The organism is Streptomyces indicus (assembly GCF_900100315.1).
GTDB classification, from domain to species: domain Bacteria; phylum Actinomycetota; class Actinomycetes; order Streptomycetales; family Streptomycetaceae; genus Streptomyces; species Streptomyces indicus.
The window spans coordinates 389,116-496,483 of sequence record NZ_FNFF01000005.1 but is presented as its reverse complement, the minus strand read 5'-3'; the positions used below and the strand labels follow the sequence as shown (position 1 = coordinate 496,483).

Sequence of the window (107,368 nt, the reverse complement as noted above, 5' to 3'; positions counted from 1 at the left end):
ATCGCGCAGCGCGACCAGTCCAACTCGCCGTTCGCGCCAAGCCGATCAAGAACGACGCGGTGCAGCTTGGCCCATACCCGCGCCCGCGACCAGTCCGTGAAACGCCGATGCACCGTCTGCCAGGAGGCGCCGAAGACCGGTGGCAGCTGCCGCCAGGCGCAACCCGAGGTCGCGACGAACACGATCGCGGCCAGCACCGCCCGGTCATCGCATCGCCGGCGGCCTCCGCCCTGGACGCGTACCGGCGGCTCCGGCGCCACGTCCTCGAAGATCTCCCACAGTCCGTCCGGCACGAGCCGCTCAACTATGTCCATGCCCGAAGCAACGACCTACCGCCAATCGAGACACCGTCTAAGGGTTGTCCCGTAACGATCTTGCGGTCATGAGAGGTCTGGCTGTCGCCGTCCTGCATGTTCGCTATCCGGCGAGTGTGAGGTTGTGCAGGCGGGCGATGCCGAGCATGGCGTGCTGGACGCCATCACCTTTCAGGCGGCAGTCGCGCAGGATCTTCCAACCCTTCATGCGGGCGAAGGTGTGCTCGACGCGGGCGCGAACTTGCTTGTGGGAGCGATTGTGTTCCTCCTTCCAGGCTGGGAGGTCTTCGCCTTTGCGGCGGCGGTGAGGAATGACGAGTCCGGTGCCCTGGTAGCCACCGTCCGCGATGGTCATCGTCTTGCCGACGGCTGCCTTGGCGCCGGATTCCTCCCACCCGCGGGAGTCGTGCCGGTTGCCCGGGAGGGGCCGGCCGACCACCACGATCAGGCGGGTGTCGGCGTCGATGACCACCTGATGGGCCGTGGAATAGCGGTAGTTCTTCGACGCTCGGCCACCGTGTGATCGCGAGTGGGCACCAGGGTGCCGTCCACGATGAGCACGGTGCCCTTGCGGAACTGCTTGCGCGGCTGAAGCGCAATCAGCGGACCGAGATGGTCGATAATCTGGTCCGCTGCGGACTTGGAGACACCGAATAGCGGGGCGATCTGGCGCATCGTCAAGTTGGTTCGCCAGTAGGCCGCGACCAGCAGGATGCGGTCCTCAAGCGGCAGGCTCCACGGCCGCCCCCGGTGCACATCAGCTGCGGTCTCGCGGCGCACCGCGGTCACCAACTTGCCGAAGCAGCGCGGGCTCAGCCCGGTGAAGGGGCCTATCCAGGACGGTTCCGACGCCGTGATCACACCAGTCACTGCATGATCATTCCACTGCGTCAGGTTCTCCCTGTTCGAACGCGATGCGGCAGCGTTCAACCTGCTCGGCCACATGCTCCATGAACCAGCGCATGATCTCGTAGGGGATGACGTGCTCGTCGCGACTGTGGATGTGGACAGTCGGCTCCAGGACCGGATCCTCGTCGGGGATCACCGCCACCAGGAAGGCCGCACCAGGCAAATGCGCTGCGGCGTGGGGAATCTCAGCCCGCGCAGTCGGCGCCGGGACGGCCTCGCTCAGCTCCACACACCATGCGTCGTCCGGCAAGGCGTAGTGGAACTGGATGGCGTAGTGACGGCCTGCATGAAGACGCAGCTCTGGCATGCCCGCAGGCTGTCACAGCCCCGTGTCGGAGTCTCGCGAGTATCCGATTCAGCGCCCGGGGCGGGCCCCATCCAGCCTTTGCGGGACAACCCTTAGGCGGGTGCATGATGCAGAGCACCGGAACGGATCGCCCTGTAGAAGCCGGAACGGATCGCCCTGTAGAGGCCGGAACGCCTGAGGTCAGGTTCTCGCGCGGCAAGTTGCTGGATTCGGACGAGTGGCTGCGACGCCTTTGCGCCTTGCTGGTGGCGAGTGTCGCCGCGTATGCCTCGTACGTGCATCAGCGTGAGTTCGCCGAGCGGGGCGGCGCAGATCGGGTGAGTGCCGCGCTGTGGCCGCTCTCGGTCGATGGGCTGCTGTTGTTGTCGACGGTTGGTCGGCTCCGGCCGCCGCACAATGCGAGGCGGGGCAGGCGCTGCCTTGTCTGGGCCGCATTCGGACTGGGCATTGCCGTGTCGCTCGCGGCCAATATCGCCGCGGCGCCGGCCTTGGCGTGGCAGCCGGTACTGGTCGCTGGTTGGCCGCCGATCGCGCTGTTGCTGTCCGTGGAGTTGCTGGTACTTGGCCGACCGCGCGGTGGCCAGAACCAGGCAGCCTCTGGCGGGGAAGAAGGCGGGGAACCGGTACAGGAGATGGGGATGTTGGAATCCGCGCTGGCGGCGGACGCGCGTCATCGTGCCATGCACCGACGGCCGATCTCGTCAGAGACCCTACGGAAGGAGTTGAAGGTCGGAGCCAAGCGCGCGCGGCAACTGGTCGGCCAGGTGCGTGAACGGAGAGATGGTGAGTCGAGTTCTGCTTCCACGGTCCCGCGCGGTCGGAGGGTTTCGTCTGGCGGAGGCGAGTGACGTGAACCCGATGGTCGTGGGGGTTCTCACCTCGACGTACGGCATCGCGCTGCGGGCAAACATGTTCAACGACGAGGTCTGGAATCCCACCTTTGTCGAGGCTGGGGTCAGTCATCCCCGTGCGGGAGAGTCCGTCGTCACTCTGGCCCGCTCGCTCGAGTACTCCAGCCTGAACTATCAGCCTTGACCAATACGCCACTTCATTTCGGAGGCGGGCGGGGGAGGGACGAGCCGCTGCCGCCGCACCTCGCCGCTACTTGGCCGCACACTACGCTCTGCGGCGAGGTATGCACTGCGCTTCGTCGTTTGTTGGCGGCCACCGTCCATCTCCAAGTCCGTGCGCTCCTCGGCCGACCGAGTTGATGGGCTACGTGAGGCGTCTGAGATCGGTGACTCGGCCGAGCTACGAGTGTCGCTTTGACTACGATCAGCAGTCCAACGGATGGGGGGATTCGTGGAGGACGCGCGGCATATTGAGTTGGCGGCTCGAGTACGGGAGTTCGGCGAAGGCCGGGACCCGCGCCTCGTCCTCGAAGATGATGCCTTGGCCGTCGCGACGGAACTCTTCGCTTCAGTGGGTAGGCGACCCGAAGCGGCCAACCCCGATGTGCTGCACACCATTGCAGCGTTCTATTGGGCTCGGTCCTTGGCGCACAGTCGCGGCCCTGATGCCCAGGAGCTTGCTGCCCGAGACCTAGAGACAGCGATCGGCGTATTCGGACTGCTCTACCTGGTCGATCACCGGCGAGTGCCGCGCGAGCTGTGGCCTCGGCTCGCCGATGAGACCGGATATGACCCTTGGAGCGACCCGTTGGACCATGCGGCGGATCTAGTCATCGACGGTGAGGAGCACGGCGACATCGCTGCCCTCGACCAGGCCATCAGCTTGATCCGGACGGTCCCTGGCAGTGATGACAACGCATACCGGGACACCGTCCACGGTCTCGCGTACCACCATCGTGCGGCACTTTGCGGCCGCCCGGCGGTGGAGCGGAGTGCGGACGCAGACGTTGCGGTGGCACTGCTGGGCAGCGTTGCTGCTCGCCCGGAGCCATCTGCGGTGCGGCGTGCGAGCCGCGCAATGTCGCTCGCCGATGCCCTCGTGGGACGCTTCGATGTTTCGGGGAACACAGGCGATCTCACTCGAGCGGAGGGGGCCTACCAGGATGCGCTCGAGGACGCTGCGGGGGACGCGCATGTCCTGGCGCGTGCGGTGGCCGGACTCGGTGCGACTCTCGGTCGTCGCGCGGAAGCAGCGGCAGCAGTTGGTGAAAGAGAAACCGCCATACCGGTGTTGAAGGAGGCAGTCAGGTGGCTGCGCCGCGCGGTTGACCTAACGAATGGCGCCGACAGAGATCCGCATCTGGCCAACTTGAGCAGGGCCATGAGGCATCTTCTCGAGTGGACGTCCCGGGCACCGAAGGGAACGCCCCATCCGCCGGTCAGCAGCGACGAGGCGGCCGAGGACGATCGGGCGGCCCGTATGGACGATCCTGCGGTCCGAGGTCAGGCCGCAGCCTTGGTCCATCTCGCAGCGCAGCTCTCGGCGCATGTGGTGTCCGAGGACGAGGCCATACGTCGAGTGCAGGAACAGTCCCTCGAACTCTCGGAGACCGCCGTGGGATCCGTGGTGCTCGGGGCCTTACGTTTCGTAGAGGTTGGCACGCCGGGCGATGCAGTGCCGGCGCTCACCCTCGCGCTCGAAGCTGCGCGCTCCCGTTGGGGTACCGGACACAGAACGCCGTGGTGGTGGGCAGCCGATGCCTACGTCGAGGCAGGACGGCTTGCGCTGACCGAGATGGCCGACGGGCTGCTCTTCCGCCGCGCCTGTGCCGTGGCAGACGAACAGATCTCCGTTCTGCGCGCCAGCGACCGCACCGAAGACATCGCCGAACTCGCGGAAACGCTGTACGCCGCAGGGCTTCTGCGCACCAGCCCATATTTGGGCCAGATGTCGGGACTCACCTTCGAGTCAGCCCATGATCTGTGGCGCGACCGCCAAGCTCGGCACCGCTCGATCCACCCCAACGATTCTGTCGCACCGGAAACCGCGGAGATGCCTACTCCACTGGCTGCGGCCGAGGCAGCGCTCACGTATCTGCGCGAGGCCGCTGACCTGTCGGGCGAGCACAACCGGGGGCGCGTTCTCAAGGCGCTGGCCGAAGCATTGTCCATAGTCGCCGGCCTGAACCAGGAGTCGCACGACGAAGAGATCAGAGCGGCTGCCCGTGAGGCGATCGACCTGCTGGACCCGGTCCGGGATCCCCTCACCCACTTGTACCTGCTGAGGGTTCTGCACTTGCTGGGTGAGATCTCGTTGCCCGGTGACCTTCAGGACGTGCTGCCTGTACCGCTGGCAGCCGTACGGGAACGTCAGGGGCTACGGGAGGCTGCGAGCGTCTTCGCCGAAGCGCTCACACTTGCCGAGGAGGCCCGCAGGCCCGACCTGGAGTTTCAGCTGCTCGAGGCCGCTGACCGCGAACTGCCGGACCTGCCTACGGATTCCTACCGTCGCCGCCGCTGGACCAGTGAAGTGCACTGTCTGGCGGCTAATCGTCTCGGCTGCTTCGGAGGGCCAATTCGTGTGGCGGAAGCCGCCGAACAGCTCCGAAGCCGAGCGGACGACGAAGGTTGGCCTGCTGAGGAGCGTGCAGCGACCCTCATTCACCTGGCGGCGCACGCCCGGGGAGGCGACGAGGAGCACATAGGTCGCGCTCTGATCGAGGAGGCGTGGGAGTTGGCACCGGAGTTGTGCACCCGGTGCGGTCCCGCGCTGTATTACCTCAGCGGCACCCTCTCGTACGATCTGGCGCTGCGCACGTCGGGGTCGGGACAGGAAGCCCTCGTCGCGCGTCACTTCGCCGACGCACTCGCCGACTACGCCACGTGTGGCCAGACCGACATGGCGCTGAACAGCCTTGATGCCGGGTTGAGAAGCGCGCTGGCAGCCGACGAGGGCAGCGCGAGCGCGGCCGTGGCGGCATTGGTCCCCGCGGCCGTGTGGCTGAGAGGCGGCGCCGATGAGGTGGTTGCCTGGAAGCTACGGGATCTGTACCAACAGCTGGTTACCAAACTGAGGGGTTCCACCTTCTCCCATGGCCTGATGCTGGCGATTCACCAAGCTGCCAAGGGAATCGACTTCTCCGTCATCGCCGCGCGGCCCGGCCCGTTCACGCCGTCTGCAGGACTGTCGCGACTGCTGGCACGCATCAGGGGGGAAGAGTTGCAGCGGTCTGGACTGATGAGCGAGCCCGAACTGCCCAGTGCCGAAGATGCCATGCTCTTCTATGTAGGCACCGGCGAGTCCGAGACTGGAAGTGACGCCGACACGGAGCACCGCAACACGCAGCGCGCTGCCGACCGTTGGATCAGTCAGGAACTCCTCGCAACCGGCTCGCTGGATCGCATGCCGATGATGTTCCCGGACGAGTTGAAGGCGCTCCTGACCGAGGACACGGTATTGCTCTCGCTGTATCTCGGCCACGCACGCCGGGAGGGTTCCGAGGCGCCGGTGACGTCTCTGTCCGGCTTGGCGGTGACGCGAGAAAACACGGAGCACCACACCGTGCTCCTGTCGAATTTCGAAGCCGGGCTCATACGCTTCACGCGCGCAACGCACAGGCTTTCGGCCCACCCGGTGGCATTTCATGTGGCAGCATTACGGCACGCTATCGTCACAGACCCGTTGCACCGGCCTATCAGCCGTGAGGCACAAAAGCAGCTCAGGGATGGCATCGTCCCGAATCTTGCGGGCTTTGCGACCCGTCTGGACCGCTGGAGAGCTCAAGGGAAGCGCCATCTCTGCATCTGGCCCAACGGCCCGTTGCATTACCTCCCTTACCACCTGCTGGAGGTCGATGGCCGTCCCCTCGCAGCTGATTGGACCGTGACACAGGTCCCCAGCCTCGGCTTCCTCCGTACTTCGGCGCCGTTAGTCGACAGTCCACCCGGGCATGGACTTGTTGCCTTCGCATCCGCGGCCGGGGGCACCCGGCACGGTCTCGGAGCTCAGGATGGCCTGGAAGCGCACGCTGTCCAGGTAGCTGCAGCGATGGGTGGCTCTGCGGTGTTGGGTGCCGCGGCGACACCGCGGCGGCTGCTCACCGAACTCGCCGACGCGCGGTATGTCCACGTGGCCGCGCACGGAGCACACAACGAGTGGGCGTCGTGGTACCAGTGCCTCTTCTTGTCGCCGGACGCGGACAACGATGGTCGAGTCTTCGCCCACGACATTCTCCAGACCGACCTGCGGAGCGTCGAGCTCGTTACGATGAGCTCCTGCGAATCCGCTCTGGGCCGCTTCGACGTCAACGACAATCTTCGCGGTCTGCCGGCCGCGTTCCTGTCCGCCGGTGCATCGGCCGTCATCGGTTGTCTCTGGCCGGTCCACCCTGAAGTGGCCACGGAGTTCTTCGGGACGCTCTACGAGCGCCTCGCGCGAACATCGGACCGACGGGCGGCCTTCCGTGCTGCTCAGATTGCTGTGCGCGCCAGACATCCGGCATACCGGGACTGGGGCACCTTTTGTTTCATCGGCGACTGGCGTCATTCGGATTCGAACCAAGGGGCTGCCTTGTGACCCAACTGGAACTGCCTCTGACACCGCTCCAAGAGATCGATCTGGTAGAGGTGCCCCGACTGCAGTCGCCTGCCCCACAGCAGCGCATCGAAGGGCGGATCTCACTCAGTACGGCCGTCGTCCACCCATTGACGGCGGAGGAAGCAGCCGCAGGAGAGGCGGAGTGGCTCGGCTTCCTGACCGCGGAGGCGTCGCGCAGCGACTATCTCCTGCTCAGCCTCACGTGCGCCTTCCGCCCTCCGGCGAACGGGGACCCTTTCGCCGACGCTGCCGTCGGCGTTCTCCTGGAGTCAATCGACGAGCCTGCCGACCGGCAGCCGATTGCTTGGTCCATCTCTCCCAAGAGGCGCTCCCACCCGGTGGAGAGAGCAACCACCATCTCGCTGAGTGCCAAGCTCGCGATCATCGAGTCCAGTCTCGAACTCGCCCCAGGACAAGGCCGAGAAGATATCTTCGTGATGGGAATGGGGGAAAGGGACAGTGACCCGGAATGGCGCATCCGGCCGACCGGCCGTCACCCCCTGATTGGCGATGAAACCTTCACGATGATCGTCAAGGCGACGAGTGGTGCGGCTGTTCAGGCGCACGTGACGGTGGCAGCCACCATCAAGCATCGGCGATTCGGACTGATTCCCTATCGGGCAGATCTCCCTGCCGCATTGCGGAGCATCGATCTGCGTAGCCAGATCGCTCGGTGAGATCAAGAGGTGTGTGCGGCGTGTGCCCGCACGGGGCACGTCGAACGCGTCGTTTCGGAGGATGTCTGCCGACGGGTGGCACAGCGCATGCCATGCCGACTTCGTGCCAGTAGGTCCGTGTGGCTCGTGTGGCGCGTATGTCGTTTCCGCAGTTCATCCCCGTTGCTGCCGCTGCCGCCGCCCGTGGCCACGGTACGGTCCGCGACTCGAATATCTCGGGCGGCCGCCCGCAGAGCCGTGCTCGGGCGCTCTCAATGAGTCCGTGCGGAGCGACGCTGACAGTAACAGGGCGGTGAGGTGCGTCCAGATCCTCGTGTCGTGGACGATGCCCCCTAGCTGGGTTCACAAGATTGCCAACACCTCGACGCTCTGCCGAGGTCGGCCCAGCCGGGCGCGAAGTGGCCCAAGGCCGTCAAGAAGATCACCGAAGACGTCGACGAGTTGCTGGCGTTCTACGACTTCCCCGCACAGCACTGGATAGCGCCGTCTCCATGTTGGCCTCGATGAGACGTTGAAACTCGATCTCGACGCTCACGGACGAGCCCGGCTCCTCCGTGAGGTGCTTGCCTCGCACCTGGAAGACCCTCGACCAACGCGGCGTACCCGCGCCGGTAGGCCGCCCAGCGCAGCCGTACGAACACATGCGGCCGTTCGACGTCCACCGTGCGCAGCCCTGCGAGGAATCCGGACAGCACCTCGGCGTGCATATCGAACGGATCCCCCGGATACCGCGCCACCAGCCACCGCGCGACCTTGAACAGAGCCGGCAATGCCATCCCCGTACACGCCAACGTCCAGGTCGCCCCCTGGGCGCGAGCACGCCGTACCAGCAGGACCCAGACCGCATCCCGGGTGTCCCGCGGACACCCGCCCCGAAGCAAGTACGACCGCAACTCATTGAGCGGTACGGGGCCGTTGGGGAGCCCGACCAGCCCTTGGCAGTCCAGCGCCAGCGGGTCGGGTCCTACGACGAGCCAGGCGAAGCACTCCCGGGCCACGTCCAAGGGCAGGCGCTGCTCGAGTCCTAGCCTGCGAGCCGCGTGATCTCCAACCATGACGGCAGCACGCCTCTCCTCGCGCGCGATGCGATGGGGCGCTAGCAGAGCGACCTCTCGACAACGGACAACCACGGCGAGCATGGGCCGGCCCGTAGCTTCGCTGTCTTGGCGCACAGTAGCCCAAGCGCGAACCGTCCGTACGACAGATATCCCGCACCGGGAAGGGCGCGCCGGCTTGGGCTGATGACCTGCCGCTTTAGTACGTCACAGACCCACACGACGGCGGCACTTGCGGGCGTCGTGCCGCCGAGTGCGCCGGCCATGTCGAATTCGGCTCACGATTCCGGCCTCTTGAGCGAGAGAACACCTCGCGTGAGAGGAGCCCGGCATGTCACCGGCCGACCGACCCGATTCACCCGAAGACACGACCTGGCTGACGCACACCGTGGTCGACGTCATCGACCACTACGCCCACACGCATAAGCGATTCCTCGTCCTCGCGTCGACTCCCGCCGAGACCGCCCCCAAACCACCTCGCCGCCTTGAAGGCCGCGGCCGCGTCCGCCGAGCGACTCGGCCGGACCATGGAACTGCGCGAGGTGAACACCGTGCCGTCCACTCCGCCCCTCCCGCGCTCAGCGCCGGATCTGCCGCGGTCCGTCCCCGGACCGCCACCGAGTCCGCACAGTCCGAAGGTCGAACCTCATCAGACCGGTGTCATTGACACCGAGTTCCTGAAAATCGCGCCCGAGCGGTTCAACACCGTGATTGCCTACGTCGACGAAGACCGCCCCGGGTGGATCGCCGACATCCCTTGGGGCGAGCTCCTGGACGTCGCCGGACTACTGGTCTTCATCACGCACTGTCGCGGCGACGACCTTGGCGCAAGGAACCTGAGGGAAGGCGTGACTGACACCGCTCGGGACGCCGGTCTGACGCAGCTGGACCGGATCGCTCTGTTCGCCGTGCCGCCGCGGACGCACGCCGACTTGCTCGTGTTTCTGCGACCGCTTCCTTCAACAAAGGGCCGACTGCGGTGATGTTCGGCGGGAGCGGGAGACGAGGAGAAGGCGAAAACGCCGGCAGGCGCTTGATCGCCGCACCAACGACCTCCCGTCGTACGTCTTGGGGCTTGCGGAGTCCGTGGGCGGATTGGCGTGGCGCTCCGGGACGCATAGGGGACATGCAGTGACGGCGGCCAGTGGGTCTGTCTGCCGCACTCCGGAGGAAGCGTTCAGGGCCGGCTACAACGAGCCGTGCGAACACGGAGTCCTGGATCCGACCAAGTGCTCGCGCTGCCGCCTCATCGATGCGGAGATCGGCCAGCTCGCCGTCCTGCACCGTCAGTTCCTGAATACGAAGGACCGCGAGCCGACGGCGTCTTGGCCTTATCGCTGGCCACTCTCACACTCTCTGCGAGGTTCATCGCCCATGTTCGGGATGCCGTTTATGCGCCTTGTTTTCCGCTAAGGCGGCACTGCGCAGACGACCGTCACAGCGTGTGGCTGCCGCTACTGCGGCAGAGTCATCCGGCGAGTGTCATGGTGATGACACCGCTGACGAGACGTCGACCAATACGAGACCGAGGGTGTCGGCACACGCGGCGACCTGCTTCTTGACCGCCAGGACGTCGACCCAGCGCACCCTCCAGCGCGCCGCCGCTAGCACACAGCTGGAGAAGTCTTAGTGCCAACCCCTTGTTGAGTACGCTCATGACGAGGCCTGTCATCATGTCCGCGTGTCTACGTCCAAGGGGATTCAAGGGGACCGGGGCAGAAGCGTCGGACTGACGCTCGCTCTGGTGTCGGCGCTGGCCTTCGGCGGCTCCGGCGTGGCGGCGAAGCCGCTGATCGTGGCGGGTCTGGACCCGCTGCACGTGGTCTGGCTGCGGGTGGCGGGAGCGGCGCTCGTGATGCTGCCGCTGGCCTGGAAACACCGCCGGCTGCTGGTGCAGCGGCCCGCGTTGCTCGCCGGCTTCGGCCTGTTCGCCGTCGCGGGCGTGCAGGCCTGCTACTTCGCGGCGATCTCCCGAATCCCGGTGGGCGTGGCCCTGCTGATCGAGTATCTGGGCCCTGCCCTCGTGCTCTGCTGGATCCGCTTCGTGCAGCGCCGCCACGTCACGCGGGCCGCCGCCGTCGGCGTGGTCCTCGCGGTCGGCGGTCTGGCGTGTGTGGTCGAGGTCTGGGCCGGACTCAGCTTTGACGCCATCGGCGTGCTGCTCGGGCTCGGCGCCGCGGTCTGCCAGGCCGGCTACTTCATCCTCGGCGACCACGGCAGCGACTCGGGCGAGGAGGCGCCGGACCCGCTCGGCGTCATCGCGTACGGCCTGCTGATCGGCGCCGCGGTGATCACCGTGATCGCGCGCCCCTGGTCGATGGACTGGTCGGTGCTCACGAGCTCCGTGGACATGAACGGCTCGTCAGTGTACGGGTTGTGGCTGCTCGGCTGGATCGTCCTGCTCGCCACGGTGCTCGCGTACGGCACCGGTGTGGTGTCAGTGCGGCGGCTCTCGCCGCAGGTCGCCGGTGTCGTGGCCTGCCTCGAAGCGGTGGTCGCCACCGTGCTCGCCTGGATCATGCTCGGCGAGCACCTCTCCGCCCCGCAGATCGTCGGCGGCGCGGTGGTGCTGGTCGGCGCCTTCATCGCGCAGTCCGCGACCCCGGTGAAAGCCGTGCCCGACCCCGTGGCGAGCGGTATCGCGCAGGACGAAACGGCATTGTCCCCGAGCCGGGCCGACGCGTAGGGTGGTGATCATGCACGCACGCGCGCTCGTCCTTCCGCCCCCTGCCGCCTAGGCGCGGGCAGCCGGACCATCCACCGTATCCGCTCGGGGAGTTCCCGGGCCGATGACGGCTGCCCGCAGACGACAGTCCTACTCGTCTGTCCTTCGCGGAGAGCCTCGTGTCGAATGCTGTTTCCTCCCAGGGTGCCGTCGTGGCCCCTGGCACCCCCGCCCTGTCCGTCGGGCGCGGCCTGCTCTATCTGATCGTCGCCGGAGTCGCCTGGGGCACCGCCGGCGCCGCCGCCCTGCTGGTGTTCGAGGCCAGTGAACTGCGGCCCATCGCCCTGTCGTTCTGGCGCTGCGCCGGCGGACTCGTGCTGCTCCTCGGCGCGGGTCTGTTCGGCAGGCGGGGCCGTGCGCGGGCCCGGACGTCCGAAATCCCGTCCGGTCGCGCGAAGTTGAGGGCCCGCGGCCGGATGGTCGCGCTCGGTGTTGCGCTCGCTGTCTTCCAGACCGCGTACTTCGCGGCCGTGGAGGCCACCGGCCTGGCCGTGGGCACCGTGGTCACGCTGGGCGCGGGTCCTGTACTGATCGCGCTCGGGGCGCGGCTGCTGCTCGGCGAACGGCTCGGCCTCGGCGGGGCGGCCGCCGTCGTCGGAGCGCTGACCGGACTCGTCGTCCTCGTCCTCGGCGAGGGAGAGGGCGGTCCGGGTGAGGTCAGGCCCGCGGGGGTCCTGCTCGCGGTCGTGTCGGCGGCGGGATACGCGGTGATGACCCTGCTCACGCGCTGGTGGGGCCGCGACGGGTCGGGCGCCGACACCCGCACCACGACGGTGTGGACCTTCGGTGTCGCGGCGGTCTGCCTGCTGCCGTTCGCCGCCTTCGAGGGCCTCCTGCCGCACACCGACCACCTCGGCCGGGTCCTGCTCCTGATGCTGTACGTGGCCGCCGTGCCGACCGCGCTCGCCTACGCGCTGTACTTCGCGGGCGCCGCCGCGGTCCGCTCGGCCACCGTGTCGGTGATCATGCTGCTCGAACCGGTCAGCGCCGCGATCCTCGCGGTCCTCGCCTTCGGTGAGCACCTCACGGTGTCCACGGTGGCGGGCACGTTCCTGATGCTGCTCGCCCTTGCGGGGCTGGCCGTGGCGGAGACGCGGAGCGCGGCAAGCACGCAACCGCGTTCCTGACGCCGTACAGGGCGAGGGGCCGCACCGGTATCGGTGCGGCCCCTCGCCCGCGTGCTCACAACCCGCGCAGGTACTCCGGCAGTTCGATGCCCGGCGTCAGATCGTCCGCCGGGATGGGCGCGCCGTACGAGCGGGCCGCCGGCACCACGCCCGCCCAGTGGGGCAGCGCCATGTCCTCGGGGTCGTCGTTCGGGCCGCCGGTGCGGATCTTCGCGGAGACCTCCGCGAGGTCGATGCGGAGCACGGCGGTGGCCGCAAGCTCCTTCCGGTCGCCCGGGCGGGAGTCGGCGGCCCGGCCGTCCACCACGGCGTCGACCAGGGCGTCCAGCGCCATGCGCTTCTCGTCGAGGTCGGTGACCTGGTGGGCGGTGCCGTGCACCAGTACGGAGCGGTAGTTGATCGAGTGGTGGAAGGCCGAGCGGGCAAGCACCAGGCCGTCCACGTGGGTCACCGTGAGGCAGACCGGCAGGCCCGGGTCGGTCTGGCCGGCCATGCGCAACGGGCGCGAGCCGGTCGAGCCGTGCACGTACAGCCGCTCGCCGACGCGCGCGTACAGCGTGGGCAGCACCACCGGGGCGCCGTCGCGGACGAAGCCCATGTGGCAGAGGTAGGTCTCGTCGAGTATCGAGTGCACCAACTCGCGGTCGTAGCGCGCCCGTTCCTTGGAGCGGGTGGGGACCGTGCGCTCCGTCGGTGCGTAAGAGCCCTGGGTGGTGGTCGGCTCCGTGGTGTCCGGCGCAACGCTCATTGCAATCTCCATTGCACTAGTGCATAATCTGGTTTGTGCTAGGAGGATATCGGATCGAAGGCCGGCGCGCAGCAGAGATTGCTGCCAGCGTCGAGGGTGCGGTGGGCCGCGGGGAGCTCCAGCCGGGTCAACTGCTGCCGCCCATGCGGGAGTTGGCGCAGGAGCTCGGCGTCAATCCGAACACGGTGGCGTCCGCATACCGGACACTGCGCGAGCGTGGAGTGATCGAGACCGCGGGCCGGCGGGGCAGCCGGGTCCGCTCGCGGCCGGCGAGCACGGCGCGCGACGAGATCAGGGTGGAGGCGCCCGAAGGCGTACGGGACGTCTCGCTCGGCAATCCCGACACCGCGCTGCTGCCCCCGCTCGCCGCCGCCTTCGCCGTGGCCGCGGGGGCGAGCGACCGGCAGCCGGTGATGTACGGGGAGGCCGCGATCGACACGCGGTTGAGCGCGCTCGCCCGCGAGGCCTTCGACGCCGACGGGGTTCCGGCCGGGCCGGTGGGTGTCACCTCGGGATCCCTCGACGCCATCGAGCGGGTCCTGGTCGCGCGGCTGCGGCCGGGTGACGCGGTGGCGGTGGAGGACCCGGGGTGGGGTGCGCTGCTCGACCTGGTCCCCGCACTCGGTATGCGGCCCGTTCCGGTGGCCGTGGACGAGGAAGGCCCGGTACCGGAGGCGTTGGAACAGGCACTGCGCGAGGGAGCCCGGGCGGTGATCGTGACCGCACGCGCGCAGAACCCGACCGGCGCGGCGATCACCGCCGGCCGTGCGCGTGAACTGCGCGCCGTACTCGCCGCACACCCCTCCGCCCTCCTCATCGAGGACGACCACGGCCACGGCATCGTCGACCTGCCCCTGTACCCCCTGTCCATGGGCAACGGCAGCTGGGCGCTGGTGCGTTCGGTGGCCAAGGCGTACGGGCCCGACCTGCGGCTCGCCGTCCTGACCGGCGACGAGGTCACCGTGGACCGGGTGCTCGGCCGGCAGCGGCTCGGGCCGGGGTGGGTGAGCAGGATCGTGCAGCGTGCCGTGGTCGAACTGTGGACCTCGGGCGCGGTGGTGCCGAAGGAGGTGGCCGGCACCTATGCGCGGCGCCGCGACGCCTTGGTGGACGCGCTGCGGCGGCGCGGCGTCGAGGCGACCGGGCGCAGCGGTCTGAACGTGTGGGTGCCGGTGCCCGACGAAACGGGCGCGGTGACGCGGCTGTTGCAGTCCGGGTGGGCGGTGGCGCCCGGGGCCCGGTTCCGGATCGCGGCCGCGCCCGGCATCCGTATCACCGTGTCACCGCTCACCGAGGCGGACATCGAGCCGCTGGCCGAGGCGGTGGCGTACGCCGTGACGGGTGGGCGGGGGAGCGCCGGCCGGACGCTTGCGACGTAGGGCTTGGGCGGGCCGGTGCGCGGCTGTCGGTGGCCGACCTTCGGCCGTCGCTGCTCGGTCGCCGGGCTTCGGCTGTGACTGCTCAGCCGCCGGTCTCAGCCCTTGGCCTGGTGCGGCCCGGGGTCAGTCGTCGATGCCCACCTCGGCGCCTACCGACCGGCACCCGACCTCGGGCTCAGCCCTTCGCCCGCGACTGCGTCAACGCCGCCCCCGCCAGCACGATCACCGCGCCCACCGGGGTCGACCACGTCAGCGACTCGCCGAGCAGGGCCACGCCTGCCGCCGTGGCGATCACGGGGATGAAGTACGTGACCATCTGGGCCGTGGTCGGGCCGACCTCCGCCACAAGCCCGTACTGCATCAGCACCGCGAGGCCGGTGCCGAGCGCGCCGAGGGCGACGACGGCCAGCAGGGGCAGGACGGGCCAGCTGCCGGGCAGGGAGGTGAACAGCGGGGTGACGAAGGCGAGTTGGACGGTGGCGAGCAGCAGCTGCGCGCCCGTCAGGGACAGGTGGGACTCGCTGCGGTCCGCCAGCGTGCGGCGCACGTAGATCCAGCCGACCGGATAGCTCAGCGAGGCGCCCAGGGCCATCGCGGTGCCCGCCGCGTCGATCCCGTGGAACCCCTGCCAGGCGCCCAGGACCGTGAGCACCCCGATGAATCCGAGGCCGAGGCCCGCCACACGGCGCCGGGTCGGACGGTCCTCGGAGAGCGCCACCATCGACAGGGCCATGCCCCACAGTGGCGAGGTCGCGTTGCAGATGCCGGCGAGCGTCGACGGGATCGTCAGCTCCGAGTAGGCGAAGAGCGAGAACGGCAGGGCGTTGAGGAAGAACGCCGCCACGGTCAGGTGCCCCCAGGTGCGCCACCCGCGGGGAAGACCCGCGCGCCGTACGAGCATCGCCGCGGCGAGCACCAGTGTGCCGAACAGGAGGCGCCCGAAGGTCACTTGGAACGGCGCATAGCCCTCCGTGCCGACCTTGATGAGCAGGAAGCTGAAGCCCCAGATCAGGGAGAGCACGGCGAAACGCAGACGCCAGTCGAGGGTGCGGCGCGCGGCGCCGGACGGTGCGGCGAACGCGCGGCCGCGAGGAGGGGAGACGGTGGCCATGCGTCCACGATGGCCCGCAACGATCTCGTAGCACAAGAGAGATTTCCTGCCACGGACGCCTTAGCATTGCTTACATGTTGAACCTGGAACGCCTGCGCACCCTGGACGCCCTGGCCCGGCACGGCTCCGTGAGCGGTGCGGCCGCCGGCCTGCATGTGACGACCTCCGCGGTCTCGCAGCAGCTCACGAAGCTGGAGCGGGAGATCGGCCAGCAGCTCATCGCCAAGAACGGGCGCGGGGTGCGGTTGACGGACGCGGGGGTGCTGCTCGCCGAGCACGCCGCGCGGATCCTCTCGCAGGTCGAGTTTGCGCAGTCCGATCTGGAGGCCCATCGCGGCCAGGTCGTCGGGGAGCTGCGCATCGGTGCCTTTCCGACCGCCGCGCGCGGACTGTTCCCGGCCGCCTTCACCGCCCTGCGGACCGCCCACCCCGGACTCGCGCTGCGCTCGCAGGAGCTCGAACCGGCCGACGGGGTGCGCGCGGTGGTGCGCGGCGACCTCGATGTGGCCGTCGTGCTCGACTGGTACAACAAGCCGCTGCCCATGCCCGAGGGCCTCGCGAAGGCCTCGCTGCTCGACGACCGCGCGGACGTGGTGCTCCCGGCGGGACATCGGCTCGCCGACCGCGCCGAGCTCGCCCTGGAGGAGCTCGCCGACGAGGACTGGATCTGCTGGCCCGAGGGCGCGTTCTGCCAGGACTGGCTGGTCTACACGCTGCGTTCCAAGAGCGTCGAGCCGCGTATCGCCCACCAGGCCGAGGAGCATGCGACCCAACTGGCCATGGTGGGCGCGGGGTTGGGCGTGTGCGTCACACCGCGGCTCGGGCGCGGGCAGGTCCCCTCCGGGGTGCGGGTGGTGCCGCTGCGGCAGAAGATCGCCCGCCATGTGTACGCGGTGTGGCGCACCGACGCCGACCGCCGGCCCTCGATCAGGGCGGCGGTCGACGCGCTGCGCGTGGCGGGGGAGTCGGCGACGGCGTGACGGCGCGTGGGGGGTCGTGCGCGGCGGGCCGTGACGGCGGCGTACGCCCCGGCGGCCCGGGCAGGCTGAGCAGCGCGGGTGGTCGGGCGGCCCGGGCGGCGCCGGTTGCCCGAGGCTCTAACGCAGCTCCGTCAGCTTGCGGAAGTCCCAGGACGCGATGGTGTCCGGAGTCAGCCGCACCCACGCGTGCCGGCCGTCGTGCGGCATTGCGTCCATGCCGAAGTTCTTGGCCGCGAACTGCTTCTCGATCTCCTCCAGTTCGGGGCACGGGTCCCCGACCCGCGGTGACTCGCCGACGAACTCGACGCGGCCCGCCAGCTCCACCCCGCGCAGCTCCCCGTAGGCCTCACCGGCGTCCACCACGACCGCGATGCGCTGGTCGCCGCGCAGATCGGCCCAGCGCTTGCTGCGGGTGATGGAGTACAGCCACAGCGAGGTGCCGTCCCAGGCGAACCACAGGGTGCTGGCGTGCGGGGTGCCGTCCGCGGAGACGGTGGCGACCCGGCAGGTGCGCTGCTCGGCGAGGAAGGCGTCCAGCTCCTCGCGCGTCATCATGATGCGCCGGCCCCTGCGTTGTGTGACGGTCATCCGTGTTCCCCTTCGGGATTGCAGCTCGACGGTCCGTGCGCAGATCTACGCCCGCGTACCGGCGTATCTCCTGCGGCGGCAGGACTCCTGACTGTGCGTCAGAAAATCATGGGGTGTCTTCCGCCCGTATGCAATGGGGGTTACCCTCGCGCCCACTTCCCCCGGCCCTTGCGCCGCGGGTCGGCCGACGCTGCGTCAGGAGGTTCGATGGCCAGGGAAACGCTCGCCGAACTGCTGGATCCGGCCACCACCGTACTGCTCACGAGCGAGTGCCAGCAGGGCGTGGTGGGCGAGGAGAGCGCCTTTCCCGAACTGGCCGCGCAGGCCCGCGCCTCGGGCGCCCTGAACAACGTCGCGCGGCTGGTGCACGCGGCCCACCTGGTCTCGGTCCAGGTCATGCACGCGGTGGCCGAGCGGCGGCCCGACGGGCGCGGCGCGAACCACAACGCCCGGCTCTTCAAGGCGGTCACGCGCCTCCCGGTCCTGCAGACCTCCGGCACCCGGGCGGTACGGATCGCACCGCCCATCGAGGTCGCCGAGGAGGACTTCGTGGTGCGTCGGCTGCACGGCCTGTCGCCGATGGCCGGCACGGACGTGGACCCGCTCCTGCGCAACCTCGGCTGCCGCACGCTCATCGTCACGGGGGTGTCGGCGAACGTCGCGATCCCCAACACCGTCTTCGACGCGGTGAACCTGGGCTATCGCGTGGTGGTGCCGCAGGACGCGATAGCGGGCGTCCCCGCCGAATACATCCCCCTGATGGTCCGCAACACCCTCGCGCTGGTCTCGTCGGTCACCACGACCGACGAGATCCTTGCGGCGTGGAAGGGGTAGCGAAGAGTCAGTGAGGCCGGGGTCAGCCCAGCTTGATGGAGTCCCCGTCCACCGTGATCTGCGCGGCGGGCAGCGGCTTCGAGGCCGGGCCGCCCTTCACGCTGCCGTCCTCGATGCTGAACTTGGAACCGTGGCATACGCAGTTGATGGTCCCGCCGGCCACGTCCTTCACGGCGCAACCGGCGTGGGTGCACTTCGAGGAGTACGCCTTGAACTGGCCCGCCGCCGGCTGGACGACCACGACGCCCTGGTCCTTGAAGACCGCGCCCCCGCCCTCGGGGATGTCGGAGGTCTTGGCGAGCTCCTCGCCGCCGCCCCCGCCGCCCGAAGCGCCTTCCTCCGGCTGCTCGGAGGCCCCGCCCGTCGGGTCCTGGCCCGCGTCCGTGCCGCCGCCGTCGTCGGACCCGCCGCAGGCCGTGAGGGCCACGGCCAGGCCCGCGACCCCCACGGCCGAGACGACGGCGCGCCGTGACGGACAGGGGCACCCCTGCGTCGCGGGCTCCGGCTCCGCGGACTCCACGAGGTCCTTGGGCTCCTGCGTAACGGTCATACGGATGACTCCCCTTGACGGTCCTGCGCCGGCTGAGGCGCATGGGCCGGAGCTCGGCCCGTAATGGAATCCTGTCCTCTCGTACGGCCGCGTTCGGGAAGTTGTTCAAAACCGCACCGAAATCTTCGCCCGGGCGGGTGCGTCGTGTGGTGCTCGTGCGGTGGGTCGAGGGCCCGGCTCAGCCGGAGGGCTCGTCCGGGACCGGGTGCTCGGGGTGCGCGCCCCCTTGGCGCGGCGCCCCGCGGCGGCCCGTACCGGATTCGTCGAGATCCGGCACGTCCTCCTCCGCGCCGCCCTCCTCAGCGGACTCGTCCGTGCCGGGCTCGCGCAGGTCCCACGGGTCGTCCTCGCGGGCCTGCTGGTCGGGGAGGTCCCGCGGCACGGCGTCGCTCTGATCGCCCGGCCCCTCGGGCAACTCGCCGCCGGGGACCTGGTGTTCACGCGACGAGGCCGCGTCCCAGCCGGCCCCCGCGCCTCCGCCCTCAGCGGTGTTCTCGCGGTCGCCGACGCCCTGCTTGCCGCGGTCACCCACGGCCTGCTGCTCCCGGCCCTCGCCGGCCGGCTCCTCCTGCTCGTTCATGGTCCGCTCCTCCTGCTCGTTCACAGCCCGCTCCTCTCGTACGTCCGCGAAGGGGCTCTGCTCCAGGCGGTCGAGCAGCTCCGCCGTGTCCCGGTACACCGCCGCCGCGCCCGCCTCTTCGAGGTCGGCGCGCGCGATGCCGCCCGACAGGACGCCCACGCAGGCCAGGCCCGCGCGGCGCGCCGCGCGCATGTCCCACACGGAGTCGCCGACGAAGACGGCCCGTTCCGCGGGGATGCCGGCCGACTCCAAGGCCTTGTGCACCGGATCGGGTGCGGGCTTGCCCTCGGCCACGTCCTCCGCCGACGCGGTGTCCTCGATCACCTCGTCGGCGTCGATCGCGCGCCGCAGGGCCTGAAGCTCCCCGCCGGAGGCCGAGGTGACCAGGATGACCGTCCAGCCCTGCCCGGCGAGGGTGCGCAGCAGCCGGGCCGCGCCGTCGAAGGCGTGCAGCCGCTCGAAGTGCGGGGCGTAGAGCGCCTTGTGCGCCGCGCTCAGCTGCTCCTTCGTGTCCTTGTCGGGCGCTTTCCCGATGAGGTGTTCGATGAGGTCGTCGGACGCGAGCCCGATCGCCCGGTGCACGTCCGTCATCGGGACGTGTCGGCCGGACTGGCGCAGGGCCTCCGCCCAGGCCGTCGTGTGCAGGTAGTTGGTGTCGACGAGGGTGCCGTCCACGTCGAAGAGTGCGGCGCGCGCCATGGTGCTCATCCTCGCTGTGAGGTCGGGTCCGCCGGACGGGGCGGGGCGGAGGCGGGGACCGGAGACCGGAGCTCAGCAGTCCGCCGCCGGACGCCCCCAGTGCCGGTGCGCCGCGATCGCCTCGGCGAAGGCGGTCCGGAAGCCGTCGCCCGCCGGGCCCGGGGTGGTCTCGGTCACCACACCGTGGTCACTCACCACGTTCCCCACCCCGTGGGCGATACGCAAACCGTCGGCGCGCAGACAGGACAGCACGCCCACCCCGGAGCCGACCGCCCCGATCGGCTTGCCGTGCCGGTAGGCGTCGCGCACGAACCGTATGACGTCCGGATCACCCAGCTCCTCCGCCGTGGCCTGGGGCCTGCCCGGCACGAGCACCGCGTCGTAGAGGACCGACGCGACGGTGGGCAGGGCCCGGTCCACCGTGTAGTGCGCACCGTCGCTGCCCTCGACCGTGCCGTCCGTGGCCGCCAGCGCTTCGACCACCGCACCCTGCGCGGTCAGCGCGTCACGCACCGATGCCACCTGGTCCGCGTCCACCCCGTCCGCCACGAGCACCGCCACCTGCCGGGTCGCGAGGGAGGGCTCTCCGCGCTGGTTCTCCAGGCTCAGAGCGGGCGAGGCCTGCTTGTAGGCGCCCGCGTGCAGCTCGGCGGGGGCGGGTACACCGATGCCCCGGGCCACGGCGAGCGCCAACTCGCGGTCCACGTGGTTGAGTTCGCTGACCGTGCGCTCCCGTACCGCCATGGCGCCGACCTTGCCGAGCTCGAAGCGGAACGCGGCGACGATGTGCTCCTTCTCCCAGTCGGCCATGCTGTTCCAGAAGAGGGCCGCCTGGCTGTAGTGGTCCTGGAAGCTCGCGCTGCGCGCCCGGATCTTCGCGCCGTCCACGCGCTCGGCGTGATGCCGGTAAGCGGAAGGGGCGCCGCCCGCGACGGCCGGGCAGCCGCCGCCCAGCGAGTTGGGCGAGTAGTTCGTGCCCGTATGGATCTCGTCCTGGTGGAAGCCGTCGCGCTGGTTCGTACGGACGGGCGCCAGCGGCCGGTTGACCGGGATCTGCGCGAAGTTGGGGCCGCCCAGGCGCAGCAGCTGCGTGTCCAGATACGAGAAGTTGCGGGCCTGGAGCAGCGGATCGTTGGTGAAGTCGATGCCCGGCACCACGTTGGCGGTGTGGAAGGCGACCTGCTCCGTCTCGGCGAAGAAGTTGTCGGGGTTGCGGTCGAGCACCATGCGGCCGACGGGCCGGACCGGCACCTGCTCCTCGGGGATGATCTTCGTGGGGTCGAGCAGGTCGAAGTCGAAGTTGAACTCGTCCTCCTCCGGGACCAGTTGGACACCGAGCTCGTACTCCGGATACGCGCCGGAGGCGATGGCGTCCCACAGGTCGCGCCGGTTGAAGTCCGGGTCGCGGCCCTGGCACTCCTGGGCCTCGTCCCACACCAGCGAGTGCACGCCCAGCTTCGGCTTCCAGTGGAACTTCACGAAGGTGCCGCGCCCCTCGGCGTTCACGAAGCGGAACGTGTGCACCCCGAAGCCCTGCATCATCCGGTAGCTGCGCGGGATGGCCCGGTCCGACATCAGCCACATGATCGTGTGCAGCGTCTCGGGCTGGAGGGACACGAAGTCCCACAGGGTGTCGTGGGCGGAGGCGCCGGTCGGGATGTCGTTGTGCGGCTCGGGCTTCACCGCGTGCACGAAGTCGGGGAACTTGATGCCGTCCTGGATGAAGAACACCGGGAAGTTGTTCCCGACGAGGTCGTAATTGCCCTCGCTCGTATAGAACTTGGTGGCGAAGCCGCGCACGTCCCGCACGGTGTCGGCCGAGCCGCGCGGGCCCTGCACGGTCGAGAACCGTACGAAGACCGGGGTGCGCACCGAGGGGTCCTGAAGGAAGGCGGCCCGGGTGAACTCGGCGCAGGACTCGTACGGCTCGAAGAACCCGTACGCTCCGGCGCCCCGCGCGTGCACGACCCGCTCGGGGATCCGCTCATGGTCGAAACGGGTCAGCTTCTCGCGGAAGTGGAAGTCCTCGAGCAGGGTCGGCCCGCGCTCGCCCGCCGACAGCGAGTCGTCGGTGTGGTCGACGCGTACGCCCTGGTCGGTGGTGAGCGGCCCGGACGCGGGGTCCTGGGCACGGAACCGCTCGCGCTGGCGCTGCTTGGCGTCCTGGCCGTGGAGGTCGTCCGTCATGGCGTGGTCCTCGTGGGGGTTGCCGCGGTCGGTCGTCCGCGCCGGGTACCCCGCGGATCACCTCCGACGCACCGCGCGGCGGATCACCTCCGACGCCCTGCACCGGCTGAGCACCTCCGACGCGCTGCACGGCTGATCGCGACACCCCGTGCGTTGGATAGCCTGGCGCGATGCTCACGGAAGTCTCAGCGACCCGCTACGTCACGCCTCTGCGGGAAGGCGGATCGCTCCCCGGACTCGTCGAGGCCGACGATCTCGGGCTGTACGTCATGAAGTTCTCGGGCGCCGGACAGGGCCGCAAGACGCTGGTCGCCGAGGTGATCTGCGGGCAGCTGGCGCGGCGGCTCGGGTTCCGGGTGCCAGGCCTCGTGGGGATCGCACTCGATCCGGTGATCGGTCTCGGGGAGCCCGACCAGGAGGTGCAGGGCCTGCTGAAGTCCAGCGGCGGGCTCAACCTCGGCATGGAGTTCCTGTCCGGCGCGATCGGCTTCGATCCGCTCGCGTACGGGGTGACGGCCGAGGAGGCCGGGCGTGTGGTCTGGTTCGACGCGCTGATCAACAACGTGGACCGGTCCTGGCGCAACCCCAACATGCTGGTGTGGCGCGGGGACCTGTGGCTGATCGACCACGGAGCCTCGATGATCTGGCATCACAACTGGCGCGGCGCCGAGGCCTCGGCCGCCAAGCCCTACGACGCCGCGGACCACGCCCTCGCGCCCTTCGGGCCTGATGTGAAGGGCGCGGCGGCGGAGCTCGCCCCCCAGGTCACCGAGGACCTCCTCATGGAGTGCGCCGCCGAGGTGCCGGAGGCGTGGCTGGCCGACGAGCCCGGCTTCGAGGGCCCCGACGACGTACGCCGCGCCTACGCGAGCACCCTGCTCGGGCGCGCACGAGGACTGGCGGAGCGCATCACGGTCGGCGCTCCGGCCGGGCGGACCGGGACGGCCGGCTGGAGGGAGCCACGGTGAGCGGACAGGACGTCACACAGCAGAGCGGGGCCTCCGGTGTCGCGGAGCAAGGCACCGCAGGGCGCGATGTCTTCGAGTACGCGCTGCTGCGGGTGGTGCCGCGGATCGAGCGCGGCGAGCAGATCAACGCCGGGGTCGTGGTCTACTGCCGCGCCAAGTCGTACGTCGCGGCCCGTACGCACCTCGACGAGGACCGCCTGCGGGCCCTGGACCCGCAGGCCGACGTGCCGGGCGTACGGGCCGCGCTGCGGGCCGTCGAGGAGGTCTGCGACGCCGCGGGCCAGGCGGCGCAGGACAACCCCGGACAGCGCTTCCGGTGGCTGATCGCGCCGCGCTCGACCGTCGTCCAGCCGGGCCCCGTGCACACCGGACTCACCGCCGACCCCGAGGCCGAGGTGCGGCGGCTGCTCGACCTGCTGGTGCGCTGAGCGGTGCGCCTGCGCGGCCTCGCGGACGCCGGCGCGGCGATGTGATCTGAAGCCCTGGCACGCGGTGGGCCGTTGACACCGGGTGTCAGGGCTTCTAGCGTCTCGTCTGCTGAAGGTACTAAGCGGTCGCTCATCTCGTTCGCGTCGGTACGTGACGTCCTGGTCACGTCGGTACGTGGCGCACCGGGCGGTCCGTCGCAGCAGACGCAGGAGAGCCGCACCCCCGAGGGCGAGGAGAACCAGCATGTCCAGCACCGAGCAGCGCGTCGCCGTAGTCACCGGCGCCGCACGAGGCATTGGCGCGGCGACCGCCGTACGCCTGGCGGCCGAGGGCCGCGCTGTGGCCGTGATCGACCTCGACGAGGCGGCCTGCAAGGACACCGTCGAGACGATCACCAAGGCAGGTGGCAAGGCCATCGCCGTCGGTTGCGACGTCGCCGACGAGGCGCAGGTCGAGGCCGCCGTCGCCCGGATCGCCGAGGAGCTGGGCGCCCCGACGATTCTCGTCAACAACGCCGGCGTCCTGCGCGACAACCTGCTGTTCAAGATGAGCGCCCTCGACTGGGACACCGTCATGAACGTGCACCTGCGCGGTGCCTTCCTGATGACGAAGGCCTGCCAGAAGCACATGGTCGACGCGGGCTTCGGCCGCGTCGTGAACCTGTCGAGCTCCTCCGCCCTCGGCAACCGTGGCCAGGCCAACTACTCGGCCGCCAAGGCCGGTCTCCAGGGCTTCACCAAGACGCTCGCCAAGGAGCTCGGCAAGTTCGGCATCACCGCCAACGCCGTCGCCCCCGGCTTCATCGTCACCGAGATGACCAAGGCCACCGCCGAGCGCGTCGGCATGGGCTTCGAGGACTTCCAGAACGCGGCCGCCAGCATGATCCCGGTGCAGCGCGTGGGCAACCCCGACGACATCGCCAACACCATCGCCTTCTTCACGGGCGAGGCCGCCGGCTTCGTCTCCGGACAGGTTCTGTACGTGGCCGGCGGGCCGCTCGACTAGCGCTGAGGACAACGGACATGACAGTGCAGGACAGCGGAAAGGTCGCGCTCGTCACGGGCGGCAGCCGCGGCATCGGATACGGCGTCGCCGAGGCGCTCGTGGCCCGCGGCGACCGGGTGTGCATCACCGGCCGCGGCGAGGACGCCCTCAAGGAGGCCGTCGAGCGGCTCGGCACCGACCGCGCGATGTACGTGGCGGGCAAGGCGGCCGACGAGGCCCACCAGGCCGAGGCCGTGGCCCGGGTCATGGAGGCGTACGGGCGGGTGGACTTCCTCGTCAACAACGCCGGTACGAACCCGGTGTTCGGGCCCATCGCGGAGCTCGACCTCAATGTCGCGCGCAAGGTCTACGAGACCAACGTGATCTCGGCGCTCGGCTTCGCGCAGCAGACGTGGAAGGCCTGGCAGTCCGAGCACGGCGGTGCGATCGTGAACATCGCCTCCGTGGCGGGCCTCGCGCCTTCGCCGTTCATCGGCGCGTACGGCATGAGCAAGGCCGCGATGATCAACCTGACGGTGCAGCTCGCGCACGAGTTCTCGCCGCAGGTGCGGGTCAACGCGATCGCGCCCGCGGTCGTCAAGACCAAGTTCGCCCAGGCCCTCTACGAGGGGCGCGAGGAGGAGGCCGCGGCGGCGTACCCGCTGGGCCGGCTCGGCGTGCCCTCGGACATCGGCGGGGCTGCCGCCTTCCTGACGTCCGAGCAGTCGGACTGGGTGACCGGTCAGACGCTCGTCGTCGATGGCGGAATCTTTCTCAATGCGGGCGTCGCCTGACGAACCCGCCGCGACACCGCGTAAGTGACGTACGCGGATAACCGGAATCGCCTTCAAGTGCCCCGCCGTTCCCCCGGGTTGGAACGGCGGGGCACTGCGGTATGGTCGCCCGACTCTGGCATGTCCGAGCGAGGAGCGTGCACGTGTTCAACCGGGCCTTGAGTCTGCGTACGGCTGCGGCCATGGCATCCATATCCCTGGTGGCGGGATGCGGAATGATGTCCTCCGGCGATGCCGAGGACGAGAAGGCGATCGTCGTGGGAACGACGAGTGCGCCCACCACTTTGGACCCGGCGGCCGCCTGGGACGGCTCCTGGGAGCTGTACCGGAACGTCTACCAGACGCTGGTGAGCTTCCCCAGCGGGGCCGCGGCACCCGAGCCGGACGCGGCGGAAAACTGCCGGTTCACGGACGAGGACAACCGCACGTACCGCTGCGAGCTGCGCGACGGCATGAAGTTCTCCGACGGCGGCGCGATGGACGCGGCCGCCGTGAAGCACTCCATCGACCGCATCCGCAAGATCGCCGTCAAGGGCGGCCCCGAGCCGCTGCTCGGCAGCCTGGACCGGGTGGAGACCCGCGGCGAGAAGGAGGTGATCTTCCACCTCACGAAGTCGGACGCCACCTTCCCGTTCGTGCTCGCCACCCCCGCCATGTCCATCGTCGACCCGGACGAGTACCCGGCGGACAAGCTGCGCGAGGGCCGGACCATCACCGGCTCGGGCCCGTACCTCATCGAGTCGTACCAGGTGAACGGCAACGGGCAGCCGGTCGAGGCCGTGCTCGCTGAGAACCCGCACTACGAGGGCCCGGCCAAGCGCAAGAACCGGGCCGTCACCATCAAGTACTTCCAGGACTCGGCCGCGATGGTGGACGCACTCAAGGCCAAGCGGATCGACCTCACCTTCCGCGGCCTGTCCGCCACGGACATCGTCGACCTCGACGCGCAGCAGGCCTCCAAGGGGCTGCAACTGGTCGAGGGCGCGGGCATGGAGATCCGCTACCTGGTCTTCACCGAGAAGGACAAGTGGACGCGCAATCCCGCCGTACGCAAGGCGGTGGCGCAGGTCATCGACCGCTCGGCGATCAGCCACGACGTGTACGAGGGCACGGTGGAGCCGCTGTACTCGATGGTGCCCAAGGGCGTCACGGGGCACACGGCCGGCTTCTTCGACTCCTTCGGCAAGCCCGACGCCGCGAAGGCCAAGCGGATTCTGAACGAGGCGGGCATCTTCCAGAAGGTGCCCCTGACCCTCTGGTACACGACCGACCGCTACGGCTCGGGCACCAAGCCGGAGTTCGAGGAGATCAAGCGGCAGCTGGAGAAGTCCGGACTGTTCCAGGTGACGCTCAAGAGCCGCCCCTGGAAGTCCTACGAGCAGGGCTACAAGAACGGCGAGTACCCGGTCTTCGGCCGCGGCTGGTTCCCCGACTTCCCGGACCCGGACAACTTCGTCGCGCCCTTCGTCGGCGAGCGGAACGCACTCGGCACGCCGTACCCGTCGCCGGAGATCACCGACAAGCTCCTGCCGGAGTCGCGGCGCGAGAGCGACCGGGGCGCGGTGGACGAGGCCTTCGAACGGGCCCAGGACATCCTGGTGGACGACGCGCGTCTGCTGCCGCTGTGGCAGGGCAAGCAGTACATCGCCGCGAGCGAGGAGATCGCCGGCGGTGAACTGGCGCTCGACCCGTCGACGATCATGATGATGTGGGTGCTGGAGCGGAAGACGAGCTGGTAGGTCCGCGGTCGCGGGCGGCGTGGGCGTTGTCAGTGGTCGCCGGTAGGTTCTTGGGTACTCGCAAGTGACCGCACACCGGAGGTTGTTGACGTGTCCGACCAGGCCTACGCCGCCATGCTCCCCCCGTCGTGGAGGGACGTGCTCGGTGACGAGCTCGACAAGCCGTACTTCAAGGAGCTCGTCGAGTTCGTCGAGGAGGAGCGCGCCAGGGGGCCGGTGTACCCGCCGCGCGAGGAGGTCTTCGCGGCCCTGGACGCCACGCCGTACGACCAGGTGAAGGTGCTGATCCTCGGCCAGGACCCGTACCACGGCGAGGGCCAGGGCCACGGCCTGTGCTTCTCGGTGCGCCCGGGCGTGAAGACCCCGCCCTCGCTGCGCAACATCTACAAGGAGATGCAGGCCGAGCTCGGCACCCCGATCCCGGACAACGGGTATCTGATGCCGTGGGCCCAGCAGGGCGTGCTGCTGCTCAACGCGGTCCTGACGGTCCGCGCCGGTGAGGCCAACTCGCACAAGGGCAAGGGCTGGGAGAAGTTCACGGACGCGGTGATCCGCGCGGTGGCCTCGCGCCCGGACCCGGCGGTGTTCGTGCTGTGGGGCAACTATGCGCAGAAGAAGCTGCCGCTGATCGACGAATCGCGGCATGCGGTGGTCAAGGGTGCGCATCCCTCGCCCCTGTCCGCCAAGAAGTTCTTCGGCTCGCAGCCGTTCACGCAGATCGACAAGGCGGTCGAGGCGCAGGGCCACACGCCGATCGACTGGACGATCCCGAACCTCGGCTGAGGCGGGGCGGGCGGCGGGCGCCTGTGCTTGTGCCCGCCGCCCGGTGAAGGCTCCCGGCGAGCCGCGCTCTCGTGAGACGTGGATTGTCAGTGTCGGCGGATAGCGTCGGTGGCAGTTGATCGTCATACGAGTACGGAGGACCCTGTGGCCGACCACCAGGAGCAAACGACGGCCGACCCGGTCATGGCACGCGCCGGCCAGGCCGTCATGCTGCACCACGGCGGGGACCGCGAGGAGGCCCGCAAGCGCCTGCTCGAGCTGTGGCTGGAGGTCGGCGAGGACGGCGATCCGCTGCACCGCTGCACGATCGCGCACTACATGGCGGACACCCAGGACGATCCGGCGGACGAGCTGTCCTGGGACCTGCGGGCCCTGACGGCGGCGGACAGCCTCACCGACGAGCGCGTCGACAGCCACCACCAGGGCCTCGCCGTGCGCGGCTTCTACCCCTCGCTGCACCTCAACCTGGCGGCCGACTACAAGAAGCTCGGCCGCGAGGAGGAGGCGCGAGGACATCTGCGCTCGGCGCGCAAGTCGCTGGGCGCGCTCGGCGACGATTCGTACGGGGACGGGATCCGGGCCGCGGTGGAGCGGTTGGGGCGGGAGTTGGGGGACTAGACGCCCGTCGGTCGGGACCCGGGCCCCGCCGGTGACGCGCGACTGCTGTCTCGCGCAGGGCTCAAGCGCCCGGTCGCCATCTCACACCGGGGCCGGCAGGCGACGCCCACCCGCCGCCTCACGTCGGGTTCCGCCCCCGTCTGCCGCGTCGCCTCGCAACGCCGGTTCCCGTCCCGGTACGGAGCCTCGGCTCGCGGTGCCTGGTGCCGCCGGGTTGCCCCCGCGGTCTCATCGTGTCGCCGGGGTCCGCCCCCGACCCGGGCTTCGTGTCGGTCGCCCACGCCGGCTAGCCGTACGTGCCGCGTGAGATCTACGGGCCTCGGGTCGCGGTGCCTGGTCCCGCCGGGGTCGCCCCTGCGGTCTCATCGTGTCGCCGGGGCCCGCCACGGTCCCCGGCCTTCGTGTCGGTCGTCGCGCCGGCTAGCCGTACGTGCCGCGGCAGATCAGGGCCTGCGGGCTGTCCGCGGGCCAGCCGCCGTACTGCTCGCCCAGTGCGCACACGTCCGTGGACGAGGGGGCGTCGGGGAGTGTGGGCTGCGGTGGCTTCGCGCGAGGGCGGTCGGCAGTCGGCCCGCTGCCGGGTCGCGCCGCGGATCCCCGTACGGATTCAGGCTGGTCGGCAGGTGGCCGCGCGGTGTCGGGGCCGGTTCGGCCGCCTTCCCCGCCGGTACGGGCACCACCGGGCCCGGACACCCCCGTACCCGACACGGTCGCTCCCGAACGGCCGGGCTCCCGCGCCGCCTCCCTCTCCCGGTCATGGATGCGCTGGAGCGCCTCATGGGCCGGGGCCTGCACGATCTGCGGCTGCGCACGGCCCTTCGCGGCCGGGGCCGAAGCGGGACCGGTCGGCGTGGGGGGCGGCGCCGCGGGCGCGCGGACCGCCACACAGCCGGAGACGGCCGTGACCGTGAGGGAGAGGAGCAGCGCGGCTCGGGTCGTTCGATGCACTCGCGCAACTCTGCTGGTTCCGGGCCGCTTTGGGGAGCGGATCTGCGCAGGTTGCCCCACATGGGTGAGCCGGGCGGGGGCAGAGTCCGGTGTGTGCGGGCGCGGCGCGGACAGGGCTGACGTGCCTGCCCGGGCGGCTGCCGCAGCCGTTGCCTCACCGCCCGCCGAGCATCCCGGCCAGCAACTCGTCCATGCCCAGCGTCAATTCCTCCTGCGTCGGCACCGACGTGTGGAACGAGCCCGCCGCGCACGAGAACATCACGCCCTCGCACCAGGCCACGAGCGAGAGGGTGTGCCGTTCGGGGTCGGCCGAACCGGCCGCACGCAGCAGCGCGGTGACCGGCTCACGGAAGCGCCGGCCCGCCTCGTCGTAGAACGCGCGAAGCTCGGGCCTGCGCGTGGCTTCGAGGGCCAACTCGTAGCGCGCGACCATCAGTCGGGGGTGTCGCGTCAGGTAGCGGTGCAGGGCGAGTGCGAGCCCCGCTGCGACGGACTCCGCCCCGGGCACCGGCATCTCCTCGGGGGCGAGCACCTCGGCCTCGCGCTCCGCGAGCCGCCGTACCGCCGCTTCGAGCAGGGCGAGACGCGTCCGCGCCTGATTGGAGGTCGAGCCCTGCGGCAGTCCCGCCGCCTCGTCCACGGCGCGGTGCGTCAGCCCCCGCATGCCGCGCTCGGCGAGTAGGCGCAGGGCCGTGTCGCCGATGAGTTCCGCGCGCGAAGCGCCGGTGGTGCGTGCAGTCGCCATGAGGCCACCCTATCCGGCGCAACTACACGTGTAGTACGGTCGTGGCATACGGACTACAGCTGTAGTGCCGGGTGATCCCGCGGGGAGCTTCCCGGCCGGACCGAGGAGTTCCCATGTCCCGAGCCCTGGTCGTCGGCGGCGGTATCGGCGGCCTGACCGCCGCCATCGCCCTCCACCGGCGCGGCTGGACCGTCACGGTCCTGGAGCGCGCCGCCACGCTGGAGCCGGTCGGCGCGGGGATCGGGCTCTCGCCCAACTCCCAGCGCGCCCTCGACGTCATCGGCCTGGGCGACCGGGTCCGCGCGCTGGGCGTCTGGCAGGGCGAGGGCGGCATGCGCGCGCCCGGCGGACGCTGGCTGGCGCGCACCGACGTGTCGGAGGTCGCGGACAAATTCGACGGCTCGCTGGTCGCCGTGCACCGGGCCGACCTCGTCGACGTCCTGGTGTCCGCGCTGCCCGAAGGCGTCCTGCGCACCGCGAGCACGGCGCGGCTGCGCGAGGCCGGGGGCCCGGACCGGCCGGCCATCGTGACCACGGACGAGGGCACGTACGAGGCCGAGCTCGTGGTCGGCGCCGACGGCGTCCGCTCGGGCGTGCGCGGGGTGCTCTTCCCCGACCACCCCGGACCCGCGTACGCGGGCTGCACGACCTGGCGCATGGTCGTGCCCACGCCCGAAGAGCCCTTCGCACCGCACGAGACCTGGGGCCGGGGCCGGATCTGGGGCACCCAGCCGCTCACCGGCGGCCGCACCTACGCGTACGCAGCCGCCCGCGCCCCGCAGGGCGAGCACGCACCCGGCGGTGAACTGGCCCTCCTGCACCGCCTGTTCGCCGACTGGCACCACCCGGTCCCGGCCGTCCTCGCGGCCGCCCGTGACGACCAGGTGCTGCGCCACGACGTCCACCACATGGCGACCCCGCTGCCCGCGTACCACCGCGGCCGGGTCGCGCTCGTGGGCGACGCCGCGCACGCCATGGTGCCGATGCTCGGCCAGGGCGGCAACCAGGCCGTCGAGGACGCGATCGTGCTCGCCCACCACGCGGGCGACGCCGCCGCCCCGGCCCTCGACCTGACCGCGTACACCAGGGACCGGCTGCCGCGCACCACCGCCATCGTGCGCCAGGCCGCCCGGACCGCACGGCTCGAAATGGTCCGCAGCGCCCCGCTGGTCGCGGCGCGCGACGCGCTGATCGCCACGGTCTCCCGGCTGGGCCCGAACCTGCTGCTCAGGAGCTTCGAGACCATCGCCGACTGGCGCCCGCCGCAGTCCACGTATGCTGACCGGAGCCGCTAGCCGGACCGGGGTGCCGACGGCTGGCCGGGCCGAGTCGCCGGAACCGGTGGCCGTGGAGCCGGAACCGGTGGCCATGATCGCCGGAGCAGGGAGATACATCGTGAAGGTCGGTTGCATCGGACTCGGCGACATCGCGCAGAAGGCGTACCTGCCCGTGCTGACCACCCTGCCCGGCGTCGAACTGCACCTGCAGACCCGCACCCCGGCCACCCTGGAGCGCGTGGGCGCCACCCACCACATCCCCGCCGACCGGCTGCACACCGACCTGGACTCGCTGCTGGCGGCCGGCCTCGACGCGGCCTTCGTGCACGCGCCGACGAGCGTCCACCCCGAGATCGTCACGCGCCTCCTGGAGGCGGGCGTCGCCACGTATGTCGACAAGCCGCTCGCGTACGAACTGGCCGATTCGGAACGCCTCGTGGAGCTCGCCGAGGAGCGCGGGGTCTCGCTGGCCGTCGGCTTCAACCGCCGCTTCGCGCCCGGCTACGCGCAGTGCGCCGAGCACCCGCGCGAGCTGATCGTGTTCCAGAAGAACCGCGTCGGCCTGCCCGAGGACATCCGCACCATGGTCCTCGACGACTTCATCCACGTCGTCGACACCCTGCGCTTCCTCGTGCCCGGGCCGATCGACGACGTGACGGTGCGCGCCCGCGTCGAGGACGGTCTCATGCACCACGTCGTGCTGCAGCTGGCCGGCGACGGGTTCACCGCGCTCGGCATCATGAACCGGCTCAGCGGCTCCACCGAGGAGATCCTGGAGATCTCCGGCCAGGACACCAAGCGCGAGGTGCGCAACCTCGCCGAGGTCGTGGACCACAAGGGCCAGCCGACGGTCCGCCGGCGCGGCGACTGGGTGCCGGTGGCGCGCCAGCGCGGCATCGAGCAGGTCGTGCTCGCGTTCCTTGACGCGGTACGGGCCGGCAAGGTGCTCAGTGCCCGGGACGCCCTGGCGACCCATGAGCTGTGCGAGCGGATCGTGCAGCGCGCGACGGAGCAGGCTGCCTGAGGGCCCGTACACCTTCGAAAGCGAGCAGCGCCGCGAGCACGGTGAGGGCCGCGTGGACGGCCCAGTCGCCGAAGCGCACGAACGCGGTCGTGCCCGAGGTCAGGGTGATGTCGTAGATCCCGGCGGCGCGTTCGTCGGTGCCGAGCGGCTCTCCGATACGGGAGCCGTCGGCGGCGTGCACCGCCGAGACGCCCGTGAGCGTGGCGTGCACCATCGGGCGGCCGTTCTCGGCGGCGCGCAGGGCCGCGAGCGAGGCGTGCTGCGCGGGCGCCCAGCTGTCCTGGAATGTGGACGTGGCCGACTGGGCGAGCAGCAACTGGGCGCCGCGGCGCGTCAGTTGCCTGCTCATGTCGGGGAAGGCCGACTCGAAGCAGACCAGCGGCCCGACCGTCCACGCCTGCCCGACGGGCATCACCACCGGCGCCGTGCCGCGCCTGCGGTCCTCACCCGCGGCCTCGCCCACGGAGGTGGCCCAGCCGAGCAGGGAGCGCGCGGGCACGTACTCGCCGAACGGGACGAGCCGCATCTTGTCGTAGCGGTCGCCGGTCGGTCCCTCGGGCCCGACGAGCACCGAGGACTTGAAGATCCCCGGCTTGTCGGAGCGGCGCGCGTCGACGTTCACCAGAATCTCGGCGCCCACCTCCCGTGACAGCGCGGCGAGCCGCCCGGCCAGGTCGGGGCGGTCCGCGAGGTCGAAGCCGACGCTGCTCTCGCCCCACACCACCAGGTCCACGTCACGGCCGACGAGGGTGCGGGTGAGCGCCTCCTCGCGGTCGAACCGGTTGCCGCTCGCGCCCACGCCGTTGCCCGTGCCCGGCTGTACGACCGCCACCCGCACCCGGCCCGTCTCCTGCGGGCGCGGCGCCCAGGCCCACGTGGCGGCGGCGGCCACGGCGACGGCGGCAAGGGCGGTGATGGCGGGAAGGGGGGAGGGCGGCCGCAGCACGAGCAGGGCGACGGCTGTGTTCACCGCGACGATCAGCAGCGTGACCAGCCACACCCCGCCCACCGACGCCAGCCGGAGCGCCGGTTCCACCTGCCACTGACTGGAGCCGAGCAGTCCCCAGGGGCCGCCCAACCCCTCCCAGGACCGGACGAGTTCGACCACCAGCCACGCCGAAGGGAGCACCGCGAGCGCGGCCGCCGACCTGCGCGCCGAAGGAGTGCCGCCGAGCAGGTGCCGTACGAGCAGCCCCCACGGCAGCCACAGCAGACCGAGCAGCGCGGCGATGACCACCGTGAACACATGCAGGTTCGGCGCCAGCCAGTGGTGCATCGCGAGCATGAACCCCGTACCGCCGAGCCAGCCGTCGAGCCCGGCCCGGCGCGGGCTCGCTGCGGAGCGTACGAGCAGCAGCCACGGCACGAGGGCCACGTACGCGCACCACCACCAGTTCGGCTCGGGGAAGGCGAGCGCGGGCAGGGCGCCGGCGAGGAGAGCCGCCGCGGCCCGCCACCAGGGGGAGTGGAGCCGGCGCGCCCAGACGGCGCCGAACTCCCGCACCTGGCCCGGGCCGGGGCGCCGCCCCCGAGGGGCTCCGGGCTGTTCCGCCGCGACCTCCCGCGTCTCCGCCGACCCGCCCATACCGCGCCTCCTCGCCCCCGGACGCCGCTGCATGCTCTTCCAGTGTGCGCGTTCCGGACGATCCGGGACAGAGTGCGGGGGCGGGCGGGCTGACAGGTGGGAAGGCGTCAGTCGAGGCCCTCGCGCGTGGGCGGCTTCATCCGGCGCCACTTCTCGTGCACGACCAGCTTGGAGATGCGCCAGCCCGCATACGTGCGCCGGAACGTGAACGCGTAACGGGCGCCGCACTCCAGGTCGGGAGGGCCCGGCTCCGCGCTCATCCGCATCGGGTTGTACATGTCCGCCTGGGCGGTGGCGGTGTCCCCGGTCATCCCGTCGAGCACCTCGAAGCGGATCTTCCGGTTGACGATCAGATGCTGCCGCATCGCGAACAACGGCAGCGTCTGCTCCAGCCACGCGGCCATCTCGCGCGCCGTGCCCTCCTCACCGCCCGAGGAGCGGTAGTCGGCCCGGCCGTCCTGGGTGAAGATCCCGGGATACGAGGCCCAGGCGCCGTCGTCGACGATGGTGGCGTACTCGGTGATCAGAGAGTCGATGGCCAGGCGGTCCATCACGTTCGCGAGATCCACGCGCTGCGTCATCGGGACAGTTTCGGGGGCGGGGCTGCCGTAGCCAAGAGGCGTGCAGGGATCGGCTGTTGGGGCGGAGGGGACCGCCTTCGGTCCTGCCCGGGCCGACCCGGCTCGGACGCGCCCGCCTCAGATCCGCGCCCACGGGCCGGGCTCGGCCAGGACCTCGGCGAGCGGCCGTCCGCTGCGCGCGGCCTCCTCGCGGCGCTCCCGCACCTCGCGCATGGTGCGGGGGCGGTAGCCGGGGCCGTCGTTGCAGCACCGGCACTCGGGATGGAACCGCAGCCCCGCGCCGAGCACCACCGTCAGCGCGCGCCACGCGTCGCGGTCGGCGCGCGGCGGCACCGCGAGCTGCTCGCCCGCTTCGACCATGGCCTCGGCGCAGTCGGGGCACGGCCCGGCCGGAGCGCCGAGGTCGCGCTTGAAGCCCTTCCGGCAGGAGAGGCAGACGTGGTGGGTGCGTTGACGCATGGGGCGAGGTTAGGGCGTACGGGAGCGGTCGGGCCATTCAATTGCGTACGGGAATCCGGCTGTTGGACCTCTGTGCACGCGGCGTGGCTCTTGGGCCTGGGGGAGTGCCGCAGGCCGTCGGACCGGGCCGCGTCCTCACCCGGCGGCGGCCCGCTCATGGGACGGCCGCCTGCGCAGCGCGGCGTCGGTCAGGGCCGGCGGCTGCCAGACCCCGTCTGCCCGGTAGAGGTCGGTGCCGGGCGGCACGATCGCGTCGATACGGTCCAGCGCCTCGTCGTCGAGCACCAGATCGGCGCCCTTGAGCAGCGAGTCCAACTGGTCCATGGTGCGCGGGCCGATGATGACCGACGTGACGGCGGGGTGCACGAGCGGGAAGGCCACGGCGAGTTCGGGCAGGGTGCACCCGATGTCCTCGGCCAGAGCGACGAGTTGCTCGACGGCGGCGAACTTCGCCGCGTTGTCGGGGAGCGCCGGGTCGAAGCGGTGCGGGGTGAGTTTGGCGCGCCCGGTCGTGAGGTCGACGGGCCGCCCCGCGCGCTGCGCACCCGACAAGAACCCCGAGGCGAGCGGCGACCAGGTCAGCACGCCCAGGCCCAGACGCTGCGCGGTGGGCAGCACGGACCGCTCGATCCCGCGCGCGAGCAGCGAGTACGGCGGCTGCTCGGTGCGCATCCGCATCAGCCCGCGCCGCTCGGCCACATGGTGCGCCTCGACCAGGTCCTCGGCGGGGAAGGTGGAGCAGCCGAAGGCGCGGATCTTCCCGGCCCGTACCAGGTCGCTCAGGACGGACAGCGTCTCCTCGAGGTCCGTCCGGTGGTCGGGCCGGTGCACCTGATAGAGGTCGATCCAGTCCGTGTCGAGCCGCCGCAGCGAGTCCTCGACGGCCCGGACGATCCAACGCCGGGAGTTTCCACTGCGGTTGCGCCCCTCGCCCAGCGGAAAGTGCACCTTGGTCGCGAGCACCACGTCGTCGCGCCGCCCCTTCAGCGCCTTGCCGACGATCTCCTCGCACTCGCCCGCCGAGTACATGTCGGCGGTGTCGACGAAGTTGATCCCGGCGTCGAGCGCGGCATGGATGATCCGCGCACTGTCCTCGTGATCGGCGTTGCCGACCGCGCCGAACATCATCGTCCCGAGACAGTGGGTGCTGACTTCGATGCCGGTCTTGCCGAGGACTCGATAGCGCATGGCGGACTCCGGGGCCGGTGGGTGCGGACGGGAGCGTGAGTCTAGGAGTTGGAGTGCGCTCCACCGCAAGCGATGAGTTCCTGAGGCGGATCCGGTCTGCCCTCGTGGAGGACCGCATCCGCACCTGAGGAGACCTGCCATGACTGCCACGTACACCTTCGACGTCTTTTCGAGTCTCGACGGCTACGGCGCCGGCGGCGGCGACTGGACCGGCTACTGGGGCAAGCAGGGGCCCGAGCTCCTCGCGCATCGTCTCGCCCTCTACGAGGAGGAGCAGCGCCTGGTGCTCGGCGCGCAGACCTACCGTCTGTTCGCGCAGATGGTGGCCGCGAGTTCGGAGGGTGACGACGTACGCGACCCCTGGGTCACGCGCATGCGGCACCTGCCGACGACCGTGGTGTCCCGGACGCTCGCCGACCCGCTCGACTGGCCCGACGCGAGCGTCGAGCACGGGGACGCCGTCGAGGTCGTCGCCCGGCTGAAGGAGGAGTCGAAGGTGCCGCTGCGCTCGCACGGCAGCCTGGCCCTGAACCGGTCGCTCCTGGCCGCCGGCCTCGTGGACCGCGTCCAGGTGACGCTCTTCCCGGTGATCACCGGGCGCACGGGTCTCGACCCGGTCTTCGAAGGCGCGGCCGACTTCGACCTGGAGCTCCTGGAACAGCGCACGCTGGACGGCAACATCCAGGAGCTCGTGTACCGGCCCACGCTGCACTGACCGGTAGGGGCGCGGCAGCGGATCTGCGGCCGTTCGGAACAATGCGCCTCGGCGTGCCCCGATGCGGCCTGGAAAGCTGGGGGCCATGAGTCGTAGACCGCGTCGTCCGTGCCCGCACTGTGCCCGCCCGATCGCCGTGGTCGGCGGAGTCCTGGCCCGCCATGACCCTCCGGCCGCAGTACGACACGGACTCACTTCCTGCCCGGGCAGCTTGAAGGCGCCCTCCGCACCGCCGCTGCCGGGCCAGACCGTCATCGAGCTGGACGACGCGGGGACGGCGAAGGGGGCCGGGCAGATGGGACTGTTCGACTGTCCGTGAGGGCTCTCCCACCGAGGTCTGACACTCAGTCCTCGGTAAGCGGGACACTCTCGGCGTATCCGCTGCACGCCTCGCACCGCGTCAGCAGGTCGTGCTCGCAATTGATCACGTGCACGAGGAAGCGTTCGGACTCCTCCAGTTGGGCCCGCTGGGTGCGGATCCGGTGGAGCTGCCGCTCGATCATGCCCGTCCTGCCGGGCTCGTCCCGGTGCAGCACCTGGCGGATCTCCGGCAGGCTCATGCCGACACCTTGGCAGGCGCGCAGCACCCGCAGCCGGTGGAGATGCTCCTCGCTGTATTCGCGCTGCCCCGACGGCGTGCGATCGGGCACGACCACCCCGGCATCGTCCCAGTGCCTGAGCACATGCACGGCCACGCCGAGACGCTGTGCGGCCTCTCCGATCTTCATGGGCCGATTATCCGGGACCTGCCCGCTTGACCTCAGGTCGACCTGAGGTTCTAGCGTCGCGGCATGGAGACCAACGCATCGTGGCTGCCGGAACCCGTCCACATCACGGTCGACGGAGCGAGCGTCGCCACCTACGTGCTGGGCCCGGAAGAGCGGACTCCCCTGCGAGACGTGGTGTTCTGCCACGGCACGCCCTGGTCGTCCCAGGTGTGGGCGGCGGCCGCACACCATCTGAGCCGGAGCTGTCGCGTGTTCCTGTGGGACATGCCGGGCTACGGACGCTCGACGAAGGATCAAGCCGTACCCGTCGATCTCGCCTCGCAGATGTCGCGGTTCGCGCAACTGCTCGCGTACTGGCGCCTGGACAGGCCGCACGTCGTCGCGCACGACATCGGAGGGGCCGTGGCGCTCGGGGCTCATCTGCTGCACGACAGCGCGTACGCGGACCTGTTCCTCTGGGACGCGGTGACTCTCGACCCCTGGGGATCGCCGTTCTTCCGGCTGGTCGCCGACCATGTCGACGTGTTCACGGAGCTCCCGGCCGCGCTGCACATGGCCCTGGTCCGGGAGTACGTGGCAGGCGCGGCACACCGCCCGTTGACGCCTCAGTGGGTGGACGCTTTGAGCCGGCCGTGGTCGGGGGCGCCGGGCCAGGCCGCCTTCTACCGGCAGATGGCGGCCCTGCGTCCCGAACACACCCGCCCGGTCGTGGCGCGTCTGCCGGAGGTGAGGTGCCCGGTGACGATCGGATGGGGTGCGCGGGACCCGTGGATCCCGGCCGGCCAGGCGGCCCGGCTCAAGGACAGCCTCCCCGGGAACCCGACCGTGACCGAACTGGCGGACGTCGGCCACCTCGCCCCCGTCGAAGCGCCGTCGCAGGTGACGCGCGCTCTTGAGGAGTGGCTCGCCTCGTCCGGCACGTACGCGCCTTGAAGCCGTCGGCCGTCCGCAAGAACCGGCGGAGGCCGGACCCGGCGGGGTCAGCCCGCCGATTCCCCCGCATGCGGGCTGAGCACACCCATCCCCACCAGCACGAACAGCAGGATGCCGAGGGCGACGCGGTAGTAGACGAAGGGCATGAAGGACTTGGTCGTAATGAACTTCATGAACCAGGCGATGACCGCGTAGCCGACCACGAAAGCGATGATCGTCGCGAAGATCGTCGGACCCCACGAGACGTGGCCTTCGCCCGCGTCCTTGAGCTCGAAGAGGCCCGAGGCCAGGACCGCGGGGATAGCCAGGAGGAAGGAGTAGCGGGCCGCCGCCTCGCGCGTGTAGCCCATGAGGAGGCCGCCGCTGATCGTGGCGCCCGAGCGGGAGACGCCGGGGATCAGGGCCATCGCCTGGCAGATGCCGTAGATGAGGCCGTCCTTGACGCCGAGTTCCTGGAGCGTCTTGCGCTGCTTGACCGCGCGGTGGCGCCCGCCCGTCTCGTCGCGGGCCGCGAGGCGGTCGGCGATGCCGAGGACGATGCCCATCACGATCAGGGTCGTGGCGATCAGGCGCAGGTCACGGAACGGGCCCTCGATCTGGTCCTTGAGCGTGACGCCGAGCACCCCGATCGGGATCGAGCCGATGATCACCAGCCAGCCCATCTGGGCGTCGTGGTCGCTGCGCATCGCCTTGTCGGTGAGCGAGCGGAACCAGGCGGAGACGATCCGCGCGATGTCCTTGCGGAAGTAGATGAGGACGGCCGTCTCCGTACCGATCTGCGTGATCGCCGTGAAGGCGGCACCTGGGTCGTGCCAGCCGGCGAAGGCGGCGGTCAGGCGCAGGTGCGCGCTGGAGGAGATCGGGAGGAACTCCGTGAGCCCCTGGACGAGTCCGAGGATCAGGGATTCGAACCAAGACATCTACTACGCCGTCCAAGTGCTGGTTTGATCATGCGGTTGCCCCGAGCAGCGTAGCGGCAACAGGGGAGCGCTCTTTGCGCACCCCGGGCCCGGAGGTGTCGCCGGGCGGACGTCAGGCGCCGGCGCGGTGGATCCGCCTCAGTGGCCGCGCAGCCGGTGGCGCTTGCACCAGGCGACGATCGCCCCGGCCAGGCCGGTCACGGCGATGAAGCCCATCGCGATGAGGAAGACCGGCGAGGTGGGCGTGGAGGCGCGGCTGCCGGCGATCACGTAGGCGGCGGTGTTGGGGATCGAGCCGAGCCCGGTCGCGAGGAGGAACGGTGTCCAGCGCATACGGGACACCGCGGCGCAGTAGTTGGCCGCCCAGAACGGGACCCCGGGGAAGAGCCGGGCGGCGAGCATCGAACGGAAGCCGTGCCGGCTGAGCTGTCCGTCGACGGCGTGCACGATGCGGCCGCGCAGCAGCGGGCGCAGCGCCTCCTGGCCGAGCACGCGGCCCAGCCCGAAGGCGATGCCCGCGCCGATCACGGTTCCGGCGATCGCGCCCGCGAGGCCCGCCTGCGAGCCGAAGAGCGCACCGGCGGCCAGATTGAGCAAGGGGCGCGGGACGAACGCGGCCGTGCACACCCCGTACGCCACGGCGAAGAGCACCACCGCGGCGGCGCCGCCCACCTGCGGCGGCCAGCCCTCGGCGAGCAGGCGCTGAGGTTCGAAGAGGAGGACACAGCTCCCGGCGGCCGCCAGGAGCAGGACCAGCAGACCGAGCCGCGACCACGGCGAGAACAGCACCCGGCCCAGCCGCGCCGCGAACGCCTGACTGCCCGGGGCAGGGGCGGCGAGCGGGGCGGTGCCCGGCGCGGGGCGCGTGATGAGGTCCGACAGGTCCGACATTCGGGGAGACTAACCGAGAACGCGCCCTGATCGCCGTAGTGTGCGTCTCATCTGTTCGTAGGGTTCCTGCCCATGGGAACCCGCCGTCGCGCCGCCGAACCGCCGTCCGAGGCCCCGTCCGTGCCGGTCAGCGAGCTGGCCGACACCGTGCTCGGGCGCCTGGTCGCCACGTATGCGCAGCACGCGGACCCGCGGAACGCGGAATCGATGACCGCCTATATGAAGGGCGTCGTTCCGTTTCTCGGCATCCCTTCGACCGAGCGCAGGGCGTTGTCGAAGTCGGTGCTCGAAGGGCTGCCGCGGCCCGACGAGGCGGACTGTGCGGCCGTCGCGCTCCGGGCGTGGCAGCTGCCCGAGCGCGAATACCACTACTTCGCTGTCGACTATCTGCGCCGCCACGTGAAGCGGTGCTCCTCCGGCTTCCTGCCGGTCGCCCGGCACCTGATCACGACCGTCTCCTGGTGGGACACCGTCGACGCCCTCGCCGCGCATGTCGTGGGCGGACTCGTGGCGGCCGACCCGGCCCTGCGCGGTGCCATGGACGCCTGGATCGAGGACGACGACCTGTGGGTCGCGCGCACGGCGCTGCTGCACCAGCTCCGGTACAAGGACGCGACCGACACCGAGCGGCTCTTCGCATACTGCCTGCGGCAGGCCGGCCACCCCGACTTCTTCATCCGCAAGGCGATCGGCTGGTGCCTGCGCGAATACGCGAAGACGGACGCGCAGGCCGTACGGGACTTCGTCACCCGCCACGAGGCACGGCTCGCTCCGCTGTCGGTGCGGGAGGCGCTCAAGAATGTGGGGCGCTGAGCGGATTCCGCCGTCACGCCGACCCAGCGGTTCGGGATGCGGAACTCCCCTTGGAGACAAGCCCGTAGGCGGAGGGTCGGCGATAAATCGGTGGACGTCTGCACGCCGCCCGTAGATGATCTCAGCATGTTCCGGCAGACCCCCTTCGCAGTCACGTCCGCAGTCGCGGGCGCTGCTCGGGCTGCCGCTTTCCAGGCTGCCGAGTACGCGGCAGCCGCAGCCCTGGCTGCCGATCTTCTGGTCGACGCCTTCGACGGCGTCCGAAGCTGACCCTTCCCGGACATTCCGGCGGACCCCAGAGGGGGAGGGTCGGTGTGAACCGAGGGGTCCCCGCCTTCCGCCGCCGTACGAGGCGCTTGTGCCGCCGTACGAGGCAAGCCGGCCGGCAACCGGTGCGGAAGGCCGTCGACTTCCCCTGGTCCCAGGGGAGTTCCAGAAGGACAAGAGACCAGTCATGCCCAAGACGGCATACGTGCGCACCAAGCCGCACCTGAACATCGGCACCATGGGTCATGTCGACCACGGCAAGACCACCCTCACCGCCGCGATCACCAAGGTGCTCGCCGAGCGCGGGACCGGCACGTTCGTGCCCTTCGACCGGATCGACAAGGCCCCGGAGGAGGCCGCGCGCGGGATCACCATCAACATCGCGCACGTCGAGTACGAGACCGACACCCGGCACTACGCCCACATCGACATGCCGGGCCACGCCGACTACGTCAAGAACATGGTCACCGGCGCGGCCCAGCTCGACGGCGCGATCCTCGTCGTCTCGGCGACGGACGGGATCATGCCGCAGACCGCCGAGCACGTCCTGCTCGCCCGGCAGGTCGGCGTGGACCACATCGTCGTGGCCCTCAACAAGGCCGACGCGGGTGACGCCGAGCTGATCGAGCTCGTCGAGCTGGAGGTGCGCGACCTGCTCTCGCAACACGGGTACGACGGGGACGCGGTGCCGGTCGTCCCGGTCTCGGGCCTCAAGGCCCTTGACGGGGAACCGCGTTGGACCGCCGCGATCGAGGCGCTGCTCGACGCGGTGGACACGTTCGTGCCGATGCCGGAGCGGTATGTGGACGCACCGTTCCTGCTGCCGGTGGAGAACGTGCTGACGATCACCGGCCGCGGCACCGTGGTCACGGGCGCCGTCGAGCGCGGCACCGTGCGCGTCGGCGACCGGGTGCAGGTGCTCGGTGCGGAGATCGAGTCCGTCGTCACGGGCCTCGAGACCTTCGGCAAGCCGATGGACGAGGCGCAGGCCGGCGACAACGTGGCGCTGCTACTGCGCGGCGTGCCGCGGGACGCGGTGCGCCGCGGGCACGTGGTCGCCGCGCCGGGCAGCGTGCAGCCCGCGCGCCGGTTCCGCGCGCAGGTGTACGTGCTCTCCGGCCGCGAGGGCGGTCGTACGACGCCGCTCACGACCGGCTACCGGCCGCAGTTCTACATCCGCACCGCGGACGTGGTCGGCGACGTGGACCTCGGCGAGACGGCGGTCGCGCGCCCCGGCGACACCGTCACGATGACGGTCGAACTGGGCCGCGACGTCCCGCTGGAGTCCGGCCTCGGCTTCGCGATCCGCGAAGGCGGGCGCACGGTGGGGGCGGGGACGGTGACCGAGGTCATCTGAACCCGATCACCCAAGCCAGCCATCGTTGACCGCCGTTGGTGCCTGGTCTGCACGCTCACAGGCGTGCAGACCAGGCACCGGTTTCGGCGGTACAGAATCCGTCGTGAGGAACTGGTCAAGCTCCGCCATCGCGCATCGGCTGGAACGAACCCAGGCAAGTAGCTTGTGGCGCGTGATGCAGGCGTCCTACGGTGAGCGCAGGCAAGGAGCTCGGGACCAGACCTGAGCCACCGCCGATCTCTTCGAGGCACGGAGCGTCGGAACGCGCCCTCGCTACCGCCTTTCCCACCCTCTCCACGGCCACGTGCCGTCATCGCCTCAGGGGCCGAAAGGCACTTTCATGACCATCTATTCCATGCACGCCCACCGTGGGAAGACTCAGATTCTTGCGATGTACCAGGTAGACGGCGGGCCGGTGTCGTCCACGGTGACCAGTCTTGGTGACTCGACACTGGCTGCGCCTATCGTTGATGCGCTCAACCGGATCTCCGCACTGGCCACTGTCCCCGTGAGCATCCACGACTGCCGTGACGGCCGCGTCGCCCACTATCCGACCAGGCACCTTTCCGCGCTCACCGACGAGGGTTCGCGCGCCGAACTGCTGAATGGTGCGCACAGCTTGTGGTACGAGTACGTGTGCCTGGAACTCCACCACGCGCTGATGGATTTGGACGATGCTCTGGCGGACGTGCCCATGCCGATTCTGATCGCCATCAATGCGGAATTGGAGAAGGAAGCACGCGACTTGAGAGAGGCACTCACCGAGTACGCAGAGGCAGTTCCCCTTCCCGATTCGACGATGCGACGGTACTGGGACCACGGTCGGCCGTTCGTCACGTATGGCGGCGGAGTGGACATGCTGGGCCACGAAACCCGCGAGGAATTGGATCGGCTCGAAGAGGGGCTCACATCCGCCGAGCGGGACCAGGCCGTCGCGAACCTACGGGTGTTGGTCTCTGCTTACGCTCGGCATTCGGGAGACGAGGCCACGCTGGAGGAGTCCGGCCACTCGATCTTCGCCGAGCCTTATGACTCGGACGACCACTTCCTGACGGTCAATGCGCCGCGCCCCGGCAAGGACGGCCCCGATTCCTGGGACATCGAGATCAGCTGTTGGGAACCCGACGATCCCGAAGAGGAGGAATGCAGCAGCGCGACCGGCCGCACGGTACTTCGCTGCACTCTGCCCACAACTCCGAGCGCAGATGAGATTACCGATCTGCTGAATCAGCTTCAGAAAGAGCCGACCCGACTCGTTCAATGGGCCCAGACGAAGGCCGGAGCAACGCTCGCGGGGACGACCTTCGTCGTCACCAGACACCACGCCGACTGAACGTTGCCTCTTCGCGCCATGGAATGGCTCTCATACGGCGATGGAGCTCAGACCGCTATCAGGTGCCCGGAGCGTCAGCATCCGGCTGGTCGGGGTGGTGGCGTGGGTGGGCTGGGGGTGCCAGTGGAGGCGGCGGCGGGGGCTCTGCCGGAAGACGCCTCGGGCGTCGAGCCGCTGGCTGGGCGGGGGCCGGCGGTGGCGCTGTAGGCGGCGGAGGCGGGGGCGTGTCCATCGCCGGGAGCAACGGGCCGCCACCTCGCAGTCTGGCGACGGCGAGGTCGGCGCGGCGCCGCGCCGTGGGGGAGTCGTCGCGCTCATAGACGAATCGGAATCCCATGAAAGGGAGCTTCTCCACGGCGAGTTGCCTGTAGCCCAGCGCGTGCGCGATCTCGTCGATCTTTCTCGACGTCTCCGCGGGTGCGTGGCTGAGCGACAGTTCGACGCGGTGGCGCCCGTCGAATCGTGCGCGAATCGCATCGTCCTTCACCTGCTCTGCCTCCCTTTGTGTTCCGCTGCCAGCACCCCCGATTCACGAGGGTACGGGCCGGTTTCCTGCAGTATCAGCAAGCTCTGGCTACGGGCTGTGGAGTCGAGGCGATTGGTCCGGGAACTTGCGCGGCCCGGGGCACTCACCGACCTTGTACGCGTGCTCCGCCAGTTCATAGGCGAAGTCCACAAGGTCCTGCTGGAGGTCCGCTCCCTGCGCCTTCGTCTCGCCCAAGGTGCTGGCCTCGACTATCAGCGCACGGGATTTCGGCGATTTGCTTTCGCTCCTTCCAGGCGGCGCACAGGACACGTAGATCGCCGCAGCCCCGTCTGTCGCGAACGCCGTGATATCCCCGGTCACCCCCGATGAACTATCAGGAGACTCTACCCAGCCACTACTCCAGTCCTCCACCGACCGATCTCCGGATTCAGCATCGCCGGACAGCAGCGAGCCGTCACTGGTGAGAACGGAGCAGTGGAACAGGAACTCCCGAGAGTCGATCCCGTGATCGTCGTCGAGGCGGCTGCGCTCCTCGGCGGTACGTGCGGCGGGAAGGATGTCGGCTATCGTTTCTCTTTCGACAGCGCCTTCGCAAGGTCGGTCCGGTAGCCGGTCGATCCCCTTGGTGAACACTGCAAGTGCCCCAAAGTAGAGACCTGCACAGGCGGCCAAGGCCATCCCTGAGCGGGCGATAAGCTTCTTCTTCCGGCTGAGCCGCGAGACTCTCTTCATCATTTCTCCGGAGAAGCTAGCTGCTCGGGCGGACATGTGCGTCTTCCAGGATTCCGTCACTGTCGCGCCAGCCATTGTTGAGCTGGTCTGCGATCAACACGCTCATCGCTTCGCCCTTGAGGTCTGAGTCGTGCTTCTCGATCGAATCGAGAGTCGCGGCTTGTGCCTGCTGGGTGGCGGAGCTCAGCGAGTCGTCCAACTCCAGGCCGGATTGATACAAGGCTCGGTCCAGTGCCCCGCTCATCTCCTGGCCTTCGATTATCCGGTCGATGGCCAGGTTCACCACGCCGCCGGCGAATCCACTCACCGCAGCGCCCACGAGTGCCGCCCCCGCTCCAGCGGGCACCAAGGCCACTGTCCCCACGCCGACGCCTGCGGCCAGGAACGTCTTCACGACATCGCCCTTTTCCTTGAGTGCCTCGTTGTACTCCTTCTCCGAACCGAGGTCACCCTCAATCTTCAGATCAGCCAACGAATGCCCAACAATTCCCTCGACGATTCCGGAATTCTTGGCGATCATCCCGAGTGCCTGCTCCGTATCCCCGTCGTGCAGGCTTGGGTCCTTCACGTGGGCCTCAATGAGGCTCGAGGTGTAGATCGTCTCTCCCAACACGATCCCAGCGCGCCCTTCGGGGTCGCGGGCCACCTCGTAGAGGAAGCGCGATGTGTCGGTTCTGCCGAAATCAGTGGCTGCTGTGTCGCTCACGAAGACTGATTCAGTCCCGTTCCCGGAGAGTGTGCGGCTGATCTCGGGCATGTAGGCACTCGCCATGTTCCCCAAGTGCTCTCCTAGCTCGGTGTTGCCGACCAGGGCGGCGCCGGTATCGGGCTGGGCAACCGCATGCATGACACTCTTCATGACTTCCCCCTGTTCCCGGCTGTGCGGCAGTGCAGGGGAGTGCTGGCCGTCCGCGATACCGGTGACCGCACTTTCCAGGGCGGCACCCACCGCGGAATCGCGATCTGTGTACTGAGCGCTGTGCATGATGTGCTCGACCACGTCCCTGTCGGCGAACGCATTGGTCGCTGCCTCGGGGTTGTGCGACAGGGCTTTCATGAAGCCGACCAGCGGATCCCGGCCGTCCCCCTTGCCGAACGTCGGGTCACCTTGCTGACTGTTCACCCAGAGGTCGTTGGTACCCATTCCGGGACTTCCAGCGGGTGCCATGTCCACCTTGATCAGCTTCTTGCCGTAGCTGTCCAGGAACTCCGTATCGTACTTGCCGGCACCCATCAGGCTGCTCATGACCTGGTAGCCCTGCAGCCCGTAAGGCGACGACCTGTAGACGTCCGGCGACGTGGTGCGGAACGCAGTGTTGGTTTCGTTGATTACTTCCTTCTTCCACTGCGCCATGCCCGAGCTGTCCGAGTATGTAGCAGTGGCCAGAGTCATGCTGAGATTCTTTTGAAGCTCTTGCATTTCCTTGAGCTCTGCGCCCCTGACACCGGCGTGCTCAGTGGTGAGATCGGTCCAGAGCTGAAGCGTCTCCTTGCCGCCGAGCTTCGATGCAAAGCGAGCCGCGAACAGTTCATCGTTCCTGTAGGTCCCAAGAGTGCGGTTGAATTCTGCGAGCTCCTTCGCGGACATGTCCTGTCCGTTCTTTGCGAGGCGGGCCATGGCGTCGGCTGCCTTGAGGGCTTCAGCTGCGGAGTCTCGGTCCTTGTAACTGGCTCCGGAGAAGCCGTATTTGGCCTGATCGGCGAGGGCCCGCAACACCTTGTCCGCGGAGGTGTCGCTTTCGGTGGCCTTGTTCAGTATGCGTTGGACTTCGTCGCGGAGGTTAACGGCGTCCTGTTCTGAATGATCTGGAGTCTCGACGCCTTTTCCTGCGCGGTCCGGGTGGACGAGCATGGTGACTGCGAATCCGCCGTCACCTGTTGCTGTTACGGTGAGGTTTTTGTTGGCGCCTCGCTGAATTATCTGTCTGAGCTCGTCCCTGTGGCTGACGAGCTCATCCCGAGCGTCTTTGAGGATGTTTCGAATGGAAGTTGCCTGTGTGAGCGCGTCCTTGAATTCGCCCACCGTTTTGGTGATGAACTCTCGGGAGACTGTGGCGTTGACCCCGGCCCAATTTGCCTTATAGGCCTTGGCTTTGAGGTCTTCGCGCGCCTCCTTCTCCAGTTCCTTCAAGCTCTTGACGACGGTGGACCAGTCGTCGACAGCGTCGCCGAGGGATGCGAAGTTGCCGTTGAAAAGAGTCTCGAACTTCATCAGCTCCGCCTCCCGTCATCGAAGCCCTTGTCCAATTCGGCGATGCTGCTGATGATCCCGTAGACGTGGTGGTCGTCGTTCTTGTGGGTGTTGCGTGTGAAGTCCAGATGGTTGGAGATGTGGCCGCAGGCGTCGAGCAGCGTGCGGAGCTGCGCTTCCCACCTCTCCTGAATTCTGTCGAGTCCGCCGCCCAGCGCGAAACCCTGGGTCTTTAGATCGCTAGCCGCGGTCTGGCTGCTGGACCAAGCGTCACGGCCACGCGAACCGAGCCTGTCGAGCAGCTTGTATGCGCTATCGCCGACCATTTTGAGATCTTTTTGGCTGACGCGGAGATCGCCGCCAGGATCTCCGCCTGTACCGCCAGGCTCAGGTGGGAGCTGATTCAGCTGCATCTGGTCAGTGCGCCGCTCAGCTGCTTGCTGCTTAAGCTGTTCCCATTCGTCCCAAGCCATGTCCGTGGCCCCCGTGGTGGTTGTGGTGGTGATTGACTGTTCGTGGTGCTTCAGGCGGTCCGCCTGCGATGACGGGCCACTGCTAGGCCAGCCCCGCCGGCGATGATTACCGCAGTGCGGAGGCCGGTGAGCACCGGCCAGGGTGTCTGTGATTCCTCGGTCTTCTCCGGCGGGGTGTCCGCTGCGGCTTGTTTGTCGTCGACAGCGGGCTGTGGGCTCTCGGGTTTCGGCGTCTCGGCGAGGTCCGGCAGGGGGCACTCGTCAGCGGGCCCGTGATCGCCGGAGGATTTATGCGCGATGCGCGGGCGGACGATGCCGTAGCCGATATGGGCGTTGCGTTTTTCCCAGGCGGGGTGCTTGGACCAGATCAGGGCTGCGCTTGCGGAGGCGAGCGCGATGGCAGAGCTGGTCCATTGCCGATGGAGACTCCGGTCTTCCCTGCACATGCCTGCACATGCCTGCACGATCTGCTCACCTGGTGCGGTAATCGCGGTCTGCGCCTCGGCGATTGCATCGGAGGCGCGGGTCAGCCACTGGGAGGCAGCCTCCCTGTAATCACCAAGCCGCAGCGTTACGTTGGCGAGATCGCCGCTCCATGTACGGAAGGCGGAGGCTCCCTCACCCTTCCACTCCACATGCTGAGGACAAATCTTGAGCTCTGCTGCAATCTCGCGGATCGACTTGGCCGCCGCGGCCAGCCGGTCTGCCTCGGCCTGCACCCCGCCGCTGTTCGCCTGGTCCAGCCACCGCAGCGTCTCGTCATGGGACATGCTCTCAAAGGGCGTACCGCCCCCGGCCGGTGTGTGATCCATCAGCGTCTCCCCGCGCGTCGCCGCATTACCCGAACCGTCATCCGATCAGGTCCGTCAGAAGCCCGAACCACCGGATGTGTCGCCACCAACGCCGTCGGGTACGGCCCCACCGCCATGCCCCATACCGACGCGCTCGGCCTCGTAGCTCCCGCCGTACTGTTCGGTTGCCTCCGCACTGATCGCGCGCATCCGGTCCCGAAGGTCCACGTCGATGTGCTCGTAGCCCTTGTGCGAGGCCTGCATCGCGACGCCCGTGCCCTCGATGGAGTCCGACAGCAGCTTCGGCAGCGTCTCCAGCTCAGGGGGCACCGCGCGATAAGAGAGAAAGGGACCGGCCGCTTCGCCCCACACATTCGCGCCACCGACGAGCTGCTCGCGCGATACCTGTTCTTGGCTCACTCGCCCCGGGCCGGCCGGTGGCTCCTTGAGCTCGCGGATCAACTCGTCGACCCGATCACGAAACCGCGTGAACGCTGAAGGCTCGGTGGCCAGCCGCTCGCCGCGTTCGCCACCGAACCGACGATTCCTGCGGACCAACCTCCCGGCGCACCATCTGGGCTCGCTGAAACCGCAGCCCCGCCCCCGTTTGCCACCGTTCCCTCCCGTAAAGATGCTGCTGGAGGATCACCTTATCTACCGCCACCGACATCACAAGGCCAGGGTGGCCAGTTCGGATGGCCGATGGTCAGATGGCAATGCACTGGATCCGGCGGGCAACCGCGCCGCGGTGGAGCCGTACTGCCCCGTGAACCTTGGCGCGGTCGTCTCACTTCGTGCGGATTGCGGGGCGCCCAGGGCACCGTCGGGCGATGCGGACCTTGGCGTGGTGATGTTCAGGGCGGATGCGTACAGCAGAAATGCCCCGGTGGTGAAACCACTTCGGAGACTGGGCTTCCGCTTTCAAGAGCGCCGGGTGTGGTCGAGGTGTCCCGATCGCGAACCCGCGCGGAGGTCACTGTGCCGTCCTCTCCCGTGCTTGCCACTCTCCTTCTGGTGGTGTCAGCGGTGCTGTTGATTGCCCCCCCCGCGGTGCTGTGGGTCTGCGCTCGCTCGTCTGTTCTCGCGGCTGCCTTCACCTCCTCGACCGCCGGCTTCGCACCTTGCGAGGCGGTAACCGATGACCACACCTTGCGTAGTGCCTCAAGTGTTAGGTGTGCCGCTGGTCGAGCGGCACGCCGAGCGCCGCTGTTGCGGCACGAGCCGTGTTTCGCCGTCTCCTGGTGCAGCGTCAGTTATCGGCGAGGCGATCAGCGACGACGTGCTGATCGCCTCCGAACTGGTTGCCAACGCGACCGAGCACGCCTGCGGACCCTACGAGCTTCGATTCCACCGTGCGGCGGAGTGCAACTGCGAGGTTCACGACGTGACCGGGAGATGTCGGCCCTTCCCGGTATTCCCGCCGCGGCCTCCTATGCTCCGGCCGAGACGCATACGTGGGCCCGGCTCGCCACTTGGGCGGGCCGGGCCCATGGTGCGTCGCGGGGCGGCTTCAGAGGTGTAGGAGCCGTGCCCCCGCGCACAGGCCGTGCAGCAGGTCCGAGCCCGACGTGTGGCCGACGCTGAGGAGCGCGGCGAGGTGGGTGGTGGGGATCTCGCCGGAGCTCGCGGCCGCGTGCAGCAGGGCGGCGACCTCCGGGATGCAGTGGCCCGCTGCCGCGTGCGTGAGCAGCGAGGCCGAGACGAGTGTGGTGCGCCGGTGGGCGAGGGCGGTTGCCGTGAGCAGCGCGGGGAACCAACGCGGCCGGGGGAGCGTGCTGTTGGCGGCGAGCAGCAGTCCGCACAGGATGTCGTCGCCGGAGGGGGTCAGTCCGGGCCCCCGTCCCAGGAGCGCTCCGGCCGCATCGTACAGCGTCCGGTCGGATCCGGAGACGTCCTGGCGGGCGCGCTCGGTGAGCCGCGCCGCCAACGGTGCGATGTCCGGGGTCAGTTCGCGAGGCGGGGTCAGGTGAGCCAGGACTCGCAGCGCCTCGGCGGCCGGAGTGGCCTGGACGCGGGGCGGCGCCCAGGACACCCCGGCCGTGAGGCGCAGCGGCCCCAGCTCGACCCGGCCGCCGCCGATCCGCGCGACCGTGCCGGAGCCGAGCGCGGCGAACGGCCGCTCGCCCGCCCCCGCGCCGAGCACCACGGCTGCCGGTACGCGCACCCCGGTGTGTGCCACGAGGGCGAAGGGGGTGGGCCGGGAGGGTGGGTTCCCGGCCGGTGCAGTGGGGATGGCCGCGTGTGGGTGCCCGTCGGCGTGCGCCAACTCGCTTTCGTAGGGCAGCAGATACACCGCCTGCCCCGCGACGCCGACCACGCGCGCCCACCGCCGCGGCCCCAGGATCAAGGGCTCGACGAGGGTGGAGGGGGCGCACGGGTGGGCGGCGGGGCTCATGCGGCGGTCACCGCGCGGAGCCTGGGGCGGAACCGGTGGAGGTGCGCGTGGCGGACCCGGCGGAGGGGCCTGTGGCGGCTTCGGTTCCGGTGCGCTTGGCGGCGCCGACGGCGGTGTCCGTGGCGGAGTCGGCCCCGGTGCTCATGGCGGGACCGGTGGAGGTGTCCGAGGGGAGATCTGGAGAGGGGCCTGTGTCGCGACCGGCGGCGGAGTCGGCCCCGGTGCCCCTGGCGGGACCAGCCGAGGTGTCCGAGGGGAGATCGGCAGAGGGGCCCGTGGCGCGACCGACGGCGGTGGCCGCGGCTGAACCGGCCCTGGCACCCCCGGCCGAACCGGCCCCAGCACCCCCGGCTGAACCGGCCCCGACGCCTCCGGCGGGATCGGCAAGGGCGCCCGCGAACCCAGTGGCGAAGGGCGGCACCTCCGTCGCCGCCAGCGCCTTGCGGAAGCACTCCAGGGGCGCGTGGGTGAGGCCCGCGCCGATCTGGCCGATGCCCGGCTTCCGGTGTGAGATGCCCGTGGTGACCACGGGCGCGATCCCCGTGTCGAGGACGGCCCGTACGTCGATGCCCACCGGCGCGCCCACGCCGCCGAGCGCCGGCAGGCGGTAGGCCTCGTGGCGGGCCAGGGAGATCCGGGCCATCTCGCGGCTGGTGGCAAGGGCCTCCTCCACGGTGCCGCCCACGAACCCGGTGATCGCGGGGGCGGCCGCGAGCGAGAAGCCGCCCAGGCCGTACGTCTCCGTGATGGCGCTGTCCCCGATGTCGGGGTTGGCGTCCTCGGGTCCGTACCCGGCGAAGTACAGGCCTCGGACCTGGGTGGCGGGCGCGGTGAACCAGGAGTCGCCCAGACCGGCGACCCGGATGCCGACCTCGACGCCGTTGCGCGCGAACGTGGTCACCAGGGTGGAGTGGGGCACGCCGTGCGCGGCCGACGTGGCCAACTTGGCCGCGGCCATGGAGAAGTTGAGGAACCAGTAGTGGTTGTCCGCGAGGAAGCGCAGGACCGCGCGGGCGTGTTCGCCGGTGGAGAGTTCGGCGGCCAGCTCGCGCAGCAGCAGCGCCGACGCGGCCGTGTTCCTGCTGTGGCACTCGTCGCCCATCTGGAGCGCCTGCGCGGTGATCGCGCGCAGGTCCACGCCCTCGCCCCGGGCCCGCAGCGCGGCGCTCAGCGCGGGCGCGAGCACCTCGCCCATCCAGCGGAGCCGCTCCATGACGTCCGCGCCGAGCGCCCCGTAGCGCAGACAACGGCCCGCACCTTCATTGAGGTTGGAGTACGCGCGACGGCCGCTCGCCGCGTCCTCGACCTCGAGCACCGGCATGGAGGGGGAGACGATGCCGCCCATCGGGCCCACGGCCTCGTGGTGATGGCAGGGCTCGAACTCCAACGCGCCGCTGTCGGCCAGGTGTTGGGCCGCTTCGGGAGTCTCCGCCCAGCCTTCGAGGAGCGCCGCGCCGATCACACCCGCGCGCATCGGACCGCACATGTCCGGCCAGGCGATCGGTGGCCCCGCGTGCAGCAGCAGCCGTCGGCCGCTCGTGCGGTCGTCGAGCGCACCGATCGCCTCGCGCGCGGGCAGCACCCGTGTCCACACGGGCCGCACCGCGAGGAGCCGGGAGACCGCTTCCTGGTTGGCGGCCTCCACGGCCGGATGGCCGGTGAGTTCGGCCAGGCGCCAGGCCAGGTCCGGTGCGCCGGCGGCCGGCGGCCGCCAGTCGAGCGCGGTGACCTCGGCGCCTCCGGTACGCGGCACCTCGGCGAAGTCCGGGACGCCGACCGCGGCGATACGGACCGGGGCCTCGCCGAGCAGGGCCGGGTGCCGGCTGGGCGGGGGTGCGTCCTGTCCTGCCAGGGCCGTGGACGCCCCGGATCCGTCGAGCGCGGCGGTCATACGGTGCCTCCTGCGGTGGTCAGGGCCTCGGCGCGGTCGTGCCCGGGCGTGGGCAGCAGCGCGGCCGCGTACGCGATGGCGTCGGTGCTCGTCGGCGCGAGCAGCGCACCCGCCGCGCGCAACCGGTCCTCCTGCGCGGCCCGCCCCTGCGGATCCGCACCGGTCCCGACGACGAACGCCACGACGGGCGGGCGCTGTCGGGCCGGCACCCGCTCCAGCTCTTCCGCGAGGGCCGCCGCCGGGTCGGCGCCCGCGCCGTGGCCGAGCACGACGTCGAGGACGATCACGGCCGTACGGGGATCGGCCAGCGCGACCCGCAGATGGGCAGCGCGCACCGTCGGGTCGATCATCGGGTGGGGGCGGCCCGCGGTGTACGCGTCGTCGCCCAGGTCGAGGATCAGGTGCCGGTCGGGCAGGCGGATCCCGCCCGCGGCCGGCTCGGTCGTTGTCACCGCGCCCGGGACGGCGCGCCTGGCCTCGTAGGCGAACGTGCCTCCCGCGTACAGGGCGCGCAGCAAATGCGTGGAGGGAGCGGGCAGTTGAGGTCCGGAGGGCTCGGGCTGCCGAGGGGGGACGAACGCTTCCGGCACCTTGCCGCCGAGCGCCTCGACCGCCGCGGCCGCGGTGTCGCGCAAGGTGCCGGCCACCGTGACCCGCCCGGAGGGCCGGGCCCGTGTGCAGTCCAGGAAGCAGACCACGACCGGCTTCGAGGCGCGGGCGGCGCGGGCGAGCACCCGCTCGGCCACCTCGGGCGCGGGCGGCTTGGACACGAGGACGATCAGGGCGCAGCCGGGGTCGGCGTCGAGGAGTGCGAAGGCGTCGAGCGTGGTGATGCCGCCGACGTCGGCGCTCAGGTCGCGCCCGCCGGTGCCGATCATCTGCCGTATGCCCTCGCCGTACGCGTCGAGCAGACAGGACACCTGCTGAAGTCCCGTACCGGAAGCGCCGATCAGGCCGATCCTGCCGGGGCGCAGGACGTTGGCGAAGCCGAGCGGCACCCCGTCGACGACGGCCGTGCCGCAGTCGGGACCCATGGCGAGCAGACCGGCGCGGTGGGCCTCCTGTTTGATGCGGATCTCCTGGTCGAGCGGCACGTTGTCGCTGAAGACGAAGGCGTGCATACCGCAGCGCAGAGCCTTGAGCGCCTCCGCGGCGGCGTACGGGCCAGGGGTGGAGATCAGCGCGAGGGACGTGGCGGGGTCGGCCTCGGTGAGCGCGCGGGCGGGCGGTGCCTCCCGGGTGCCGGAGGAGGCGGGGGAGTCGGGCTGTGCCAGCAGGTCGTCGACGGCGGCGAGCGCGAGGGTGAGCGCCTCTGGGTCACCGCGCAGCGCCACGATCAGATCGTTGGGCCCGGCCTCGGCGGCTTCGGAGGTGAGCAGGTGGGCGTCGGCGAGAAGGCGCAGGTTCGCCTCCGTGGCCATCACCAGACTGGCGGCGGCCACGCCGGGCAGATCGCCGAGATGCCGGGCGGCTCGCATCAGGGCTACGGAATCGGCATAGGTGTCGCGGCGCAGGGAGTTGACGGTGCGCACCGCGGTGCTGTCGGGGGCAGTGTCGTCCGTGGCTTGCTCCATGACCCGACGGTACGGTCCGCCCCCCGGGTGCCCGCTTCGGCGCGAAGTGCCAGCAGGGCGGCCGCGATCGCTGGCACCGGCTGACAGTGTCGCGGGCCTTCGGGGCGGCGAACATTCCGGGACACCCGCATCCGTGCCGGTGACCGCGCCCGCATCCGTGCTCCCGTCCCCGCTGCCGAGCGACGAAGAGGTGTCCCCGTATGGACAGCGACAGCCCGCGCACCCAGCCACCCCCCGACGACAAGTCCGCAGCCACCCGGGCCCGCCGGGCCGCCGAGGCCACGGAGGACTTCGCCGCGGACCGGCTGCCGCCCGACGAACGCCGCTCCACTTTGTCGATCACCCTGGTCCGCATGGGCTTCACGGTGTCGGCCACCGATCTGCTCTACGGCATGTCGCTCGGGCTCTTCTTCCCGTTCTGGACCGGCGTCCTCATCGCCGTCGGCTCCTCGCTCGTGGTCAGCGTGGTGTCGATCCTGTGCGGCCTCATCGGCCAGCGTGAACGCATCACCACCGCACTCGGCCTCAAAGCGGCCTTCGGACGCGGCGGCAGCAGGCTGCCCTCTCTGGTCATCGCCCTGCTGTCGGCCGGGTTCGTCGGCTACAGCACCGGCATCACGGCCGGTGTGCTGCCCGGCGGCAAGGACCCGTGGATCGGGCTCGTCTACTGCGTGGTCCTCAGCGCCCTGTACACCGCCCTGTCCATCGTGGGCTTCGGCAAGGGGCTGACCTGGGTCGGGCGGATCAGTGTGCCGCTGATGCTGGTCACCGTCGTCATCGCGGTGGCCGCCGCGGTCGACCACGCGGGCGGCATCGGCGAGATCGTCGGCGCCGAACCGGCCCGGGCCGGCGAGGCCACGGCGCTCGCGCTGTTCGCCCTCGGGGTCAACAAGTGGATGACCGGCGCCACCGTCACCCCCGACATCACCCGCTTCGGCAAGTCCAAGTCGACCGTCTACACCACGACGGTCGCCGAGTTCATGGTCGGCAACTTCGGCTTCAACATGCTCGGCATCCTGCTCGGACTCGGCGTCCGCGAGGCCGACATGGGCGAGGCCTTCGGCATCGTCGGCGTCGGCGCGCTCGCCACGTTCGCGATCTTCGTGCAGGGCTTCCCGCACGAGGTGAACAACATGTACGCGGCCTCGCTCGCCGGACGCACCGCCGTCGACCTGCCGCGGATCGCCGTGAACGTGATCGCCGGCGTCCTCGCCTGCGGACTCGCGTACTACGGCCTGACGGCGGGCATCCTCGACGCCTTCCTGACCTACCTCGGCTATCTCGGTTACGCGATCCCGCTCATCCCCGGCATCCTCGTCGCCGACTACTTCCTGCTGCGGCGCGGACGCTACGACCTGTCCGAAGCAGCCGTGGCGGCCGTCAACTGGCGTGCCGTGTGGGCGTACTTCGCCGGGCTCGGCATCAATCTCGTCCTCGGCTTCGGCTTCGACGACAAGCTCTGGCACACGCTGCCGCTGACCGGGGCGATCCTGTACCTGCTGTTCTCGCTGCCGCAGTGGCGCGCGGCGCGGGCGGCCCGGATGACCGTCGCGGAACCCGTCACCGAAGCCGCGCGCTGAGCAACCGGTGGGCGTGCACCGCCAGTTCGGTCTGCAGCCGGCGCATCGGATCCTTGTCCGGTGCGCCGGTGAGCTTCTCTATCTGCTTCAGGCGGTAGCGCAGCGTGTTGTAGTGGATGTGCAGCTCCTCGGCCGCGTCCACGCCGTTGCGGTCGCGCTGGAGATAGACGCCGAGGCTGTGCACCAGGCTGCTGTCGTGCCGTGTGTCGTGCGCGATCAGCGGGCCGAGTGTGTCGTCCACCAGGGCCTGCAACTCGCCGTCCGGCAGCTGGTTGAGCAGCCGGTACACGCCGCACTCCTCGTACAGGCGCGTGAACGAGCCCTCGGGGCCGTCCAGTTCACGGCCGAGCGCGAGCGCGGAGAGCGCCTCGCCGTGGCTCAGGTGGAGCTCCACGAAGTCGGCGCGCACCGTGCCCGCCGCCACCGCGACCGTGTGCGCGGGGCAGGCCGCGGCGACCGCGCGGTGCAGTGAGGCGCAGGTGCGCCGCAGGGAGGGGCCCGGCTCGACGAGCACCGTCAACCCGCCCGGTGTGCCCCACACCGGGGTCTGGGCGCCCAGCGCGGTGCGGGCGGCGGACAGCAGCCGCTCCTCGGTGACCGGACCGGGCGCGGCGCCCGGCGCAGGTGCGACCTCGACCACCACCGCCGCGCGTGCGCGCTCCAGGTCCCAGCCGAGCGCGGCGGCGCGCCGGGAGGCCTCGGCGCGGTCTCGCGGCGGGTGCGAGACCAGCGCGGTGAGCAGCAGCGTACGGTAGCGGCGCTCGCGCTCGGCGAGCGCGCGCTCCTGCACCAGGAGCATCGTGACCAGGCTCGCCACATGCTCGACGGCCAAGGCGAGTTCGGCCTGGCTCGTACGGGCCCCGGCGCCCCACAGGACCACTTCGCCGCGGCAGCGGTCGCCCACGGTGATGGGCCGGGTCACGGTGGGCGGCGCGTCCGGCACGGGGCCGCCGGCCGTGACGGGCAGCGTGCCGTCGACGGCCTGTACGGCGGCGGGGCAGCCCGTCTCGCGGGCGAGCAGCGCGACGAGTTCGCGCTGCGAGCCACCGCTCAGGACCGCCTGCGAGAGCCGTTCGCGCAGCGCCTGGGTGCGTTCGAGGCTGAGCGCCTGGCGGTTGAGCACCGTGCCGATGACCTCGGACAGGATGTCGTTGAGCATCACCTCGCCCGGCAACTCCACGATGGGGAAAGCGAGTTCGTCGGCCCGCCGCAGCACCGGCTCAGGGATCGCCGGCAGATACGGGCCCACCTTGACGCCCAGGGCGGCAAGACCGCGCCGCGCCATCTCCGGCACCAGCGCGGCCAGGGCGCGTTCGTCGTCGCGTACTGCATAGGCCGTGGTGAGCAGGAACTCGCCGCCGCGCATCCAGCGGACGATGTCCGGCACTTCCATGATGTTGGCCACCCGGATGGGATGCGGCGCCCCGGCGTGGCCCGCGACCAGGCGCGCCCCCGCGAGGGCGGGCAGCTCCAGCGCCTGCGCCACGGTCAGGGCCGAGGCGGGGGCGGTGCGTCGGGCGAGCACTGGGGAACCGGCCACGTTGGCCACTATGGGCGCGAGTTCATGGACTGTAAACGCTGCGGACAGAAGACTGTATACGATTTTTCGGGCGGTCCTTTTCAGGGGGTCGGGCCTTTCGGGGGCGGCGGCCGGGTCAGCTGACTGCGTGGTGGTAGTGGTGCGGCCCACATGTGCCCGTACCCGCGAGCGCATCGCGCCGGCCGGGAACGCCCACACTGTCAGCAGGCGTCAACAAGCCCCGGCCGCTACTGGCACCGGCTGCCCATGACCCGTCGGTGCGGCATTCCTATCGTCCTGACATGCCCGAAGAACCCGCGGTCCGCACACCCGTACCGCCGCTTCCGCGGCACACCACCTCACCTTCCACGGTGCCCGCCACCGCACCCGCGTCGGCACCGGCACCGGCACCCACCACCGTGCTCGCCATCGGCGGCAACGCGCTCCTGCGCGGTGGCCGGCGGGCCACCATCGCCGAACAGTTCGAAGCCGCACGGCAGTTGGCCGCGCCCGTGGCCGCCATGGTCCGTGCCGGCACCCGCGTCGTGGTCACCCACGGCAACGGCCCACAGGTCGGCTTCATCAAGCGGCGCTCCGACCTCGTGGCCGAGATAGCCCCCGAACTCCCGCTGCTCGACCTCGACATGTGCGTCGCCGACTCGCAGGGCAGCATCGGCTACATCCTGGCCCGCGGCCTGTCCGGCGCGTTGCCGGCCGGGGTGCGCCCGGTGGCCGTGCTGACCCACACCGTCGTCGATGCGGCCGACCCCGCCTTCACCCGACCCACCAAACCGATCGGCACGCACTACGCCCGGGACGAGGCCGAACGCCTGGCCGCCCTGCACGGCTGGGCCATCGGCGAGGACGCGGGGCGCGGCTGGCGCCGGCTCGTCCCCTCGCCGGCACCGCGCCTGGTCGTGGAACAGGACGCGATCGCGGCCCTCCTCGCCGCCGGGCAGCTGGTGATCGCCGGCGGGGGCGGCGGCATCCCGGTCGTGGCCGCGCCGGACGGGTCGCTGCGCGGCGTGGAGGCGGTGGTCGACAAGGACGCCACCTCCGCCCTGCTCGCGCGGGGCCTCGGCGCCCAGGAATTGGTCATCACCACCGGAGTGGAACGCATCGCCCTCGACTTCGGCACGCCGCACGAGCGGTTCGTGGACCTGCTCCACTGGGACGAGGCCGAACGGCACCTGGCCGACGGCCAGTTCCCCGAAGGGAGCATGGGGCCGAAGGTGCGGGCCGCGCTGGACTTCCTCGCCGGCGGCGGCAGCAGCGTCCTGATCACCTCGCCGGCGGCGCTCGGTGCGGCTCTCGCGGGACGCGCCGGCACTCGGATCGTGGGCGCCTCGCCGGCGGGCGTTCGTGCCCCTGCCCCGGCCGTACGGGCCGACGACCCGGCGGTACGGGTCGACGCCGCCGACCTTGATCGCAACGTGGCGGCAGCGGAGACGTAACACGGTTCTTGTGGGGTGGGCGCCTGCCTGGGGTGGGCCCGCCCCGGTGTCGGGGTGGGGCGCATGCGCGGGGGTGGGCCGGACATAGCCCGCCCTCCCGGGGGCCCAGCCCAGTCCCAGGCTATCGACCGCCACTGACAACACCCGCCGACACGGAACGGACGCCGAGCCCCAACCCCCCGGATGCAGAGGACACTTGATGCCCCACAGCACCGCCACCGCAAGCACCGCGACCGCAGGCCCTGCCACCGCAACAACCACCACCGCCGCCCTCCCGGTCGACGGCACCCATCACCTCCGTACGACCGAGAAGACCGCCCGGTGGGGCGAACTCCCGCACGCCGGGAGCGCACCCGTCCTGACCGTCGCCGACGGCGAGACCCTCACCATGGACCTCGTCTCGCACGAGGGGATCCTGCCGGACCAGGGGCGTGATCCGGTCGCGTTCTTCGGTGAGTTCGGCGTCCCCGAGCGCGACGTGCTCGCCGACGCCCGTGCGATCGCAGAGTCCGGGCTCGCGCGCGACGCCGTGGTGCTGCCCGGACCGCACATCGTCACGGGGCCCGTCGCGGTGCGCGGAGCGCTGCCCGGTGACCTGCTGCGGGTCGAGACCCTCTCGCTGCACCGCCGCTGCCACTACGGGATCGTGGCCAACCGGCACACCCGCGGCGCCCTGCCCGGCGAACTCCCGCAGGACGAGCTGGAGTTGACCGGACCCTCGCTGCTGCGCGGCCCGACCGGCACCGTCAACGCCTTCTGCACCGTGGAGGCCGGTTCCGGCGGAACCGAGTACGGCGTCCTGCGCTGCACCGACACCCTCAGCGCCCGCTTCCCGCTCAACCCCTTCGTCGGGATCATGGGCGTCGCGAGCGGCAGCGAGGGCACTCCGCTCAGCTCGATCCCGCCCGGCGTCCACGGAGGCAACCTGGACGTCAAACACCTGACGTGCGGATCGTCCTTGTACCTTCCCGTACAAGCCGAGGGCGCCGGCTTCTACGCGGGCGATCCGCACTTCGCCCAGGGCAACGGGGAGGTGGCCCTCACCGCGTTCGAAGCGCCGCTGCGGGCCACCTTCCGGCTGTCCCTCGTACGGGGCGAGGCGGCGCGGCGGGTGCAGGGCCGCGTCGGCGAACCGTTCGCCGAGACCCGTACGCACTGGATCGCCATCGGACTCGACGCCGATCTCGACGAGGCGATGCGCCAGTGCGTCCGTTCCGCGCTCGCCTTCCTCACGGCCACTACCGGCATGGACCGGCAGACCGCGTACGCCTATCTGAGTGCCGCGGCGGACTTCGAGGTTTCGCAGGTGGTCGACCAGGTCAAGGGCGTGCACTGCCTGATCCGCAAGGCCGACTTCCCCGGAGAGCTGTGAGCGCCCCACAAGCCTTGTCCACCCCGCAAGCGCCGTACGCCCCGCAAACCACGTACGCCCTGCAAGCCCCGCACACCCGGTCCGCCCACCGCCGTCCGAGACGCAGCCAAGGAGAGAGACCGTGACGGACCTGCTGCTCCGCGCCGTACGCGTGGAGAACGCCACCGACCCCACCGACGTCCTGCTCCAGGGCGGTCGGATCGCACAGATCGGCCCCGCACTCGCCGCCCCCGAAGGTGCAGAGGTGTACGAGGCCGACGGGCGGGTGCTCCTTCCCGGCCTGGTCGAGTCCCATCTGCACCCCGACAAGGCGCTCCTCGACACGATCCGCCCCAATCCCACCGGCACCCTGGCCGGTGCGATCAGCGTGACGGGGGAGCTGAAGCGGGAGTTCACCCACGAGAGTGTGCGCGCCCGGGCCGAGCAGGTCCTGGAGATGTGTGTGCGCAACGGCACCACGACCGTGCGCGCCCACCCCGACGTCGACCCCATCGCCCGCCTGTGCGGCTTGGAGGTGATGCTCGAACTGCGGGACGCCTGGGCCGACTTGGTGACCGTGCAGATCGTCGCCTTCCCGCAGGAGGGCATCTTCAAGGCCCCCGACACCCACACCCTGCTCCGCAAGTCCCTGGACGCGGGGGCGGACGTGATCGGCGGCTGCACGTATGCCGAGAAGGACCTCGCGGACTGCCGGCGCCATGTGGAACTGGTCCTCGATCTCGCCGTCGAATACGGCGTCCCCGCCGACCTGCACTGCGATTTCTCCGACGACGCCTCGGACCCGCGGTTCGCGCTCGCCGGGTTCATCGCCGAGCAGACCGCCGCCCGCGGCCTCGGCGGACGTGTCGCGCTCGGGCACGTCACCTCGCTCGGCGCCCTGCCGCCCGCCGAACGGCGCGCCGTCGCCGCCGACCTCGCCCAGGCCGGCGTGGCCGTCGTGCCGCTGCCGGCCACCGACCTGTTCCTCGGCGGGCGAGGCGACGAACAGGCCGTACGACGGGCCATCGCACCCGTCCGCGACCTGTGGGACGCGGGTGTGCTCACCGCCTGCTCCAACAACAACATCCGCAACGCCTTCACCCCGTACGGCACCGGCGACCTGCTCGACACGGCGCTGCTCCTCGCCCGGCTCGCGCACCTGTCCGGACCGTCCGACCTGCACCGCGTGCTGCGGCTCGTCACCCACGACGCGGCCCGCGTGGTCGGCCTCACCGACTACGGCGTGCACGTCGGCGCCGCAGCGGACCTGGTGGTGGCCGACACCCGCGACTACGACGCGGTGCTGCTCGAACGGCCCGTGCGCAGCGCGGTGATCAAGGCGGGCCGCATCGTCGCCCGCGCCACGCACACCTCGGAGCTGACCCTTCACCCCGCGCGCCCTGGAGGTCTGACATGACGGAGACGAACACGACCGCGAGTACGAGTACCACCACGACCACGACCACGACCACGACCACGAGCACGAGCGCGCCAGGGGCCGCCCCCGTGATGCGCGAGCGCATACCCCACGAGATCGTGGCCTCCGTGCTCGCCGCCACCACGGCGTTCATCGGCGGCAACGCGCTGCATCTGCCGCCCTGGGCGATCTTCATCGCCTGGGCCGGCACCTTCCTGCTCGGCGGCCCGAACCTCGCCAACGCCAAACGCCTCTGGTGCGCGATGCCGATGGGCTCCACCTTCGCCCTGGTGATCGTGCTCCTGGAGACCAACGCGGGCACGGCCTTCGGCGAGAGCCAGCTCGCCCGCAACTTCTTCGCCGCCCTGTGCATCCTCGTGGTCAACACGACGCTGATGTACACCGGCCGCCTCCCGCTGTTCTCGCTCATCCCCGGCATGTTCTTCGGCTTCGCCTCGTACTTCGCGACGTTCTTCGGCGGTTTCGGCTACGACGCGGGGAACGCCTGGTCGGCCTGGATCTGCGTGATCGCGATGAACGCGCTCGGCCCGGTCTTCGCCTGGCTCTCGGTCCGGCTCGCCTTCCCGGTACCCGTGGAGACGCCGGCTCCGGCGGCGGCTCCCGCGCCCAAGCCCCCGGCCCCGCGCGGCGAACCGGCGTAGCGCCCCGGCCCGCCCGGCTCCTGCCTCTGCACATCTGCGGGCCCGGTCTGCATACTCCTGGTACCTCGCAGGAGGCGGGCCGGGCACCGCGCGTGCCCACGCGAACCGGGAGATGGGGCATCCATGGGCGACACGGCACTCGTACTCGGCGGCGGCGGACTCACCGGGATCGGCTGGGAGATCGGCCTGCTGCACGGTCTGGCCCGCGCCGGCGTGGACGTGACCGGCGCGGACCTCGTCGTCGGTACGTCGGCGGGCTCGGTGGTCGGCGCCCAGCTGACCTCGGGCGTGCTCACCCTCGAAGAGCTCTACCGGCGCCAACTCGCCAGTGCGAAGGGCGAGATCCCCGCGACGATGGGCCCCGCCATGTTCGCCCGGTACGCCTGGGGTGTGCTGCGCTCGCGCGACGCGAAGGCGTACGGCGTCCGGATGGGGAGGATGGCGAGCGCCGTACGGACGGTGGGGGAGGAGGACCGGCGCGAGGTGATCGCGCAGCGGCTGCTCTCGCACGACTGGCCCGAGGGGCCGCGGCTCGTGGTCACGGCGGTGGACGCCGCCACCGGTGAGCTCGCCGCGTTCGACCGCGACAGCGGGGTCGGCCTCGTCGACGCCGTCTCGGCCAGCTGCGCCGTGCCCGGTGTGTGGCCCCCGATCACGATCGACGGCCGGCGCTACATCGACGGCGGGGTGCACTCCTCCGCCAACGCCGCACTCGCCGCCGGATACGCCAAGGTCCTCATCGTCGCGCCGATCGCCCTCGGCGGCGGACCGCTGCCGACCCCGCGCGCCCAGGCCGCCCGGCTCACCGCCGCCGGCTCGAAGTGCGTCCTCATCACCCCGAGCCGCGAGGCCCGCCGCACCTTCGGCCGCAACGTCCTGGACCCGGCCCGCCGCGCACCCGCGGCCCGCTCGGGCCTCGCGCAGGCGGCGGCGCACGTGGCGGAGGTCAGGCGGCTCTGGCAGGACTGAGGGCCGGGCCGGGTCTTCGTGCCGTGCCGCGCCGGGGTGCCCGCGCACCGGCCCCGCGCACGGGAGCCGCGGGCCGGTCATGAGGAATGAGCCGGTCAGGTCCGCGCGTGCGACCGGCCCGGCACAATGGAGCGGTGGACGAGCCGATACCCGTGATGCGCACCGTGGACCACGGTGTCGCGAAGCTGATGCCCGATGTGGACCGGCCGCGGGCCTGGCTCCTGACCGTGGACGGCGCACCGCAGTCGTACGTCGACCTCGACGACCCGACCCATCTCGAGTTCGAGTACGCCCGCCGCCTCGCCCACGTCCTCGACGCGGTGGAGCCGGGCCCGGTCGACGCGGTGCACCTCGGCGGCGGGGCGCTCACCCTGCCCCGCTACCTCGCGGCCACCCGCCCCGGCTCACGGCAGCAGGTCGTCGACGCCGACAAGGCGCTGCTCGCCCTGGTCACCGAGCACCTGCCGGTGGCCGAGGACGCCGGCATCCGGACCTACGGCGCCGATGCCCGCACCTGGTTGGAGTCGGCGCCGGACGCGAGCGCCGACCTGCTCGTCGCGGACGTCTTCGGCGGCTCGCGCGTCCCCGCGCACCTCACCACCCTCGGCTACGCCCGCGAGGCCGAGCGGGTCCTGCGCCCCGGCGGTGTCTACCTCGCGAACCTCGCGGACGGCGCGCCCTTCACTTTCCTGCGCTCCCAACTGGCCACGTTCCAGGCGGTGTTCGGCCACCTCGCGCTGGTCGCCGAACCCGGCGTGCTGCGCGGCCGCCGCTTCGGCAACGCGGTCCTCGTCGCCGCGCACCACGAGCCGGACACCGCAGAACTGGCCCGCCGCACGGCCGCCGACGCCTTCCCCGCCCGGGTCGTGCAGGGACTCGCGCTGACCCGCTTCATCGATGGGGCACGCCCGGTCGAGGAGTCCGACGCGGTGGCCTCACCCGAGCCGCCCGGCGGGGCGTTCGGCATCGGCTGAGGAATCCCCGGGCGCCGGCGCGCGGCGCCGTACTCGTCGAGCGAGGCCGCCGCTCGGGCGCGGCGGCCCACTTGGGTGCGGCGGCCCACTTGGGCTCGACCGGCCCGGTCAGCCCGTCTCGGTCGGGTCACCCGAGAGCCGGACCGTGCTCATGATCTTCATGATGGTCTCGTCCGACAGCTCGTCGTCGACGCCGGTCGGGCCGTGCAGGTTCCACGCCACGAAGTCGTTCGCGGAGTTCTTGAAGCCGAAGGTGATCGCCTTGCCGTCCGTGGCGCACTTGCCCTTCTCAGGGGTGTTCTCCGAACGGGCCCACGCGTAGCTGCCCTTGATGCCCGACTTCGTCGTGAACTCCTTGGACTTCTTGTCGGCCTTCACGCTCTTCTTGTCCGGCTGGGTGTATCCGCCGAAGACCCACCACGCGACCTGGTTGACGGCGACTTCGTTGGTGTCCTTCGCGCCGTTGGCACCCTTGGTGCCGACCGTCGCGAGCGGCGTGTTCTCCGTGCTGCCGTCCTTGTCCTCGTCGGACTCGCACCAGTTCTTCTTGAAGTACGCGGGCGCGGACATGATGATCAGCGGCTTGCCGTCCTCGGACTTGTCGTCCTCGAAGCCGACCATCATCGACGGGGAGTCGACCTCCCAATCCGCCGGCACGTCGAAGGCCACCCCGCGCTTGGGGTTGACCACGACCTTCCAGCCGGGGATGACCGGGTCGATGTTGGAGCCGGTGCCGCGCGGGTTCTCCTCCTCGGAGGCGGAGGCCGAGGGGCTCTTCGGGGCCGACGAGGTCTTGTCGCCGCCGCCCTTCGCGGTGTCGGACTTCTTGCCGTCGTCCTTGCCGAGCACCAGGTAGCCCGTGACACCCGCGGCGACCACCACGGCCGACGCCGCGATGATCGCGACCAGCTTCGTACGGTCGCCGCCGCCACCGCCGCTGCCGCCCCCCTGCGGTGCCTGCGGCTGGCCCGCCAGGCTCGGCGCGTTCCACTGGCCGGAGCCGGGCTGCTGGTAGCCCTGCTGCTCACCGGTCTGCGGGTAACCGCCCTGCTGCTGGTAAGGGTTCGGCTGCTGGTACCCCGGCTGCTGATAGGGGTTCGGCTGCTGGTACCCCGGCTGCTGGTACGGATTCTGGTTGGCGTCCTGCGGGTTCTGCTCGCCCCCGGGCGGCTGCTGTCCTGGCCACATGGCGCCTAACGATAGAGGGGAGGCCGGGGAGGGGCCACGCCCGCCCCCGATTGTGACGAGCTCGGCACACAGCACACCGCGACCTCGGCCTCGCCGGGGAAGGGTATGGTCAAGCAGGCTTACCGGTCGGTAACATCCAGGCCATGAGCGCAGACCAGATGTCGATCGGCGAGATGCTCGCCGCGACCGTTCCGATGGCCCGCACGCTGAACCTCGAGTTCGGCGAGACCACCCCCGAGCGGGCCGTGGTGACGCTGCCCGACCAGGGCGACTTCCACAACCACGTCGGCGGCCCGCACGCCGGCGCCATGTTCACGCTGGGGGAGTCCGCGAGCGGGGCGATCGTGCTCGCCGCCTTCGGCGACCAGCTCTCGCGCGCGGTGCCGCTCGCGGTGCGCGCCGACATCGCGTACAAGAAGCTCGCCATGGGCCCGGTCACGGCCACCGCCACGCTCGGCCGCCCGGTCGCCGATGTGGTCGCGGAGCTGGACAAGGGGGAGCGCCCCGAGTTCCCGGTCGCCATCGAGATCCGCCGCGAGGACGGTGCCGTCACGGGCGAGATGACCGTCGTCTGGACGCTGCGTCCCAACAGCTGATTTCTTCAAGGTCTGAACGCAAGAGCCGTTCGGACCGCTCCTCCGCGCCGACGCGCCCGCTGCAACCACCCCGCAGCGGGCGCGTCCTCCGTTTCCGTACGCTTCCGTGTTCATGTCATTGACACGAGTCAGTGACGGTCATAAGTTCCCCGGCGTAACCCGTGGTGTCTGACAGCCCGTCAACTCTCCCTTGTCGCATAGTGCGTCTATTGCTTTCAAAGCACGAACGCCGATCGCCAGTTGGCACGTGTACATGCACTGCCTCTTCACGTGTACGTGCACCGCCTTCACGTGTTCCTGCACCGCCACGCGTACAGAAGGAGTCACGGCCCATGCCCCCGAGCGCCCCGACCCCGAGTGCCCCGACCGTCTCCCGCCGCTCCGCCCTCCGCCTGCTCGGCACCGCCGTCGCCGTGGCCACCGCCGCAACCGCCGGTGTCGCGGCGCCCGCCCACGCCGCCTCCGCCGCGCGCAGACCCGACCGTGCGGCCGGCCCGCGCGTCGAGGCGCTGATCGCCCGGCTCACCCTCGACGAGAAGATCTCCCTGCTGCACGGCGCCGAGGACCCCAGAGCCCTCGGTCAGGCCGGGTACATCCCGGGCGTGCCCCGGCTCGGCATCCCGGAGCTGCGTCTGGCCGACGGTCCGGCCGGCGTGCGCGTGAAGCAGCCCGCGACCGCGCTGCCCGCCCCGGTCCTGCTCGCCTCCACCTTCGACCCGTCCCTGGCCCGCGCCTACGGGGAGGTCATCGGCCGCGAGGGCCGCGCGCTCGGCCAGGACGTGCTGCTGTCGCCGATGTGCAACCTGGTCCGCACCCCGTACGCGGGCCGCAATTTCGAGACCTTCGGCGAGGACCCGCTGCTCAGTGCGGACATGGTCGCCGAGGAGATCCGGGGCATCCAGGGCGAGGGTCTCGTCGCGACGGTGAAGCACTTCGCGATGAACAATCAGGAGAAGGACCGCAACACGATCGACGTGTACGCGGACGAGCAGACCATGCACGAGACCGAGCTGCGTGCCTTCGAGGCCGCCGTCGCCGCCGGGGCGGGCTCCGTCATGGGCGCGTACAACAAGGTCAACGGCACCTTCGCCTGCGAGAGCAAGGACCTGCTCACCGACATCCTGCGCGACCGCTGGGGCTTCGACGGCTGGGTGATGACCGACTGGTTCGCCGCCCACAGCACCGTCGAGGCGATCACCGCCGGGCTCGACATGGAGATGCCCGGCGGGATCTACTTCGGCGCCGCCCTGAAGAAGGCCGTCCAGGGCGGCAGCGTGCCCGAGTCGGCCGTGGACCGCTCCGTGCGGCGGCTGCTCTCCGTGATGGACCGCTTCGGGCTGCTCGACGGCTCGATCGGCCCCCGTCCCGGGCGCGACGCCGAGGCCGGCGCCCGTACCGCCCTGGAAATCGCCAGGGCCGGCGCCACCCTGCTCCACAACCGCCGAGGCACCCTCCCGCTGGAGGGCGCGGCGGCCCGCAGCATCGCCGTCATCGGCCCCACCGGTAAGCACCCCTTCGTCAGCGGCGGCGGCAGCGCCCACGTCGTGCCCGACCACGCCGGCTCCCCGCTCGACGCGATCCGCGCGCGGGCCGGACGCGGCGCGCAGGTCTCGTACGCGCTCGGTGAGGACCTGTACGGCAAGGCGATCCCGGCCGGCGCGCTCAGTCCCGGGTTCGACGCCGAGGGCCAGGGCGTCGCGCCCGGCGCGACCTGGGAGTACGACGGGACGCTCGACGCCGAGGACGCGGGGGAGTGGACCTTCGTGATCCACTACTCGGGCGAGCGGCCCAAGGTGCGCCTGGACGGCGAGGAGCTGTTCCCGCTCGCGCCCGGAGTCGGCGAGTTCTTCTCCGGCGGCCTGGTCAGCGCCGCCCCGGACGGCCTCCACGTGCGCCGCAGGACCCTCCAAGTGGCGGGCGGCGCGCGGCGCCTCACGATCACCGCGAAGGGCGGCGACAAGGGCCAGCTCTTCCGGCTGCGCAGAGTGACCGCCGCAACCCGCGCGCAGGACGTCGCCGAGGCGGTACGGGCGGCACAGGGCGCGCACAGCGTGGTGCTCTTCGCCTACGAGGACGCCACCGAGGGCCAGGACCGCACCACCCTCGCCCTGCCCGGCCACCAGGAAGCCCTGATCAAGGCGGTCACGGCCGCCAACCCCCGGACGACCGTCGTCCTCAACACCTCCTCGGCCACCTCGATGCCCTGGCTCGCACGGACCGGCGCGGTGCTTCAGATGTACTACCCCGGCCAGGAGGGCGCCGCCGCCACCGCCGCCGTGCTCTTCGGCGACTGCGACCCCGGCGGCCGGCTCACGCAGACCTTCCCGGTCGACGACGCCACGCATCCGACGGCCGGCGACCCCGTGCGCTACCCGGGGGTGAACGGACGCCAGGAGTACACCGAGGGCGTGCACATCGGCTACCGGTGGTACGCGGCCGAGGACAAGCGGCCCCTGTTCCCCTTCGGGCACGGACTCTCGTACACCTCCTTCCGCTACAGCGACCTCGAAGTGCGCGCGGACGGCGGGGGCCTCGCGGTGAGCTTCACCGTGCACAACACCGGCCGGCGCACCGGTGTCGACATCCCTCAGGTGTACGTCGGTCCGTCCCCCGAACTGTCCGTGGAACAGGCCGAGTTGGCGCTCTCCGGTTACCGCAGGGTGACCCTGCGGGCCGGGGAGCGGCGCCGGGTCACCGTCCATGTGGCGCGGCGGTCGCTGTCCTCCTGGGATGCCAAGCGGCACGGCTGGGTGCTCGGCACCGGACGGCGCGCGGTCCAGGTCGGCGCATCAGTCGGCGATCTGCGGCTGCGGTCCGTGGTGAAGGTGGGGCGGTGACCATGGGAGCCTCTGCGATATCGAGTGCCGGGAAGAGCGCGACACGGAGGGGCGGGATCTCCGCGATACGCCGGCGCGTGGGCCTCTTCGTGGCGGCGGTGCTCGCGGCCGGCAGCCCCGTGCTGTCGGCCGCGCCCGCCCAGGCCCGCGCCGAGCGCGTCGATCACGACACCGTGGTGCACACGACCGGCGGTCTCGTACGGGGTGAACGGACCGGGCAGGGACGGCAGTTCCTCGGCATCACCTACGCCGAGCCGCCGGTCGGCCGGCTGCGGTGGCGGGAGCCGCAGCCGGTGCGGCCCTGGCTCGGGGTGCGGGACGCGACCTCGTTCGGCAACCGCTGTGTGCAGGGCGCCAGTTGGGACCCGGGCTACGAGCGCCCGAGCCTGACGGAGAACTGCCTCGACCTCAACGTGTACGTGCCCGACACCAAGCGGGCGCAGCAGCTGCCGGTGATGGTGTGGCTGCACGGCGGCGGTCTGACGGGCGGCGCCGGTGAGGACGTCGTGCCCGACGTGTTCGCCGCCGAGACCGGGACCGTCGTCGTGACCGTCAACTACCGCCTCGGTGCGCTGGGTTTCCTCGCCACCGAAGGACTCGACCGGGAGGCGGGTGACGGGGTCTCGGGCAACTTCGGGTTCCAGGACCAGCAGCTCGCGCTGCGCTGGGTGCAGTCCAACGCCGGCCGCTTCGGCGGCGATCCGCGCCGCGTGACGATCGCCGGGGAGTCCGCGGGCGGCGGCTCGGTGTGCAACCAGCTCGCCTCGCCCACCGCCAAGGGCCTGTACCGGGCGGCGATCATCCAGAGCGGCGCGTACAACGACTGCGCGGCCCGTACCCGCACGAAAGCCGTCGAGGAGGGGGCGGCCTTCGCGAGGAAGGCGGGCTGCCCCGACCCGGCCACCGCGCCCGCCTGTCTGCGCGGCAAGTCGGCCCAGGAGATCCTGACCGCACAGGCCGGGTTCAGCTGGTCGGCCGTCGCGGGCGGCGGCTTCCTGCCGCAGCAGCCCACCGCGGCCTTCGCCGCCGGGGCGGCCGCCGGAATCCCCGTCATGAACGGCGCCAACCAGGACGAGGGCCGCCTTTTCGCCTTCGGCCAGTACGACGCGCTCGGCAATCCGCTCACCGCCGCCGAGTACCCCAAGGCCGTCGAGCGGCTCTTCGGCCCGCAGCTCGGGCCCGAGGTCGTACGCCGCTATCCGCTCGCTGCGTACCCGTCACCGAGCATCGCGTACGGCACCGTGCTCGGCGACCAGTTCATGGCGTGCACGGCGCTGCGGCTCGACCGCACGCTCGCCGCACGAGGCAAGGTGTACGCGTACGAGTTCGCGGACCGCACCTCGCCGCCGTTCGCCTCGCTGCGCAGACTCGGCACCACCTTCGACTTCGGGGCGACCCACGTCAACGAAGTGCAGTACCTGTTCCGGCACTTCGGGATCGACACCCCGCTCGACGACCAACAGCGGGTCCTGGCACGGCAGATGGTGCAGTACTGGGGCTCCTTCGTCCACGGATCCCCGCCGCGCGCCCAGGGCGGCCCGGTCATGCCGCACACCGAAGGGCGGGTCCTCAGCCTGCGCACCGCCCCGGCCGGCGGGCTCGACGTGAGCACCACGGTCGGCGAAGACCACCAGTGCGACCTCTGGGACGCGGCCGCCACCGCGTGATCCAGTAGGCTGCCCGGCGGCACACAGGGTCCGACACCGACCGGATCCAGGGGGACTGTGCCGCCGGGCAGATGCACGTGGACCGGAGGGAACGGCCTTGCAGGAATGGCTGGCCTCCGTCCCCGCGAGCGCCGTCTACCTCCTGGTCGCAGGGGTGCTGCTCGTCGAGAGCGTCGGCGTCCCGCTGCCGGGCGGCCTCATCCTCGTCACCGCCGCGCTCCTCGGCTCACGCTACGGGGAGATCGACCCGTGGCTCCTCGCCGCGAGCGCGGCCCTCGGTGCCGCCTGCGGCGCCTTCTGCGGCCTCGCGCTCGGCAGGCGGGCGGGACGCCCGCTCCTGGAACGGCTCGGCCGGCGCTTTCCCCGGCGCCTGGGACCGGCCCGACTCGCCGCCGCGGAACGGTCGTTCGGCGCATGGGGGCCGTGGGCGGTGCTGTTCGGGCGCTTCGTGGCGCTGCTGCGGATCTTCACCGGACCGGTGGCCGGGACCCTGCGCATGCCCCTGTGGCAGTTCGCCCCCGCCAACACCTTCGGAGCCGCGCTCTGGGCGGGCGTGACCACCGGAGTGGTCCACCACCTGGGCCTGGCGGCGAGCCGCTGGCTCACCCGCTTCTCCGCCCTCGTCCTGGCGGGTGCGGTGCTCCTCACGGTCACCGCGGTGTGGTTCCTGCGGCGCAGGGCGCGGCGTGGTCCGGCACCGGGACCGGCCGCCCCCGACCCGGGGGCGGCCCCGGCTCCCGATTAGCGCCCCGTGGACCTACTCGTGCGCCGCGCGGTGCGCCTTCGCCAGCTCCGTGTACATCGCCGCGTTGAGCTTGATGCCCTCGCGCTCCTCCTCGGTCAGCGGCCGGCGCACCTTCGCGGGGACGCCCGCGACCAGGGAGCCGGGCGGCACCTGCATGCCCTGCGGGACCAGTGCCTGCGCCGCGACCAGCGAACCGGCGCCGATCACCGCGCCGTTGAGCACCGTGGCGCCCATGCCGATGAGGCAGTCGTCCTCGACGGTGCAGCCGTGCACCGTCGCGTTGTGCCCCACCGAGACCCGGTCGCCGATGGTGACGGGGAAGCCGGGGTCGACGTGCACCGTGCAGTTGTCCTGGATGTTGCTGTCCTCGCCGAGCACGATCGGGCCGCAGTCGGCGCGCAGCACCGCGTGGTACCAGATGCTCGCGCCCGCCTTCAGCGTCACCTCGCCCATCGCCACCGAGGTCGGTGCGGCGAACGCCTCCGGGTGCACCTCGGGGTCCTTGCCGCCGACTCCCGCGATCAACGCCCGCTCTGCCATGCCGTGCTCCTCATTGCTCAGGTCTTCGTGCGCCCAGGGGAACGGTAAGCGACGGGCGTCCGGCAGCCGCAGGGTGGGGTGAAGATCACAGGTCGCGCCTCTCATCGCTTCGCGCGCACATGAGTACGGTGTCCGGGTGCCGAACAGGAACACGTTCTCATCGCTGGCCGCGGCCCGGCGCCGCCTGGTCACGCGCGCCGTGCACGCCGGATGGCAGTGGGTGCAGCGCTCGGGCGCCGTCACGGCCGAACGCCCGGGCAGGCTCAGGTTCCGCCGCATCGGCGCCGGGACCAAGCTGGCCTTCCCGCAGGGCACGGTGTTCGGCGAGCCCTGGATCGAACTCGGCGACCACTGCATCGTCGGGGAGCAGGTGACGCTGACCGCCGGCATGATGCCGGACCTGGACCTCGGTCCCGATCCGATCCTGCGCATCGGCGACGGCGTGGTGCTCGGCCGCGGCAGCCATGTCATCGCCGACACCACGGTGACGATCGGCGCCGACTGCTACTTCGGCCCGTATGTCTACGTCACGTCCACGAACCACAGTTACGACGACCCCGAGGAGCCCGTCGGCAAGCAGTGGCCGCGCATGGAGCCGGTGGAGATCGGCCCCGGCTGCTGGATCGGCACGGGCGCGGTGATCCTGCCCGGCGCACGCCTCGGCCGCAATGTCGTGGTGGCCGCGGGCGCGGTCGTCCGCGGCGAGGTGCCCGACCATGCGGTCGTGGCCGGTGCGCCCGCCCGGGTCGTACGGCGCTGGGAGGCCGCCACCGGATGGCAGCCGCCGCTGCGGACCCCGCCGCCCGTGCCGATCCCCGCGGGCATGACCTCCGAACAGCTGCTCGCGCTCGCGGAGTTGGTGGACGAGGAGCCGGACGCCGGGGTGCGGTGACCGGGGGAGCGGCGACCGTCAGCCGCCCGCCAGGAGCACCGTGCCGACCAGCGCGAGCCCCGCACCCGCGGCCTGCACCGCCCGCAGCCGCTCCTTGAGCACCCCGCGCGCCGCGAGCGCCGTCACCACCGGGTAGAGCGAGGCGAGCACGGCGGCCACGGTGACCGGACCGTGCTGCGCGGCGATCGAGTACGTGCCGTTGGCGGCCACGTCCGCGAGCCCGATGAAGGCCAGCGCGGGAACGGAGGACCACACCGCACGCATCCCGCCGTCGGCCGGCAGGATCTCGGCGCCCCGCCGGGCCGTGACGTACAGCGCGAGGCCGCCCGCCGTGACATTGGCGACGCGCTGCACGAACAGTGCGAGGAACAGGCCGGTGAGCGTGCTGGAGGCCTCCGCGATCAGCGCCATCACCGTGCCGAACCCGAAGGCCGCGACCAGCGTGAGGAACAGCGCCTGCCGCTGCACGGGAGCGCCGCGGAACTGCGGGCCGCCCGCCATGACGATCCCGACCACGGCCACCGCGATCCCGCCGTACTGCATCAGCCCGGGCCGCTCGCCCAGCACGAGCCCGACCCCCACCGGCACCGCGACCCCCACCGAACCGAGCGGCGAGACCACGCCCATCGGGCCGAGGGCGAGCGCCTTGTAGAAGGAGAGCATCGCCACCGGGCCGACCAGACCGGCCGCGACGGCGAACCACAGCTGCGGGCCCCACTCGCTCCAGCCGCCGGTGGCGACGACGATCGCGCCGAGGACCACCACGGCGATCACCTGTGAGGCGACCACCACCGTGAGGGCGGGGATGCGTCGGGTCAGCAGTCCGCCGCCGAAGTCGGCGAGACCCCAGAGCAGGCTGGTGGCCAGGGCGAACAGTGCTGTCATGACGTAACCTCGCAGTACAGTGTGTTGAACGATTCGGTGCACCACACCGTAGTTCAGTGAACTGAACTCTGTCAGCCAAAATATTGGACTCACGGGCGCGGTGTGGTGGCCGTGGCCGCGGATGAAGGACGGGGAATGTCGTCGGACCTCGATCAGCTCACTCAGTCGCTCGCGCGCAATCTCAAGCGCTGGCGGGGTGAGCGGGGATACACCCTCGACGCGCTCGCCGCCCGCGCGGGGGTCAGCCGCGGCATGATCATCCAGATCGAGCAGGCCCGCACGAACCCGAGCGTCGGCACCACCGTCAAGCTGGCCGACGCCCTGGGCGTCTCCATCACCACCCTGCTCGACTACGAGCAGGGCCCGCAGGTCCGGGTCGTGCCCGAGGACCAGGTCGTGCGAATGTGGTCGACCGAGGCCGGCAGCCACACCAAACTGCTCGTCGGCACGGAGGTGCGCGGCCCGTTCGAGCTCTGGGACTGGCTCCTGATGCCCGGCGACGCCAGCGCGTCGGACCCGCACCCGTCCGGCACCGTCGAGCTCATCCACGTCACCGCGGGCGAGCTGACCCTCGTCGTCGACGGCACCGCACACGCCGTACCGGCCCGCTCCTCCGTCTCCTTCGAGGCCAATGTGGCGCACGCGTACCGCAACGAGGGCGACGTACCGGTGGAGATGACCATGGCCGTCCAGATCCCGGAAGCAAACTGACCGCCGCAGCGCGCGACTGTTAGCTTGCGGTCATGCGTGCTCCCATCGGCGACTTCGACAACGCCCGCCCCGCCCCCGACTGCCTCGACGAACTGACCGCCCCGGTCGCGGACGCCGTACGCCACTGGCGCGGCACCGTGCCCGCCGAGCAGTTCCTGTACGTGGACACCGACCCGGCGATCGCCGACACGGCCGTGTTCGTGGAGCACTACGGCCAATCGCTGCTCGACGAGTCCGCGAACTGTGTGGTCGTCACCGGCAAGCGCGGCGGGGAGAGCTCGTTGGCCGCCTGTGTGGTGCTGTCCCGCGCGAAGGTCGACGTCAACGGTGTGGTGCGGCGCCAACTCGGCGCGCGCAAGGCCTCGTTCGCCCCGATGGGCCTGGCCACCGGCGAGACCGGGATGGAGTACGGCGGGATCACGCCCATCGGGCTGCCCGGCGACTGGCCCCTCCTCGTCGACGCGGCCGTCGCGGACACCCCGTACGTCCTGATCGGCAGCGGACGCCGGCGCGGCAAGCTCATCGTCCCCGGCAAGGCCTTCGCCGAACTGCCGGGCGCCGTGGTCGTCGAGGGCCTCGGGATCGGCTAGCGGTCATGGACAGATGGCCGGGCACCGACGAGATGGTGGAGTGGATCCGCACGGTCGTGGCCCGGGGCATCCGCCGCCCCGGCTATCCGGCGGACACCTGGACCGAGCAGTGGGCGGCGCGCATGCTGCGCTCGTTCGGACTCGACGTCGCACGGGAGCCCGTGGCCGTGCCGCGCTGGCTGCCGCGCTCGGCGACGCTCACCGTCCGCAGCGCGGACCAACAGGCCGCGGGATGCGGGGAGTTGACGGTCGAAGGCTTCCCGCTGCCGTTCACGGCCCCCACCCGCGCGACCACGGCGCCCCTGGTCCGCCTCGCCGACGCGCCCGCCCACCCGGGCGCGCTCGCGGTGGACGAACTGCGGCTCACCGAACTGCCCCAGTCCTACGTCCGCTCCCTGGCCACCTCCTCGTACGACCCGGAAGGCGTCTTCGACACGCTCGTGCAGACGCTGCCGTTCGGGCCGCGGCTCAACCAGGTCGTCGAGCCGGCGCTCGAAGCGAAGGCGGCAGGGTACGTGGGGGCGTTGGACTTCCCGTGGGAGACCCGCGACTACTACGTGCCGTACGACGCCGTCGAACGGCCCGTCCCGGGACTGTGGTTGAGGCCGCGCGACACCCGCCGCGTCCTCGCGCTCATGGACAAGGGTCCGTGCACGGGCACGCTCACCAGCAGTTCACGGCTCACGGACGCGACGAGCCACAACGTGGTCGCCACCCTGCCCGGTGCCTCCGACCACTGGGTGGTCATCGCCTCGCACCACGACGCCCCCTGGGCCTCCGCCGTCGAGGACGGCACCGGCATCGCGCTGGTGCTCGCCGCCGCGCGCCACTGGTCGCGGGTGCCGCGCGAACGGCGGCCGCACAACCTCCTGTTCCTGCTCACCGCCGGGCACATGGCACACGCGGCCGGCACCCGCGCCTTCATCGAAACCCACCGCGACCTGCTGCCGAATGTGGTCCTCCAGATGCACATGGAACACGCGGCCCTGCGCTGCGTCCCCGAGGACGGCGTCCTGAAGCCGACGGCCGACCCCGAGGTGCGCTGGTGGTTCACCACGCAGGAGGCGCCGCTGGAGCGGCTGGTGCACGAGAGCATCGCCGCCGAGCGGCTGCGGCGCTCGCATGTCCTCAAGCCGGACGTGTTCTCGCCGATGCCGCCCACGGACGGGGCCTTCTTCCACCCCGAAGGCGTCCGCCTGGTGCACTTCCTGAGCGCGCCCATGTATCTGGTCGACTCCGCGGACACGCTCGACAAGGTGGACACGGAGGGTTTGTTGCCCCTGTCGCGCGCGGCGGCCCGCATCGTCGAGGGCACGCGGGGCTGGGCGCCGCCGACAGCTTGACGCGGCAGGCGTATACGCCCCCACGTACACGCTCAGCCACGTACGCGCTCAGCCACGTACGCGCTCAGCCCACGTGCACGCGCGGTCTGCGCTCGCGGTCCGGCTCGGCCCGGCGCAGGACCTCGCGCGTGACCGGGGCGACCTCGCCGTCGCCGAACACCAGGAAGCGCAGCAGATGGCTGACCGGGTGGCCCTCGGTCCAGTTGAAGTACGCGTGCGGCACCTCGCCCGTGCGGTCGCGCAGCGCGAGCAGCACCGCGGCGATCGCGTTCGGCACGACGGAGGATTCGACGCGCAGCCGCCGCGCCCCGTGCTTCTCGTCGCCCTTCACCTCCAGGTCCGCGGTGAACTCGGAGGAGTCGCGGATGAACACCTCGAGGAAGAGCACCGGCCGCCCGCCCGGGATGAAGGTGGCCTCGCGCTGGCTGTACTCCTTCTCGCGGTACTCGACGGTGCTGTGCTCCTGCGGCTCGTTGGCGATGATCCGCAGCGGCCCGCCGAGGGCCGCCGCCTCGTCGATCAGCTGCTGCGCCCGGTCGTCGAACGTGACCCGCGCGGTGCGCAGTTCGAACGCGCGGTGCACCCGGGAGGCGAAGGAGGTGATGAGGATCGCGAGGATGAACAGGGCCGCGATCCGGATGCCGTCGGGCCGCTCCACCACGTTGTCGACCAGCGTGTATGCGAGCACCGCGGTGATCACGCCGAAGCCGACCATCCCCTTGCGCTGCCCGGCCTTCTTCGCCGCGGCCGTACAGGCGAAGGCCGCCGAGAGCATCAGGACCAGGACACCGGTCGCGTACGCGCCGCTCTGCGCGTCGACGTCGGCGTTGAACCACAGCGTGATGAACACGGCGATGGCCATGAAGATGAGCACCAGCGGCCGGACGGCGAGCGTCCACTGCGGGGCCATGCCGTAGCGCGGCAGATAGCGCGGCACGAGGTTGAGCAGACCCGCGAGCGCGGAGGCGCCCGCGAACCAGAGGATGGCGATGGTCGAGACGTCGTAGACCGTGCCGAACACCTCGCCCAGATGATCGTGCGCGAGATAGGCCAGCGCCCGCCCGTTGGCCTCGCCGCCCTTCTCGAACTCCTCCTGCGGGATCAGGATCGTGGTCGCGAGGCTGGAGAGCAGCAGGAAGCAGCTCATGATGACGGCCGCGGTGGTCAGCAGCCTGCGGGTGCCCCGGATCCGGCCCGCCGGATTCTCGTACGTGTCGTTCGGACCGCCCTTGACCTGCGGCATCACCGCGACACCGGTCTCGAACCCGGACATGCCGAGGGCCAGCTTCGGGAACACCAGGACCGCCACCCCGACCATCACCCAGGGCGAGGAATGCTCGGCGGTGGCCGCGTCCCACCAGTTGTCGATCTGGACCGGCTCGGTGAGCACCTTCCAGGCGGCGGTCGCGAGCACCACCACGTTGAGCGTCAGATAGACCCCGACCAGGACGACGGCGACGCCGATGGCCTCGCGGAACCCCTTGAGGAACACGGCGCCGAGCAGCGCGATCAGGAACAGCGTGATCCAGGTGTGCTCCCCGTCCAGCCAGTGCGGCGCGAACGGGTTCTCCTCCACGTGCGCCGCGGCGTCGGCGGCCGACAGGGTGATCGTGATGATGAAGTCGGTGGCGGCGAAGCCCAGCAGGATCAGGACGAAGATCTTCCCCGACCACCACGAGAGCAGCCGCTCCAGCATCCGGATCGAACCCTCGCCGTGCGGGGACTCCTTGGCCACCCGGCGGTACACCGGCAGGGCGCCGAGCAGCGTGAGTCCGATCAGGACGATCGTGGCGAGCGGCGAGAGCAGACCCGCGGCCAGCGCCGCGATGCCCGGCTGGTAGCCGAGCGTCGAGAAGTAGTCGACACCGGTGAGGCACATGACCCGCCACCACTTGTGGCCGCGGTGCTCCGATGAGGGGGTGCCGTGCGGACCGGCGTGCTGAGCGGTCTCGGCGGTGAGGCCTTCGAGGAGCCAGGCACGGAAGCGGCCGCGCCCGGAGGCGTCGGCCGGAGCCTGCGGAGGTTCCACCTCGGTGCCGGTCAATGCGTTCTCCCTGCGGTCCGCGGGCGACGAGGCGCTGCGCCTCCCGCGGTCCGCGGGACGTGAGGCCGGTCGTGCTCACATCCTCACGCGAGGGGACTTTCCGGGCGAACGGTGTGCGGGCGGATCCCCGCTGTGCCACGGGTCGGCCGCCGCCGTATGTGCTCCATTCGGTTGTACGGGCACGGGCACGGGTGGGCCGCTTCCCCCTCTGCGGGTGCGCCGGCGCCGTACGCACTCCACGGCCACCGAGACCACCGTGACCAGACCGAAGGACAGCACGAGCCCGTACAGGGGACGGTCCGCGAAGGCCGCACCGCCGAGAGCGCCGACGCAGACCGCGAACACCGCCCAGAGCGCGCTGCCCACGGCGTCGTATCGCGCGAACCGGCGCAGCGGGTAGCGCAGGGCGCCGGTGGTGAGACCCACGGCCACCCGGCCGCCCGGCACGTAGCGCCCGGCGACGATGAGGAGCGGTCCGTGCCGAGCCAAGGCCGCGGCGGCCCACGCGTACCTCCGGCGTCCCCGCTCGCCGCGCAGGAACCGGGCCAGGAGACGGGGCCCGGCCCGGCGCCCGAGGGCATGGCCGCCGAGGTCGCCGGCGAACGCGCCGGCCGCGGCGAGCAGGGTGAGCAGCGTGAGCCGCCCCGGGTCGGGGCCGATGAGGACCGCGGCCGTCACGACCGTGGTCTCGCTCGGCATGAAGGGGAGCAGGGCGTCGAGGGCGGCGGTCAGGAAGAGGGCGAGCCAGAGCCAGGGGGAGTCGAGCAGCTGCTGCAGGGTCTGGACGTAGCCGTCAAGCATGGAGAGTGAGGTCGGCGGGCACGGGAGCGCGATGCGGGAGCGTGGTGCTCGTGCGCGACCGCATCCCGAGTACCGCGTCCTGCGCGGTCCGTGCGAGGGACCGCCGGTCCCATGACGGGTCCGGGTACAGGACCTCGTGCGCCTCCACCCGTACGGACAGGCCGTCCGCCCGCGCCACGCGGTGCAGCGAGGGCAGGAAGCCGTCGTCGCCGACGAACGCGGCGACCGTGCTCGGCGCGCCGTGCTGCCGGTAGCCGACGGTCACCGGCCTGACGGGCGCCCGGGCGTCGAGCGCGGCCTGGAACATGGCCCGCCGGAACGTGCCCGCGTCCTGCGAGCACCACGTCGTCGCCTGCGGGAACACTGCCACCGAGCGGCCCGCGAGCAGCGTCTCGCGGACCACGGCCACCTGCTGGTGCAGTCGCCGGAAGCCGTCCCGGTCGATGAAGCAGGTGCCGGCCCGGCGCGCCAGCGTGCCCACCACCGGCCAGCCGGCGACCTCGCGCTTGGCGACCAGCGTGACCGGCTCACGGGCGAGCAGGGCGATCACGTCCAGCCACGAGATGTGGTTGGCGACGATCAGGGTGCCGGTGGTGCGGGTGGTGCCGGTGGCGTGCGGGCCGGGGGCGCTCAACTCGCCCTCCCCGCCCTCCTGTCGGACCTCCAGCGCGTCCAGGAGGTGCCGCGCCCGCAGCCGCAGCGCGGCCGGGTCCGTGAGGGTGCGGCGGTGGGCCGCGGTGCCCGCCACGATCGCGGTGAAGTCGGCGTGGCGCCGCAGCGCGGTGCGCGCGGACACGGGGCGTGCCCGGTGCTGCACGCAGTCCGGGCCGCACGGCGACTCCACCGCCCACACGGTGCTCACCGGTCCTCGCCGAGGAAGTAACGCCGGTAGCGCTCACCGACGTTGGCCATCGGCAGCAGCACATAGAAGTCGGCGACGCCGAACTCCGGGTCGTGCGCGGGCGCCCCGCACATCCACGCGCCCAGCCGCAGATAGCCGCGCAGCAGCGGCGGCAGATCCGCGTACGAGGGACTGCCGGCCAGCGGGCCCCCGGGCTGCCACGGACGGTGCGGGTGGACCCGCAGGTCGGCGGGCGCGGCGTGCTTGGCGTTGCCGAGCAGCCAGGCGCCGGCCGCGGCCCGGCCGCCGTCGTCCAGCGGTACGGAGGCGCAGCCGGCCAGGTAGGCGTGGCCCGAGAGGAGCACGTAGCGGGCGAGCGCCGACCACAGGAGGTTGATCACTGCGCCGGTGCGGTGGTCCGGGTGCACGCAGGAGCGGCCCGCCTCCACCAGGTGCGGCCGGATCGGGGCGAGCCCCGAGAGGTCGAACTCGCTCTCCGCATAAAGCCGTTCACCGCGGCCCGGCGGTATCAGCCGGTAGGTGCCGACGACCTCGCCGCTGCCCGTCTCCGTCACGATCAGGTGGTCGGCGAGCGCGTCGAACTCGTCGATGTCCAGGCCGGGTTCGGGCGAGTGCAGCCGCGCCCCGAGCTCACCCCCGAACACCTCGTACCGCAACCGCTGCGCCGCGCGCACCTGGTCGGGGGTGTCCGCGATCGTGACCTCATAGGCGGCCGAGGCGACGGTTACAGTGGACAGTGCAGGACTGGGCATGGTGACACCTGCTCTCCATACGCTGGGGACGTCCGCGCGCATCGAGTCGCATCGCCCGCGCGGACTGCTCATGTCGTGCACGGGCCGTCGAGTTGCCGCTCGGCGGCCCGATCCACTCCACCGTGCAGCCGCGCGGTGAACGCGTCAAAGATTTCTGACAGTTGTCAGGGGAGAATGAGGGGAAGTCAGGGTCGTGTCGGGGACGGCCCCGGCGAGCGGCGTCAGGGCTTCCCGGCAGGACGGATCGTGTGCAGCAGCGGGCGGCCCGGCCGCCCCTGCGACGTGCACGAGGAGCGCAGGGCGCAGCCGCCGCAGCCCGCCGGCGGGCAGCCGCCGGAGACCGCCTCGCGCGTGAGGACTCCGCGGCCGACCCAGTAGTCGACCATGGCGGCCGCCTCGTCCGGGGCGACGCCGACACGGTCCGCGATCGCGTCGAGGGTGCCGCCGCGGTGCACCTCCACCAGGATGCGGCGCAGCGGGCCGACGGCCGGGGCCGGGCTCACCACCACAGCCTCCCGATCTGGAACACCGCCACCGCGAGCAGCCAGGCGATTGTCAGCTGGATGCCGGTGGACAGCAGCGTGAGGCGGCCGCCCATCTCCTGCCACTGCGCGGCGAGCGTGGCCATGCAGGGCGTGTACGCGAGCAGGAAGACGAGGAAGGCCAGGACCGCGGGCAGCGGATGGCCGCCGGAACTGCGTGCGAAGGTCTCGTGCAGCCGGGTGCCCAACTCGCCCGCGTGGTCCGGGCTGTCCGGCTCGTCCGCGCTGTAGGTCTGCGCCACCGTCGCGACCACCGCCTCCTTCGCGACGAAACCGGTGCCGAGCGCGGCCGCCGTGTGCCAGTCGTCGAAGCCGGCCGGCGCGAAGGCCGGGGCGGCCGCACGGGACATCGCGCCGAACACACTGTGCTCGACCGGCGCCTCGCCGAAGGAGGTGCCGGAGGCCGCGCCCAGCGGAATCGCCGAGAGCAGCCAGACGGCCGTGACCGTGGCGACGATGACCCCGGCCGCCGTCCTGAGGAACCCGGCGAGCTTCTGCCAGGTCTGCGTGCCGACCACGCGCAGCGTCGGCAGCCGGTACGGCGGCAGCTCCAGGACCAGGGCCTCGCCCCGCAGTTCACGGAAGAGCGTCCTGCGCAGGAGCATGCCGATGCCGACGACGAGCAGCACCGACAGCAGATACATCGCGAACACCACCGTGCCGGCGGTGGATCCGAAGAAGACGGACGCGAACAGCACGTACACCGTCAGCCGCGCGCTGCACGACACATACGGGATGATCATGCCGACCAGCAGCCGCTGCCGCCGGTTGCCGAGGATGCGCAGCCCCGCGAGCGCCGGCACGTTGCACCCGAAGCCCACGATGATCGGCAGGAAGGCCCGCCCCGGCAGACCGAGCCGCCGCATCAGACGGTCCACGACGAACGCCGCCCGCGCCATGTACCCGGAGTCCTCGAGCAGGGCGAGCAGCACGAACATGATGACCATCAGGGGCACGAAGGTCAGCAACTGGCCGACGCCGCCGATCAGTCCGTCCACCACGAGCCCGCGCAGCCAGACCGGCGCACCGGACAGCGCGCCCGAGGCCGCGTCGGCGACCGGGCCGCCCACGAAGCCGCCAAGACCGTCCTGCAAGGGCTTGGCCAGCGTGGTCGTCGCCGTGAACACACCCCACATCGCGGCCAGGAACACCGGGATCCCGAACCAGCGGGACGTCAGCACCCGGTCCACCCGGTCGGAGACCGTGGGCCCGGCGCCCGACCGCTGGGTGCGCACCACCGCGAGCACCTCGTGCACCCAGGCGTACCGCGCCTCGGCCGCGGCGAGTCCGGGATCGTCCTCCTCGTCGCCGGCCACGTCGAGGTGGAGCCTGCAGGGCGGCCGGTCGTCGAGCAGCTGCTCCCGTACGGCGTCGGCCAGTTCGTCGAGCCCCTGCCGCCGGCGTGGCACGACGGGGACCACGGGCACCTTCAACTCCCGTGCCAGAGCCGCCTCGTCGACCCGGATGCCGCGCGCCCGCGCCACGTCCGTCATGGTCAGGGCGACCACACAGCGCACGCCGGTCCCGAGCACCTCGGCGAGCAGGTAGAGGTTGCGGGCCAGGTTGGCCGCATCGACGGTGACCACCACCAGGTCCGGACGGCCCTCGGCCCCTCTGTCCGTGAGCAGCTCGCGGGTCAGCTCCTCGTCCGGCGAGCGCGGGACGAGGCTGTACGTGCCGGGCAGGTCGACCAGACCGACCGGGGCGCCGTGCCCCGGCCGCCAGGTGCCGCGGGCGACCCGGACCGTCTTGCCGGGCCAGTTGCCCACGTGCTGACGGGCCCCGTGAGCGCGTTGAACAGCGTCGACTTGCCGACATTGGGGTTGCCGACGAGGGCGACGACCGAAGCGCCCGGCATACGGGTGTGCTCGACGGGCGGGCAGCAGGCGGGAGTCAGGACGGGCGTCCGCGGGTCAGTCACGGGAGACCGCCGCGACCTGCACGTGCCGGCCGCTCTGTCGGTGATGTCCGTGTTCCTCGATCCGCTCGATCCGCTCGATCTGGAGCGCCTGCGCCGTCTCGTCGTCGACCGCGACCCGTGCGTCCCCGAGGGCGAGCAGCAGCCCGCCGGTCGCGCCGCGCCCGACCACCCGCACCAGCGCACCGCGGACGAAGCCGAGCTCCGCGAGCCGCAGGCGGTCCGGTGCGTCGGTGGTGATCCGCCGGATCCGGGCGTGGGTGCCGGGGGCGCAGCCGCGAAGGGTCACTGGTCCGCCTTCCAGAGGGTTTGATGGGGTAAGCCTAAGTTGCACCTTTCATGGCTTTTGCCGGGTCTGGTCAAGGCTCGGTCAAGCGGGGCGGAACCGGGAAAGAAGGCCCGGACGGACGGCCCGGGGCGCCGGGACCTTCGTCCCGCGGCGATAAGGGGAGCGTGAAGTCGCCCCGGCGGAACGGGGATTGGGGTGTGTGCCCGCGCCTTCGCGGCTACGGTGATCAGCAGGTCGGTCCGGTGGCGTACGCGGGGGAAGGGGAGGGCGTGCTGGAGGCGGCGGTCATGGGCGCGGTCGGTGTGGTGGTCGGCGGTGTGGCGCAGGGGGCGACCGGCGAGGTGGGTAAAACCCTCGCGATCTCCTTCGGTGCCTGGGTCCGCAGGGTCCTGGGCCGCGAGGTGCAGGCGCCCGCGACCCAGGCCGAACAGACGGCCCTGCTGCGCAGTCTCACGGCCGCCCTGTCCGTGCGTCCCGAACTGGCCGCACAACTCGACCAGTTCAGGACCGGGCGCGCGGAGCTGAGCACCGCCCGGCCCGGACTCCCCGCCCCCGCGCGCCACTTCGAGGACCGCAAGGCCGCGCTGAAGGCGCTGGACGCGGAGTCCGCGCGCCCCTTCGACGGAACCCCGCGGATCGCGGTCGTGCACGGCCCCGAAGGCATGGGGACCAGCGAGCTGCCCCGCCGCTGGGGCGCGGAGCGGCGTGAGCGCTATCCCGACGGTCTCCTGTACGTCGATCTGCGCGGCCGTTCGCCTGTCCGGGGACTGTCCGCCGCCGCCGCATCCGCCCAGCTCCTGGCCCAACTCGGACTCGCCCGCGACGAGATGCCCGCCGGCGCGGAAGGCCGCTGCGACCTCCTGCGCGCCCTGCTCGCTGAGCGCGAGGCCCTGGTCGTACTCGACCACGCACACTCCGCCCCCCAGGTCCTGCCGCTGATCACCGCGGCTGCAGGGGTGTTCACCGTGGTGGTGGCGACGCATCCGCCCGCCGGCCTCGACGCCGTGCGGATCCCGGTGGGGCCGCTGCCGGGGCGTGATGCGCGCAAGCTGTTCGAGGCCCTCGTGGACGAGCAGGCGGCGGCGCGGCTCGGCAAGGAGCTGCGGCGGGAGCTGGAGCGGTGCGGTGGATCGCCATTCGCGGTACGGGCGTTGGCGGCGCGGGTGTCGTGCGGAGCGCCGTCCTCGGCCGAGGGCGACGCCGTGAGTGCGGCGGCCGAGGCCGGGCACCGGCTGCTCGGCCCCGACGAGGCACGGATCCACCGGCTCCTCGCCCTGCGGCCCTGGCCCTCCTTCGGCGCCACCGCGGCCGCACGCGCCGCGGACCTGCCCGAAGCCGACGCCGAGCGCGCCCTCGCCAGGCTGCATGCGCTGCACCTGGTCGAACCGGCCGGCCCCGACCGTTTCCGCCACCGCCCGGCCGTGCGAGCCCACGCGGCGCGCACGGTCGAGCCCGGCGAGGAAGGTCCGGCGCTGCGGCGGATGGTCGACGGGTACACCGACTTCGCCCGGGCCGCCGCCCATGCCGCGCTGCCGCTCAGCTGGCGCGTGCCCCGGCCCCGTGCGGCCGGCAGGACGTTTCCCGGCGAAGGAGCCGCCTTGGAGGCGCTGGCGGGCGAACTCCCGAATCTCGTCGAGGCGGTGTACGCCGCCGAGGACCTCGGTGACGTGGACGCCGTCGTGGGACTGTGCCGTTCCTTCTGGCCGCTCCAGCTCAAGGCCGGGCACCACGACACCGTCCTCGATGCCCTGCGGACCGGCGTGCGCGTGGCCGGTGCACAGGCGACGGGCGACACGGACGCGGCGGGCGGCAGGGACCTGGCGGCCCTCCACCTGCAACTCGCGCTGTCCCTGACGGAGTTGCGCCGCTGGCAGGAGGCCGAGCCCGAGGCCGAGGCGGCCGCCCGCGCCGAACGGGAGGCCGGGCATGTGCGCGGCGAGGCGTCGGCCGTCGAGTTCCTCGGGCTGCTGCGGCTGCGCCAGTGGCGCTTCGCGGAGGCGCTGGAGTGCTTCCAGAGTGCCGGACGCGTGCTCGACGGCATCGGCCCCGGCGACGAGGGCGCTGCCGACCTGCCGAGGGCCCGGGCGCTGCTCGCCCGCCACCAGGGGCGCGCACTGGGCGGCCTGGGACGGCACGGTGAAGGCGCCGCCCGGCTCGAGCAGGCGCTGGCCGGCTCCGCGGCCCTCGGCGACGCGTACAACGAGGCCCGCGCGCGCACCGATCTGGCCGAGATCCTGATCGCCTCGGGGGACTGCGCCGCGGCTCTGCCCCATCTCGACGCGGCCCTCGGCACGTTGCGCTCCGAGGGAGCGACGCAGCACGTGCAATGGCTCGAACGTCTGCGGGCGCGTGCCTCAGCCGGCGAAGGAGACGCGGGCGACGCTCACGGCATGTGAGCGGGTGCCGAGACGGACCCGCAGCCCGTGGGCCACGAGATCGTCCACCGCCTTGCCGGCCGCCAGCCAGGCATACAGGGCACATCCGTAGGCCACCGGGTCCGCGTCCGCGCGGTCGTGCGGCTCGGAGCGTGTGGGTGCGGCGGTGTGGTCCGGCGCCTCGGCGCCGATACGCAGGAGGGCGCCTTCGCGCGTGCGGGCCACGGCGGAGTGCGGGGCGTCGGTGTACACGGCGAGGCCGCAGTGCGGCAGCCGCTCCAGGACCTCCGCTGTCCACCGGGCCGGCGGTCCCAGGCGCGGATCGTCCGCCGGTCCTGCGCGGAACACCAGGCCGGCCTGGTCCAGGGAGCCCAGATCGCGGGTGTCCTCATGGACGGCCGTGAACACCTCGCCCTCGCCCTCCGGTTCGTCCACGGGATCCGCGTAGCGCGTCACGGTCACCTGCCCGGGTGCGGTGATCCGGACGAACACCCGTTGCGGTGCGGTCGGCTCCGCCGGTTCGTACGAGGGCAGTGGCAGACGGCGCAGCGTCGCCGGGTGCGCGGGCTCGGGCAGGCCCATCAACGCGTGGAACAGCCGCCGCAGGCGGGCCGCGGACTCGCCGGGCATCGAGGTGGTGCAGTGCGCGGGTCCCGTGGGCGGCGGCCGGAGCCCGTCGAGCTGGGGCCGCAGCGGCGCGTGCAGGTCGAGCATGGGCGCTTCCCGTACGAATGCGGCCGAAGGCGAGCGCGGGTCGATCGCGTCGAGCGGCCCGGCACCGAGCAGGACGGGGATGCCGAGCGCGGCCGCGTAGAAGGACACGGAGCCGTGGTCGCCGATCACCGTGTCGGCCGCGATGAGCGCCTGGCGCCAGCCGTCCACGGGGTCGATGAGGGTCAGCCCGGCCCGTACGGCGCGGTCGAGCCAGGCACGCACCTGGCCGGGGCCGTGGCCGTACCAGATGTTGGGGTGCAGGACGGCGGCCAGCCGGTATTCGTCCAGGGGGAGTTCGGTGGCCAGGCGGGGGAGCAGGGCCGGCAGGAGATCGTGCTCGTCGCCCGCGAGAGAACCCGTTCCCCAGGTCGAGTTGAGCAGGATCAGGCGCTGTCCGGTGCCGACGCCCAGCGCACGCCGGTATCTGGCCCGCAGCGGGCGGTGGGCGAGGATGCGGTCGAAGCAGGGGTCACCGGCGAGCACGGCGGTGCCGGCCGCCTCCGGGCAGGTGGTGTGCAGGCGGTCGAGCTGCTCGGGGTGGGAGAGCACGAGGGCATCGGCGAACGGGCGGCCTTCGTGGAGCAGCCAGGCGGGATCGAGCCCGAAGACGGGCGCGCCCGCAAGCCCGGCCGCCGGACGTCCGGTGTCCGGTGTCCGGTGTCCGGTGTCCGGTGTCGCCAGCTTCTTAGCGTATCCGACGCCGTGCGACAGGATGGCCAACTTCCCTGGAATACCGGGTAGTTCACCGCCGAAGCTGGCCGACACCGCGAGATCCACCGGTGTCGCGAGCGCCTGATCCCACGGCAGTACGGGCACGCCCGCAGCCGCGAACATCTCGTCCAAGCCCGCCGTGAACGCGGACGACCCCGTACACGTTGCGAGGACCTGTACGCGCTCGTCACCGTCGAACAGCCCGAGCACATCGAGCAGCCGGGTCGCGGACGTGACGTTGTGCACGACGAGCAGCACGGTGTGCAGCCGGCCGCGGGTCACCCAGCGCTCGGCGCCGTCCCCGACCGGCACCCGTATCCATGCGTCCTGCGATCCGCCCATGCAGCCACCGCCCCCACCTGGCCCGACATCAAGATCTCCGGCGTGAGCGGTCACGATAGCCGGGAGCCGACGGAAGGCGAGAGCGGGCTGCCCGTGTGAAGGACGGACCGCCCGCGCGGAGGCGCACGACCGGACCGCCCGCGCGAAGGACACGACCGGACCGCCCGGCACGCTCCCGCCGGAGCCTGCCGGGCGGTCCTCCGCACCCCTGCGGTCGGATGGCCCGCGATGCGGGCGCTACAGCACGGCGATCCCCAACGGCCGCTCGCCCGCCGCGAGTCGGCGGGTGTCGCCGCTGTCCAGGTCGACGACCGTGATGCCGTTCCAGTAGCCGTCACGTGTGAAGCCGCCGGTCACGTACGCGGTGTCGCCGTCAGCGGAGACCGCCACGTCCTCGTGCGGGCCCTCCAGCGGGATCACCTTCTCCTTGCCGTCGGGCGAGCGGACGGTGAGGGACGGGCCCTCGTCGCTGCTCGGGTCGATCGGGCCGGTGCCGACCGCGAGGAGCGTGCCGTCCTCGGTGATCTGCGCGCCGTGCTGGTGGGTGTTCGCGGTCATCTTCTCGATGGCCGACCTGCCGGTGTCCGGGTCGAGGACGACGAGCCGCTCGCCCTCGAAAGGGAACAGGAGCTTGCCGTCGGACGGCCGCACCGCCGCGTAGTGCGGCTTCAGCCAGGAGCCGAGTCCGCCCTCGGTGCCGTACGGGGCCACCTCGATGCGGCGGGTGTCCATCGAGTCGGCGTCGACCACGGTGACGTCGAAGGAGTCGTGGTCGGTGGCGTACACCTGCGTGCCGTCGCGGGAGACGTCCACGTCGAAGGGGCGGCGGCCCACGTCGGCGGTGTCCGTGACCTTGAGGCTGCGGGTGTCGATCGCCTCCACGGTGCCGTTGCCGCCGGGCACGTTGACCCCCACGTACACGCGGTCGCCGTCCGGGGCGAGCGCGATGCCCATGCCGCCGCCGCGGTACTCGCCGCCGGTGGCCGGACCGAGGTTCCCGGTCTCGTACGGGATGAGCGCGAGGCGCTTGCGCTCCTGGGTGTCCACGACCGCGACGCCGTCGTAGGTGGCCACCCAGGCGCGGCCGTCCTCGCCGACGACCAGGCCGTACGGGGCGGTGCCGACCTCGACGGAGGCGAGGGCGCCCTTGTCGGGGTCGACGAAGGTGACGGTGTCGGCGCCGAAGTCGGCGACCAGCAGGGTGCCTTCGGGCGTCTTCGCCGGGGAGCCGTCGGGCTCCGGCTTCAGCGACGCCGTCGCGCTCGGCGCCGGCGGGGGCGGAGAGGAGGCCGCCTGCGAGTCGCCCTGCGAGCAGCTCGCGAGGAGCGCGGTGGCGGTCAGCGTGATCGCGGCCGCGGCGAGCGCGCGCGGGGTGCGGCCCTGGGCGCGGCGGATCTCGGCCCGGTTCCTCTGCCGGTGCGTGTGCGCAGTCACCGTACGGCCCTCAGCAGTCCGGCGATCTCGTCGAAGCCGCGCCGCTCGGCGTGGGCGAGGGCGGTGACGCCCTCGCTGTCCGCGAGGGACGGGTCGGCGCCCGCCGTGATGAGGAGCTCCACGATCTCCTGGTGGGCGCGGCCGCCGTCGCCGAGGATGACCGCCTCCAGCAGCGCCGTCCAGCCCAGGCGGTTGACGTGGTTCACGTCGATGTCGGTCTCGCGCAGCACGGCCCGTACGTAGTCGACATGTCCGCGCTCGGCGGCGGGGATCACGGAGATGCCGCCGAAGCGGTTGCGCAGCTTCAGGTCGGGGCCCGCGGGCAGCAGCGCGCGCATCATGCGGACGCTGCCCGTGACACCGGTCATCAGCCAGGGGCTGTTGAGCTGGTCGTCCTGCGCGTTCGGATCGGCGCCGGCGGCGACCAGCGCCTCGGCGGCCGCCACGCAGTCGTCCGCGGCGGCGATAAGGAGGGGCGTACGGCGCTGCGCGTCGCGGTGCTCGATGTCGGCGCCTTCGGCGAGGGCCGCGCGCACTGCGGCGGCGTCGTCAGAGAGGACGGCGGCCAGGAGGGCCCGGTCGGCAGGGGACATGGTGGTGCTCCTCGGAGGGGTGGTGCGGCGCGGGGCGGTCCGGGTCGCGGGGCGTTCCAGGGTCGTGGGGCGGGGAGGGCGCCCTCGTGGGCGGGGGGTGAATCCTCGCTCGGGCCGGTCGTGCTGTGCGGGCGCCCCGCCGGGATCCCGGAGCGGATCCCGACGGGGTCGAGGTCACCGACGGCGCACGCCGAGGGGGGCGTGACGCGCGCCGTCGATGTCTGGCCCGGTGCGCTCCGTCCCGCCGCGTCCCGGTGGACGGACCGGGGCGGTGGGCCGGGAGCGCACCGGAGGTCGGGAGAGGCGGTCAGCCCTCGAGCGCGGCGACGCCGGCCTGGGCGATCTTCTCGTCGATGTCGCCGGACGGCGCACCGGCGACGCCGATGCCCGCGACCGGGGCGCCGCCGACGGTGACGGGTGCGCCGCCGCCGAGGAACAGGGTGCCCGGGATGTCCTTCAGGGTCGGCGCGTTCTCCAGGCGCTTGACCAGCTCGGACGTCGGGGCGTTCCAGGAGACGGCGGTGAACGCCTTCTTCACGGCCGACTCGTACGACTGCGGGCCCGCACCGTCGCCGCGCATGGTGAGGATGGTGTTGCCGTTGCGGTCGACGACGGCGACCGAGACGCGCTGGTTCTGCTTCTTCGCCTCGTCGAGCGCGGCCTCGGCGGCCTCGGTGGCGGCCTCGACGGTGAGGTGGTTCGTCTGCATGACGTTGCCCTCGGCGGCGTCCGCGGCGACGGCGGCCGGGGCGGCATCGGTGGACGCACCGGCGGAGTAGACGCCGAAGCCGCCGCCGGCGATCGCGACGGCCAGAGCGCCGCCGGTCATCACACGCGTGCGCCGGGAAACCTTCTTGACGTGCTTCATTGCCGATCTCCTGAATCCGATGGCCCGGAGGGGCCCGTCCTTGCGGGCCGCCTGGTTGCGGATTCCATCCTGGTCCCGGAGACCGCCTCTCCTCCTCGGCGTACCGGCCTCGAGTCCGGCGCAGGACGGTGGACGGGAGGGTCCACCGATCGGTTGATGCGCACGGCGCTCCGGCGTGCAGGGGGCGCCGATGCCCGCGGCGCGGCAGGGTGATGACCTCCTGGTTCGAGCCGTACGGCGGTGCCTCGGCGGGACACCGGCGGACCCGGCAGGGCGATCGGCACGGCGACCGCTCGGGCACGGCCAACTCATTTGTTTTGTCAGGGGCATTGACGAGGGCCCGGCCTGCTCCTACCTTCAACGCGTCGTACTTCATGCGTCATATATGAGACGCCGTACATCAGATGCGAGCGTCGACAGCAACGAGACCGAGGACCTGCATGACGTCTGTGCCCACGCCGATCCCGTCCCGCACGCAGTACGTGCAAGAGGCCATCAAGCACCGCATCCTCACCGGCCAGCTGCCACCGGGGCAGGCCCTGGTGGAGGCCGAACTCGCCGCGCAGTTCGGGGTCTCCAAGACGCCGGTGCGCGAGGCGCTCAAGACGCTGGCCGGCACCGGTCTGGTCGAGATGAGCCAGTACAAGGGGGCCACCGTGCGCATGGTCGACGCGGACATGGCACGCGAGGTGTACGACGTACGCCTGCTCCTCGAGCCCGAGGCGCTGCGCCGCTCGGTGCGGCGCGGTGCCTCCCTCGACGAGGCGCGCGAGGCGCTCACCCGCGCCGACGAGGCGGCCGACACGGCCGAACGCTCCCTGGCCAACCGGGAGTTCCACCGCGCCCTCTACCTGCCCTGCGGCAACCCGCTGCTCGGCCGGATGCTCGACGAGGTCCGCGACCAGGCCGCCCTGGTCTCCGCGGTGGCCTGGGCCGCGGACCCGTCCTGGGAGCGCGAGGCCGCCGAGCACCGCGAGATCCTGCGGCTCGCCCTCGCGGGCGACGCCGACCACGCGGCCGCCGCCCTGCGCGCCCACATCGCCTCGTTCGTCGAGCGCGCGTTCCCCGAGGCGCGGCTCACCGACGAGGCCGTGCTCGGGGAAGCGTCCGGGGAGGACCAGGCATGAGCTTCGACCTTCAGCGCGCGGCGCTCGCCGATGTCGTGGCCATCCCGGTGACCCCGTTCACCGCCGAGGACACGATCGACGAGGACTCCCTGCGCGCCCTGCTGCGGCGGCTGCACTCCGGCGGCGTGCGCACCCTGACCCCCAACGGCAACACGGGCGAGTTCTACGCCCTGAGTCCCGAAGAGCGGCGCCACGTCACCGAGTTGACCCTCGACGAGGCGCGGGAGTGGGCCACGGTCGTGGTGGGGGTGGGGCACGACGTGCCCACCGCCGTGGCCGCGGCCCGGCACGCCCGCGAGGCCGGCGCCCACATGGTGATGGTCCACCAGCCGGTGCACCCGTACGTGTCGGCGGCCGGCTGGGTCGAGTACCACCGGGTCATCGCGCGGGCCGTGCCCGAGCTCGGTGTGGTCCCGTATGTGCGCAACGCACGTCTGCAAGGGGAGCGCCTGGCCGAACTGGCCGACGCCTGCCCGAACGTGATCGGCGTGAAGTACGCGGTGGCGGACGCCGCCGCCTTCGCCGCCTTCGCGCGGGACGCGGGCCTCGACCGGTTCGTCTGGGTCGCGGGCCTGGCCGAGCCGTACGCCCCCTCCTACTTCTCGGCGGGCGCCACCGGTTTCACCTCCGGGCTCGTGAACGTGGCCCCGCGCCTTTCGCTGTCCATGATCGAAGCGCTTCGATCCGGCGACTACCCGGCCGCGATGAAGGTCTGGGAGGAGATCCGGCGCTTCGAGGAGCTGCGGGCCGCCGACGCCTCGGCGCGCAATGTCACCGTCGTCAAGGAGGCCCTGGCCTCGCTCGGTCTGTGCCGCCCCGACGTCCGCGCGCCGAGCAGCCCGCTCACCGCGGGCGAGCGCGCCGAGGTCGCCGCCATCGCCGCGAGGTGGTCCATATGACCGGACGGACAGGCATGACCGGACGGACAGGGGAGCCGGACGGCCGGCAGCCGCGCGAGCTGCGCAGCCACCAGTGGTACGGCACGGACGGCCTGCGCTCCTTCAGCCACCGCGCCCGCACCCGCCAGCTCGGCTATCTGCCCGAGGAGCACCTCGGCAAGCCCGTGATCGCGATCCTCAACACCTGGTCGGACATCAACCCCTGCCACGTCCACCTGAGGGACCGGTCCGAGGCGGTCAAGCGCGGGGTGTGGCAGGCCGGCGGATTCCCGCTCGAGTTCCCGGTGGCCACCCTCAGCGAGACCTTCCAGAAGCCGACGCCGATGCTCTACCGGAACCTGCTCTCCATGGAGACGGAGGAGCTCCTGCGCTCCTACCCCGTGGACGGCGCGGTGCTGCTCGGCGGCTGCGACAAGTCCACCCCGGCCCTGCTCATGGGCGCCGCGAGCGCCGATCTGCCCGCCGTGTTCGTACCGGCCGGGCCCATGCTGCCCGGACACTGGCGCGGCGAGACCCTCGGCTCCGGCACCGACATGTGGAAGTACTGGGACGAGCGGCGCGCCGGCATCATCGGCGACCGTGAAATGGCCGAGCTGGAACGGGGGTTGGCGCGCTCGCCCGGCACCTGCATGACGATGGGCACCGCCTCCACCCTCACGGCCGCCGCCGAAGCGCTCGGCATGACCCTGCCCGGCGCCTCCTCGATCCCGGCCGTCGACTCGGGGCACGCACGGATGGCGGCCGCGTCGGGACTGCGGATCGTGGACCTCGTCCGCGAGGACCTGCGGCCCTCGGCGATCCTGACGCGCGAGGCGTACGAGGACGCCGTCGCCACCGTGCTCGCCCTCGGCGGCTCCACCAATGCGGTGATCCACTTGATCGCGATGGCCGGCCGCTCCGGGGTGAAGCTCACCCTCGACGACTGGGACCGCATCGCCCGTACGGTGCCGGTGCTCGCGAACCTGCGGCCGGGCGGGCAGTACCTCATGGAGGACTTCCACTTCGCGGGCGGACTCCCGGCGTTCCTCACGCAGTTGACCGACGTGCTCCACCTCGACCGGCCGACCGTCGGCCATGCGAGCCTGCGCGAGCAGCTCGCGCAGGCCGAGATCCACGACACCGACGTCATCCGGACCCGCGACAAGCCGCTGTCCGAGGAGGGCGGACTCGCGGTCCTGCGCGGCAACCTGTGCCCGGACGGCGCGGTCATCAAGCACATCGCCGCCGACCCGAAGCTCCTGAAGCACACCGGACCCGCCGTGGTCTTCGACGACTACAAGCAGCTCCAGCGCACGATCAACGATCCGGCACTCGGCATCACCGCCGACCACGTCCTGGTGCTGCGCGGCGCGGGACCGCTCGGCGGGCCCGGGATGCCCGAGTACGGGATGCTGCCGATCCCCGACCACCTGCTCAAGCAGGGCGTGCGCGACATGGTGCGGATCTCGGACGCGCGGATGAGCGGGACCTCGTACGGCATGTGCGTACTCCATGTCGCGCCCGAGTCGCACGTCGGCGGACCGCTCGCCCTGGTGCGCAGCGGTGACCTCATCACCCTGGACGTGGCCGCGCGCAGCCTCCATCTGCACGTGTCCGACGAGGAGTTGGAGCAGCGCAGGGCCGAGTGGGAGCCGCCGCCCGCCCCGTACGAGCGCGGCTACGGCGCCCTGTTCGCCGAGCAGATCACCCAGGCCGACACCGGCTGCGACTTCACCGTCCTCGCACGCGAAGGACGGGTGCCGGAGCCCTACGCGGGCTGACCGCGCCCGCACGCGCGCCCTCCGGGGCCGAGGCGCCCTCGCGCGCCGCCCCTTGTACGAGCCGCCGAACGACGTCTGCGCAGCGCACCACCGCAGCCGCATGAACCGTACTGATCGGAGACCAGTCATGGCCCAAGCCGCAGCCGTGGCGAAACCACCCGCGCCCCCGGCCCCGCCGGGGCGGCGCCGCCGTGGATCGTCGACGCCGCGCAGGCTGCCGTATCTGCTGATCGCGCCGGCCGCCCTGCTGATGCTGGGCTTCATCGCCTACCCCGTGCTCAGCGTCTTCTACTACAGCCTTCAGCACTACAACCCCACCAAGCCCTGGCGCGACGGATTCGCGGGCTTCGACAACTTCGTCCGCGCCTTCACCGACGACCCGCTGTTCTGGGACACCCTCCTGTTCAGCGCCAAGTGGGTGTTCGTCGAGGTCGGCCTCCAGCTCTTCTTCGGACTCGCCCTCGCCCTGATCGTCAACCAGACCTTCGTGGGCCGGGCGATCGGCCGCGCCCTGGTGTTCTCGCCCTGGGCCGTCTCGGGGGTCCTCACCTCGGTGATCTGGGTGCTGCTCTACAACTCCCAGACGGGCATCACGCGTTACCTCGCCGACCTGGGCATCGGCTCGTACGGCACGTCCTGGCTCTCCGACACCGCCACGGTCTTCCCGGCCGCGATCGTCGCGGACCTGTGGCGTGGCGTGCCCTTCTTCGCGATCCTCATCCTCGCCGACCTCCAGTCCGTCTCGAAGGACCTGTACGAGGCTGCCGAGGTGGACGGCGCGGGCCGGGTGCGCCAGTTCCTGCACATCACGCTGCCGCACCTCAAGGACGCGATCGTGCTCTCGACGCTCCTGCGCATGGTCTGGGAGTTCAACAACGTCGACCTGCTCTACACGCTGACCGGCGGCGGCCCCGCGGGCGAGACGACCACGCTCCCGCTGTACGTCGCGACCACCAGCGTCGACGCCCACGACTTCGGCTACGCGTCCGCCCTGACCACGGTGGCGTTCGTGATCCTGCTCTTCTGCTCGGTGCTCTATCTGCGGCTGAGCAAATTCGGAAGGGACACCACCAAGTGATCACCACCGACAAGGCCGAGACCGCCGCGGTGACCCTCCCCGCGCCCCGTACAAGCCCGGAAGCGCACGAGCCCCGGCGGCCCAGGAAGCGGCGCGCCTGGGACGAGGTCCCGCGCTGGCAGATCTATCTGCCGCTCGGCATCTACCTGCTCTTCACGCTGATCCCGTTCTACTGGATCCTGCTGTTCGCGCTGCGCCCCGCGGGCTCCACCTCCCTGGTGCCCTGGCCCATGACCTTCGAGCACTTCGAGATGGTGTGGACCGAGCGCAGCTTCGGCGCCTACTTCCAGAACAGCGTGCTCGTCGGAATCGCCACCCTCGTGATGACCACCGTCATCGCCCTGGCCGGCGGCTACGCCCTGGCCCGCTTCGACTTCAAGGTCAAGCAGGCGTTCATGCTGGCGCTGCTCTGCTCGCAGTTCGTGCCCGGCGCCCTGCTGCTCGTGCCGCTCTTCGAGATCTTCGGCAACCTGCAACTGATCAACTCGCTCGGCAGCGTGATCATCGCCGAGACCGTGTTCCAGCTGCCCCTGTCGATGATCCTCATCAGCAACTTCATCAAGAATGTGCCGGTCTCGCTCGAAGAGGCCGCCTGGGTGGACGGCTGCTCCCGCTTCCGCGCTTTCTGCGCGGTGGTGCTGCCGCTCCTGCGTCCCGGCCTGATCGCGGTGGGCTCCTTCGCCTTCGTGCACAGCTGGAACCACTTCCTGTTCGCCCTGATGTTCCTCAACAACCCGGAGCTCCAGACCATCCCGGTCGGCCTCAACACCCTGATGAGCGCCGACAGCGTGGACCTGGGCGCGCTCGCGGCCGGCGGCATCATCGCCGCCGTGCCCGTGGTGATCGTGTTCGCGTTCATCCAGAAGTGGCTGATCACCGGGTTCAGCGCGGGGGCGGTGAAGGGATGACAGGGATCCGTTCCCTGCACCGGGCACCGCTGCGCGTGGTGCTCGCCGGAGCGCGCGGCCACGGCGCCTGGCACCTCGACAACATCCGGCGGCTGCAACGCGCGGGCCTCGTACGCCTCGTGGGCATCGGCGAGTTGACGCCGCTGTCCCCCGCCGAGCTCGCGGCAGCGGGCCTGGCCGCGGACACCCCGCAGTCCGCCGACTTCGTCCGCCTCCTGGAGGACACCGGAGCGCAGGCGGCCGTGGTGTGCACGCCCATCCCCACCCACGCCGACCTCGCCTGCGCGGCCGCCGAGCGCGGGGTCCATCTGCTCCTGGAGAAGCCGCCCGCGCCCTCCTGGAGGGAGTTCACCCGCATCACGGAGGCCGTCGAACGCGCCGGAACCGCCTGCCAGATCGGCTTCCAGTCCCTGGGCTCGCACGCGGTCCCGGCGATCCGCGAGGTGGTCGCCTCCGGTGAGATCGGCGAGGTCACGGGCGTGGGAGCGGCCGGGGCCTGGGCCCGCGACGAGGCGTACTACGGCCGTGCGCCGTGGGCCGGGATGCGCCGCGCGGGCGGCGCGGACGTGGTCGACGGGGTGCTCACCAACCCGCTCGCCCACGCCGTGGCCACCGCACTCGCCCTGGCGGGCACCACGCACGCCGGCGAAGTGGCGCGTGTGGAGACCGAGTTGTTCCACGCCAACACCATCGAGGCCGACGACACCTCCTGCGTACGCATCACCACCGGGCAAGGGCGCAGGATCACCGTCGCCGCGACCCTGTGCGCCGAGGACCCGGGGGAGCCGTACGTCCTCGTGCACGGCAGCCGCGGCCGGATCACCTTCTGGTACAAGCAGGACCGCGTGCTCCTCCAGCGCGCAGGCCGCGGACCCGAGGAGATCCTGCACGGCCGGACCGACCTCCTGGAGAACCTCGTCGGTCATCTCGCCCACGGGGACGAGCTGTTGGTGCCGCCCGCGGCGACCGGCGCGTTCATGCGCGTGGTGGAAGCGGTGCGGCGCGCGCCCGACCCCGCACCGCTGCCGGAGACCGCCTGGCACCGCGAGCCCGCCGGCTCCGCGGACCGGCGCGTGGTGCACGGCATCGACGGCCTGATCGCCGCCGCGGCCGACACGCTCGCCCTCTACTCCGAACTCGGCGCCCCCTGGGCGCTGCCCCGGGAGGTGGCCACCTCATGACCCACGACCTCGTCCTGCACTGCGCCGGACGCGAAGTCGCCCGCTACCTGGTCGGGCCCGGCCTGCCCGCGCGCCTCTCGCCCCGCCCGTACCTGCACCCCGTCACCACCCTCGGCGGCATCCACGTCACCGAGGCCCGGCCCGTAGACCACCCGCACCACCTCGGCGTCAGCGTCGCGGTCCCCGACGTCGAAGGGGTCAACTTCTGGGGCGGACGCTCCTTCGTCCGCGGCCGCGGCTCCACGGAACTCGACAACCACGGCGTGCAGGAGCACACCGCCTTCCCGCACCGCGGCCCGGACGGATGCGTCGAGGAACTGCGCTGGCTGCGCCGCGGAGCCGAGCTGCTGCGCGAGCGCCGCACCATCGCACCCGTGCCGCTGACCGACCAGGCCTGGGCGCTCGACTTCACCTACGCCCTGACCAACACCAGCGGGCACGCTCTGACGGTGGGCAGTCCGGCCACCAACGGACGCCCCGGCGCCGGCTACGGCGGCTTCTTCTGGCGCGCCCCCAAGGAGCCCGCCGCACCTGCCGTGTTCAGCCCCGACGCCGAGGGCGAACTCCTCGCCCACGGAGCACGGGCGGACTGGCTCGCCCTCGCCGGGCAGGGCTGGACCCTGGTGTTCGCGGGCATCACCGAGGAGACCCGCCGCGACCCCTGGTTCGTGCGGGCCGGCGAATACCCGGGCGTGGGCTCGTCCCTCGCGGCCGTGCAGCGCCTGGCGGTGGAGCCGGGCGAGACGGTCGTACGGCGGATCGTCACCGTGGTGGCCGACGGCCGGCTCGACCGCGGGGACGCCGACACGCTGGCCCGCAAGGCGGTGACGGCATGAGCGGCGAACCGCACCACAGCCATGCCTTCTCTGCCGACCTCGGCGACGGCACCTACCGCAACCCCGTGCTGCCCGCCGACTGGTCCGACCCGGACGTGGTGCGCGTCGGCGCGGACTTCTACCTCACGGCCTCCAGCTTCGGGAGGGTCGCCGGCCTGCCCCTGCTCCACTCGCGGGACCTCGTCAACTGGACGCTCGTCGGGCACGCCCTGGACCGCCTCGAACCCGCCGAGGCGTTCGCCGCGCCCCGGCACGACTGCGGCGTGTGGGCCCCCTCGATCCGGCACCACGACGGCCGGTTCTGGATCTTCTGGGGCGACCCCGACCACGGCGTCTACCAAATCAACTCGCCCTCGATCGAAGGCCCGTGGACCCGCCCCCACCTGCTGAAGGCGGGCAAGGGGCTGATCGACGCCTGCCCCCTGTGGGATGAGGAGAGCGGCGAGGCCTACCTCGTCCACGCCTGGGCCAAATCGCGCTCCGGCGTCAAGAACCGCCTCACCGGCCACCGTATGAGCCCCGACGCCACCGCACTCCTCGACGAGGGAAAGACCATCGTCGACGCGGACCGCATCCCCGGCTGGTTCACCCTCGAAGGGCCCAAGCTCTACCGGCACGACGGCTGGTTCTGGATCCTCGCACCGGCCGGGGGAGTGGAGACCGGCTGGCAAGGGGCCCTGCGCGCACGGGAGTTTCTCGGGCCGTACGAGGAACGCATCGTCCTGGAGCAGGGCGCCACCGACATCAACGGCCCGCACCAGGGCGGCTGGGTGCGCACAGCGTCCGGAGAGGACTGGTTCCTGCACTTCCAGCAGCAGGGCGCGTACGGGCGGCTCGTCCATCTCCAGCCGATGCGCTGGGACGAGACCGGGTGGCCGGTCATGGGGGACGAGGGCACGCCCGTCCGTGTCCACCGCAAGCCCGAGCTGCCGAACCAGGAGCGGTCCGCGCCCGCGACCGACGACGACTTCCCCGGCGGGCGCTTCGGGCCGCAGTGGCAGTGGACGGCCAACCCGGGCGCAGGCTGGGTGCGCGAACACCCGGGGGACGGGCTGCATCTCGCCTGCGTGCGCGGTGCGGACCCGTACGACCTGCGCAAGCTGCCGCATGTGCTCACGCAGCGGCTGCCCGCGCTGCCGTGCACGGTGGAGGTCGAGCTGGCACTCGACGCGGCTCAACAGGCGGGCGCGCGGGCCGGGTTGGCGGTCCTCGGGGACTCCTTCTCCTGGATCGGCCTGGAGCGCGGCTCGGACGGTCGGGTCCACCTGGTGCACCGGTTCGCCGAGTCCGTCGCCGAACGGGAACGGGACGCGGCCCTTCCGCGGCCCGCGGCCGACAGCCGGGCGCGGCTCCGGATCGAAGTGGGGGCGGGCGCACGCTGCCGCTTCCTGGCCGATACGGGCGAGGGCTTCCAGGAGTCCGGGCCGGTGTTCGCGGCCACGCCCTGGAGGTGGGTGGGGGCGCTGCTCGGGCTGTTCGGGGCGGCGCCGGAGGGTGAAGGGGCGGCCGGGACGGCCATGTTCACCGAGTTCCGGATCCGCGCCTGATCGTGCACCGAGCTCCGGATCCACGCCTGACCCGTCAGGGGGTCGGCTCCACGCCTGACCCTTCAGAGGGCCGGCTCCACGCCTGAGCCCTCAGGGAGCCGCCCCCGCGCCTGATCCCGAAGGGCCCCCTGTCCGCGCCTGACCCTGCGGGCGCCTCAGCTTTCCTCCTTGCTCTCCCAATACAGCACCGCCTGCTTCGTCACCCCCCTTGAGGAGCCGCCATGACGCACACCCTCCATAGCAAGCGCTTGCACGGCAGAGCCGTGCCTCTGGTCCTCGCGGGACTCGTGGCAGCCCTGGTCACCCCGGCGCAGGCGGCGGACGGCTCCCCGGCCGCGGACACCGCGCCCGCGCCGCCGACGGCACACACCTGGTCCGACACCCCGCACGGCTTCGCCTCGCTCGAAGGCGGCACCACCGGCGGCGCGGGCGGCAAGGTCGTCACCGTCACCGACCAGGCGTCCCTTGCCCGTTACGCGGCCGCCGCCGAGCCCTACATCATCCGCGTGGCCGGCAGCATCAAGGCCGAGCCCTTCGGCGCGGAGATCACCGTCGCCTCCGACAAGACCATCGTCGGCGTCGGGACCAGCGGCGAACTCGTACAAGGCGAGCTGAACCTCAAGCCCGGCACGCACAACGTGATCATCCGCAACCTCACGATCCGCGACTCCGCGGTCGAGGGCAACTGGGACTGCAAGGACACCGACTTCGACGGCATCCAGATGGACACCGTCCACCACGTCTGGATCGACCACAACCGCTTCTCGCGGATCTGCGACGGCCAGCTCGACATCCGCAAGGACAGCGAGTACGTGACCGTCTCCTACAACCGGTTCGAGAACAACAACAAGACCTTCGGCCTCGGCTGGACGACCGAGGTCAAGACGCAGATCACCATCGACCACAACCTGTTCGCACAGACCAAGCAGCGCAACCCGTCCGTGGACAACGCGGCCTACGCCCACCTCTACAACAACTATCTGAAGGCGCCGCTCGACGCGGCGGACCCGGTGTGGACGTACGGCAACTGGTCGCGCGGCCGCACCAAGATGGTCATCGAGAACAGCTACTACGACGGCGTGCAGCACCCCTACCAGGCGGACGCCACCGCGGAGTTGGTGCAGCGCGGCTCCGTCCTGAAGGACACCACCGGACGCCACGACGAGTGGGGCGCCGCCTTCGAGCCGGGCGACTTCTACCCGTACCGGCTCGACAAGGCCGCCTCCGTGCCGAGGATCGTGGAGCGCCACTCCGGGCCGCAGCGCACCATCGGCACGGACACCGCGCTGCACGTTCCCGGCGACTACCCGACCGTGCAGGCCGCCGTGGACGCCGTGCCGGCCGGGAACGACGGACGCGTCACGGTCCGCCTGGCCCCGGGCACGTACCGCGAAAAGGTGCGCATCCCGCGGGACCGCTCGCACATCGCGCTGGTCGGCACCGGCAAGCGGCGCTCCGACACCCGCATCGTCTTCGACACGGCCTCCGGCGAGCCGAAGCCGGGCGGCGGCACACAGGGGTCATCGGGCAGCGCCACCGTGTTCATCGAGGGCAGCGACGTGTACGCCCGCCACCTCACCTTCGCCAACGACTTCGACGAGGCCGCGCACGAGCTCCCCGGTGAGCAGGCGCTCGCCGTGAAGACCACCGGGGACCGGGTGCACTTCGAGGACGTGGCCTTCCTCGGCAACCAGGACACGCTGATGACCGACACCCCGGCGCTCGACCGGATCGCCCGGGTCTACGTCCACGACTCGTACGTCGAGGGCGACGTCGACTTCCTCTACGGCCGCGCCACCACCGTGATCGAGGACTCGCTCATCAAGGCCCTGAGCCGCGGCTCCGACTCCAACAACGGCTACATCACCGCCCCTTCGACCTGGAAGGACAACCCGTACGGCTTCCTGATCACCGACTCGAAGGTGGTCAGCGACGCGCCCGCGGGGACCTTCCACCTCGGCCGGCCCTGGCACCCGGGCGGCAACCCCGACGCGATCGGCCAGGTGCTGTTCCGCGACACCGAGCTGCCCGCCGCGATCAAGTCCGCGCCGTGGACCGACATGAGCGGCTTCTCCTGGCGCGACGCCCGGTTCGCCGAGTACCGCACGTACGGGCCCGGCGCCGCGGTCAACGCGGACCGGCCGCAGCTCACCGACGCCCAGGCCGCCGATTTCGAAGTCGACGACTACCTGCGCGGCACGGACGGCTGGGCCCCGCACCGCGACCACTGACCCCACAGCACCCCACAACTCCACAGCACCCCGCACCCCACACCCCAAGCACCCCACACCCCCAAGCACCCCACAACCCCGTAGCAACCACGAGAGAAGAGCCGACATGTTCTCCAAGCCACGCACCCGCGGCACCCGCCGCGCCGCGGCACTGATCGCCCTGACCGCCACGCTCGCCCTGACTGCCACCGCCTGCGGCGACGACGGCAGCGGCACCGCCGCCAAGGGCGATGAAGGGTCGGGCAAGGGCGAGATCACCTTCTGGGACAACAACGGCGGTGTCCGCACCGACGTCTGGAAGGAGATCATCGCCGACTTCGAGAAGGCGAACCCCGACATCAAGGTCAACTACGTCGGGATCCCCGCCGAGAACGTGCAGTCCAAGTACGACACCACCATCCAGGGCGGCGGCACCCCCGACGTCGGCGGCCTCGGCACCGCGATGCTCGCGGGCATCGCCGCCCAGGGCGCCGTCGAACCGCTCGACTCGCGGCTTGCGAAGAGCCCGCTCAAGGACAAGCTGAACCCGGCGATGGTGGAGAGCGTCCGGGCCGCGGGCGGCGGCAAGCAGCTGTTCACGCTGCCGACCTCCGCCAACAACGGGACGCTCTGGTACCGCACCGACCTCTTCGAGGAGGCCGGGCTCGAAGCACCCACGGACTGGGACAGGTTCTACGAGGCCGCCGAGAAGCTCACCGACGCCGGCAAGAACCGGTTCGGCTACACCATCCGCGGCGGCGAGGGCTCGATCGCGCAGGCCCTGGACGCGACGTACGGGCAGTCGGGGATCACCGAGTTCTGGAACGGCGACAAGACCACCGTCAACGACCCGAAGAACGTGGCGGCGCTGGAGAAGTACGTCGGCCTGTACAAGAAGACCACGCCCTCGGCCGACGTCAACAACGACTTCAAGAAGATGGTCGCCCAGTGGGACAGCGGCCAGATCGGCATGCTGAGCCACAACCTCGGCTCGTACCAGGACCACGTGAAGGCGCTGGACGGCAAGTTCCGCGGCATCCCGAACCCGACGCAGCCGGACGGCACCCGCGTCCAGGTGTCCAACCCCGTCGACGGGCTCGCCCTGTTCAAGGCGAGCAAGAACAAGGCGGCCGCCTGGAAGTTCATCGAGTTCGCCGTCGGCCACGAGTCCAACAGCAAGTGGAACGAGTCGGCCGGTGCGATCCCGTCCAACAACGACGCGGCCAAGGACAGCTGGGTTCAGGAGGCGGAGGCGACCAAGCTGGCCGCCGAGGCGCTGAACGAGTCCACCATCAAGATCGTGCAGCTGCCGTACTACCTGCCCGACTGGAACACCATCTCCAAGGCCGACAACGAGCCGAACTTCCAGAAGGTCCTGCTCGGCAAGATGTCCGCCAAGGAGTTCCTGGACACCCTGGCCGAGCAGCTCAACGAGGCGCAGGCCGAGTGGAAGCAGCGCAACCAGTGAGTGGCTCCCGCGGCGGCGCGCCCACGCGCCGCCGGGTGGTCGCGGCCCTCGCGGGGGTTCCCCTCGCGGCGGCCGCGGCCCCGGCCGCCGTCGCCCGGCCCGCCGGGGCGCGCACGGTGTTCCTCGCGGGCGACTCCACCGCCGCACAGAAGGACGCCGAGGCCGCGCCCGAGACCGGATGGGGCATGGCCCTGCCGTTCTTCCTGCACCGCGGCGTCGAGGTCGCCAACCATGCGGTGAACGGCCGCAGTTCGAAGTCCTTCCTGGACGAGGGCCGGCTGACGCCGGTCCTGGATGCGATCCGCCCCGGCGATCTCCTCCTGATCCAGTTCGGCCACAACGACGCCAAGTCCGCCGACCCCGCCCGCTACACGGAGCCGTGGTCCTCGTACCAGGACCGCTTGCGGCAGTACGTGGCCGGGGCGCGCGAGCGGGGCGCACGGCCGGTGCTCGCCACCTCCGTGGAGCGCCGCCGCTTCGACACCGCGGGGAACGCGACGTCCACGCACGGCGACTACCCGGCCGCCATGCGGGACCTGGCCGCCCGCGAAGCCGTTTCCCTCCTCGACCTCCAGGCCGCATCGCTCGCCCTGTGGCAGCGACTCGGCCTCGAGGAGACGAAGAAGTACTTCAACTGGACCGCCACCGAACAGGACAACACCCACTTCAATCCGCTCGGCGCCATCGAGGTGGCCCGCCTGGCCGCCCGCGCGCTGCACGACCACGACGTGCTGCGGCCGCGCGAGCTGCGCCGCCTCGACGACGCCGTGCCCGAGTCCTGGATCACCTGGCCGCAAGCGGCCTGACCCTGCATCACCTGGCCGGAAGGGGCCTGACCATGCGCAGATCCACCGCGGCACTCGCCGCCTGCACCGTCCTCGCCTTGCTCGCCACACCGGGCACCGCACTCGCCGGAGCGCCGGACGGCGCGCCCGCCGCCAAGGACCCGGCCCGCCGGACGCTCGGCCCGGGCGACGGCTGGGCCTCCGAAGGGTCCGGCACCACGGGCGGCTCGGCGGCCGCCGCCGAGCACGTGTACACGGTGTCCACCTGGGAGGAGTTCCGGGCCGCACTCGCCGAGGCCGGCGACGCCCCGAAGATCATCAAGGTGCGCGGCGTCCTGGACGCCACCGCCGCGGGGTGCGCGGCCTTCGCGGCCGAGGGCTACGACTTCGACCGGTACCTCGCCGACTACGACCCGGCCGTCTGGGGCCTGGACCGGCCCGTCAGCGGACCCCAGGAGGAGCTGCGGGCCGCGTCCGCCGCGCGCCAGGCCGAGGCGATCACCGTGCAGGTGCCCGCCAACACCACCCTCATCGGCGTGGGCCGCAAGCCCGCCATCCACGGCGCGAGCCTTCAGATCAAGGGCGTGGACAACGTCATCGTCCGCAACCTCACCTTCGAGGCCCCGCTCGACTGCTTCCCGCAGTGGGACCCGACCGACGGCGCCACCGGCGCGTGGAACTCCGAGTACGACGCCGTGGTGGTGTACGGGTCCACGCATGTCTGGCTGGACCACAACACGTTCACCGACGGCCGCTATCCGGACGCCACGCTGCCCTCGTACTACGGCGAGATCTACCAGCAGCACGACGGGCTGCTCGACATCGTGCGCGGCGCGAACCACGTCACCGCGTCCTGGAACGTGTTCCGCGACCACGACAAGACCCTGATGATCGGCAACAGCGACAGCGCGGGGGCCACCGATGCCGGGAAGCTCAAGGTCACGCTGCACCACAACCTCTTCCACGGGGTGGTGGAGCGGGCGCCGCGGGTGCGGTTCGGCCAGGTGGACACGTACAACAACCACTACCTCGTCACCGAGCAGCAGCCGTATGCGTACGCGCTCGGCATCGGACTGGACTCCCAACTGGTCGCCGAGAAGAACGCGTTCACGCTGCCGCCGTCGGTGAGCGCCGGACGGATCCTGAAGAAGTGGAAGGACGCCCCGGTCACCGCGGAGGGCAACCTGGTCAACGGGGCCCCGACCGACCTGGTCGCCGTGCACAACGCGGAGTTCCCAACGGAGCAGCTGCGCGAGGGCGCGGGGTGGACGCCCGAGCTGCGGGCCCGGGTGGACCCGGCGCGTGCGGTGCCGTGGGTCGTGGGGCGCGGGGCCGGAGCGGGCCGCATCGGCTGACCTCGGCTGACCGGCTGCTGCGCGGCACCGGAGCCCGTGCGGGTCGGGTGCCGCGCAGGTGCGGAAAGGGGCGTTCAGGGGCAAGCCTCCCCTGCCGGTTGACCGCCTTCACGCTCCCCTCATACCGTGCACCGTTCGGAATCACATACGGCGTCCGGGATTTCGTACGCCGTGCTGGGGTGAGGGCGGCCGGTGGGCGCCGGCCCCGAGGCGCGGAGTGAGCGTGGACGAACCGACCGACGCGGCAGCGGAGTTCCATGCGTTCTTCGAGGCGCACTACGCCGAACTGTCCCGCCTCGCCCGCCTGCTGACCGGTGACGCGGACGGCGCGGACGACCTCGCCGCGGACGCCCTGCTGGCCCTGTGGCACCGCTGGGACCGGGTGCGCGCCGCCGACCATCCGGCGGCCTACGCGCGCGGGGTCGTCGCCAACATGGCGCGCGCCCGGATCCGCAGCGCGGTGCGCGAACGGCGCCGGATGACGCTGTTCTGGTCCGGTCAGAGCGAGCGCAGCGAGGACCCGGACATACCCGCGGTGGTCGATGTGCAGGAGGCGCTGCGCCTGCTGCCCTTCCGCAAACGGGCCTGCGTGGTCCTGCGCCATGGGTTCGACCTGTCGGAGAAGGACGTGGCGAAGGCCCTCGGGATCTCGGTGGGTACCGTGAAGAGCCAGACGTCCAAGGGGATGGCGGAGCTCCAGCGCGCCCTGGGACGCGAACAGGTCCTGCACCGCATCCGGATGACGGTCGCGGACGCGGGAGGGCAGCACTGATGGGCGGATCGCCGAAGGACGGGCACATGCACGACGGGCCGTCGCACGAGGAAGCGCTGCGCAGGCGGCTGCGCGATGCGGCGGCGGCCCACCAGCCCGACCGCGCGCGCATGCTGGCGCGCGTCGAGCGTGGCATGGCCGCCGCCACGGACCCCTCGGCCCGGTCCGCCGCCCGGCGCGAGCGCCGCGGGGCGGCTCCCTGGCTGCGGGTCGTGGGCGCCACGGCCGCGGTGGCCTCGGCCGTCGCGCTCGGCGGGTACGGCGTGGCGTCCGCGGTCCGCGACGCCGAACCCGGTCCGCGCACCGTGGCCACCAGCCCCGACGCCCGGCCCGACCGCACCACCCCTGCGCCCTCGCCCTCCGGGCACCCGAGCGCCTCGTCCACGCGGCGCCCGGGCGAGCAGCCGGCCACGGGCGGCACCTCGCCCACGGAGCGGGACAGCGCG

93 protein-coding genes and 4 pseudogenes (1 of these 97 cut by a window edge) are annotated in these 107,368 nt (G+C 71.3%); 54 read left to right on the top strand and 43 right to left on the bottom strand.

What is annotated here, in order from left to right:
* The 3 genes and pseudogenes from BLT97_RS16845 to BLT97_RS16835 all read right to left on the bottom strand — a co-directional run.
* Positions 1-314, bottom strand: a 314-nt coding sequence (locus BLT97_RS16845) for a transposase (protein ID WP_143041343.1), incomplete at its 3' end; no start/stop codon positions are given.
* Positions 315-417: 103 nt separating this feature from the next.
* A pseudogene (locus BLT97_RS16840) lies at positions 418-1,184 on the bottom strand (transposase).
* 7 nt (positions 1,185-1,191) lie between these two features.
* Positions 1,192-1,530 (bottom strand): hypothetical protein, encoded by a 339-nt coding sequence (locus BLT97_RS16835; RefSeq protein WP_093610862.1) that lies wholly within the window; start codon positions 1,528-1,530, stop codon positions 1,192-1,194.
* Positions 1,531-1,634: 104 nt separating this feature from the next.
* Between BLT97_RS16835 and BLT97_RS16830 the strand changes: the two genes are divergently transcribed.
* From BLT97_RS16830 to BLT97_RS16795, 7 genes are all read left to right on the top strand, one after another.
* Complete coding sequence (locus BLT97_RS16830; RefSeq protein WP_245769368.1) at positions 1,635-2,378, top strand: DUF2637 domain-containing protein; 744 nt, start codon at positions 1,635-1,637, stop codon at positions 2,376-2,378.
* A 1-nt stretch (position 2,379) separates the two neighbouring features.
* Positions 2,380-2,565, top strand: a complete 186-nt coding sequence (locus BLT97_RS16825; protein ID WP_093610860.1) for a hypothetical protein — start codon at positions 2,380-2,382, stop codon at positions 2,563-2,565.
* 267 nt (positions 2,566-2,832) lie between these two features.
* Entirely contained in the window at positions 2,833-6,957 is a 4,125-nt protein-coding gene (locus BLT97_RS16820; protein ID WP_176953787.1) for a CHAT domain-containing protein, read from the top strand.
* Positions 6,954-7,655, top strand: coding sequence for a hypothetical protein (locus BLT97_RS16815; protein WP_093610856.1), 702 nt, complete (start codon positions 6,954-6,956; stop codon positions 7,653-7,655). The genes BLT97_RS16820 and BLT97_RS16815 overlap by 4 nt, the downstream gene beginning before the upstream one ends.
* 1,540 nt (positions 7,656-9,195) lie before the next feature.
* Positions 9,196-9,693 carry a hypothetical protein gene (locus BLT97_RS37530; RefSeq protein WP_143041342.1) on the top strand — a complete coding sequence of 166 codons (498 nt, stop codon included), beginning with the start codon at positions 9,196-9,198 and terminating at the stop codon, positions 9,691-9,693.
* 698 nt (positions 9,694-10,391) lie between these two features.
* Entirely contained in the window at positions 10,392-11,396 is a 1,005-nt protein-coding gene (locus BLT97_RS16800; protein ID WP_093610850.1) for an EamA family transporter, read from the top strand.
* Positions 11,397-11,587: 191 nt separating this feature from the next.
* Complete coding sequence (locus tag BLT97_RS16795; RefSeq protein WP_093610848.1) at positions 11,588-12,562, top strand: DMT family transporter; 975 nt, start codon at positions 11,588-11,590, stop codon at positions 12,560-12,562.
* 55 nt (positions 12,563-12,617) lie between these two features.
* On the opposite strand, the gene BLT97_RS16790 is transcribed toward BLT97_RS16795, so the two are convergent.
* Positions 12,618-13,310: a pyridoxamine 5'-phosphate oxidase family protein gene (locus BLT97_RS16790; RefSeq protein WP_425442720.1), complete on the bottom strand. Its 693-nt coding sequence runs from the start codon at positions 13,308-13,310 to the stop codon at positions 12,618-12,620.
* 35 nt (positions 13,311-13,345) lie between these two features.
* Here BLT97_RS16790 and BLT97_RS16785 point away from each other — a divergent pair, with 35 nt between their 5' ends.
* Positions 13,346-14,689 carry an aminotransferase class I/II-fold pyridoxal phosphate-dependent enzyme gene (locus BLT97_RS16785; protein WP_093610844.1) on the top strand — a complete coding sequence of 448 codons (1,344 nt, stop codon included), beginning with the start codon at positions 13,346-13,348 and terminating at the stop codon, positions 14,687-14,689.
* Between the two features lie 175 nt (positions 14,690-14,864).
* Here BLT97_RS16785 and BLT97_RS16780 read toward each other — a convergent pair whose 3' ends face one another.
* On the bottom strand, positions 14,865-15,800 hold the full coding sequence (locus tag BLT97_RS16780; RefSeq protein ID WP_176953786.1) for a DMT family transporter: 936 nt from the start codon (positions 15,798-15,800) through the stop codon (positions 14,865-14,867).
* A gap of 74 nt (positions 15,801-15,874) precedes the next feature.
* Here BLT97_RS16780 and BLT97_RS16775 point away from each other — a divergent pair, with 74 nt between their 5' ends.
* Positions 15,875-16,780 (top strand): LysR family transcriptional regulator, encoded by a 906-nt coding sequence (locus tag BLT97_RS16775; protein WP_093610840.1) that lies wholly within the window; start codon positions 15,875-15,877, stop codon positions 16,778-16,780.
* A 117-nt stretch (positions 16,781-16,897) separates the two neighbouring features.
* Here BLT97_RS16775 and BLT97_RS16770 read toward each other — a convergent pair whose 3' ends face one another.
* Positions 16,898-17,368, bottom strand: coding sequence for a pyridoxamine 5'-phosphate oxidase family protein (locus BLT97_RS16770; protein WP_093610838.1), 471 nt, complete (start codon positions 17,366-17,368; stop codon positions 16,898-16,900).
* 207 nt (positions 17,369-17,575) lie between these two features.
* On the opposite strand from BLT97_RS16770, the gene BLT97_RS16765 reads away from it, so the two are divergent.
* Positions 17,576-18,202 (top strand): cysteine hydrolase family protein, encoded by a 627-nt coding sequence (locus BLT97_RS16765; RefSeq protein WP_093610836.1) that lies wholly within the window; start codon positions 17,576-17,578, stop codon positions 18,200-18,202.
* Positions 18,203-18,224: 22 nt separating this feature from the next.
* Here the strand turns inward: BLT97_RS16765 and BLT97_RS16760 are convergent, their stop codons facing one another.
* The 3 genes and pseudogenes from BLT97_RS16760 to BLT97_RS16750 all read right to left on the bottom strand — a co-directional run bounded on the left by BLT97_RS16760 (position 18,225) and on the right by BLT97_RS16750 (position 22,218).
* Positions 18,225-18,752: a Rieske (2Fe-2S) protein gene (locus BLT97_RS16760; RefSeq protein ID WP_093610834.1), complete on the bottom strand. Its 528-nt coding sequence runs from the start codon at positions 18,750-18,752 to the stop codon at positions 18,225-18,227.
* Between the two features lie 625 nt (positions 18,753-19,377).
* A pseudogene (locus BLT97_RS38530) lies at positions 19,378-20,031 on the bottom strand (HAD family hydrolase); the annotation flags it as partial.
* Between the two features lie 72 nt (positions 20,032-20,103).
* Positions 20,104-22,218 carry a catalase gene (locus tag BLT97_RS16750; protein WP_093610830.1) on the bottom strand — a complete coding sequence of 705 codons (2,115 nt, stop codon included), beginning with the start codon at positions 22,216-22,218 and terminating at the stop codon, positions 20,104-20,106.
* 170 nt (positions 22,219-22,388) lie between these two features.
* Between BLT97_RS16750 and BLT97_RS16745 the strand changes: the two genes are divergently transcribed.
* From BLT97_RS16745 to BLT97_RS16715, 7 genes are all read left to right on the top strand, one after another.
* The gene (locus BLT97_RS16745) at positions 22,389-23,186 is read left to right on the top strand and encodes a HipA family kinase (protein ID WP_093610828.1); all 798 of its coding nucleotides are present in this window, start codon (positions 22,389-22,391) and stop codon (positions 23,184-23,186) included.
* An 83-nt stretch (positions 23,187-23,269) separates the two neighbouring features.
* On the top strand, positions 23,270-23,614 hold the full coding sequence (locus BLT97_RS16740; RefSeq protein ID WP_245769378.1) for a DUF3037 domain-containing protein: 345 nt from the start codon (positions 23,270-23,272) through the stop codon (positions 23,612-23,614).
* A 244-nt stretch (positions 23,615-23,858) separates the two neighbouring features.
* Entirely contained in the window at positions 23,859-24,620 is a 762-nt protein-coding gene (gene fabG, locus BLT97_RS16735) for a 3-oxoacyl-ACP reductase FabG (RefSeq protein WP_093610824.1), read from the top strand.
* A gap of 17 nt (positions 24,621-24,637) precedes the next feature.
* The gene (locus BLT97_RS16730; protein WP_093610822.1) at positions 24,638-25,393 is read left to right on the top strand and encodes an SDR family oxidoreductase; all 756 of its coding nucleotides are present in this window, start codon (positions 24,638-24,640) and stop codon (positions 25,391-25,393) included.
* Between the two features lie 143 nt (positions 25,394-25,536).
* A complete protein-coding gene (locus tag BLT97_RS16725; protein WP_093610820.1) occupies positions 25,537-27,132 on the top strand; it encodes an ABC transporter substrate-binding protein in 1,596 nt (531 codons plus the stop codon).
* Positions 27,133-27,246: 114 nt separating this feature from the next.
* Complete coding sequence (gene ung / locus BLT97_RS16720) at positions 27,247-27,915, top strand: uracil-DNA glycosylase (RefSeq protein ID WP_093610949.1); 669 nt, start codon at positions 27,247-27,249, stop codon at positions 27,913-27,915.
* 144 nt (positions 27,916-28,059) lie between these two features.
* Entirely contained in the window at positions 28,060-28,533 is a 474-nt protein-coding gene (locus tag BLT97_RS16715) for a tetratricopeptide repeat protein (RefSeq protein WP_093610818.1), read from the top strand.
* 420 nt (positions 28,534-28,953) lie between these two features.
* Here the strand turns inward: BLT97_RS16715 and BLT97_RS16710 are convergent, their stop codons facing one another.
* The gene (locus BLT97_RS16710) at positions 28,954-29,481 is read right to left on the bottom strand and encodes a hypothetical protein (RefSeq protein WP_245769366.1); all 528 of its coding nucleotides are present in this window, start codon (positions 29,479-29,481) and stop codon (positions 28,954-28,956) included.
* Positions 29,482-29,635: 154 nt separating this feature from the next.
* Positions 29,636-30,226 carry a TetR/AcrR family transcriptional regulator gene (locus BLT97_RS16705; RefSeq protein ID WP_093610816.1) on the bottom strand — a complete coding sequence of 197 codons (591 nt, stop codon included), beginning with the start codon at positions 30,224-30,226 and terminating at the stop codon, positions 29,636-29,638.
* Between the two features lie 113 nt (positions 30,227-30,339).
* On the opposite strand from BLT97_RS16705, the gene BLT97_RS16700 reads away from it, so the two are divergent.
* Both BLT97_RS16700 and BLT97_RS37870 read left to right on the top strand, forming a co-directional pair.
* Positions 30,340-31,521: an FAD-dependent monooxygenase gene (locus tag BLT97_RS16700; protein WP_093610814.1), complete on the top strand. Its 1,182-nt coding sequence runs from the start codon at positions 30,340-30,342 to the stop codon at positions 31,519-31,521.
* 100 nt (positions 31,522-31,621) lie between these two features.
* The gene (locus BLT97_RS37870; RefSeq protein WP_176953785.1) at positions 31,622-32,527 is read left to right on the top strand and encodes a Gfo/Idh/MocA family protein; all 906 of its coding nucleotides are present in this window, start codon (positions 31,622-31,624) and stop codon (positions 32,525-32,527) included.
* On the opposite strand, the gene lnt is transcribed toward BLT97_RS37870, so the two are convergent.
* From lnt to BLT97_RS16675, 4 genes are all read right to left on the bottom strand, one after another.
* A complete protein-coding gene (gene lnt, locus BLT97_RS16690; RefSeq protein ID WP_176953784.1) occupies positions 32,451-34,112 on the bottom strand; it encodes an apolipoprotein N-acyltransferase in 1,662 nt (553 codons plus the stop codon). The two genes, BLT97_RS37870 and lnt, sit on opposite strands and share 77 nt — an antisense overlap.
* A gap of 107 nt (positions 34,113-34,219) precedes the next feature.
* The gene (locus tag BLT97_RS16685) at positions 34,220-34,693 is read right to left on the bottom strand and encodes a nuclear transport factor 2 family protein (RefSeq protein WP_093610812.1); all 474 of its coding nucleotides are present in this window, start codon (positions 34,691-34,693) and stop codon (positions 34,220-34,222) included.
* 117 nt (positions 34,694-34,810) lie between these two features.
* A complete protein-coding gene (locus tag BLT97_RS16680) occupies positions 34,811-35,152 on the bottom strand; it encodes a hypothetical protein (RefSeq protein WP_093610810.1) in 342 nt (113 codons plus the stop codon).
* 135 nt (positions 35,153-35,287) lie between these two features.
* The gene (locus BLT97_RS16675; RefSeq protein ID WP_093610808.1) at positions 35,288-36,340 is read right to left on the bottom strand and encodes an aldo/keto reductase; all 1,053 of its coding nucleotides are present in this window, start codon (positions 36,338-36,340) and stop codon (positions 35,288-35,290) included.
* Positions 36,341-36,479: 139 nt separating this feature from the next.
* Between BLT97_RS16675 and BLT97_RS16670 the strand changes: the two genes are divergently transcribed.
* Positions 36,480-37,055 carry a dihydrofolate reductase family protein gene (locus BLT97_RS16670; protein WP_093610806.1) on the top strand — a complete coding sequence of 192 codons (576 nt, stop codon included), beginning with the start codon at positions 36,480-36,482 and terminating at the stop codon, positions 37,053-37,055.
* 344 nt (positions 37,056-37,399) lie between these two features.
* On the opposite strand, the gene BLT97_RS16665 is transcribed toward BLT97_RS16670, so the two are convergent.
* Positions 37,400-37,783 carry a helix-turn-helix domain-containing protein gene (locus tag BLT97_RS16665; protein WP_093610804.1) on the bottom strand — a complete coding sequence of 128 codons (384 nt, stop codon included), beginning with the start codon at positions 37,781-37,783 and terminating at the stop codon, positions 37,400-37,402.
* Between the two features lie 63 nt (positions 37,784-37,846).
* On the opposite strand from BLT97_RS16665, the gene BLT97_RS16660 reads away from it, so the two are divergent.
* Entirely contained in the window at positions 37,847-38,716 is an 870-nt protein-coding gene (locus BLT97_RS16660; RefSeq protein WP_093610802.1) for an alpha/beta fold hydrolase, read from the top strand.
* Positions 38,717-38,763: 47 nt separating this feature from the next.
* Here BLT97_RS16660 and BLT97_RS16655 read toward each other — a convergent pair whose 3' ends face one another.
* Together BLT97_RS16655 and BLT97_RS16650 are read right to left on the bottom strand one after the other, a co-directional pair.
* The gene (locus BLT97_RS16655) at positions 38,764-39,636 is read right to left on the bottom strand and encodes an undecaprenyl-diphosphate phosphatase (protein ID WP_093610800.1); all 873 of its coding nucleotides are present in this window, start codon (positions 39,634-39,636) and stop codon (positions 38,764-38,766) included.
* Positions 39,637-39,774: 138 nt separating this feature from the next.
* The gene (locus BLT97_RS16650; protein WP_093610798.1) at positions 39,775-40,527 is read right to left on the bottom strand and encodes a TVP38/TMEM64 family protein; all 753 of its coding nucleotides are present in this window, start codon (positions 40,525-40,527) and stop codon (positions 39,775-39,777) included.
* Positions 40,528-40,599: 72 nt separating this feature from the next.
* Here BLT97_RS16650 and BLT97_RS16645 point away from each other — a divergent pair, with 72 nt between their 5' ends.
* The 3 genes from BLT97_RS16645 to BLT97_RS16635 all read left to right on the top strand — a co-directional run bounded on the left by BLT97_RS16645 (position 40,600) and on the right by BLT97_RS16635 (position 44,297).
* A complete protein-coding gene (locus tag BLT97_RS16645) occupies positions 40,600-41,340 on the top strand; it encodes a DNA alkylation repair protein (RefSeq protein WP_093610796.1) in 741 nt (246 codons plus the stop codon).
* Between the two features lie 454 nt (positions 41,341-41,794).
* Positions 41,795-42,964 carry an elongation factor Tu gene (tuf, locus tag BLT97_RS16640; protein WP_093610794.1) on the top strand — a complete coding sequence of 390 codons (1,170 nt, stop codon included), beginning with the start codon at positions 41,795-41,797 and terminating at the stop codon, positions 42,962-42,964.
* Positions 42,965-43,304: 340 nt separating this feature from the next.
* On the top strand, positions 43,305-44,297 hold the full coding sequence (locus tag BLT97_RS16635) for a hypothetical protein (protein WP_093610792.1): 993 nt from the start codon (positions 43,305-43,307) through the stop codon (positions 44,295-44,297).
* 574 nt (positions 44,298-44,871) lie between these two features.
* On the opposite strand, the gene BLT97_RS16630 is transcribed toward BLT97_RS16635, so the two are convergent.
* From BLT97_RS16630 to BLT97_RS16595, 8 genes are all read right to left on the bottom strand, one after another.
* Complete coding sequence (locus BLT97_RS16630) at positions 44,872-45,519, bottom strand: hypothetical protein (RefSeq protein WP_093610790.1); 648 nt, start codon at positions 45,517-45,519, stop codon at positions 44,872-44,874.
* 13 nt (positions 45,520-45,532) lie between these two features.
* Positions 45,533-47,728: a hypothetical protein gene (locus tag BLT97_RS16625; protein WP_093610788.1), complete on the bottom strand. Its 2,196-nt coding sequence runs from the start codon at positions 47,726-47,728 to the stop codon at positions 45,533-45,535.
* A complete protein-coding gene (locus BLT97_RS16620; RefSeq protein WP_093610786.1) occupies positions 47,728-48,180 on the bottom strand; it encodes a hypothetical protein in 453 nt (150 codons plus the stop codon). Before BLT97_RS16620 ends, BLT97_RS16625 begins: the two co-directional genes overlap by 1 nt.
* 50 nt (positions 48,181-48,230) lie before the next feature.
* The gene (locus BLT97_RS39000) at positions 48,231-48,992 is read right to left on the bottom strand and encodes a type VII secretion-associated serine protease mycosin (protein WP_093610784.1); all 762 of its coding nucleotides are present in this window, start codon (positions 48,990-48,992) and stop codon (positions 48,231-48,233) included.
* Between the two features lie 54 nt (positions 48,993-49,046).
* On the bottom strand, positions 49,047-49,529 hold the full coding sequence (locus BLT97_RS16610; RefSeq protein ID WP_143041340.1) for a hypothetical protein: 483 nt from the start codon (positions 49,527-49,529) through the stop codon (positions 49,047-49,049).
* Between the two features lie 952 nt (positions 49,530-50,481).
* On the bottom strand, positions 50,482-51,366 hold the full coding sequence (locus BLT97_RS16605; RefSeq protein ID WP_093610780.1) for an oxamate carbamoyltransferase subunit AllH family protein: 885 nt from the start codon (positions 51,364-51,366) through the stop codon (positions 50,482-50,484).
* Positions 51,367-51,373: 7 nt separating this feature from the next.
* Entirely contained in the window at positions 51,374-53,257 is a 1,884-nt protein-coding gene (locus BLT97_RS38905) for a YlbE family protein (protein WP_281251131.1), read from the bottom strand.
* Positions 53,254-54,831, bottom strand: a complete 1,578-nt coding sequence (locus tag BLT97_RS16595; protein WP_245769364.1) for an AllF/FdrA family protein — start codon at positions 54,829-54,831, stop codon at positions 53,254-53,256. The genes BLT97_RS38905 and BLT97_RS16595 overlap by 4 nt, the downstream gene beginning before the upstream one ends.
* 200 nt (positions 54,832-55,031) lie before the next feature.
* Between BLT97_RS16595 and BLT97_RS16590 the strand changes: the two genes are divergently transcribed.
* Positions 55,032-56,411, top strand: coding sequence for a purine-cytosine permease family protein (locus tag BLT97_RS16590; protein WP_093610778.1), 1,380 nt, complete (start codon positions 55,032-55,034; stop codon positions 56,409-56,411).
* Here BLT97_RS16590 and BLT97_RS16585 read toward each other — a convergent pair.
* Complete coding sequence (locus BLT97_RS16585) at positions 56,392-57,951, bottom strand: PucR family transcriptional regulator (protein ID WP_245769363.1); 1,560 nt, start codon at positions 57,949-57,951, stop codon at positions 56,392-56,394. The genes BLT97_RS16590 and BLT97_RS16585 overlap by 20 nt on opposite strands.
* Positions 57,952-58,232: 281 nt before the next feature.
* Here BLT97_RS16585 and BLT97_RS16580 point away from each other — a divergent pair, with 281 nt between their 5' ends.
* The 6 genes from BLT97_RS16580 (at position 58,233) to BLT97_RS16555 (ending at position 64,757) form a co-directional block, all read left to right on the top strand.
* Entirely contained in the window at positions 58,233-59,384 is a 1,152-nt protein-coding gene (locus BLT97_RS16580) for a carbamate kinase (RefSeq protein ID WP_093610776.1), read from the top strand.
* 199 nt (positions 59,385-59,583) lie between these two features.
* Positions 59,584-60,756, top strand: coding sequence for an acetamidase/formamidase family protein (locus BLT97_RS16575; RefSeq protein WP_093610774.1), 1,173 nt, complete (start codon positions 59,584-59,586; stop codon positions 60,754-60,756).
* A 121-nt stretch (positions 60,757-60,877) separates the two neighbouring features.
* The gene (locus BLT97_RS16570; protein WP_093610772.1) at positions 60,878-62,152 is read left to right on the top strand and encodes an amidohydrolase family protein; all 1,275 of its coding nucleotides are present in this window, start codon (positions 60,878-60,880) and stop codon (positions 62,150-62,152) included.
* Positions 62,149-62,814: a DUF1097 domain-containing protein gene (locus tag BLT97_RS16565; protein WP_245769362.1), complete on the top strand. Its 666-nt coding sequence runs from the start codon at positions 62,149-62,151 to the stop codon at positions 62,812-62,814. The genes BLT97_RS16570 and BLT97_RS16565 overlap by 4 nt, the downstream gene beginning before the upstream one ends.
* Positions 62,815-62,937: 123 nt before the next feature.
* Positions 62,938-63,783 (top strand): patatin-like phospholipase family protein, encoded by an 846-nt coding sequence (locus tag BLT97_RS16560; RefSeq protein ID WP_093610770.1) that lies wholly within the window; start codon positions 62,938-62,940, stop codon positions 63,781-63,783.
* A gap of 134 nt (positions 63,784-63,917) precedes the next feature.
* Positions 63,918-64,757, top strand: a complete 840-nt coding sequence (locus BLT97_RS16555; protein ID WP_176953783.1) for a spermidine synthase — start codon at positions 63,918-63,920, stop codon at positions 64,755-64,757.
* Positions 64,758-64,865: 108 nt separating this feature from the next.
* Here BLT97_RS16555 and BLT97_RS16550 read toward each other — a convergent pair whose 3' ends face one another.
* A complete protein-coding gene (locus BLT97_RS16550; RefSeq protein ID WP_093610766.1) occupies positions 64,866-65,945 on the bottom strand; it encodes a DUF8017 domain-containing protein in 1,080 nt (359 codons plus the stop codon).
* A gap of 143 nt (positions 65,946-66,088) precedes the next feature.
* Here BLT97_RS16550 and BLT97_RS16545 point away from each other — a divergent pair, with 143 nt between their 5' ends.
* The 4 genes from BLT97_RS16545 to BLT97_RS16530 all read left to right on the top strand — a co-directional run bounded on the left by BLT97_RS16545 (position 66,089) and on the right by BLT97_RS16530 (position 71,790).
* The gene (locus BLT97_RS16545) at positions 66,089-66,541 is read left to right on the top strand and encodes a DUF4442 domain-containing protein (RefSeq protein ID WP_176953782.1); all 453 of its coding nucleotides are present in this window, start codon (positions 66,089-66,091) and stop codon (positions 66,539-66,541) included.
* A gap of 332 nt (positions 66,542-66,873) precedes the next feature.
* Positions 66,874-69,378, top strand: a complete 2,505-nt coding sequence (locus BLT97_RS16540) for a beta-glucosidase family protein (protein ID WP_093610762.1) — start codon at positions 66,874-66,876, stop codon at positions 69,376-69,378.
* A gap of 77 nt (positions 69,379-69,455) precedes the next feature.
* Complete coding sequence (locus BLT97_RS16535) at positions 69,456-71,045, top strand: carboxylesterase/lipase family protein (RefSeq protein ID WP_245769361.1); 1,590 nt, start codon at positions 69,456-69,458, stop codon at positions 71,043-71,045.
* Positions 71,046-71,142: 97 nt separating this feature from the next.
* A complete protein-coding gene (locus BLT97_RS16530; protein ID WP_093610758.1) occupies positions 71,143-71,790 on the top strand; it encodes a DedA family protein in 648 nt (215 codons plus the stop codon).
* A gap of 12 nt (positions 71,791-71,802) precedes the next feature.
* Here BLT97_RS16530 and BLT97_RS16525 read toward each other — a convergent pair whose 3' ends face one another.
* Entirely contained in the window at positions 71,803-72,330 is a 528-nt protein-coding gene (locus BLT97_RS16525; RefSeq protein ID WP_093610756.1) for a gamma carbonic anhydrase family protein, read from the bottom strand.
* Between the two features lie 136 nt (positions 72,331-72,466).
* Here BLT97_RS16525 and BLT97_RS16520 point away from each other — a divergent pair, with 136 nt between their 5' ends.
* Positions 72,467-73,222, top strand: coding sequence for an acyltransferase (locus BLT97_RS16520; RefSeq protein WP_093610754.1), 756 nt, complete (start codon positions 72,467-72,469; stop codon positions 73,220-73,222).
* A gap of 18 nt (positions 73,223-73,240) precedes the next feature.
* On the opposite strand, the gene BLT97_RS16515 is transcribed toward BLT97_RS16520, so the two are convergent.
* Entirely contained in the window at positions 73,241-74,107 is an 867-nt protein-coding gene (locus BLT97_RS16515; protein ID WP_093610752.1) for a DMT family transporter, read from the bottom strand.
* Positions 74,108-74,242: 135 nt separating this feature from the next.
* On the opposite strand from BLT97_RS16515, the gene BLT97_RS16510 reads away from it, so the two are divergent.
* Genes BLT97_RS16510 through BLT97_RS16500 form a run of 3 tightly spaced genes read left to right on the top strand, consistent with a single transcriptional unit; the run spans position 74,243 to position 76,751 of the window.
* On the top strand, positions 74,243-74,818 hold the full coding sequence (locus BLT97_RS16510) for a helix-turn-helix domain-containing protein (protein WP_093610750.1): 576 nt from the start codon (positions 74,243-74,245) through the stop codon (positions 74,816-74,818).
* 32 nt (positions 74,819-74,850) lie between these two features.
* Complete coding sequence (locus BLT97_RS16505) at positions 74,851-75,408, top strand: YbaK/EbsC family protein (RefSeq protein WP_093610748.1); 558 nt, start codon at positions 74,851-74,853, stop codon at positions 75,406-75,408.
* A 5-nt stretch (positions 75,409-75,413) separates the two neighbouring features.
* Positions 75,414-76,751: a M28 family peptidase gene (locus tag BLT97_RS16500; RefSeq protein WP_093610746.1), complete on the top strand. Its 1,338-nt coding sequence runs from the start codon at positions 75,414-75,416 to the stop codon at positions 76,749-76,751.
* Between the two features lie 64 nt (positions 76,752-76,815).
* On the opposite strand, the gene BLT97_RS16495 is transcribed toward BLT97_RS16500, so the two are convergent.
* The 9 genes and pseudogenes from BLT97_RS16495 to BLT97_RS16465 form a co-directional block, all read right to left on the bottom strand.
* On the bottom strand, positions 76,816-78,795 hold the full coding sequence (locus tag BLT97_RS16495) for an APC family permease (protein WP_093610744.1): 1,980 nt from the start codon (positions 78,793-78,795) through the stop codon (positions 76,816-76,818).
* 75 nt (positions 78,796-78,870) lie between these two features.
* Entirely contained in the window at positions 78,871-79,596 is a 726-nt protein-coding gene (locus tag BLT97_RS16490; RefSeq protein WP_093610742.1) for a DedA family protein, read from the bottom strand.
* Positions 79,589-80,458, bottom strand: a complete 870-nt coding sequence (locus BLT97_RS16485) for a lysophospholipid acyltransferase family protein (RefSeq protein WP_245769360.1) — start codon at positions 80,456-80,458, stop codon at positions 79,589-79,591. The genes BLT97_RS16490 and BLT97_RS16485 overlap by 8 nt, the downstream gene beginning before the upstream one ends.
* On the bottom strand, positions 80,455-81,210 hold the full coding sequence (locus BLT97_RS16480; protein WP_093610740.1) for a GNAT family N-acetyltransferase: 756 nt from the start codon (positions 81,208-81,210) through the stop codon (positions 80,455-80,457). Before BLT97_RS16480 ends, BLT97_RS16485 begins: the two co-directional genes overlap by 4 nt.
* Positions 81,211-81,431: 221 nt before the next feature.
* On the bottom strand, positions 81,432-81,713 hold the full coding sequence (locus BLT97_RS16475; protein WP_143041339.1) for a FeoC-like transcriptional regulator: 282 nt from the start codon (positions 81,711-81,713) through the stop codon (positions 81,432-81,434).
* Positions 81,710-82,987, bottom strand: coding sequence for a ferrous iron transport protein B (feoB, locus tag BLT97_RS16470; protein ID WP_425442721.1), 1,278 nt, complete (start codon positions 82,985-82,987; stop codon positions 81,710-81,712). The genes BLT97_RS16475 and feoB overlap by 4 nt, the downstream gene beginning before the upstream one ends.
* A 192-nt stretch (positions 82,988-83,179) precedes the next feature.
* A pseudogene (locus BLT97_RS39115) lies at positions 83,180-83,535 on the bottom strand (FeoB small GTPase domain-containing protein); the annotation flags it as partial.
* A pseudogene (locus BLT97_RS39110) lies at positions 83,533-83,610 on the bottom strand (GTPase); the annotation flags it as partial. The pseudogenes BLT97_RS39110 and BLT97_RS39115, both read right to left, overlap by 3 nt.
* A gap of 55 nt (positions 83,611-83,665) precedes the next feature.
* Complete coding sequence (locus BLT97_RS16465) at positions 83,666-83,959, bottom strand: FeoA family protein (protein ID WP_176953781.1); 294 nt, start codon at positions 83,957-83,959, stop codon at positions 83,666-83,668.
* A 269-nt stretch (positions 83,960-84,228) separates the two neighbouring features.
* Between BLT97_RS16465 and BLT97_RS16460 the strand changes: the two genes are divergently transcribed.
* Positions 84,229-86,355 (top strand): tetratricopeptide repeat protein, encoded by a 2,127-nt coding sequence (locus tag BLT97_RS16460; RefSeq protein WP_143041338.1) that lies wholly within the window; start codon positions 84,229-84,231, stop codon positions 86,353-86,355.
* On the opposite strand, the gene BLT97_RS16455 is transcribed toward BLT97_RS16460, so the two are convergent.
* From BLT97_RS16455 to BLT97_RS16440, 4 genes are all read right to left on the bottom strand, one after another.
* A complete protein-coding gene (locus BLT97_RS16455) occupies positions 86,314-88,101 on the bottom strand; it encodes a hypothetical protein (RefSeq protein ID WP_245769359.1) in 1,788 nt (595 codons plus the stop codon). The two genes, BLT97_RS16460 and BLT97_RS16455, sit on opposite strands and share 42 nt — an antisense overlap.
* A gap of 237 nt (positions 88,102-88,338) precedes the next feature.
* Positions 88,339-89,535, bottom strand: coding sequence for a YncE family protein (locus BLT97_RS16450; protein WP_425442719.1), 1,197 nt, complete (start codon positions 89,533-89,535; stop codon positions 88,339-88,341).
* Positions 89,532-90,128 carry an ankyrin repeat domain-containing protein gene (locus tag BLT97_RS16445; protein ID WP_093610730.1) on the bottom strand — a complete coding sequence of 199 codons (597 nt, stop codon included), beginning with the start codon at positions 90,126-90,128 and terminating at the stop codon, positions 89,532-89,534. The genes BLT97_RS16450 and BLT97_RS16445 overlap by 4 nt, the downstream gene beginning before the upstream one ends.
* Before the next feature lie 307 nt (positions 90,129-90,435).
* On the bottom strand, positions 90,436-90,996 hold the full coding sequence (locus BLT97_RS16440; protein ID WP_093610728.1) for a GlcG/HbpS family heme-binding protein: 561 nt from the start codon (positions 90,994-90,996) through the stop codon (positions 90,436-90,438).
* Between the two features lie 440 nt (positions 90,997-91,436).
* On the opposite strand from BLT97_RS16440, the gene BLT97_RS16435 reads away from it, so the two are divergent.
* From BLT97_RS16435 to BLT97_RS16370, 14 genes are all read left to right on the top strand, one after another.
* Complete coding sequence (locus tag BLT97_RS16435) at positions 91,437-92,123, top strand: GntR family transcriptional regulator (RefSeq protein WP_093610726.1); 687 nt, start codon at positions 91,437-91,439, stop codon at positions 92,121-92,123.
* Positions 92,120-93,022, top strand: a complete 903-nt coding sequence (locus BLT97_RS16430) for a dihydrodipicolinate synthase family protein (protein WP_093610724.1) — start codon at positions 92,120-92,122, stop codon at positions 93,020-93,022. Before BLT97_RS16435 ends, BLT97_RS16430 begins: the two co-directional genes overlap by 4 nt.
* Positions 93,019-94,782, top strand: a complete 1,764-nt coding sequence (araD, locus tag BLT97_RS16425; protein ID WP_245769358.1) for an L-arabinonate dehydratase — start codon at positions 93,019-93,021, stop codon at positions 94,780-94,782. The genes BLT97_RS16430 and araD overlap by 4 nt, the downstream gene beginning before the upstream one ends.
* Before the next feature lie 127 nt (positions 94,783-94,909).
* Positions 94,910-95,860, top strand: coding sequence for a carbohydrate ABC transporter permease (locus tag BLT97_RS16420; protein ID WP_093610720.1), 951 nt, complete (start codon positions 94,910-94,912; stop codon positions 95,858-95,860).
* Between the two features lie 29 nt (positions 95,861-95,889).
* Positions 95,890-96,768: a carbohydrate ABC transporter permease gene (locus tag BLT97_RS16415; protein WP_093610934.1), complete on the top strand. Its 879-nt coding sequence runs from the start codon at positions 95,890-95,892 to the stop codon at positions 96,766-96,768.
* The gene (locus BLT97_RS16410) at positions 96,765-97,949 is read left to right on the top strand and encodes a Gfo/Idh/MocA family protein (RefSeq protein WP_093610718.1); all 1,185 of its coding nucleotides are present in this window, start codon (positions 96,765-96,767) and stop codon (positions 97,947-97,949) included. The genes BLT97_RS16415 and BLT97_RS16410 overlap by 4 nt, the downstream gene beginning before the upstream one ends.
* Complete coding sequence (locus BLT97_RS16405) at positions 97,946-98,785, top strand: DUF6807 domain-containing protein (protein ID WP_093610716.1); 840 nt, start codon at positions 97,946-97,948, stop codon at positions 98,783-98,785. The genes BLT97_RS16410 and BLT97_RS16405 overlap by 4 nt, the downstream gene beginning before the upstream one ends.
* Positions 98,782-100,332, top strand: a complete 1,551-nt coding sequence (locus BLT97_RS16400; RefSeq protein WP_093610714.1) for a glycoside hydrolase family 43 protein — start codon at positions 98,782-98,784, stop codon at positions 100,330-100,332. The genes BLT97_RS16405 and BLT97_RS16400 overlap by 4 nt, the downstream gene beginning before the upstream one ends.
* A 221-nt stretch (positions 100,333-100,553) precedes the next feature.
* Entirely contained in the window at positions 100,554-102,563 is a 2,010-nt protein-coding gene (locus BLT97_RS16395) for a pectinesterase family protein (RefSeq protein ID WP_093610712.1), read from the top strand.
* A 106-nt stretch (positions 102,564-102,669) separates the two neighbouring features.
* Positions 102,670-104,010, top strand: coding sequence for an ABC transporter substrate-binding protein (locus BLT97_RS16390; protein WP_093610710.1), 1,341 nt, complete (start codon positions 102,670-102,672; stop codon positions 104,008-104,010).
* Entirely contained in the window at positions 104,007-104,816 is an 810-nt protein-coding gene (locus tag BLT97_RS16385; RefSeq protein WP_093610708.1) for a rhamnogalacturonan acetylesterase, read from the top strand. The genes BLT97_RS16390 and BLT97_RS16385 overlap by 4 nt, the downstream gene beginning before the upstream one ends.
* Before the next feature lie 32 nt (positions 104,817-104,848).
* Positions 104,849-106,150, top strand: coding sequence for a pectate lyase family protein (locus BLT97_RS16380; RefSeq protein ID WP_093610706.1), 1,302 nt, complete (start codon positions 104,849-104,851; stop codon positions 106,148-106,150).
* A gap of 217 nt (positions 106,151-106,367) precedes the next feature.
* On the top strand, positions 106,368-106,922 hold the full coding sequence (locus BLT97_RS16375) for a SigE family RNA polymerase sigma factor (protein WP_093610704.1): 555 nt from the start codon (positions 106,368-106,370) through the stop codon (positions 106,920-106,922).
* A gap of 26 nt (positions 106,923-106,948) precedes the next feature.
* Positions 106,949-107,368, top strand: the 5' portion of a protein-coding gene (locus BLT97_RS16370; RefSeq protein WP_093610932.1) for a hypothetical protein. The gene runs 456 nt beyond the window's last position; only the first 420 of its 876 coding nucleotides appear in the window; the start codon lies at positions 106,949-106,951; the stop codon falls past the right edge of the window.

Coding starts and splice junctions, on each gene's coding strand:
- BLT97_RS16490 (WP_093610742.1), bottom strand. CDS start 79,596: ATGCTTGACGGCTACGTCCAGACCCTGCAGCAGCTGCTCGACTCCCCC.
- BLT97_RS16565 (WP_245769362.1), top strand. CDS start 62,149: ATGACGGAGACGAACACGACCGCGAGTACGAGTACCACCACGACCACG.
- BLT97_RS16790 (WP_425442720.1), bottom strand. CDS start 13,310: ATGAGCGTTGCGCCGGACACCACGGAGCCGACCACCACCCAGGGCTCT.
- BLT97_RS16605 (WP_093610780.1), bottom strand. CDS start 51,366: ATGAGCCCCGCCGCCCACCCGTGCGCCCCCTCCACCCTCGTCGAGCCC.
- BLT97_RS16680 (WP_093610810.1), bottom strand. CDS start 35,152: ATGCGTCAACGCACCCACCACGTCTGCCTCTCCTGCCGGAAGGGCTTC.
- BLT97_RS16575 (WP_093610774.1), top strand. CDS start 59,584: ATGCCCCACAGCACCGCCACCGCAAGCACCGCGACCGCAGGCCCTGCC.
- BLT97_RS16550 (WP_093610766.1), bottom strand. CDS start 65,945: ATGTGGCCAGGACAGCAGCCGCCCGGGGGCGAGCAGAACCCGCAGGAC.
- BLT97_RS16515 (WP_093610752.1), bottom strand. CDS start 74,107: ATGACAGCACTGTTCGCCCTGGCCACCAGCCTGCTCTGGGGTCTCGCC.
- fabG (WP_093610824.1), top strand. CDS start 23,859: ATGTCCAGCACCGAGCAGCGCGTCGCCGTAGTCACCGGCGCCGCACGA.
- BLT97_RS16590 (WP_093610778.1), top strand. CDS start 55,032: ATGGACAGCGACAGCCCGCGCACCCAGCCACCCCCCGACGACAAGTCC.
- BLT97_RS16400 (WP_093610714.1), top strand. CDS start 98,782: ATGAGCGGCGAACCGCACCACAGCCATGCCTTCTCTGCCGACCTCGGC.
- BLT97_RS16705 (WP_093610816.1), bottom strand. CDS start 30,226: ATGGCGACTGCACGCACCACCGGCGCTTCGCGCGCGGAACTCATCGGC.
- BLT97_RS16765 (WP_093610836.1), top strand. CDS start 17,576: ATGGCCAGGGAAACGCTCGCCGAACTGCTGGATCCGGCCACCACCGTA.
- BLT97_RS16645 (WP_093610796.1), top strand. CDS start 40,600: ATGGGAACCCGCCGTCGCGCCGCCGAACCGCCGTCCGAGGCCCCGTCC.
- BLT97_RS16540 (WP_093610762.1), top strand. CDS start 66,874: ATGCCCCCGAGCGCCCCGACCCCGAGTGCCCCGACCGTCTCCCGCCGC.
- BLT97_RS16665 (WP_093610804.1), bottom strand. CDS start 37,783: ATGAAGATCGGAGAGGCCGCACAGCGTCTCGGCGTGGCCGTGCATGTG.
- BLT97_RS16480 (WP_093610740.1), bottom strand. CDS start 81,210: ATGCCCAGTCCTGCACTGTCCACTGTAACCGTCGCCTCGGCCGCCTAT.
- BLT97_RS16395 (WP_093610712.1), top strand. CDS start 100,554: ATGACGCACACCCTCCATAGCAAGCGCTTGCACGGCAGAGCCGTGCCT.
- BLT97_RS16660 (WP_093610802.1), top strand. CDS start 37,847: ATGGAGACCAACGCATCGTGGCTGCCGGAACCCGTCCACATCACGGTC.
- BLT97_RS16730 (WP_093610822.1), top strand. CDS start 24,638: ATGACAGTGCAGGACAGCGGAAAGGTCGCGCTCGTCACGGGCGGCAGC.
- BLT97_RS16405 (WP_093610716.1), top strand. CDS start 97,946: ATGACCCACGACCTCGTCCTGCACTGCGCCGGACGCGAAGTCGCCCGC.
- BLT97_RS16435 (WP_093610726.1), top strand. CDS start 91,437: ATGACGTCTGTGCCCACGCCGATCCCGTCCCGCACGCAGTACGTGCAA.
- BLT97_RS16650 (WP_093610798.1), bottom strand. CDS start 40,527: ATGTCGGACCTGTCGGACCTCATCACGCGCCCCGCGCCGGGCACCGCC.
- BLT97_RS16760 (WP_093610834.1), bottom strand. CDS start 18,752: ATGACCGTTACGCAGGAGCCCAAGGACCTCGTGGAGTCCGCGGAGCCG.
- BLT97_RS16620 (WP_093610786.1), bottom strand. CDS start 48,180: ATGGCTTGGGACGAATGGGAACAGCTTAAGCAGCAAGCAGCTGAGCGG.
- lnt (WP_176953784.1), bottom strand. CDS start 34,112: ATGGGCGGGTCGGCGGAGACGCGGGAGGTCGCGGCGGAACAGCCCGGA.
- BLT97_RS16580 (WP_093610776.1), top strand. CDS start 58,233: ATGCCCGAAGAACCCGCGGTCCGCACACCCGTACCGCCGCTTCCGCGG.
- BLT97_RS16420 (WP_093610720.1), top strand. CDS start 94,910: ATGGCCCAAGCCGCAGCCGTGGCGAAACCACCCGCGCCCCCGGCCCCG.
- BLT97_RS16500 (WP_093610746.1), top strand. CDS start 75,414: ATGGACAGATGGCCGGGCACCGACGAGATGGTGGAGTGGATCCGCACG.
- BLT97_RS16745 (WP_093610828.1), top strand. CDS start 22,389: ATGCTCACGGAAGTCTCAGCGACCCGCTACGTCACGCCTCTGCGGGAA.
- BLT97_RS16505 (WP_093610748.1), top strand. CDS start 74,851: ATGCGTGCTCCCATCGGCGACTTCGACAACGCCCGCCCCGCCCCCGAC.
- BLT97_RS16835 (WP_093610862.1), bottom strand. CDS start 1,530: ATGCCAGAGCTGCGTCTTCATGCAGGCCGTCACTACGCCATCCAGTTC.
- BLT97_RS16595 (WP_245769364.1), bottom strand. CDS start 54,831: ATGGAGCAAGCCACGGACGACACTGCCCCCGACAGCACCGCGGTGCGC.
- BLT97_RS16410 (WP_093610718.1), top strand. CDS start 96,765: ATGACAGGGATCCGTTCCCTGCACCGGGCACCGCTGCGCGTGGTGCTC.
- araD (WP_245769358.1), top strand. CDS start 93,019: ATGACCGGACGGACAGGCATGACCGGACGGACAGGGGAGCCGGACGGC.
- BLT97_RS38905 (WP_281251131.1), bottom strand. CDS start 53,257: ATGACCGCCGCGCTCGACGGATCCGGGGCGTCCACGGCCCTGGCAGGA.
- BLT97_RS16430 (WP_093610724.1), top strand. CDS start 92,120: ATGAGCTTCGACCTTCAGCGCGCGGCGCTCGCCGATGTCGTGGCCATC.
- BLT97_RS16655 (WP_093610800.1), bottom strand. CDS start 39,636: ATGTCTTGGTTCGAATCCCTGATCCTCGGACTCGTCCAGGGGCTCACG.
- BLT97_RS16380 (WP_093610706.1), top strand. CDS start 104,849: ATGCGCAGATCCACCGCGGCACTCGCCGCCTGCACCGTCCTCGCCTTG.
- BLT97_RS16675 (WP_093610808.1), bottom strand. CDS start 36,340: ATGCGCTATCGAGTCCTCGGCAAGACCGGCATCGAAGTCAGCACCCAC.
- BLT97_RS39000 (WP_093610784.1), bottom strand. CDS start 48,992: ATGGATCACACACCGGCCGGGGGCGGTACGCCCTTTGAGAGCATGTCC.
- BLT97_RS16750 (WP_093610830.1), bottom strand. CDS start 22,218: ATGACGGACGACCTCCACGGCCAGGACGCCAAGCAGCGCCAGCGCGAG.
- BLT97_RS16560 (WP_093610770.1), top strand. CDS start 62,938: ATGGGCGACACGGCACTCGTACTCGGCGGCGGCGGACTCACCGGGATC.
- BLT97_RS16510 (WP_093610750.1), top strand. CDS start 74,243: ATGTCGTCGGACCTCGATCAGCTCACTCAGTCGCTCGCGCGCAATCTC.
- BLT97_RS16545 (WP_176953782.1), top strand. CDS start 66,089: ATGAGCGCAGACCAGATGTCGATCGGCGAGATGCTCGCCGCGACCGTT.
- BLT97_RS16455 (WP_245769359.1), bottom strand. CDS start 88,101: ATGGGCGGATCGCAGGACGCATGGATACGGGTGCCGGTCGGGGACGGC.
- BLT97_RS16630 (WP_093610790.1), bottom strand. CDS start 45,519: ATGATGAAGAGAGTCTCGCGGCTCAGCCGGAAGAAGAAGCTTATCGCC.
- BLT97_RS16700 (WP_093610814.1), top strand. CDS start 30,340: ATGTCCCGAGCCCTGGTCGTCGGCGGCGGTATCGGCGGCCTGACCGCC.
- BLT97_RS16670 (WP_093610806.1), top strand. CDS start 36,480: ATGACTGCCACGTACACCTTCGACGTCTTTTCGAGTCTCGACGGCTAC.
- BLT97_RS16625 (WP_093610788.1), bottom strand. CDS start 47,728: ATGAAGTTCGAGACTCTTTTCAACGGCAACTTCGCATCCCTCGGCGAC.
- BLT97_RS16390 (WP_093610710.1), top strand. CDS start 102,670: ATGTTCTCCAAGCCACGCACCCGCGGCACCCGCCGCGCCGCGGCACTG.
- BLT97_RS16775 (WP_093610840.1), top strand. CDS start 15,875: ATGTTGAACCTGGAACGCCTGCGCACCCTGGACGCCCTGGCCCGGCAC.
- BLT97_RS16685 (WP_093610812.1), bottom strand. CDS start 34,693: ATGACGCAGCGCGTGGATCTCGCGAACGTGATGGACCGCCTGGCCATC.
- BLT97_RS16780 (WP_176953786.1), bottom strand. CDS start 15,800: ATGGCCACCGTCTCCCCTCCTCGCGGCCGCGCGTTCGCCGCACCGTCC.
- tuf (WP_093610794.1), top strand. CDS start 41,795: ATGCCCAAGACGGCATACGTGCGCACCAAGCCGCACCTGAACATCGGC.
- BLT97_RS16770 (WP_093610838.1), bottom strand. CDS start 17,368: ATGACCGTCACACAACGCAGGGGCCGGCGCATCATGATGACGCGCGAG.
- BLT97_RS16525 (WP_093610756.1), bottom strand. CDS start 72,330: ATGGCAGAGCGGGCGTTGATCGCGGGAGTCGGCGGCAAGGACCCCGAG.
- ung (WP_093610949.1), top strand. CDS start 27,247: ATGCTCCCCCCGTCGTGGAGGGACGTGCTCGGTGACGAGCTCGACAAG.
- BLT97_RS16440 (WP_093610728.1), bottom strand. CDS start 90,996: ATGAAGCACGTCAAGAAGGTTTCCCGGCGCACGCGTGTGATGACCGGC.
- BLT97_RS16445 (WP_093610730.1), bottom strand. CDS start 90,128: ATGTCCCCTGCCGACCGGGCCCTCCTGGCCGCCGTCCTCTCTGACGAC.
- BLT97_RS16830 (WP_245769368.1), top strand. CDS start 1,635: ATGATGCAGAGCACCGGAACGGATCGCCCTGTAGAAGCCGGAACGGAT.
- BLT97_RS16635 (WP_093610792.1), top strand. CDS start 43,305: ATGACCATCTATTCCATGCACGCCCACCGTGGGAAGACTCAGATTCTT.